This is a genomic window from Nocardioides insulae DSM 17944 (assembly GCF_000422825.1).
GTDB classification, from domain to species: Bacteria; Actinomycetota; Actinomycetes; order Propionibacteriales; family Nocardioidaceae; genus Nocardioides; species Nocardioides insulae.
The window spans coordinates 287,163-401,950 of sequence record NZ_AUGU01000013.1 but is presented as its reverse complement, the minus strand read 5'-3'; the positions used below and the strand labels follow the sequence as shown (position 1 = coordinate 401,950).

Genomic DNA, 114,788 nt, shown 5'->3' with positions numbered 1-114,788 from the left:
GGCCACCTCGGGGATCCGGTCGACCTCGGCGTTGATGAAGACGATGGCGGTGATCACGGGACCACCGTAGCGGGGCCGGGCGAGGTCGGCCGCTCAGCGCACCGGTTGTGCCACCGGACGAAGCTCCCGGGGCTCGTCGAAGGGCACGAGCTGACGTCGGGACTCCGCGACCGCGTCGTGGACCGCGAGCTGTCCGGCCGCGCCACCGACCGGACAGGACCACTCGCCCTCGACCGCGGCCAGTCGGACTCCGGGCGACTCCAGCCAGCGCAGGATGACCTCGGTCTCCTCCGCCGACGCGGCCGGGACGGGGCCGGGCGCGGAGGTGACCGTCTCGGCGGAAGCGCGCAATTGGTCGAGGTAGGCGTGGGCGTCGCCGCGCGGCGGGAGCACTCCGGCGGCGGCCAGCCGTCCGAAGCGGATCACGTGGACGACCCAGCGGCTCCGGGGGCGATGCTCGACCGTGGCCGGCTCTCCCTCCTGCCGGATCGCGACGACCTCGGGGCAGCGGGTCAGGGCGCTGAGTCGCTGGGTGCGGGCGGAGGCGCGCAGGAACGCGGCCAGCCGGTCGCGTTGTCCGCCCGCCTCCTCGAACCTCTCCTCGGCGGCCAGGCGTGCCATCGCGTCGTGCAGGGAGTCGACGACCGCGTCGGGACGCTCCACCAGCGCCTGGCGGAGGCGCGCGACCATGGCGGCGTAGGTCGTCTCATCGGTGCTGCCGTCGCAGGGGGAGAGACAGCGGCCCATCTCGGCCAGGACGCATGGACTCTTGTCGGGCCGCCGAGCAAGCCGGTCGGAGCACTGCCGCACCGGGAACACCTGGTGCAGGGCGTCGATGCAGGCCTGGGCGGCCTGACGGGAGCGGAACGGGCCCAGGTAGTCGGCCTCGTCGTCGAGCACCTGCCGCACCAGGCTCAGCCGGGGCCACGGCTCGCGGGTGAGCTTGACGAAATGCTGGCGCTCGGGGAACCGGGACCGCCGGTTGTAGGGCGGCTTGTGCTGCGCGATCAGGCGCAGCTCGCGCACCTGGGCCTCGAGCACCGTGGCGCACTCCACCGCGCCGACCCGCTCGGCCAGAGCGATCATCTCGCCCATCCGGGAGCGGGTCTCGCTGGCGGTGAAGTAGGAGCGCACTCGGGTGCGGAGATCGCGTGAGGTGCCGATGTAGAGGACCCGGTCGCCTCCGTCACGGAAGAGGTAGACGCCGGGGGCATGGGGTAGGGACTCCGCGAGGTGCCGCTTCTTGCGCTGGGCGGAGCTCACCTTGGCCGAGAAGGCCTGCACCTCCTCCAGGGTGTGCACCCCGAGGCCGCCCAGCCGGCCGAACAGACCGTGCATCACATCCACGGTGGCGCGGGCGTCGGAGAGCGCCCGGTGGTTGGGGGTGGTGCCCGCACCGAAGAGGACGGCGAGCGAGGAGAGCTTGCAGTTGGGGGCGTCGTCGCGGGTGATCACCCGGCGGGCCAACTTGGCGGTGTCGACCACATCGAAGCGCGGCCACGGCCGGCCCTGCTCGGCGGCGAAGTGCTGGAGGAACCCCACATCGAAGGGGGCGTTGTGGGCCACCAGGACGCACCCCTGGGCGAACTCCAGGAAGGCGGGCAGGGCGGAGTCGATGCCGGGGGCACCGGCGACCATGGCATCGCTGATCCCGGTGAGCACCGCGATGAAGGGCGGGATCGCAGCGTGCGGGTCGACCAGGGTCTGGAACTCCCCCAGCACCTCGCCGCCGCGCACCTTGACCGCGCCGATCTCGGTGATCATCGAACCGCCCGCCGGCGACCCGCCGGTGGTCTCGAGGTCGACCACGCAGAAGGTGAGATCGCGCAGGGGGCGGCCCAACTCGTCGAAACCACGCTGCTCCGCCCAACGCCTGGCCCGGTCGGAACGCCCGCTGGGCGGGCGAGGGTCGCTCGGGTCGGAGCCGCCTGCGGGGTCTATCACGGCGGTGCTACTGCTCATGCTCACGGACGCTAGGTGGGACCACCGACAATCCTGGCGCGGCGCGCGGTGCGGCGACGTAGGCTGCCGCCACGAACCGGCCCTGGAGTCGGCCCTGGAGTCGGCCTGGAGTCGGCCCTGGAATCGGCCCGGTGCCGCGGCCCGGACGGGCCGTGTGAGCCTGAGCATCGACGTACCCACCAGGGTGGGCCGCGGAAGGGGGGAGCCCGATGAGTACGACGGACACGGACGGCAGCGCGCACCTCCCGGCGAACGCCACCGACCTCCCCGAGAGCGTGCGGGCGCGGCTGGTGAGTCTCGTCGCGGCGCTGCTCCCCGACGTCGCCCGGCTGTCCCCGCAGCTGCGCATGGTGGCCTCCTTCGCGGCCGGGCGTCGGGCCAAGCGTGGGGCCGCCGCGATCCTGGCCGCGCTCGACGACCCCGAGGAGCGGGAGCGGATCGGGCGCGCGGTGCGGACGCCGTACGACCTGGCCGCGGTTGCGGCCGACGGGCTGCCGAAGGACGCGGATCCCGCCGAGGTGGCCGCGGTCGCCTGGCTGCGCCGACCCGACCACGCGGAGGTGGCGTATGCCGCCGCCCTGGCGGGCCTCGCCGAGCCCTCGGCCCCCGCCGAGTCGGCCGAGCTGGCCCGGCTCCGCCGTCGGGTCGAGCAGTTGGATCAGGAGGTCCGCGACGAGCGGTCCGCCAAGAAGGCCCGGGTCGAAGAGGTCAAGGAGGAGAACCGCACGCTGCGCCGAAAGCTCGGCGAGACGCGCGTCGCCCTGACCGCCGCCCAGGAGCGTGTGGCCGAGGCCGAGGAGGAGTGCGCCGCGCTGCGCTCCCGGGTCGAGGGCGGCGAGCGGGCGACGGAGAAGGAGATCCGGCGGCTGCGGGCCGAGGTCGAGCGGCTCGGGGCGGCGGAGAACGCCGAGCGCCGGGCGGTCCGTCTCGAGCGGGACGAGGCCAGCATGCGCACGCGGGTGCTCCTGGAGACCGTCCTGGACGCCGCCGCCGGGCTGCGCCGCGAGCTCGCCCTCCCGGCTGCCACACGGACGCCCGGGGAGCGTGCCGAGCAGACGCTGGCGCCGGAGTCGGAGGGCGGCAGCACCTCGGCCCTCCGGGTGACGACCGGGGCGATGCTGGAGCAGCTGTTGGCGATGCCGCGGGTCCGACTCCTGATCGACGGCTACAACGTGAGCAAGTCGGTGTGGCCGGAGTCCTCACTGGAGGCGCAGCGCGTCCGGCTGCTCCGCGCGATCACGCCGCTCGTGGCCCGGAGCAATGCCGAGACCACGGTCGTCTTCGACGCCGCCCAGGTCACGAGTCGGCCGGTGGTGGCCGCGCCGCGGGGTGTCCGGGTGCTCTTCAGCCCGCAGGGGGTCATCGCCGACGACGTGATCCGGGAGCTGGTGGCGGCCGAACCCCGCGGCCGGGTGGTGCTGGTGGTCAGTGACGACCGTGCGGTCAGCGTGGACGTCACCCGGGCCGGCGCGCGGTCGGTCTCGGTCACCGCCTTCCACCAGCTCACCGACCAGCGCTGACCCACGTCGGCGGTACGCCGACACGCGGGTCGCGACACGCCGGGCGAGAACTGTCGGTGGTCGCTGCGAGTGTCCAGGCATGAGCACACGAATCGACTGCGACCGCTGCGACGTCCGGGGGCTGGCCTGCCACGACTGTGTCGTGACCGTGCTGCTCGGACCCCCACCCGAGCTCACCATCGAGGACGAGGAGCGGCGTGCCCTCGAGGTCCTGGCCGACGGCGGCCTGATCCCACCGCTGCGACTGGTCGAGGCCGTCGACCCACCGCAGGTCGAGTCGGCCTGAGCCTGGATCCATCGATCCTGCGCCTGCTGTGCCGTCGATCGATGGATCGGTCCTGGGCGGTGCCGAAGGAGGCCTGGCGCTCTCGGACCGGCGATCGGCCATCCGGTGTACGTGATCGGATCGGCGTCTTCCGGAGCACGATCGGACCGCGTCGGGTGTCGAGTCTCACGGTTGCGATCCGCATCTTGGCATCGCCCGCAAGCGCCGACTACTGTGCACAGCTCAGGTGCCCGTGGCAGTGGACCACCAGGTCTACGCGGGCACCGCGCTGAGTCCGGACCACTCGGGTGATCCGGAGCCGGGGAACCACCTGGCTGCCGCGGCAGCCAACTGGGGTGAATCGCCGGTGAGACGCAGACCCGCTCCCACAGGGGTCGGCGTGGAGCCGGTGTAGGGCCTGTCGTGCCCGAATCCGTCAGCTCACCCGGTAGGCGTACGACAAGCAAGGGAGACCGCCCGCTCGTGTTGAACGGTCGGAAGCGCACCATCACCGCCATGGCTGGCCTCGGGCTCGCCGCGACCATCGGACTGGTCCCCAATTCACCGGCCTTCGCCGAGCCCGACATCGACGACGTCCAGGCTCAGGTCGACAAGCTCTATCGTGACGCCGAGCAGGCCTCCGAGCGCTACAACGACGCGCGGATCGAGCTCAAGGAGCTCCGCAAGGAGCTGCGCAGCCTGCGGGCCGACGAGGAGCGCCAGGACAGCCGCGCCGGCGCCGTCCGTGAGCAGCTCAAGGACTCGGTGCTGCGGGAGTTCGAGGGGGGACAGCTCGGCGACCTCGCCGGGGTGGTCGTCTCCGAGGACCCGCAGAAGTTCCTCAGCGGGCTCACCACCGTCTCCGCGGTCGACTCGGTCCAGCAGGGGCTCTACTCCGACTACTCCGAGGAGACCTCCGCGCTGGCGATGCGCCGCAAGGCGACCCAGCAGCGCGCGGACCAGGTCGCCTCGCTCGAGCAGCAGCTCGAGGACGAGAAGACCTCGATCGACTCCAAGTACGACCAGGCCAAGGACAAGCTCGACGATCTCAAGGCCGAGGAGCGCGAGGAGCTCCTGTCCCGGCAGAGCACCCGGGTCCCCTCCAGCGCCGACGTCCCCGCCTCGGGCCGGGCCTCGGCCGCGGTCCAGTACGCCATGGCGCAGGTCGGCGACGCCTACGTGTGGGGTGCGGCCGGGCCGAGCGCCTTCGACTGCTCCGGCCTGACCATGATGGCCTGGGCCCAGGCGGGCGTGTCGCTGCCGCACTCCTCGAGCGCGCAGTACAGCTCCGGTGCGCGGATCTCCGAGGGCGACCTGCAGCCCGGCGACCTGGTCTTCTACTACAGCCCCATCAGCCACGTCGGCATGTACATCGGCAACGGCATGATCGTGCACGCGGCCAACCCGGGTGCCGGCGTCCGCGTCGACTCGTTGCACACGATGCCCTACGTCGGCGCCGTCCGACCGGGCTGATCCCTGCCCACGCCGGAGCCTCCCGAGGCCGGTCGCCCACCTCGGTGGGCGACCGGCCTCGTGCCGTGGGTCACCGGTGCGCTGGTCCTGGCGCTGCTGGCCATCGGTGGGGTGTGGTGGCTCAGGGATGAGGAGTACGTCGAGCCCGAGCCGGTCACGAGCGCGGCCGACCCCGCCGCCGCCCGTGCCACGCTCTCCGACCTCATGAGGGACCTACGGCAGCGCGACCCCGAGGCCGCCGCCACCCTGGGCGCCGATCGTGCCGCGCGGGTCCAACTGTCCGCGATGGCCGCGAACGCCGACACGCTCGACCTGGTCGACCTGTCCGCCCGCTATGTCACGGTGTCCGGAACCGTGGCCCCCGACGGCGGCTGGCACGCGGTGGTCGAGCTGACCTACCGGCTCGAGCACTACGACCCGACGCCCGCCGAGGTGGAGGTCGAGGTCGCGTTCGCTCCGGGCGCGGGCCGGTCGGCGCTGATCGAGCACGTGGGCGGGCGCGCAGCACACACCCCGCTGTGGACCACCGGCGAGCTGGAGGTCCGTCGCACCCCGCAGACCCTGGTGATGGTGCACGGTGACGCGGCCCGGGCCGACGACTACGCTCGACGGGTCAGGGCGTCGGTGCCGACGGTGCGGGAGGTCGTGTCGTGGAAGCGGCCCCGGTTGGTGCTGGAGGTGCCGGAGACGGTCACCGAGTTCGAGAGGCTCCTGGAGGCCGAGCCCGGCTCCTACGACGGGGTTGCCGCGGTGTCGGCGAGCGTGGACGGCAGCACCGACCCGCAGGGGCCGGTGCATGTGCTCGCCAACCCGGCGCTGTTCGCGTCCCTGGAGGGCGCGGGGGCCCAGCTGGTGCTCGACCACGAGGCCACCCACGTGGCCACCGGTGCGACCCACGCCGGCAACCTGCCGCTGTGGCTGAGCGAGGGATTCGCCGACTACGTGGCCCTGCACGATGTGGACCTGCCGGTCGCCACGACTGCGGGCGGGATCCTGGCCCAGGTCCGACGTTCCGGGCCCCCGGACGCGCTGCCCGACGAACAGGACTTCGACGCCGGTTCGGACGCCTTCGGGACGGCGTACGAGTCCGCCTGGCTGGCATGTCGGCTGATCGCCGACCTGGGTGGCCGGGAGGCGCTGGTCGAGCTCTACCAGCGGGTCCAGCGCGGGGAGCCGCTGGCCCGGGTGCTGCCCGAGGTGATCGACCTCGATCTCGACGGGCTGACCGAACGCTGGCAGCGAGAGCTCCGGGACCTGGCCGATGAGTGACGCGCCGGGGCCCAGCCGCCGGGTCGCCCTCCTCACCACCGTCGCGGCCGCCGCCCTGTTCCTGCTCCTCGCCGTGTGGCTGGTGCCGTGGCACCCCTACGAGGGGGCACTGGACCTTCCGGCGCCCGACCAGGTCTTCTCCACCGAGCACCTGGCCACGGCCGAGGCGTACGCCGACCGGGCGCGCCTGTGGAGCAGGCTCTCCTTGGTGGTCTCGCTCGCGGTGAGCTGCGTGATCGGGTTCACCCGGGTGGGGCGTGCGCTCACCGATCGGCTGCGCGGGCCGTGGTGGCTGCGCACCGTGGAGGCGGTGGTGGTGCTTGCGGTGATCGGCCGGCTGGTGGTGCTCCCGTTCTCGATCCAGTTGCGCCGGGGTCAGCTCGAGGCCGGGCTCTCGACGCAGTCCTGGGCTGGCTACGCCCGGGACGTCCTGGTGGCCGAGGCGATCAACGTGGTCGCCGTCTCGCTGGTGCTCGTGGTGCTGATGACGTGTGTCCGGCTGCTCCCGCGGGTCTGGCCTGCGGTCGCCGCGATCCTGGCAGCCGCCCTGGTGATGCTCGGTTCCTACGTCTACCCGGTGTTGGTCGAACCCCTCTCGCACGACTTCGCCAGCCTGCCCGCCGGCGCGCTGCGTACCCAGGTGCTGAACCTGGCCGACGCGGAGGGGGTCGCCGTGGACGACGTGCTGGTCGTCGACGCCTCCCGCCGCACGACCACCCTGAACGCCTACGTCTCCGGCTTCGGCAGCACCCGCCGGGTGGTGCTCTACGACAACCTGGTCGAGGAGCTGCCCCGCGACGAGGCCCTCTCCGTGGTCGCCCACGAACTCGCCCACGCCAAGTACGACGATGTCCTGCTCGGTTCGCTGCTCGGAGCGACCGGCGCCGCGGCCGCGGTCGGGGCGCTCGGCCTGATCGCGACGCGGCGGCGTACCTCGCTGGGGGATCCGGCGTCGGTGCCGTGGCTGCTGGCCTGCTTCGCGATCGGTTCGCTGCTCGTGCTGCCGGTGCAGAACACCATCAGCCGGCAGATCGAGGCTCGCGCCGACGTGGTCGCCCTGGAGACGACCCAGGACCCCGAGGCCTTCATCGCCCTGCAGAAGCAGTTGGCCCAGAGCTCACTCGCCGACCCACAGCCGGCCGGCTGGTCACAGTTCGTCTTCGGGTCGCATCCCACGGCGCTGCAGCGGATCGCTCTGGCCCATCGCTGGGAGTGAGACCACGACACGTTCGCGCGATCGTGTCTGGCGCGGCAGCGTGGCGTGGTGCCGGTGCATCCTGTCCTTTGCGCGCATCGGTGACCACGACACGCTCGCGCGATCGAACTACGAATACAGCGCGTCGACCTCGTCGCGGAACTCGCGCATCACGACGCTGCGCTTGAGCTTGAGGCTCGGGGTGAGTTGCCCGCCCTCCTCGGTCCAGTGCGCGTCGAGGACGTGGAACTTGCGGATCGACTCGGCCTTGGAGACCGCCTGGTTGGCGTCGTCGACCGCGGCCTGGATCTCGGCGAGGACGTCGGCGTCCTCGACCAGGTCGGACAGGGCGGCGGGTTTGCCGCGACCCTCCGCCCAGACGGGCAGGGACTCGGGATCCAGGGTGATGAGCGCGCCGATGAAGGGCTGGCCGTCGCCGACCACGATGCACTGGTCGACCAGGGCGTGGGCGCGCAGGCGGTCCTCGAGCACCGCGGGGGCGACGTTCTTGCCGCCGGCGGTCACCAGGATCTCCTTCTTCCGGCCGGTGATGCGGATGAATCCTTCGTCGTCGACCTCGCCGACATCACCCGAGCGGAACCACCCCGGTGCCGCGAAGGCGGCCTCGGTCGCCTCCGGGTCGCGCCAGTAGCCGGCGAAGATCTGGCCTCCGCTGAAGAGGAGTTCGCCGTCGTCGGCAACGCGTACGGCGGTGCCGGGGAACGGCCGGCCGACGGTGCCGACCTTGATCGCCCCGGGCATGTTCGCGCTCAGAGCGGCGGTGGTCTCGGTGAGACCGTAGCCCTCCAGCACGGTGAGCCCCAGCCCTCGGAAGAAGTGGCTGAGCCGCTCCCCGAGCGGGGCGCCGCCGCTGATGGCGTACTCGCACTGCCCGCCGAGGGCGGCCAGCAGCCGACCGTAGACGAGCCTGTGGAACACCGCGTGCTGCGCTCGGACCCATGGGGAGATCCGGCCGCGCTCGAGGCCCTCGGAGTAGGCGATGGCCACCTTGGTGGCCCGGTCGAAGATCTTCCCCTTGCCGTCCGCGGTCGCCTTCTGGGAGGCGGTGTTGAAGACCTTCTCGAAGACCCGCGGCACCGCCAGGATGAAGGTCGGCTTGAACTCGCCGAGGTCGTCCATCAGGTGCTTGATGTCGGGGGAGTGCCCCATCCGGGTGCGGGACTTCACGCAGCCGACCTGGATGATCCGGGCGAAGACATGCGCGAGCGGAAGGAAGAGCAGGGTGGAGCGGCCCTCGACGCCGAACAGGTTCTCCAGCTCGGTCACGGCCACACCGAGCTCGAACATGAAGTTGCCGTGGGTGAGCTCGCAGCCCTTGGGGTGGCCGGTGGTGCCCGAGGTGTAGACCAGGGTGGCCACCGTCCCAGGGGTCGCGAGGACGCGCCGGCGCTCGATCTCCTCGTCGGCGATGGCGGCTCCCAACCGGGTGAGGACGTCGACCGCGCCGTCCCCGAAGGACCACAGGTGGTTGAGCTCGGTCAGTTCGGCGCGAACGGCGGCGACCCTGCTGACGTGGTCGCCCGACTCGGCGATGACCGCCTTCGCACCCGAGTCGGCCAGGATCCACTGCACCTGCTCTGCCGAGGAGGTCTCGTAGATCGGGACCGTGATGGCGCCCGCGAACCAGATCGCGTAATCGACCAGGGTCCACTCGTACCTGGTCTTGGAGTACAGCGCCACCCGATCGCCCGGCTCGATGCCGGCCGCCACCAGCCCCTTGGCCACGGCCACGACCTCGGCATGGAAGGTGGCGCAGGTGACGTCCTCCCACTGCCCGTCGCGGGGCCGGCTGAAGGCGACCGCCTCCGGGGCCTCCTCGAGGTTGGTGACCACGTCGTCGGTGAGGTTGCCCGTCGCCGGGATCTCGTAGGTCGGTGGCGTGGAGTACTCGCGCACGTAGGGCCTCCTCGAGTGGCTGGTCTTCGGTTCTCCCCGGTGAGGCTACCTGCGCGTACGGCGAGCGCGGCCAGGAGGGCGCTCGCGGCGACTCCCGATCCGGTACGCTCGCGGCACGTCAGCACTCCAGTGCGGTTCCGCGCCGCGCTCCGTCCACACCCGGGGGCAGCATCAGATGGCCGAGCAGACCACGTCGTCGATCGTGATCCAGGCCGAGCCAGCCGCCGTGATGGCGGTCATCGCCGACTTCGACGCCTATCCCTCCTGGGCCAAGGGCATGCGGCGTACCGAGGTGCTGGCCACCGGACCCGACGGACGCGCCGAACGGGTCCGTTTCGACCTCGACGTGAGCCCGATCCGCGACCAGTACACCCTCGCCTACCGGTGGGAGGGCGACCACGAGGTCACCTGGAGCCTGGTCGAGTCCAGCATGCTGCGCACCCTGGACGGTGCCTACCTGCTGCGCGATCTGGGGCAGGGCCGTACCGAGGTGACCTACCGGCTGGTGCTCGACCTGACCATCCCGCTGATCGGCATGCTCAAGCGCAAGGGCGAGAAGATCCTCATTGACACCGCTCTCAAAGGGCTCAAGTCGCGCGTCGAATCCTCGTGAGGGTCCTGCTCTTCACCGGGAAGGGCGGGGTCGGCAAGTCCACCGTCGCGGCGGGGACGGCGGCCCTGGCGGCCGCCCGCGGTCACCGCACCCTGGTGCTGTCCACCGACGCGGCGCACTCGCTCGCCGACGCCTTCGGTACGCCGGTCGGGCCGGAGCCCACCGAGGTGGCCCCCCGCCTGTACGTCGAGCAGGTCGACGCCCAGCTCCGCTTCGAGCAGTCCTGGGCCGAGGTCCAGCGCTACCTGCTGCAGGTCCTGGACGTGGTCGGGATGGACCCGGTCACCGCCGAGGAGCTGACCGTGATCCCTGGCGCCGAGGAGGTGCTCGCGCTGCTCGAGTTGCGGCATCGGGTCCGGTCGGGCGAGTGGGACGTCATCGTGGTGGACTGCGCGCCCACCGCCGAGACGCTGCGACTGCTCGCCCTGCCCGAGGCGCTGGGCTGGTACATGACCCGGGTGCTCCCCGCCCAGCGGCGGGTGACGAAGGCCCTCCGTCCGGTCCTGACCCGCGCCGCCGGGGTCCCGATGCCGGGCGAGGAGGTCTTCGCCGCGGTCCAACGGCTGCACGGTGAACTCGATGACGTCCATCGCATCCTCTCCGGCCCCGAGGCCGGCGTACGACTGGTGCTCACCCCCGAGAAGGTCGTGGTCGCCGAGGCCCGGCGCTCGTGGACGTCCCTGTGCCTGTTCGGTTACCGGGTCGACGGTGTGGTCGCCAACCGGGTCTTCCCCGGCGACGGTGCCGACCCGTGGCGCGCGGGCTGGGTGCGTGCCCAGGCCGAGGTGCTCGCCGAGGTGGAGGCGTCCTTCTCCGGTCTGCCGATCTGGCGCTCGCCGTACCGCACCGCCGAACCGATGGGGGTCGAGGAGCTGAGAGACCTGGCCGAGCAGGTGTACGCCGAGGCCGATCCGCTCGCCCGGGGCACCGCGACCGCGCCGTTCCGGGTCGCGCGGCACGCCGAGGGGGCCGTGGCCCACCTGGCGCTGCCGGGCGTCCGGCGCGAGCAGGTCCGGTTGGCGCGGCACGGCGACGACCTGGTGGTGACCCTGCGGGACCACGGTCGGTCCGAGGGTGACCTCGCGCACCACGAGACGGTGGGGTCGTATCGTCGTCTCCTGACCCTGCCCGCCGGGCTGGCCCGGCTACAGGTCGCCGGTGCCCGGGTCGAGGCAGGGGAGTTGCAGGTGAGATTCGTGGAGACCGCCGGCGGTTCCGGGCGTGCGGCCACGGTGGAGACCCTGGCCGAGACCACGGCGGCGGCCGAGACGCAGGCTCCGGGTCACCGATCCGACAGCGAGCAGGAGATCACGTGACAGACCCGGATGGATCCAGCGACGCCCACGAGCAGGTGGGGAGTGCCGCGGAGGAGGCCGCCAAGCTGTTCGCGGCACTCCGCGACGGGCTCGGCAGCGGGCTCGGTTCCGGGCTCGGCGGGCTGGGGGAGAACCTGGAGGAGCACCTGGCGACCGGGGCCCCGGAGTGCACCTACTGCCCGTTGTGCCGCGGCATCCACGTGATCCGCGAGGCCAGTCCCGAGGTGAGGGCGCACCTGGCCAGTGCCGGCGCTGCCCTCCTCCAGGCGGCGGGCAGCCTGCTCGCGGCCGTGGCAGGTGACCAGCAGGGCAACACGTCCGACTCGGGTGTCCAGCCGATCGACCTGGACGAGGATGGGCAGTCGTGGCCGGAGGAGGAATCGTGACGCTTGCATGCGGAGTCGACGTCGGGGGCACCAAGATCCTCGGGGGCGTGGTCGACGGTGATGGCACCGTCGTGGAGGAGTTGCGGGTCGAGTCGCCGGCCACCAACCCCCACGAGATCGAGGACGCCATCGCCTCCGTGGTCCGCGAGTTGGCCGGCCGGCACCCGATCGCCACCGTCGGGGTCGGGGCGGCCGGGTACGTCGACAAGACCCGCAGCCGGGTCCTGTTCGCACCCAACATCGCCTGGCGCGACGTCGATCTCAAGACCGGGCTGGAGAAGCGGATCGACCTCCCCGTGGTCATCGAGAACGACGCCAACGCAGCGGCGTGGGGCGAGTTCCGCTACGGGGCCGGCGAGGACGTCGACGACCTGCTGCTGGTGACCGTCGGTACCGGCGTGGGGGGTGGGCTCGTGCTCGACGGCGAGCTCTACCGGGGCGCGTTCGGGGTCGGCGCCGAGATCGGGCACATGCGGGTGGTGCCGGGCGGCATCCTGTGCGGCTGCGGCAACCACGGCTGCTTCGAGCAGTACGCCAGCGGCAACGCCCTGGTCCGGGAGGTCCGTGAGGCCGCCCGCGGCGGCTCGCTGCTCGCCCGCGGGGTGCTCGATCTGGCCGGCGGCGATCCGGAGGCGATCAAGGGTCCGCTGATCAGCCGGGCCGCGGTGGCGGGCGACCCGTTCGCCATCGAGAGCCTCGCGACCGTCGGTACCTGGCTCGGCGAGGGCATCGCCTCCCTGACCGCGGTGCTCGATCCTGCCGTGGTCGCGGTCGGCGGCGGGGTCAGCGAGGTCGGCGAGCTGCTGCTGGGGCCGACCCGGGCCGCCTTCGGCAACTCCCTCACCGGGCGCGGGTACCGCCCCCGACTCGAGATCCGCAAGGCATCGCTGGGCAATCGGGCCGGCCTGATCGGCGCCGCCGACCTCTCCCGGCGGTGAGCCCCCGGTGACCGACCCGAAGGCGGGCCCGCCCATGACTCCGGACGAGGGGATCTACCTGGGGGTCGACATCGGCGGCACCAAGGTGTTGGCGGCCGAGGTGGGTGCGGACGGACAGGTGGTGGCGACCGCCCGTCGTACCACCCCTGGCCGGCGGGTCGAGGTCGCGCTCGTCGAGGACGCCCTCACCGAGGCGGTCCAGGAGGTGGCCGCCGGTCGTCCGATCGCCGGCGTGGGCCTGGCCGCAGCCGGATTCGTCGACGCTTCGGGGGAGCGGGTGATGTTCGCTCCGCACCTGCCGTGGCGCGGCGACCCGACCCGGTCCCGGCTGGCCGACCGATGGGACACCACGGTCGTGCTCGACAACGACGCCAACTGCGCGGTGCGGGCGGAAGGGGTGTACGGCGTCGCCCGAGGCGCCGAGGACATCGTGATGGTCACCCTCGGCACCGGCATCGGCGGCGCCGTGGTGGTGGGCGGGCGGATCCATCGCGGGCGCAACGGCATGGCCGGTGAGTTCGGGCACATGCAGGTGCTGCCCGATGGGGCGCCGTGCGAATGCGGCGGGTTCGGCTGCTGGGAGCAGTACTGCTCCGGCAACGCCCTGGTCCGCTTCGTCCGGACCCGTCTGGGTCGGGTGCCCACGGTCCTGGAGCAGTGGTGCGAGGGCGACGGCGAAAGACTGACCGGCCCGATGGTCACCACAGCCGCAGAGCACGACGATCCGGTCGCGCTCCAGGCCTTCGAGTCCGTGGGGGACTGGTTGGGCGTCGGCCTGGCCAACCTGGTCGCGGCCCTCGACCCCGAGGTGGTCGTCATCGGCGGAGGCGTCTCCGCCGCCGGCGACCTGCTCCTCGAGCCCGCCCGCTCCGCCCTGGTCCGCTCCCTGGTCGGCGCCGGTCATCGGCAGGTGCCTCCGGTGCACCCGGCGCGCTTCGGGCCGCACGCGGGAGTCGTCGGAGCGGCCCACCTGGCCCGCTCCACCTCCTAGATCCTCAACACAGGTCCGCGAGCAGGGCCGCAGCCCGCGCGGCGCCGTCGGTCTCGACCGGGCGGAACCGTGCCGTTCCGGCCGATTCCGCCAGGATCGCCGCGGCCAGGAAGTCGGGGTCGGTGGCCTCGGCGTAGGACAACTGCCGGCCGGCGTCGTAGCGGCGCAGCCGATGGGGCACGTGGAAGGCCTGCTCGAAGTGGTGCTGGAGCGGCACGAACAGGAACGGCGTACCGGCGGCGGTCAGCTCCATGCAGGTCGTGAGTCCGCCCTGGACCACCGCGAGGTCGGCGGCCGCGAGGTGCTGGTACAGGTCGGGCAGGTAGCCACGGACCCGCACCCCGGCACGCCGGGGCAGCGCGCGGGGGTCGAGGCGCGGCCCGGTCACGACGAGGAAGCGCAGTCGCGGTTCGGCGCGGCGAGCGATCGGTACGGCGTCGAGCACGCGCCCGAGCAGCGCCGCGCCGGTGCCGGAGCCGCCGACCGTGACCACGCAGAGCAGGTCGTCGGGGCGATAGCCGAGCCGGCGACGGCAGGCGGCCCGCTCCTCCGGCCCGGGGGGCGCGAAGCCGGTGACGTAGCCGGCGAAGTCGAAGTTCTGCTCGGTCCACTCCCGGATGAGCGGCAGATCCGGGCCGAACCGGTCGGGCACGATGTCCTCCGGGGAGCCGACGAAGACCGAACGGTCCCGGAGCCGGTGGTGGCGGGCCCGCTGCTCGAGCATCTCGGCGTTGTGGTCGGCAGTGAGCTCCGCCTCCCGCGCGCCCCCGTCCGGCATCGGCAGCCAGCCGACGAAGTCGGTCATCCAGGCATAGCCGAAGCGCTTCAGCTCTGGGTTCTCGTGCAGGAAGTGGTCCACCTCCCAGGCCTCATCGCCCACGACGAGGTCGTAGTGCTGCTCGCGGACCACCTCATCGAAGACCATGAAGTTGGCGACCAGGATCTCATCCATCCGCCGGATCGCGCCGAACGCGTGCAGGTCGTGCTCGTGGGCCTCGTCGTCGATGTGGTCGGACTCGGATGCCAGCCAGGCCGAGGCCGGATGCACCTGCTCGCCGCGATCGCGCAGCACCCTGGTGACCGGCTCCTGGGCCAGCCAGTCGATCCGGAGCTCGGGGCGGACGCGGCGCAGCTCGTCGGCGATGGCGAGGTCCCGGCGGGCGTGACCCAGGCCGATGGGGGAGGAGAGGAAGAGGACCCGGGGCGTGCGACCGAGCGAGCGCACCCAGGTACGCCGCCGGGGCGGGTCCGGGGCCACCTCGGCGATGACGTCGCGGATCACGTGGTTGACCAGGACGGGGTGCCGGTTCATCGGGCCGTGTCCGCCGCCCTCGATGAGGGTGAGGTCGCCGCCGGTGAGTTCGGCCAGGCGCTCGCCGAGCGCGGCCGGCCGGATCCGGTCCTCGGTGCCGTGGATGACGTGCACCGGGCATCGGACCCGCGCGCAGGCCTGCTCGATCGAGCCGCAGGCCACCCCGTCGCACCCGAGACGGGCGGCGGTGGTGTCGGCCACCACTTGCGCCGGGACGTCGGCCGACCAGGCCATCAGGTCGTCGTACTGCTTGGTCGAGTGCGGTTCGCTGCACAGTTGGTGGAAGAAGAAGCTGCGGAAGTCGTCGAAGCCTCCGTCCAACCAGTAGCGACGGTTGTACTTCGCCCAGCCCCGCGTCGTGTCCAGCTGCCCGTCCCAGACGGACTGTTCACGCTCGGGCCGGGCGAGGGGGAATCCGCACACCCCTGCGATGGCGACGACGCCGAGCACCCGCTCCGGATGATCGGCGGCCAGTCCGATCGACCAGGTGGCACCGCAGGAGAAGCCCACCACCACCGCCGCCGGGGTGGCGGTGGCATCGAGCACGGCCGCCGCGTCGGCGACGTACTCGTCGTCCCGGTAGGCGGCCGCGCCCTCGGGTGCGTCCGAGCGGCCGTTGCCCCGGCCGTCGAAGGTGACCACCCGATGGTGCCGGGCCAGGTAGGGGATCTGTGCCTTCCAGATCCGCGAGTGCACGATCGACCAGGTCGGCATCAGCAGGACGGTGACCGGCCCGTCGCCGTACACCTCGTAGTGCAGGCCGACGCCGTCGCGGACGACCTCGCCCTCCTCGTCGGGCTCTCGCGCCCGGCGCTGCTCGAGCAGCATGGCCCCATCATCCTCCGATCTGGAGACGCGCGAGCGTGTCGCGCGACCGGTGGCGCGAGGGCGGGTCCCCACCGGTCGCGCGTGACACGCCGACCGCGATGGAACTCCTCAGGGCTTGACCTCGAAGACGTTGTGGAACGGCGTCTGGGCGGCGATCCGGAAACGGGTGAAGCCGGCGGTCACGGCGACGTCGCGGATGCGGGCCGGGCCGGCCTGGGTGCCGAGCGCGAGGCCGACGTCCTGGGCGAGCGAGGCCGGCGTGCACAGCATCGTGGAGAAGGCGTAGTAGGCGCGCCCGACCGGGTTGAGATTGTCCTCGACGTGGTCCCCGGCGGCCGGCTCGACGATCATCCAGGTGCCGTCCTCGGCGATGGTCTCGCGGATCCGGCGGGCAGCTCCGACGGGGTCGCCCATGTCGTGCAGGCAGTCGAACATGGTGACCAGGTCGTAGTCCGACCCCGGGAAACTGTCGGCCCGCTGCGTCGCGAAGTCGACCCGGTCGGAGACTCCGGCCTCCGCGGCCCGCTCGGCCGCGACCTCGATCGAGGCGCCGTGGTAGTCGAAGCCGACGAAGCTGGAGGCCGGGAAGGCCTCGGCCATCAGGATCGTGGACGCGCCGTGGCCGCAGCCGACGTCGGCGACCCGCACCCCACGTTCCAGTGCCCCGGTGACCCCGTCCAGGGCGGGCAGCCATTCGGCCACCAGGTTGTTGAGGTAGGCGGGCCGGAAGAAGCGCTCACAGCCCAGGTGTACGTCGCCGTTGTGGTCGCCCCAGCCGACCCCGTCACCGGACCTGGCGGCGGCGATGATCGAGGGCAGGTCCCGCAGGGTGCCGTGGGCGATCTGGAACAGTCCCGGCAGGTAGGCCGGACTGGACTCGTCGGTCATCGCCACGGCCTGCTCCGGCGGCAGCGTGTACCGGCCGGTTGCGGGGTCGTAGTCGACGTAGGACCCGGCGGCCTGGCAGTTCAGCCATTCGCGGGTGTAGTGCTCGTCGGTGCCGGTGCGTTCGGCGAGTTCCACCGGCGTGGTGGGTCCGAGATCGGCGAGCGCGCGGTAGTAGCCGAGCCGGTCGCCGAGCACGACGAGCCCGCCGTTGAGCCCGGCACCGATCTCCTCGACGGCGCGGAAGACGAACGCCATCAGCTTGTCCGGGTCGACGTCGCGCTGAGGTGTCTGCGGGTTCTCGATGGTGGTCATGATGGCTCCTCCGATGGGTGGTGGATCACTCACGCTCGCACCGCTACGGGCTACGCCGAATCAGGTACCCCACCTAGTCCTGTGCCCCAGGCACGGTCCACGACCTAGCCTGGGAACGTGCTGATCGGCCGGGAGCCCGAGCAGGCGATCCTCGGCCGCCTGGTGGCCGGCGCCCGGGTGGGAGAGAGCGGATGCCTGGTCATCACCGGCGATCCGGGGATCGGCAAGTCGGCCCTGCTCGAGGACGTGGTCGAGCAGGCGCAGGGGATGAACCTGCTGCGCGCCTCGGGCACCAGGGCCGAGCGGGAGGTCGGCTTCGGCGGGTTGCTGCAGTTGTTCGGTCCGGTGCTCGACCACCTGGACGAGATCCCGGCTCCGCGGGCGCGGGCGCTGGAGGTGGCCCTGGCGCTGCGGGAGGGCGAGAACCAGGAGCGGTTCGCCGTCGGAGCCGCCTGCCTCTCGCTGCTGAGCCGGTACGCCGACGAGCGGCCACTGCTGGTCGCGATCGACGACGCCCAGGATCTCGACCGGCCCACCGCGGAGGCGCTCGCCTTCGCCGTACGCCGGTTGGTGGCGGACCCGATCGCGGTGGTGTTGGCCGGACGGCCCGACGCGGAGTCACCCTTCCGGGCAGCCGGCCTGAGCGAGCTGCCGCTGCTCGGTCTCGGCCCCGAGGAGGCTGCCCGTCTCCTGGCGGCGGTGGCCCCGCCGCCGGTGACCGAGGAACTGACCCGGAGCGTGATCTCACTGACCGGCGGGAACCCACTCGCCGTGCGCGAGCTGGCCGGGGACCTCGACCGCCTGGCGCGGCGGTCGCCGCTGACCCCGGGGCCGGTGCCGGACCGGATCGCGGAGGCCTACGGTCGTCGGGCCGGCGACCTGTCGCGGCCCGCCCGCGAACTCCTGCTGCTCGCGGTCGTGGCCGGTGGGGATCTGGCCGTGGTCGAGAGGGCGGCACGTCGGCGCGGGCTCGAGCTGGCCCCGATGGCGGAGGGGGAGAGGGCCGGGCTGGTGCATCTGGACGGGACGCGGGCGATGGTCCAGCACCCACTGGTCGCCGCTGGGGTGTACGCCGCCGCCGGCGCGCAGGACCGGCGGCGAGCCCACCTGGAGGTGGCCGACGCGCTGCCCGTCGCAGAGGTCGAGCGACGGGCCTGGCACCGCGCGGAAGGGACGATCGGGCACGACGACTCGGTCGCGACCGACCTGGCGGTGGTGGCCGAGCGGGCCAACCGCCGAGGCGCCCACGCCGTCGCCGCCACCGCCTGGGAGCGGGCCGCCGAGCTGACCGGGTCGAACCCCGCGCGGGACGAACGGGTGCTGGCCGCGGCCGAGCAGGCCTGGCTGGCCGGCCAGCAGGACCGCGCCGCTCGGCTACTGGACGAGCTGCCGAGTGAGGGGGACGTCGCCACGGACTGGTTGCGCGGCACGATCGCCCTCCGGGCGGGCTCCCTCGACCGGGCTCGCCTGCTGCTGGACAGGGCGGCCGATGGGGCCGCCGAGGACGACCCCGCGCGGGCCGTGTTGATCCTGAGCGACCAGGTCGAGGCCAGCCTGTTCCGCGCGGACAACCGGACCGGCGTCCGTGCCGCCGACCGGATCGATGCCCTGCTCGGCCGCGCACCCCAGGGCGGGTACGACGACCGGGTGCGACTGCGGGGCCGGATCTCCTCGGGCATCGCCCGGGTGCTCGCCGGGCAGCCCGGCATCGGCGCGATCCGCTCCGTCGTCGACGAACTCCAGTCGAGGACGACCTGGCTGGACGACAGCCGCCATCCCGGCTGGATGGTGATCGGAGCCCTGTTCCTGCGCGAGACCACCACCGGGCGGGAGTTGATCCGCCACGCCGTGGAGGAGGTGCGTGATCGCTGCGCCCTCACCACGCTGCCGAGCCTGCTGTTCCTGACCGGCCGGTTCGAGGCGACCTCGGACCGCTGGCAGGACGGCGTCACGGCGTACCAGGAGGGCATCGCGATGGCACGCGAGACCGGCCAGAGCACCGATCTGGCGATGCTCCTGGCGGCCCTGGCCGGGTTGCTCGCCCGCCGGGGCGAGGAGCAGGCGTGCCGTGCGGCGGCCGAGGAGGCGGTGGCGCTGGCCCGGGAGCACGGCGTACACATGGCCGCGGTGTGGGCGACCTCGGCTCTCGGCGACCTCGAGCACGGGCTCGGCCGGACCGACCGCTCCGGCGAACGGTACCGGGAGTTGGAGCAACTGATGGACGTGCGCGGACTGCACGATGTCGATCTGTCTCCCGCTCCGGAGATCGTCGAATGCCTGGTGCGGCAGGGAGAGATGGGCGAGGCCGCCCTCCGGGCCAGGGCCTTCCTGGCCCGGGCCGAGGCCAAGGGCCAGCCCTGGGCGCTGGCCCGGGCCCACCGTGCGATGGCCGCCGTCGCGTCCCCCGAGGAGGCCCTCGCGCACTACGAGCGGGCGTTGGCCCTGCATGCGCAGACGCCCGACCTCTTCGAGCGGGCGCGGAGCCAGTTGGCGCTGGGGGCGGCGTTGCGGAGGATGCGGCGCCGGGTGGCGGCGCGGACCCCGCTGCAGGCGGCGCTGGAGGCCTTCGACCGGCTCGGCGCGGGCCAGTGGGCGGAGCAGGCGGCGGGGGAGGCGGAGGCGACCGGGGCCACCGTGCTCCGGACCGGAGCGACCGGGCTGGCGCGGCTGACGCCGCAGGAAGGGCAGATCGCCCGGCTCCTCGGCACCGGCCGGACCACCAAGGAGGCGGCGGCCGCCCTGTTCCTGAGCCCGAAGACGGTGGAGTACCACCTCAGGCACGTCTACCAGAAGCTCGGCATCGCCAGCCGTTCCGAACTGGCCCGCGTCGTTGCCGAGGATGCCTGAGCACCACGTACGCCGCAGCGCGTGGCCTGCCCGGCGATCCGCTCGGGGCCCCTTGCCTGCTGCCTCGGGCCGGGTCAGACCTGGGCGCCGTCGTCCCACGGGTCGTCGGGGCTGCGGGGCATGGTGGCCACCAGGTAGACGAACCCGCCGATGAAGGCGGCCACGGCCAGGAGACCGACCCAGCCGGGAAGGTAGAAACTGGTCAGCCGGGAGAGCATCACGCCCAGCACGGTGAGCACCGGCACGCCCAGGACGCCGGCCCAGGCGAGCAGACGGTCGGGCGAGGTCCGGATGGGGCCGGGGTCGGGGGGGACGAAGGCGCCGTCGTCCTCCAACGGGGTGTACCAGTCGGTGTCGGGCTCCTCGAACCGCGCCGGCTCGGCCGCCGGTCCCGGGGCGACCTCGGACCCACCCGACTCCTCGGACCGCGAACCCGAGCCCGACGCCGGCTCCTCGCTCGATTCCTCGAGCACGGCACGGTCGCCGAAGTTGGCGACGATGGCCTGCCAGGCGGCGTCCTCGTCCAGACGTGGGGACGAGGCGCCCTCGGTCGGGTCGGTACGCTCCTCCGGCGAGGCCGGCTGTGGCTCCTCGGGGGGTACGGCGTCGTCGCGGTCCTTCACCCGATCAGCGTACGCGGTGCCCGGCGGCTGGCGAGGTACGAGATCGCGAACCCGGTGTCGTCCACCGATGGCGAAGGTGTGCCAGCACCCACTTCTGGGTTACCCGCGGGTACCCCGGTCCGGAATCGACCCCACGGGGGTTATGGTCAGCCCGTTGGTTCTCGGATGTGTCAGGAGGCGCAGGGTTTGCTCACGAGGGCGTTCTACTCATTCCTCAAGTGGGTGGCCATCGGCCCGGTTCTCAGGCTGCTCTTCCGGCCCGGGGTCGAAGGTCTGGAGAACGTTCCCGAGGAGGGGCCGGCCATCCTCGCCGGCAACCACCTCTCCTACGCGGACTGGCTGTTCATGCCGCTCCAGGTGCCGCGGATGGTGCGGTTCGTCGCCAAGTCGGAGTACTTCACCACCCCCGGTCTCAAGGGCCGGCTCCAGCGCGCGTTCTTCTCCGGCACCGGCAATGTGCCGATCGACCGCTCCGGAGCCGACGCCGCCGAGGGTGCCATCGTGTCGGCGCGGCGGGTGCTGGACGCCGGCGAACTGTTCGGCATCTACCCCGAGGGCACCAGGTCGCACGACGGCCGGCTCTACCGCGGCAAGACCGGAGTCGCCCGGCTGGCACTGCTGACCAAGGCCCCGGTGATCCCGGTCGCGGTCATCAGGACCGACGAGATCGCGCCTCCGGGCAGGGTGTTCGGCAAGGTCACCAAGCCGTTGGTCCGCTTCGGGAGGCCGCTGGACTTCTCCCGCTACGACGGGATGGAGAACGACCGCTACATCCTCCGCTCCATCACCGACGAGATCATGTACGAGATCATGCGGCTCTCGGGCCAGGAGTACGTCGACATGTACGCCGTCAAGGCCAAGGACCTGGCCAAGCAGGCCAAGCACCGCCCTGACGCCGACAAGCCCGCGGCCTGATCCGGGACCGGCGTGACGATCCACGCGGGGCACCCCTTCCCCACCCCCGACGACCCGGTCCGCCGGTTGCGCGGACGACTCGGCGGTGCGGTCTCCCTGTGGACCACCGGCGGGACCGGCGACCGGGCCGGTCTCACCGTCTCCAGCCTGATGGTTGCGACCGGCGAGCCCGCCCGGGTCCTGGGGCTCATCGACCCGGACAGCGACCTGGCCCTACGGCTCGAGGACACCGGCACCGCCCTGGTCGCGTTGCTGCGCTGGCCGCACCGCGACCTCGCCGAGGTGTTCGCCGGCACCGCCCCGTCCCCGGGCGGTCCGTTCCGTGCCGGCCGGTTCGAGCAGACCCGCTGGGGCCCGCGGCCGGTCGAGGCGACCACCTGGGCCGGCGTACGTGTGGAGGAGACCAGACCGGTGGGCTGGTCGCTGCTGGTCACGGCGGTGATCGAGCAGGTGGAGGTGGGGGAGGACGACGCGCCCCTGGAACACCGGCGAGGCAGGTACGTCCGGTGAGCGAGGAGCCCGACCAGGGGACGGTGCTGCGGGTCGCCGAGGAACTGTACGGACTGCCGCTGGCGGAGTTCACGCCCGCGCGCGATGCCCGGGCCAGGGAGCTCAAGGGCACGCCCGAGGGACCGGTGGTGAAGCGGCTGCGCAAGCCGTCCACCGCCGCCTGGGTGGTCGACCTGCTGGTGCGTCACGAGACCGAGCAGGTCGACCAGATCCTGATCGTGGGCGAGGCGCTCCGCGAGGCCAGCGCCGGGATGGACGCCGGTCAGCTACGGCAGCTCACCCGGCAGCGCCGCCAGCTCACCGCCGCCGTCACCACCCGGGCCAGGGCGCTCGCCCGGGAGCACGGGCTCAGGGTCACCCCCGCGGTCGCCGACCAGGTCGAGGCCACCCTCACCGCCGCGATGATCGATGAGGGTGCGGCCGGCGCCGTCCGCAGCGGACTGCTGGTCAGCACCCTCGCCGCGACCGGGGTGGACGCCGTCGAGGTCACCGCCGCCGTCGCCCTGCCCGGCGCGCTGGGTCACGTGGCGGCTCCCGTGCGGCCGGACCCGCCGTCCCTGCACGCCGTACCCGACGCTCCGGCCGACGCGGGTCCCGACCAGGCCGAGGTCGAGGCGGCGCGCGCCGAGCTCGCGGACGCCGAGCAGGCCCTGGCCGGCGCCGAGGAGGAGCGCACCAGCGCGGTCGCCCGCGTCGAGGAGGTCCAGGCCGAGCATCTGCAGGTGCAGTCCGAACTCGACGAACTGCGTCGTCGGCTCGTCGCTCTGGAGGCCGACGCCGAACAGGTCGGTGCCCGGCTCACCGAGGCCGAGTCCGCCCGCACCGAGGCCGACACCGCCCACCGCAGCGCCACCGCCCGTCACCGCCGAGCCGCCGCCGACCTCGACACCCTCCTCGGCTGACCTCGGCCGCCGTCGGGTGGGAGGTGACCAGGGACGATCCGGGCCGCTGAGCCTCTCGACCCGGGGTCGGCGGCACGAGCGCAGGGCCGCAGGGGGTCAGGCCCAACCGCGGGAGCGAGCGACAGCGCCGGTCCAGCGGGCGTAGTCGGCGTCCGCCGCGGACCGGTCGGTGGTCGGGGTGAAGGTGCGATCGACCGCCCAGGTCTCGCGGAGGGCGGCGGTGGAGTCCCAGACGCCGGTGCCGAGACCGGCGAGGAACGCGGCGCCGAGGCCGGTGGTCTCGACGTACGTCGGCCGCTGGACCTCGACGCCGAGCTGGTCCGCCTGGAGCTGACAGAGCAGGTCGTTGGCGGCTGCACCGCCGTCGACCCGCAAGCTGGTCAGGGCCGGCATCGTCTCCAGGACGTCCCGCACCTCGAAGGCGATCGCGTCCAGGGTGGCACGGACCAGGTGCGCCCGGGTGGTGCCGCGGGTGATGCCGAGGATCGTGCCGCGGGCGTCGGGGTCCCAGTGGGGGGCACCCAGACCGGTCAGGGCGGGCACGAAGACGACGCCCTCGCTGGAGGAGACGGTGCGGGCGATCGCCTCGGTCTCGGGGGCGGCCCCGATGATCTGGAGACCGTCGCGCAGCCACTGCACGGCGGCCCCGGTGACGAAGATCGAGCCCTCGAGGGCATAGGTGAGCTCGCCGTCGGGGGAGCGCCACGCGGCGGTGGAGAGCATGCCCGCCTCGGAGCGCTCGATCTCGTTGCCGGTGTTGGTGAGGATGAACGAGCCGGTGCCGTAGGTGCACTTCACCTCGCCCGGTTCGAAACAGGTCTGCCCGAACAGGGCCGCCTGCTGGTCGCCGGCGATCCCCGCGATCGGGAGGTCGAGGTCGAGGAAGGACCGCGGGTCGGTGCGTGCGACCTCGCCCCAGTTGGGCACCAGTTCGGGCAACGCGTCCGTGGGCACCCCGAACAACCCGCACAGTTCGGGTGACCACTCGCCGGTGGAGAGATCCATCAGCAGGGTGCGGGAGGCGTTCGAGACGTCGGTGACGTGCCAGACCCCGCGGGTCATCCGGGCGATCAGGTAGGAGTCGACGGTGCCGACGGCGTACCGGCCGCTCTCCACCAGCGCCCAGGTGTGCGGTTCGTGCTCGGCGATCCAGGCGAACTTGGTGGCCGAGAAGTAGGGGTCGATGCGCAGCCCGGTGAGCTCCCTGACCCGTTCCTCGTGGGCGCTCATCGCCGAGCAGTACGACGCGGTGCGGCGGTCCTGCCACACGATCGCCCGGCGTGGGGAGCCGAGGGTCTCGCGGTCCCACAACACGACGGTCTCGCGCTGGTTGGTGAGGCCGAGGGCGAGGATCCGCGGGCCGGCGTACCCCTTGAGCACCTGGCGGACCGCCTCCAGGGTGGCCAGCCAGATCCCCTCCGGCGTGTGCTCGACCCAGCCCGGTTGCGGGAAGTGCTGTGGGAACTCCTGGTAGCCGCGGGCCGCGATGGCGCCGTCGGAGGCGACCACGAGAGCGGTCACGCCGGTGGTGCCGGCGTCGATGGCGAGGACTGCCCCAGCGCTCATCGTCCGACCCGCACGATCTCGAGGATGCGGCGGTCGATCCAGGAGAGGTCCATGGCGACCCGCATCTCGTAGTTCTCGGTGCCCACCCAGGACAGGAAGTCGGGGAAGCCGCGGGTGGCGGCGAACGCGGTCAGTTCGGACTCCAGATCCGGGGTGACCGGCACCTTCTCCTCCTCGGTCGAGGCGGTGAGATAGAGCTGGTTCAGCGCCAGCAGGCGACCCAGTTCGGCGACCGGGTCGGCGTGGTCATCGACGCGCAGGTCGACGGCGAGGTCGTCGAGCCCGCCGTACCCGGCCTCCTCCCGCACCACCAGGAGGGCGGCGCTCTGCCGGCCGCGGAGGTCGCCGCCGGCGGCGTCGCCGGCGGCGAGCGCGGCGAGCAGTCGCTGCGCCAGGGGGAGACCCGGGTCGGAGGCGAGGAAGGCGCGCTCCATCTCGGCCACCACCTCGGGGCCGGCCAGGATGTTGCCCTGGACGGCATAGCCGGGCCCGGTCACCCCGCCCGCCCAGTGCATGCAGGCCCGGCCGGTGTGGCTGGCCGCGGTGCCGTCGACGTCCACGATCCCGACCTGTCGCCGGTCGCGGCCCGCGTCCTCCTCCAGGAGTCGGTCCAAGGCGACCGGCGCGGTGGCCCCGTCGTCGAGGTGGGCGAGCGCGAGGCCCTTGTAGGCGACGTTGGCGTCGGCCTGGGTGGCGATCGCCCCTACGCCGGCCACCGCGGCGGGCACCATCGAGCCCACCGCCAGGAACTTGGAGGCCACCGCCACGCCCCAGGACGCGTCCTCCCCGGATCCGTCGTCGGAGCGGGCCACGATCGAGAAGGTCATGGAGGCGACCTTAGTGAGGTTTCGCGTCCGTCGGGCGTGCGAGTCTCCGGCCATGTCGCCCGACCACCAGCGGAGACCTGCCCTGCTCGCCATCCGGACGGATGCGGACGGCGCCTTGTCTGCCGGCTCCTGGTTGGCGAAGGTGGAGTGAGGTGCGTCACGCCGTCGAGCGGGTGGGAGGGGTCCATGCGGGTGGGAGTACTCACCGGAGGCGGTGACTGTCCCGGCCTCAACGCCGTGATCCGTGCCGTCGTCCAGCGTGGCGCGCGGGAACACGGTGCGCAGTTCGTGGGCTACCGGGACGGTTGGAAGGGGCCGCTCGAGGGGCTCACCATGACGCTCGACCCCGGCGTGACCGCGCCCATCCTCGCGACCGGCGGCACCATCCTGGGCAGCAGTCGCACCAACCCGCTCGCACTCGATGACGGCCTCCGCCGGATCCGCGAGACCCTCAGCGGTGACGGCGTCGACGCTCTGATCGCGATCGGCGGTGAGGACACCCTGGGAGTGGCGACCGCCCTGGCCGCGGACGGGCTGCCCGTGGTCGGCGTACCCAAGACGATCGACAACGACCTGTCCGGCACCGACTTCACCTTCGGCTTCGACAGCGCGGTCACGATCGCGACCGAGGCGGTCGACCGGCTCCGCACCACGGCCGAGTCCCACCACCGTGCCCTGGTGGTCGAGGTGATGGGCAGGCACGCGGGTTGGATCGCGCTCCACACCGGGATCGCGGGGGGTGCGACAGCGACTCTGCTGCCGGAGTTCCCCTTCGAGTTGGACGAGGTCTGCGACCTGGTCGCCTCCCGGAGTGCGGCCGGTCGGGCCTCGATCCTCGTCGCCTCGGAGGGAGCGATGCCCGCGGACGGTTCCGGAATGGTGCTCCTGGAACAGGGTGAGGACGCCTTCGGGCACGTCCGCCTGGGTGGCATCGGGGACCGGCTGGCCGGTGAGGTCGAGCAGCGCACCGGGGTGGAGACCCGCTCAGTCGTCCTGGGCCACCTGCAGCGCGGCGGTGCTCCGACGGCGTTCGACCGCTGGCTGGCGACCCGGCTCGGGCTTCGCGCGATCGACGGCCTGGTGGCGGGGGAGACCGGCATCATGACTGCCCTGCGCGGCACCAGGATCCTCACTGTGCCGCTGGGCGAGGCGACCGGCCGGTTGAAGGTGGTCTCCCCCGAGGAGTACGCCGAGGCACGAGCGCTGTTCGGCTGACCTCACCCCGGCGGCGAGCGAACCGGGACCGCGGCAGCCGGCGAGACCGAGAGGGGGCCGTCTCGCCTCGTGCGACAACGGGCGTGGAGAGGCGGGCGGCACGTACCCTACTGGGGTGAGCACCGTCCCCAGCCTGTCCGAGCTGCACGCACTCGGCGCGGCGCAGCAGCCGACCTACCCCGACCGGGCCGCCCTGGACAAGGTCGTGGCCCAGCTCAGCGCGAAACCGCCGCTGGTCTTTGCCGGGGAGGCCGACGACCTGCGCGCCAAGATCGCCGCCGTCACGCGCGGCGAGTCGTTCATCCTCCAGGGCGGGGACTGCGCCGAGACCCTCGACGGGGCGACGGCGGACAACGTCCGCGCCAAGCTGCGGGTCCTGCTGCAGATGGCGGTCGTGCTGACCTACGCCGCCTCGGTCCCGGTCGTGAAGATCGGTCGGCTGGCCGGGCAGTACGCCAAGCCCCGCTCCAAGGACACCGAGACCCGCGACGGGGTGACCCTGCCGGCGTACCGCGGCGATGCGGTCAACGGCTTCGACTTCACCCCCGAGGCACGCATCCCCGACCCGCAGCGGCTGCTGGACGTCTACCACGCCTCCGCCTCCACGCTGAACCTCGTGCGCGCCTTCACCACCGGCGGTTACGCCGACCTGCGCCAGGTGCACACCTGGAACACCGACTTCGTCTCCGGCTCGCCCTTCGGTGCCAAGTACGAGCGACTGGCCGGCGAGATCGACCGGGCGCTGACCTTCATGAAGGCGATCGGCGCCGACCCCGCCGAGTTCCACGGCGTCGACTTCTACTCCAGCCACGAGGCACTGGTGATGGAGTACGACCACGCCCTCACCCGGATCGACAGCCGCACGGACAAGCCGTACGACGTCTCGGCCCACTTCGTCTGGATCGGCGAGCGCACCCGACAGCTGGACGGCGCCCACGTGGAGTTCTTCTCCAAGATCCACAACCCGATCGGCGTCAAGCTGGGTCCGAGCACGACCCCCGATGACGCCCTCGCCCTGGCGGCCAAGCTGAACCCGCACAACGAGCCCGGCCGGCTCACCTTCATCACCCGCTTCGGTGCCGGCAAGATCCGGGACGGGCTCAAGCCGGTCCTGGAGAAGGTCACGGCCGAGGGGGTCAACGTCGCCTGGATCTGCGACCCCATGCACGGGAACACCTTCGAGGCGTCCTCGGGCTACAAGACCCGTCGCTTCGACGACGTGCTCGAGGAGGTGCAGGGCTTCTTCGACGTCCACCGCGCCCTCGGCACCTGGCCCGGCGGCCTGCACGTCGAACTGACCGGCGACAACGTCACCGAGTGCCTCGGCGGCGGGGAGGAACTCACCGACGCCGACCTCGCCCACCGCTACGAGTCCACCTGCGACCCGCGCCTCAACCGGGTCCAGTCGCTCGAGATGGCCTTCCTCGTCGCCGACATGCTGAGCAAGGCCTGAGCCTCACCACCCTTTCCGCCGCGGCGGCTCGCCCCTGTTCCGGGGTGGGCCGCCGCGGGTGATTCACCGGTGGCTGGGGCTGGTCGTTCGGCCCGACCGGCTCACAGGCCGGCGAGGATCCGCGCCGCGGCCTCGGCGTCCGCGCGGGTGACGTCGAGGTGGGTCACCAGGCGAACCGTGGTGGGGCCGACCGCGCTGACCAGCACCCCGGCGTCGCGGGCGCGAGCGACGTACGCCGGCGCATCGGACCGCTCCGCGACCACGATGTTGGTGTCCACCCCGGCGGGGTCGACACCGAGCGACTCGGCGAGCAGGGCCGCGTGGGCGTGGTCGTCGGCGAGTCGCTCGATGTGGTGGTCGAGCGCGTACAGTCCGGCCGCGGCGAGGACACCGACCTGCCGCATCCCGGCACCGAGGCGTTTGCGCCAGACCCGGGCCTCCTCGATCGCCTCCGATGTCCCGACCATCAGGGAGCCGACCGGGGCGCCGAGCCCCTTGGAGAGGCACACGGCGAGCACGTCTGCCACGGCGCCGTACTCGGCGAGCGGGGTGCCGGTGGCGACGTGGGCGTTCCAGATCCGGGCACCGTCGAGGTGGATCGCCACCTCCCGTTCGTCGGCGAAGCCGCGCAGCGCACGCAGGTCGTCGAGGGGGAGGACGGCGCCGCCGGCGAAGTTGTGGGTGTTCTCCACCGCGATCGCGGCGGTCGGGACGAAGAAGGGGCCGAGGTCGGGCGCGAACAGGGTACCGATCTGGGCCAGGTCGATCTGCCCGCGGGGATGGTGCCAGGTCCGCATGGTCACGCCGCTGATAGCGCCGTGGGCACCCAGCTCGGCGCGGGCGATGTGGGCAGCCGACTCGCAGAGGACCTCCTGGCCCGGCCCGACGACCGAGCGCACCGCGAGCACATTGGCCAGCGAACCGGTCGGGGTGAACAGCGCGGCCTCGTGGGCGAACAGTCCGGCCACCCGCCCCTCGAGGTCGCGCACGGTCGGATCCTCGCCGTACACGTCGTCCCCGACCTCGGCATCGGCCATCGCCGCCCGCATCGCCTGGGTCGGACGGGTCACGGTGTCGGAGCGCAGGTCGATCACGAGGCCATTGTGCACGGCCCTCCCGGGCGAGGATCCCGGGGTCAGCGGTGGGTGAAGGCGGGCTGGGTCAGATCGGCGACCCGGGTGTCGCGCCCGTGCAGGCCGACCTCGCGGAACTGGAGCAGGATCGCGCCGGTGGGGGCGTGGATGCGGGTGTCGGGGGCGACGTACAGCTGGAGCAGAGGCTCGGGGACCGGGCTGCCGTCGCGGTCCCGGTCCGACCAGCGCACCACGTCCGGCGCGTGCGCCAGCCGGTCGACCGAGAAGGTATGGACCGAGGCGACCTCCGGGGACGCCGCAGCGGGCAGCCAGCCCTCGGGCGCGGCGATGACGAGCGGGGTGATCGCGAAGCCGGTCTTGGTCGGGAAGTCGTCGAGTACGCCGAGCACGCGCACCTCCGCAGCCGGCAGGCCGACCTCCTCCTCGGCCTCGCGCAGCGCCCCTGCCAGCGGGGTCTCACCGGGCTCGACCTTGCCGCCGGGGAGGGCCCACTGGCCGGCGTTGCGGCCGCGGCGGGCGCGTCGGATCAGCACGTAGCGTGCCTCGTCGTCCTGCTCGAAGAGCACGACGGCCACCGCCGCGAGGCGCAGTGTCCCGTCGGGGGCGGCGGGGATCGGGGGTCGTGCCCGCAGATGGCCGGCCGCCCGGTCCACCAGGCTCGCGAAGGTCAGTTCACTCATCGGGGTTCCTCTCCCAGAGCAGCTGTGCCAGCTGCCCGCCGTCCTGCAGTTCGGTGACCTGGCCGGTCTCGGTGAATCCCGTGGCCGCGAAGAGCCGCCGCGCGCGGCGGTGGCCGGGGTGGATCCATACGCTCAGCCGCGGCCAGCGGTCCTGGAGGCCCCGCACCAAGGTGGTGCCGATCCGGCTTCCCCACCGCGCCGGGTCGACCGCCACGGTGGCGATGTGGCCGGTGTCGGGGCGTCGCCGGACGCCGTCGTCGAAGGTCTCGGCCAGTGCCATCCCGGCGGGCAGGTCGCCGTAGTGGGCGAGAAGCACCCGTTCGCCCTCGGCCACCTTGCCGCGCACCCGGGCGGTCCGCTCGGGCCCCGAGGGGCGAGGACGAGTGCGGTCCGCCGCGGCCCACACGGCCATGGCCACGTCGAGTTCCTCGGCGGTGGTCACCTGGGTCACGGTGATGCGTGGCATGGCTCAGCCGGTCCTGCCGGTGAGGGAGACCTCGCTCACCGCCGTGTAGTCGCGGGCGGCGGCGCCACTGCCGGGCTCGCTGACCTCCAACAGTCGCAGGGTGAGCGTCTGGGTGGTGTAGTCGGGGACGCTGACGGTCTGCATCGCGCGTGCGTCAGCGAGGTCCTGCTGGACGGTTCGCCCGTCGTCGAACTCCCACTCCACGGCCCGGACCCGCCGGTTGCCGGCGTACCAGTCCAGGGTGCGACCGCCCTCCCGGGAGGTCTTGTCGTAGCCGTTGACCAGGCCCACCTCGGTGAGGGTGGTGGGGGCGTCCAGGGTGAGGGTCAGCACCGTCCCCGTACCGTCGCCCGCCATCCGCCAGGCGCTGTGGATGTCGCCGTCCACCAGGTTGTCGGCACCGTAGCTCACGGTGTCGCCGGAGACATCGGTGCCGGGACCAGCGGTGGCGGGGGCCGAAGCCCCGGCCGAGGCGGCGACATCGTGTTCCTCGCCCCCGAGCGGACTCCGGGAGGGGGCTGGGGAGTCGTTCTCCTCCGCTCCGGTCGCCTCGTCCGACGCGTCAGACCCCTCGGCCGGTGCGCTGGTCGGGGACGTGGCGTTCGCGCGCTCGGGATCGTTGCCCCCGCCGAGGAGCAGCCACAGGCCGATCAGCAGGACGACCGCGCACAGCAACCCGATGACCAGCCAGAGCACCCAGGCGGTACGCCGACGCCCGCCCACACGCTCCTCGTCCTTCCGGCCGGCGGAGAAGGTGATCGGTCCGGCCGCGTAGTCCCCGTCCTCGATCTGCTCCTCGGGCGGGTCCGGTGGGGTCTGCTCGGGCGCACTCGCGGGTTCCGCGGGCTCGGCGGAGTGGTGGAGTTCATCGGCGAACAGCGGGTAGCGCGCGCTGTTCGGTGGCGGTATCGGCGGTGGCGGGCCGGTGGGGCCGGCCGGTGTCGCCGCGGGCGGTGTGGTCGGGGGTGGCACCGGTGCGATGCCCCGGACCCGGGTCACCGTGGGGTCCAGTTCCTCCGCCGGCTCGGCGGGCTCGATCGGTGCGACCGGACGGGTCGGCTCGGTCGGGGCGGTCGGCACTGTCGGCGCGGCGGACGGGGCGGGATCGGGCCGCTCGGCCGGGCCGGACTCCGTGAGGGGGTCGGTCAGCGGGTCGGACAGGGGACCGAAGAGGGGATCGGTGAGCGGGTCGCGGGGGTGCGCCGCAGGTGCCTCGTCACGGACAGCAACCGAATCCAGTCGGTGACCACAGGCGCTGCAGAACCGGCCACCGTCCTGCACGTGGCCACACTGCGTGCATTCGTTCACGCCGTTCCCTCCCGGGCTGCCGGATCTTGTCGGGCCACGGCCGAGGGGTGCAGCCGTGGCTGTCTCCGATGCGGGGTCCGCGCAACAGGGTAAGGGACGCCTCGACAGGCTTTCAGGGACCGGTCCGGAGGGTGGATCCCGTGTCCGGCTCCGAAGGTGCGGGTCAGTGCACCCGATCCGCGGCACCGACCCGGCCGACCTCGCGGGGCAGCCGGCGGCAGGCGGTCGCGAGTTCGCGGAGGTCGGAGCCCAGCAGCGCCTGCGGGCCGTCGCACAGGGCGCTCTCGGGATCGGGGTGGACGTCGGCGACCAGGCCGTCGGCGCCCACGGCGATGCTGGCCCGGGAGAGCGGCACGACGAGGTCCCGGCGACCGGAGGCATGAGAGGGATCCACCACGACCGGGAGGTGGCTGGTGGCCTGCACCATCGGGACGGCGGACAGGTCGAGGGTGGCGCGGGTGGTGTTCTCGAAGGTGCGGATGCCCCGCTCGCACAGCACGATGTCGAGGTTGCCGCACCGGGCGACGTACTCCGCCGCCATCAGCCACTCCTCGACGCTCGCGGCCGGGCCGCGTTCGAGGAGGACGGGGCGGCCCGCCCGTCCCACGGCCTGGAGGAGCGGTACGTTGGACATGCTCCGCGCGCCGATCTGGATCAGGTCGACGGTCTCGGCGACCCGGTCGACGTCGCGGGGGTCGACCAGTTCGGTCATGATCGGCAGGCTCATCGCCCGGCCGACGTCGGCAAGGATCTCCAGACCGTGCGCTCCGAGACCCTGGAAGGCGTACGGCGAGGTGCGTGGCGTGAAGGCGCTCCCGCGCAGGATGGTGGCTCCCGCCGCCTTCGCCATCTGGGCGGCCTCGAGGGTCTGCTCGACGGACTCGACGGCGCACGGCCCGGCCAGCAGGGTGAAGGTCTCCGGTCCGATCGGCACCCGGCCGCTGGGGCCGTCGATCCAGATCGTGCTGCGCTCGGGATGGTGCTGGCGGCTGACCAGCTTGTACGGGTCGGAGATGCGGCGTACGTCGGCGACGCCGGGGAAGCTGCGGAGGTTGAGCTGGTGGAAGGCTTCGATGTCACCGACCAGCCCGATGACGGTGCGCACGACGCCCTTCGACACGTTCGCCTCGCCGCCGACGCTCTCGACCTTCGCGACGATATGCGCGATGTCCGCGTCGGTGGCGTCCGGAGCCATCACGATGACCACAGCTGTCCCCCTTCCAGCGCCGGCACGCCCCCACCCGGAGAGGACGCCTGACGCGAGGAATCTAGCCATCCGTGGCGGTCGTCACGGGCCGGAAGACAGCATGCGGACAGACGTTGTCGAACCGTGACCTGACGGCGGTCGAACCGGGCTCGGAACCGTGCTCAGACCTCGGCTCGGACCTCTGCGCGGACCTCTGCGCGGACCTCTGCGCGGACCTCTGCGCGGAGCTGCTTGAGGAGTGCGATGTCGGGGTCGGCCTCGTCGCGCGAGCCAGGGGTCTCCAGCACCAGTGGCACCCCGTCGGTGCCGGGGTGGGCGAAGAGCTCCCGGAAGGCGTCCGTGCCGATCTCGCCCTGGCCGATCTTCTGGTGCCGGTCCTTGAAGGCACCCCGGACATCCATGGAGTCGTTGGCGTGGATGAGCCGGAGCCGGTCCGGTCCGCCGATCTCCAGGATCCGGTCGACGGTCGAGGTCGTGCCGCCCGGCTCGTCGAGCGGGGCACCGGCGGCGAAGACGTGGCAGGTGTCCAGGCAGATGCCGGCCTTGGGGTGGAAGTCCAGGGCTCCGAGGTAGGCGGAGAGGTCCTCGACCCCTGCGCAGAGCGAACGGCCCTGACCCGCGGTGGGCTCGAGCAGCAGCCATGGCGCGGCGTCGTCCTCGAGCGTCTCCAGCAGTGGGAGCAGCGCCTCGCGGACCTGGGCCAGGGCCGCGGCGTGCCGCTCCGCGGAGCTCGCCGGGTCGGGGTCGACGAACGAGCCGGTGTGTACGACGACGCCCTCCGCCCCGATCGCGGCGGCCCGGGCGAGGTTGTGTGCGACCACGGCGACCGACTTCTCGTAGGTGGCAGGTGTCGGCGAGCCCAGGTTGACCAGGTAGGGCGCATGGATGAAGGCCCGGATCCCGCGCTTGTCCAGTTCGGTCCGGAACGAGGCGTCCTCGGTCGGCCGGCCGGCGCTCAGCGCCCAGCCGCGGGGGTTGCCGGCGAAGATCTGGAGCGTTTCGCAGCCGAGTGCGTCCGCGGTCGCCAGGGCGCCCTTCACCAGGCCCTTGCCCACAGGGACATGGGTGCCGACGGGGTTGCGCCGCGCGGCGGCGTCGGCCTGGTTCGGGGGAGTCACGAGGGGCAAGGGTAGTGCCCAACCGCAGGCGGGACCGACGGCGGGACGGCGCCGGCCGCCCTCGACGTCGCCGGCGCCGTCAGGAGGTGGCTGCGACGGGGGAGCGGTAGCCCACCATCGAGCATTCGCGCCGGAACCCGAGACGCTCGTAGAGCGCCACCGCCGGCGAGCGGTGGTCCTGGACGGTGAGGTTGACCGTGCCCCGCGGTGAGGCCGCGAGGATCCGCCGGCCGAGCGTGGACACCAGTGCCTCACCGACGCCACGGCCGCGGGCGGACTCGGCGACGGCGAGGTAGTCGAGGTACCCCTCGCCGTCCGGTTGCACCCGTCCGGCGGCGTACCCGAGGAAGCCGTCGCCGTCGGCGACGGCCACCAGCAGGCTGCCGTCGGCAGCACCGGTCATCAACCGGTCGACCGGCGTGTAGGTCGCCGGGAACTCCCGGTCGTGCAGCGGTGCGATCGTCTCGGCGTCCTCGGGGCGGGGCTGCCGGACGCGCGGGTCCTCGGCCTGCCAGGCCTCACCCGCGGCCCGGTCGGCGACGTAGACGTGGCTGACCTCCGTGGCGGTCCAGCCGAGCTCGGCCGCGAGTTCGGCCATGGGCGCGTGCGCGATGTCGGAGCCGATCTCGCAGGTCGCGATCTCCGGCGGGAGCGCGGCCACCGCCTCGAGCAGCAGGCTCCGGGCCGTCGGGAGCCAGTCGCCGGTCGCCCAGGGACCGTGGATCCAACCTCGGCCCAGGGACGTGTCCGAGTCGCTGAGCACCGCCCCCGTGAGTACGCCGTCGTCCTCGGCGACCAGCACGGTGCTGCGCCACTCGCCGAGTTCGTCCAGCTCGGCCAGGATGCCGTCGCGTTCGGTGCCGAGGAAGATGCAGGCGCGCGCTGGGTCCTGCTGTTGGGCGGTGATGAGGTCGAGCACCTGGTCGAACTCGTCGGAGCGTGCCTGCCGGATCGTGGACATCTGAGCAGTCTGCGGTGCCCCGGCGGGCGATGTCATGCCCATTCTTCGTGACGTGCGGTGCTCGCGAAGGCTCCCGTTCACACCAGGTAGAGGGTGACCGTGCTGCCCTTCGGGATCTCGGTGCCGGAGCCGGGGTCGACCCGGATGACGTACTTCAGGCCGACGTAGGTGGGGCTCTCCTCGACCTTCACCTCGAACCCCGCATCCTCGAGCTTCTCGGTCGCGTCGTCGACGCCGGAGGCGATCAGCCCTCCTGGCACCTCGACCAGCTCCGGTCCCTGTGAGACGACCAGCTGGACGGTGTCACCGCGATGGAGCGTGCCGCCCTGGGGCTGCTGGCTGATCACCTGGCCCTGGGGGACGTCGTCGGAGTACTCCTCACTGGTCTCCACCTTCAGGCCTCGGTCGGAGAGGGTCTCCTCGGCCTGCTCGGCCGACCGACCGGCCCACTCGCCCACCTTGATCGGGCGACGCCCCTTGCTCACCTCGATGTCGACGACGGTCTCGGGCCGCAGGACGGTGCCGGCCTTGGGTCGGCTGCCCATCACGACGCCGTCAGCGACGGTCTCGCTCCAGACCTCCCGGGCCTGGCCGAAGGTGAGGTGTGAGTCCGCGATGGCGTCCTGGGCCTCATCGACACTCATCCCGGCGAGCTTCGGCAACCGGTAGACCTCGGGCCCTCGGGAGAGCACCAGGGTCACCGTGCCGCCGTCGACCACCCGGTCACCCGGGGACGGGTCGGTGCTGACCACCTGGCCCTTCGGCACGTTGTCGGAGTACGCCGGATCGCCCACCTCCGCGGACAGTCCGGCGTCGGAGAGGGCCGCCGAGGCCTCCGCACGGGTGTCGCCGAGCACTCCCGGGGTCGTGGTGTAGCGGAGGAACCCGAACCAGTACACGCCGGCACAGAGCAGGGCCACCAGCAGCACCGCGATCGCTACCCGGAGGGGGCCGCGCCGGCTGGGGCGACCGCCGCCCCGGCCGGTACGTGGTCGCGGGGGCTCGCCCGGGACGTCGGCGTGATCGTGGTGCTCGGCCGGGCGCTCCTGGACCAGCATCGGCACGGTCGTGGTGGCGCCGTCGAGCCCGCTGCCGGACTCCGCCGGCTCGTAGTAGGAGTCGGCGACGCGTGCGGCGGGCAGCGCCAGGTCCGCGGTCAGTTCCTCGTCGTCGGGCAGTCCGTCGGCCAGGGCGCTGGTCACCCGGCGCAACTGATGCAGCATCACGCCGGCGTCCGCGAAGCGCCGGTCGCGGTCGCGAGCGGTGGCCCGCGCCACCAGCGCGTCGAGGTACGGCGGGGTGCCGGGCACGGTCGTGGAGACCGGCGGCACGTCGTGATGGACGTGGCGGTAGGCGACCTGGATGGGTGTCTCGCCGGCGTGCGGCTTCTGCCCGGTGAGCAGTTCATAGAGGATGACGCCGACGGCGTACACGTCGGCGCGGGCGTCCGCGCGTCCGTCGATGACCAGTTCGGGGGCGATGTAGGAGACGGTGCCGATCAGAGTGCCGGTGCTCGTGTGCTGGGTCTCCGCGCTCACCGCGCGGGCGAGGCCGAAGTCGGCCACCTTGACGTGGTCACCGGTGTGGGGGTCGGCGTTGATCAGCACGTTCTCCGGCTTGACGTCCCGGTGCACCATGCCGAGCCGGTGGGCCGCGGCGAGCGCCCCGAGGACGGGCTCCAACAGCGCCAGCGCGCGCCCCGGAGACATCGGGGCCTGCTCGGTGATCGTGTCTCGCAGGGTGTGCCCAGGCACCAGTTCCATGGCCAGGTAGACGGTGCCGTCGTCCTCACCCTGGTCGTAGACGGCGACGACGTTCGGGTGATTGAGCTTGGCGGCTGCCCGCGCCTCGCGCACGAAGCGCTCCGCGAAGGCCTCGTCGTCGCCCAGTCCCGTGTGCATCACCTTGACCGCGACGGTGCGGTCGAGGCGCTCGTCGTGTGCCTGGTAGACCGCGGCCATGCCCCCACGGGCGATCCGCGACCGGAGGCGGTAGCGGCCGTCGAGGAGCCGCCCGAGATGGGGGTCGCGGCCGACTCCCGAGGTACGCCGGGTGCGCTCGCCCGCGTCACCTGCCGGGCCGGAAGCGGACTCCTCGGTGCTCAGTCGTCGGGTGTGCTGAGGGCGTGCGGCATCGGCTGAGCGGGCATACCGGTCAGGGCGCACGTCGTCCTCCTGCGGCCGGTCGGGGAAGGAAACCGGAGCCCCCATCGTACGGAGCGCAGGCGGTGTTCCAGGGACCGACACCTGCTCGGCCGGTTCCAGCGCCACCGTGGGCACGGCGCGCGGTGGTCCGTGGAACGATGGGTGCCATGGATGAGAAGCGTCTGGCCGACCACGACCTCGCCGCCCTGGTCACCGACTGGATCGACTGGGCCGAAGCCGCCCGACAGTTGGGTGTCACCGTGGCCCAGGTCCGCACCATGATCCGTCGGCACGAACTCGCCGCCGCGGTGCCCACGCCCGGTGCGAAGGGCGCGGGCCAGATGGTGCCGGCCCTGTTCCTCCAGGACGGTCTCCCCGTCAAGGGACTGCCCGGTCTGCTCACGGTGCTGCACGACGGCGGTTTCGACGACCGGGAGTGCATCGCCTGGATCTTCCTGGATGCCGACCTGCCCGGACGGCCCATCGACGCGCTGCGGGAGAACCGTGGCTCCGAGGTCAAGCGGCGCGCCCAGGCGCTGGCCTTCTGAGCGGGCGGGGAGCCGGTCCGGTGGCACGGCGGAGCACGATCCGGATCGCGGTGATGCTGGGCGGGATCCTGGTCGCGGCACTGCTCGCCTGGCTGGTGACCGGGGGCGACGGCGGCTCCGATCCCGAGAGGGGTGGCGGCGAGGTCGCCGGGGTGGTGCCACCCGGTGCCGGCGAGACCGATGCCGAGTCGGGACTGCCCTGGATCGGTGCCAGCGAGTTGCCGGCCGAGGCCCAGGAGACCCTCGAACTCATCGACGCGGGCGGGCCGTTCCCCTACCCGGGCAAGGACGGCAGCACCTTCGGCAACTTCGAGGGCATCCTGCCCGAGCACCCGGACGGCTACTACGCCGAGTACACCGTGCCGACCCCGGGTGAGGACGACCGCGGGGCCCGGCGGATCGTCACCGGTGAGGGCGAGGAGTCCTACTGGACCGAGGACCACTACGAGAGCTTCGAGCGGATCTGGCGATGACCGGGCCGACCGGACTCGACGGACTGCTGAGCGGGGAGATCGCCCCCGGCCTCCACGTGTGGCGCAGCGCCATCCCCGTGGACCTGGTGCGGGTCGAGGCCGAGGCGGCCGGCTGGGGATTCGCCGTGGTCGCGCTCGACCCGGCCCCCTCCGAGGTGCACGGAAGCGCGAAGGCCGACGCCCTGACGGCGTTCAAGGCCGCCCTCGACCTTCCGGCGTACGTCGGTGCCAACCTGGACGCACTCTGGGACGGCCTGCGTGAGATCGCAGAACCGCTGCTCGTGCTCTGGGAGGGGTGGGAGCTGCTGGCCGAGGCCGACCCGCACGCCTTCCGCTCGCTGGTCCGGTTGCTCACCCGGCGGGCGCAGCAGGGGGGTTTCAGCGTGCTGTTGCGCGGCGACGGACCGGCCTCCGACCTGCCCGATCTGGGCTGACTCCTCACCGAGCCGTGCGGATTGCGCGGGCCGCTCAGCCCTGCGAGTCCTCCATCTCGTCGTCCATGTCGTCCATGGGGGACTCGGTCATCTCGTCGTCCATGGGGGACTCGGTCATCTCGTCGTCCATGGGGGACTCGGTCATCTCGTCGTCCATGGGGGACTCGGTCATCTCGTCGTCCATGGGGGACTCGGTCATCTCGTCGTCCATGGGGGACTCGGTCATGCTGTCCTCGGTGGTGCCGCTGCCCGGGTCGTCGGCGGTGTCGTCACCGCAGGCGGCGAGCCCGAACACGAGCACCCCCGAAGCGAGGGCGGTGGCGGCGCGGGTGAGGGGGCTGGAGAGTCGCATGAGGGCTCCTTCGTCGAATGTGGATCGATCGCTGTCACCGGGGGTTCGGAGCGATGAACGCCGCGGATGGGCCTACTCGACGTCGATCTCGCGACGGGGGTAGCCGGTGGCGCCGTCAGGGGCCACGCCGGCCTCCTCACCGGTCTGGGGGGTGCCGGTGGCATCCACCGCCCGGGCCTCCAGCACGTGCCGGCCGGGCTCGGCATCCCACTCCCAGACCCACTGCCGCCAGGTGTCGACGGTGTCCTCGGTGGCCAGCCGGGCGGCCTGCCACGCACCGCCGTCGACCCGCACCTCGACCGCGTCGATGCCGCGGTGCTGGGCCCAGGCGACACCGGCCACCGACACCCGTCCGGCCCGCACGGCGCCCTCGCCCGGGACATCGATGCGCGTAGCGGTCTTGATCGGCCCCTGCTCGGCCCAGCCGCGCTCGGTCCAGTAGGCGGAGAAGTCCTCGAACCTGGTCACCTCCAGCTCGGTGAGCCACTTGGTGGCCGAGACGTAGCCGTACAGGCCCGGCACCACCATCCGCACCGGGAAACCGTGCTCGAGCGGCAGCGGTTCGCCGTTCATGCCGACCGCAAGAAGGGCCTCACGCCCGTCGCGGAGCGCCTCCAGGGGCGTGCCGATCGTGATGCCGTCGGCACCCACCGAGCGCACCGCGTCGGCCTCGGGATCGACGCCGACGCGTGCGAGCAGGTCCTCGAGGCGTACGCCGAGCCAGGTCGCGTTGCCGGCGTACTCACCGCCCACCGGGTTGGAGACGCAGGTCAGGGTGACCCTCCGCTCCACCAGTGGGAGGTCGAGCAGGTCTCGGTAGCTCAGCTCGAGCGGGCGATCGACCAGGCCGTGGATCCGGAGCCGATAGTCCTCGACCGTGAGTCGAGGCGTCCGCAGGGCGATGTCGATCCGATAGAAGTCGGGGTTCGGGGTCAGATAGGGGGTGAGCCCCGGGACGCCGAGCTCGGCACCGCTCGGCACCGGTGCCGCGGGCACCGCTGCGGTCGGCAGGACCACCGCGCTCCTGCCGGTGCTCGGCCCGGTGCGCAGTTGACCGGCCCAGGTTCCGGCGACCCCCACCGCTGTCATCGCGGAGGCCGCCAGCAGGAAGCGTCGCCGGTCGAACCCGGGCGGGGCGGGCTCCTCCGCTGGGGCGAGCGTCGGGGTCGCCGCCGGGGGCGCCGCGACAGGGGCGGCGTCGTCGGCGGAGGCACGCCAGGGTCGCAGCAGCACGCGTAGCGCCACCGCGGTCACCGCCAGCGCGACCGCCCACGCAAGGCCGCTCGCCCAGGGGGTCGCCTCCGGCGAACGGTCGGCCAGCAGGGCGGCCGCATCGACCACGGCGAGCACGCCCAGGAGCGCGATGCCCAGCCAGTAGCTGCGGGCGCCGAGCAGTCCGACCAGCGCCAGCAGAGCCGTCGTCCCGACGAGGACCGAAGCCACCAGCACCGGTTTGTCCGCGGTGCCCAACACCTCCACGCTGCGCTCCTTGACCTGCTGCGGAGCCAGGTCGATCACCCGGTCGGCCAGAGCCACCACCGGTGAGGAGGTGGCACCGAGAAGGCCGGCGACCGCTTCACCGACCCCCAGACCGAGGGCGCCCGCGGCGACGCCGGCCGCGGCGGCGTACCACCGGGAGGGAGGAGAGGCAGGATGGGAGGTGGCAGGTTGCATATCCGGGGTTCGGTGCCGAGGCCACCTCCGGATGGGTCACCCATCCGAGTGGCCGGCTGCCCCGAACCACCGGTGTGACCAGCCATCCAGACAGAGCCACGACCGGGACGGAGGAGAGCGTGCCCAGACGCGGACTCCGCCTCGTCGACGGGACGCGCGGCGCCGATGAGGGGCTCGCCGCGGTGATGGCCGCGGTGGCCCGCGGCGACCTCGGTGCCTTCGAGCGTCTCTACGACGCCCTGGCCACCGCCGTCCATGCGGTGAGTCGCCGGGTGGTGCGCGACCCCGCTCTCGCCGAGGAGGTCACCCAGGAGGTCTTCGTCGAGGTGTGGCGGCACGCGGGTCGGTTCGACCCCGGGCGCGGTGGCGTGCGGACCTGGGTGCTCACCGTCGCGCACCGGCGCGCCGTCGATGCGGTGCGCTCCTCCCAGGCCGCCCGGGATCGTGAGCGCCGCGCGTCGTACCACGAGCCACCCCCGGCCGCCGGTCCCGACGAGGCGGTGGCCGAGGCGGAGGAGCGTCGCGGCGTACGCCGCTGCCTGGACAGCCTGACCCCGCTCCAGCGTGAGTCCGTCGAACTGGCCTACTACCAGGGCTACACCTACGCCGAGGTGGCGGCGCTGCTGGAACGTCCGCTGCCCACCATCAAGACCCGGATGCGCGACGGGCTCATCCGACTGCGCGACTGCCTGCACCGCGGTCTAGAGGCACCGGCGGAGGAGGGAGCCAGATGAACGGCGTGAACCCCGAGGCGCACACCCTGGTCGGGCCGTACGTCCTGGACGCGCTCGAGCCCGAGGAGCGGGCCGAGTTCGAGCGCCATCTGAGCCTCTGTGCCGCCTGCCGCGACGAGGTCGCCGCGCTGCGGGAGGCGACCGCGGCCCTGGCCGCCGACCTGTCCTTCGGCAGTGGTCCGCCGGAGCGGGTCCGGGAGAGGGTGCTGGCCGCGGCCGCGCAGACGCCCCAGCTCCCTCCGCTGGTCGCGGCGCGCCGTCCTACCTCCCGGCGCTCGCGGGCCCTGCGCTGGGCGGTCGGCGCGGCCGCGGCCGTGGTGCTCGCGGTCACCGGCGGGATCCTGGCCCAACCCTTGCTCGAGGACGAACCCGCCCCGATGACGGCCGCCCAGGTGATGGCGGCCCCCGACGCCCGCATGCACGAGATGGACACCTCGGAGGGCGACCTGATGGTCGCGATGTCACCCGAGATGCACATGGTCGCGGTCGACACGGCTGCGATGGCCGAGGAGGACGGCATGGTCTACCAGGTCTGGTGGGTCACCCCCGAGGGCGCCGAGTCGGCGGCCGTACTCGAGGGAGCGGACGCCGCTGCGGTGCCGATGGGCGAGGGGGAGCTCCAGGTCACGATGGAGCCTGCTCCGGGGTCCAGCGGGCCCACCTCCGACCCGTTGGTCACGATGGACGCCGACGAACTCTGAGTCCGGGACAGGTCGATGACAGAAGGGAACGTACGTCGGTGGTCCTGGCCGCCTCACACAGCCTCGATCCCTCCGATCCTGCGCCTGCTGCAGGCCACCATCCGGGTGCGCCGGGGGCGTTGTCGCACCTCGACGGGCTTCGGCACTCCGCCTTGCCGGCGCAGCCGTCGGGCGATGCTCGCGACGGCGGCGATCGGTGGCTCCAGGCTCAGTCCAGGTCTCGTCGCATGATCAGCCGCGGCATCCCGCTGGCCACGGCATCGGTGGTGCCGATCACGCGGAAGCCCGCGGCCGCGAACATCGACCTGGTGCCGACGAAGGACATGGTCACGTCCATCCGGCCAGGAGGATCGACCGGATAGGCCTCCACGGCCGGTGCGCCGTGGGCGGCGGCGTAGTCCACCGCACCCTCGAGCAGCGGCGCGGTCACCCCTTGGCGGCGATGGCCGCTACGCACCACCACGCACACGATGCTCCACACCGGTAGTTCGTCGACCGGCCGGATGAGCCGGGAGCCGGCCAGCCGAGTGTTCTCGGACCGGGGCCCGATGCTGCACCAGCCCACCGGCTCGCCGTCGCGGTAGGTCACCACCCCCGGCGGATGCTCACGCTCACACAGCCGACGCATCGCCAGCTCCCGGCTGCCGCCGCCGAGCTCCTCGATCTCGACGGGCCGCAGTCGGTGGGACAGGCACCAGCAGTGGTTGGGACGGCGAGTGCGGTTGATCACCTCGGCGAAGTCCTCGAAGCGGTCCGGTGTCACCGGATGCGTCTCCCACGTCATGGATCCACCTCACCACAGCCGTCCGGCACCGCAGGCGGATCTTCGGTCGAGAAGGCGGTGAGGACTGGCGTGCTCGTTCTCGTGGACCCCGTGCTCGTGCCTCGGGCCGAGCCTCGTCACGACGCGGCCTGACCAGACCGTCACTCCACCCTCGTGGGGTCAGTGGCTGCGCTGGGTTGCGGCCTGGGCCAGGGAGAGGAGTACGCCGCGGGCGCCCTCGTCGAGGTGCGCGCGCTCGAGGCCGGCCACGGCGACCCCGGTGAGCTCGGCGATGACGGACTCGACCTGCTGCTCGGCCCCACTGCCGCGAATGATCCCGCGGAGCCGCTCGACCTCCGCGGGGGTGAGGGGAGTGCCCAACGCGCGATCGAGGAGGACGGCGTCCTCGGGTGCGGCCGCGTCGAGGGTGAGCGCGACGAGCACCGTGCGCTTGCCCTCCACCAGGTCGTCACCGGCCGGCTTGCCGGTCACCTCCGGGTCGCCGAAGACGCCCAACTGGTCATCGCGCAACTGGAAGGCCTCACCCACGGGCAGCCCGAAGGCGCTCAGCGTGGCGAGGGTCGGCTGGTCGGCGCCGGCCAGCGCGGCGCCGATGTGCAACGGCCGCTCGACGCTGTACTTGGCCGACTTGTATCGCAGCACCGTCATCGCGGACTCGACGTCGGCGCGGCCGCGCGCCTGCACCGACACGTCGAGGAACTGCCCGGCGATCACCTCACTGCGGCATGCGTCGAAGATCCGCAGTGCCGCCGCGGTCGGCTCCGCGTCGAAGCCGGCCCGGCGGAGAAGCTCGTCGGCCCAGGTCAGGAGCAGGTCGCCGAGCAGGATGGCCGCGGCGACGCCGTACTCCCGGGGATCGCTGTGCCAGCCGGCGTCGCGGTGGGCCGCCTCGAAGGCCCGGTGGCTGGCGGGGCGGCCCCGCCGGGTGTCCGAGGCATCCATCACGTCGTCGTGCACCAGGGCGGAGGCCTGGAGGAGTTCGACCGCAGCACCCGCCCGGATGAGGGCCTCGTCCTCCTCCGGGGTCAGCTCCTCGCCGCGAACGCCGCGGTATCCCCAGTAGCAGAACGCCGCCCGCAGCCGCTTGCCGCCGCTGGTCGAGATCCGTGCCTCGGCGATCAGCCTGGCTGCGTCGGCGCCGAGCGGTGCCAACCGCTCGGCCTGCTCGTCGAGGAAGGCATCGAGCGCCTTCTGCACCCTGGCCCGGAATGCCTCGTCGTCCCACGGCGTCGCGCTCACGCGTCCACCCTAGGAGACGACACGGCAGGGTTGGTCCTCGGGACGAGTCCGGCTTCGCCGCCGATCCTCCCTACACTGCGGCTATGGCAATCGAGTCGCAGGGGATCGGTCAGCTCATCGCCGAAGGGGGGCGCAGCTTCTCCTTCGAGTTCTTCCCGCCCAAGGACGACGCCGGCGAGGTCGTCCTGTGGGACGCCATCTCCGCGCTCGAGCCCTACCGCCCGACCTTCGTCTCGGTCACCTACGGCGCCGGCGGCAGCACGCGTGACAAGACGGTCCGCGTGACCGAGCGGATCGCGCGCGAGACCTCGCTCCTGCCGATGGCCCACCTCACCTGCGTGGGGCACACGGCGACGGAGATCGACCAGATCCTCGATGCGTACGCCGAGGCGGGGGTGCGCAACGTGATGGCTCTGCGCGGCGATCCGGCCGAGGGCCCGCGGGCACCGTGGACCCCCACGGAGGGCGGCTTCACCTACGCCCGCGAACTGATCGAGCGGATCCGCGACCGCGGCGGGTTCGACATCGGGGTGGCGGCCTTCCCGGAGGGCCACCCCTCGGCCGCCTCGCTCGACCACGACGCCGACGTCCTCGTCGCCAAGGCGAAGGCTGGTGCCACCTTCGCGGTGACCCAGATGTTCTTCCGTGCCGCCGACTACTTCGGGCTGGTCGAGCGGGTGCGCGATCGCGGTGTCGACCTGCCGATCCTCCCGGCCATCATGCCGATCCTCAACCTGTCCGCGATCCGCCGTCAGGGCGAGCTGATCGGCACCTCCGTGCCGGAGGATGTCGTGGCCAGGCTCAGCGCCAAGGCCGGCGACACCCCGGAGGCCAAGGCGGCGGTCCGCGCCGAGGGCATCGCCGTGGCCACCGAGCTGTGCGAGGAGCTCCTCGCCGGCGGGGCCCCGGGTCTGCACTTCTACACGCTGAACCGGTCGAAGGCGACGCTGGAGATCTTCAGCCGGCTCAACGTCACGGTCTGAGCCAACAGCTGGCAGCCGGGCTCAGGCCGGGCCGATCAGCTGGGCGACCACCGCGGCCGAGAGGGCGACGAAGGGCAGCCCGGTGCCCGAGGTCGCGCTGGCACCAGCGGCGAACACCCCTGGGATCGGGGTGCGGGGACCGACCCGGCCGGCCGCGGTGCCGCGGCCGCGCCACTCCACACCGAGGGGCGAACCGTGCCACCGATGCACCAGTTCCCGCGGGGTGAGGTCGAGCCGGGTCTGCAGGTGCGGCCGTACGTCGACCCCGAGCCTCGCCATCGCCACCACGGGATCCTCGACGACCTTGCCCCTGACCAGCACGGTCCATGCCGTTGCACCCGCAGGGGCCTGACCCCCGTGACGGATCGTGAAGCTGGCCGACTCACCGTGCAGGACGGTCTCGTGCTCGAGCACGGGGAGTGCGGCCCGGGCGGCCGGGTCCTGGCGCAGGCCCAGGTGCAGGACGGTCGGCGGCGTCGCCGGCAGGCTGCGTCGTAGGGGGCCGGCCAGGGCCGGCAGCAGGCGCGGGTCGATCGCCACCACGACGGCGTCCGCGTCCAGATCACCGGCGGTGGTGCTGACCGCGGCCACGCGACCGGAGCGGGTGACCAGGTCTCGTGCCTCGACGCCGGTCAGGACCTCGACCCGTCGGGTCGTCAGTCGTCGGGTGAGTGCGTCGGCGAGCAGCGTCCCGAGCCCGGGACCGGTCGCGTCGTCGGCGCCGGCCACCCACCCTCCGAAGCGTTGCTCCAGATAGCCGGTCAGGCCGGCCCAGGCGGGCACCTGTCGGGGATCGTGCCCGTCGAGGACGAACGGGTGAGCGGCCACGGTGCGGAGCCTCCGGTCGGCGAAGGACCGGCGCAGCCGGCGGTGCAGCGTCTCCCGGGACTGCATCACCGCGGCGACCTCCCGGGGGAGGGGATCGGCGGCGGGCGCCTCGAACACGTGTCGGCGCAGCGTCTCCCAGGCCTCGGTGTAGGTGGCCACGTGGTCGACGTACGCGCGGCCCAGACCGGGCCCCAGCGCTTCCGCCGCCGCGAGTTGTGCGGCCCGGGAGGAACCGGGCAGGGCCAGCGCGCTGCCGTCCGGGAACCGGTGCTCCCGCAGGATCGGGCGGTGCCGCAGGTCCAGTTCGGCCTCCAACGGCCTTCCCGACTTGCGGAACAGGTCGCGCAGCGCGCCGGGCAGCAGGGTCAGGTCGACGGTCTCCCAGTTGAACCCGTCACGTCGTACGGGCAGCAGGGCGCCACCGAGGGTCCCGCTTCGCTCCACGAGGGTCACCTGGTGCTTGAGCTTCGCGAGACGGGCGGCGGCAGCCATGCCGCCTAGCCCGCCGCCCAGAACCACCACCCGTGCCACGGGCGGCAACCTACCGTGGCGGCCCCACCGGTCGGTGCCTCACTCCACGTCCAGTTCGGTGGCGCCGGTCAGGGTCAGCAGTTCGGCGTAGGTCGTGGAGAAGACCGCGGCGGGGTGTCCGGCCGCGGCCCAGATCTCCGGGTGCCGGGCCAGCCACGGGTCGAGGTAGGTGGGGATCGGTGCGGGATGCCCGACGGGGGAGACCCCGCCGATCACCTGGCCGGTGTGCTCGCGGACGAACTCGGGCGTCGCGCGCTTGAGTTTGCTCACACCGAGGCGTGCGGCGACCGCGCCGGTGTCGACCCGGTGGGCACCGGAGGTCAGGATGAGCACCGGTATCGGCTGGTCGTCGGCGGACCGGTGCTCGGCGAAGAGCAGACTGTTGGCGATCGCGCCCACCTCGCAGCCCAGCGCCTGGGCGGCGAGAGCGGCGGTGTGGACGCTGTCGGGCAGAATGACGATCCGGCCGGTGCCTCCGCGGTGTGCGTGTGCCTCGCGGAAGCGGACAAGAGCAGGATGGTCGGGGCCGAGGGCGGATCCGGAGGGGTCGGTGACACGATCCATGGCACGGACCCTAGTGGCTCGAACGCTGGTGGAGGACGAAGGAGTGGAAACGCCCATGGACGAGCGACCACGCTCGCTGATCTTGTCGCTGCGCGTCTTGACCGCCTTGATCGCGGTCGCTGGGGTCACGGTGATCCTGATGATGCTGCGCACCGACGACCTCCTCCGCTCCTGGGCCGAGGGCAACCCGGACGTGCGCGAACTGCTCGAGACCCAGGGTCTCGACGCCGTCCTGGAGGGCACGGTGCGGCCGCCGCAGATCGTCCCGGTGGCGATCGTGATGTGGGTGGTGATGACCGCCCTGCTGTGGCTGCTGGCCATCTTCGTGAGCAACGGTTTCGAATGGGCGCGGGTCGGGATCACCCTCCTGCTCGGATTCACCGCGATCGCGGCGGTCGGGTCGATCATGATCCAGCCGCCGGCCCTGTTCATCGGGTGCACGGTGGTGTGCATCGCGCTGGGAGTCCTGTGCCTGGTGTTCTTGTGGCACCCGGCCACCACCCGGTACATCCACGCGGACCCCGAAGCGGTCTGAGTCTCCCGACGTTCACCCTCGGGTGAGTCCCCTGCGTCAGCATCGGCCACTCGAGTCGGCCGCGTGGCTCTGCTCTGTCGGGCGCGCTCCGGTGCGCCCTGACGTGCCCTGTGCTCGAGTGGCACGGGGGTCCCGACGCCTCGGGTGCGGTATCTGCCTCCTCGAGGCGGACCCGCTCCGCCGTCCGAGGTCCGGCACCCCATCACGCGTGTGCCGTTGCCGTCCGGTCCGGTCCTGTCCCGCATGGCCTCGACTGCCTGTCCGCACCTGTCCCCACGGCCGGCCGACCGGTCTTGACGGAGGCCGATCGGGCCGGTGTACCGTAGAGGTGTTCGAACAGATGTTCGAACCCGGCTGGTGCTGGAGGCGACCTCGACCCCCGTCTCCGGCACGGCCGGTCCACGGGGTCGACGAGCCAGGGAGGCAGGCCATGAGGCGGTACGACGACCCCGTGGAGGTGCGGCGGGGAGAGGTGGCGGGCATCGAGGCCCCGGCACAGTTCCTGTGGCGTGGGCGGTTGTGGCAGGTGCGTGCCGTGACCGCGCACTGGGTGGAGACCGGGGCCTGGTGGCGCTCCGCTCCGGCCCGGGCGGCGCTGGGGCACTCCCTGGTCGAGGAGGAGGCGGCCGTGCCGGCCGGCGACCTGCTCGAGGAGTGCCAGGTGTGGCGGGTGGAGGCCTGGGGCGGGCGTGCCCGGTCAGGTGTCTTCGAGCTCCGCCTCGATCAGCGTGAGGGCAGCTGGCGGCTCGTCGGCTGCGCGGACTGAGGAGCGGTCGTGATGACGAAGGTTCCGCCGTACTCCGCTCCCGTGCCGGCCCCTGTCCCGGGCGCCAGCCACAGCTATCTGCTCCGGGCGGCCGAGTCGCTCAGCGAGGCGATCAGCACCCCCGAGGTGCCCACCCGTTACGCCTGTGCCCACGTGGCGGCCCTGCAGGCCGCGGCCGCGCTGTTGGCGGCCCGGGCGCGGCCTGTCGCGGGCAGGCGACCCCAGCAGCGAAACGCCTGGGTCCTGCTCACCGAGGTCGCCCCCGAGCTCGGGGAGTGGGCCGCCTTCTTCGCGGCCGGTGCGGCCAAGCGAGCGGCTGCGGAGGCCGGCTCGAGACATGCCGTGAGCGAGCGGGAGGCCGACGACCTCATCCGCGACGCAGACCGCTTCCTGGCCGTGGTGGAGAGTGCGTTGGGGCTCCTGCCGCATGCCTCGACGGCCACGATCCGTCGGGTGGGATGAGGATGCCGGGCGTCTTCCCCCACCTCCATGTCGCCTCCGGTTACTCCCTGCAGTACGGCGCCAACCATCCCGAGACACTGGTGGAGCGCGCGGCCGAGCAGGAGATGGATCTGCTGGCGCTCACCGACCGTGACGGTGTCTACGGCGCGGTCAAGTTCGCCAAGGCCTGTCTGCGGGCAGGGATCGCCCCGGTGCTCGGTGTCGAGCTCGGCTATCGCCCCACCCTCCCCTCCGCCGGGCCGGGTGCGGATCGGGCTCGTCCCTCCTCGCGCACCCCGGTGCGCGGCGGCCGCTTCCGGGATCCCCGGTTGCCGCGGGTGACCCTGCTGGCCGCCACCGACGGGCGGGGCGGTCAGGCGGGCTGGGCGGCACTGTGTCGGCTGGTCTCCGCGACCCATCTGGCCGGGGAGCGGGGCGCGCCGGTGCTCGACCTCGACCTCCTCGCCGAGACCGCCGGGGAGGCCCTCGCCGCCGGTGACCTCCGGGTGCTGCTCGGTCCGGCCTCGGAGGTGGGTGAGGCCGTCACCCGCCACCGCGGCGACCAGGCGCTGGCAGCGCTCGCGCCCTGGCGGGAGCTGGTGCCCTCCGCGCAGCTGTGCCTCGAGCTGGTCTCCCATCGGCTGCCGGCCCAGGGTGGCAGCTGGGGGCCGGGCAGCACCGCGCACGCCGCCCGGATGCTCGGCGTGGCTCGGCAGGCCGGGGTGAGCCCGGTGCTGACCAACGCGGTGCGTTACGCCGACCGCCGCGACGCGCCGGTGGTCGACGTCCTCGATGCGGCCCGCCGGCTGGTGGCACTCGAACGACGCCACCTCGACCGGGGCAACGCGGAGGGGTTCCTCAAGTCGGGCCGGCAGATGGCCGAGATCGCCGAGGAGATCACCCGTGCCGCCGGCGAGGGGTCGGCCCTGCGGCTGCTGGCCGACACCCGGGAGACGGCGGAGCGGTGCGCCCTCGACCCCGCGGCGGATCTCGGCCTGGGGGAGGTGCACTTCCCGGAGTTCGAACCGAGCCGGGGCGGTGGCCCGGGCGGGGAGGCAGTGAGCGCCGAGGAGATGCTCCGCCGTCGCTGTGAGGGGGCGATCGGCCGACGCTATGGCAGTGCTCCCCGGCAGGTGATCTGGAAGCGCCTCGACGACGAGCTCACCACGATCCGCACCCTGGGCTATGCCTCCTACTTCCTCACCGTCGGCGACGTGACCGACCTGATCCGGGAGATGGGTGTGCGGTGCGCGGCCAGGGGTTCGGGGGCCGGCAGCCTGGTCAACTACCTACTCGGCGTCTCCGGCGTCGACCCGATCCGGCACGGGCTGATGATGGAGCGTTTCCTCACCGTCCGTCGTTCGTCGTTGCCCGACATCGACCTCGACGTGGAGTCGGCCCGTCGTGCCGAGGTCTACGAGAAGATCCTCGACCGGTATGGAGGGGAGCGCTGTGTCTGCGTCTCGATGATGGACACCTACCGCGTGCGGCACGCGGTCCGTGACGTGGGCGCGGCCCTGGGTATGCCGCCCGGGGAGATCGACGCGATCGCGAAGGCCTTCCCGCACATCCGGGCGCGTGACGCCCGGCTCGCGGTGCGCGAGCTGCCCGAACTCCGCGCCAGCGGGGTGGGTGAGGCCCGGCTCGACCTGCTCCTCGACCTGGTGGAGCGACTCGACGGGTTGCCTCGCCATGTGGCGGTCCATCCGTGCGGGATGATCCTCTCCGACCGCACGCTGCTCGACCGCACCCCGGTCGAGGCGTCCTATGCAGGCTTCCCGATGAGTCAGTTCGACAAGGACGACGTGGAGGACCTCGGCCTGCTCAAGCTCGACGTCCTCGGCATCCGGATGCAGTCGGCGATGGCTCATGCGGTCGCCGAGATCAGCCGGGTCGACGGTGTCCAGGTCGACCTCGACGACCAGAGTCGGGTGCCGCTCGACGATCCCGCCACCTACGAGCTCATCTCCTCGGCGCGCACCCTGGGGATGTTCCAGATCGAGTCTCCCGGGCAGCGGGAGTTGGTCGGCAAGTCCGGCATCGAGAGCTTCGACGACATCGTCACCGACATCTCGCTGTTCCGGCCGGGGCCGGTCAAGAGCGACATGGTGACCCCCTATCTGGAGGCCAAGCAGGGGTGGCGGCTGCCGCGCTATCTCCATGATGACGTGCGGCCGGTGCTCCGGCCGACCCACGGAGTGGTGGTCTTCCACGAGCAGGTGATCCAGATCATCGGCGACCTCGCCGGCATCAGCTACGCCGAGGCCGACGAGCGCCGTCGCGCCCTCGGCGACGTGGAAGGGATGGCAGCGACCAAGGAGTGGTTCATCCCTCGTCTGCGTCGCCGTGGTTACTCCCCGGCCGTCGTCGACGAGGTCTGGCGGGTGCTGGAGGCATTCGCCTCCTTCGGGTTCTGTCAGGCGCACGCCGCCGCGTTCGCTCTGCCCACCTTCCAGTCCGCCTGGCTCAAGACGCACTGGCCGGCGCACTTCTTCGCCGGCCTGCTGACCCACGACCCCGGGATGTACCCCAAGCGGCTCATCCTCGATGACGCCCGCCAGTTCGGGATCGCCGTCCTCGGGATCGATGTCAACGCCAGCGGCCGGGAGTACCTCGTCGAACTGCTCCCGGAGGACGGGTACGCCCTCCGGGTGGCACTCAGCGAGGTCAAGGGGATCAGCGAGGCCGAGGTGCAGCGGATCCTGGCGGCTCGTCCTTACACCTCGCTCAGTGACTGCTGGCACCGCGCCCGTGTCTCCTCTCCGGTCATGGAGCGGCTGGTGCTGGCCGGTGCCTTCGATGAGATCTACGTCCTTCGTGACTCCGAGGTGAGCAGTCGGGGCCGGGTCACCCGGCGCGACCTCTTGCTCCAGGTCTCCGAGCTCGAGCGTCACTCCCGTGCGGTCGAGCGCGCCGGTCAGGGGCGCGGCATCACCCGGGGGGTGGGGGCTCGACGACGCATCCCCGACCAGCGGGGCAGGGCGGTGACCAACGCCGAGGAAGCAGCCGCCCGCAACAGCACCGACCCCCGGCTCCGCGGGGAGGCCGCCCGTCCCGAGCGGCATGCCCTGGCCGAGTCCGGGGTCTGGGCGCAGGCCTCGGCCCAGTCGCGGGCGACCCAGCCGCCGGCACCGGTCCGATCGGTGCAGCTGGCTCTCGACCTGGGCGATGATCCGGTCGAGGGCGAGGTGTCGGGTCTGCCCGAGCTGAGCGCTGTGGAGCGCACCAGGGCAGAGCTGGAGATCCTCGGCCTCGACGTGAGCCGGCATGTGCTCGACTCCTATGCTCCGTTCTTCGCGGCACTGGGCGTGACCCGCAGCAGCGAGCTGCTGCAGAGTCGGAGCAGGAGCTCGCTGCTCGTGGCCGGGGTGAAGGTCGCCACCCAGACCCCGCCGATCCGGTCCGGGCGCCGGGTGATCTTCCTGACCCTCGATGACGCGACAGGTCCGGTCGATGCCACCTTCTTCGACGATGCCCAGGGCCCCTACGCCGCCACCGTCTTCCACAGCTGGCTGCTCGTCGTGCGTGGGGTGTTGCGCCGCACCGGGCCCCGCGGTGTGTCGTTGCGTGCCACCGGTTGCTGGGAGCTGTCGGCGCTGCACGACCTGTGGCGGGCCCGCGGTCTGGAAGCCGTGCAGGCACAGTTGACCCGCCAGGTCGAGGAGAAGGAGACCCACGCACCCGAGCAGCGCCGGGTGCTGGTGCACTCCAGCGGGTTCACCATGTCGCCCTACGCCGACATCCGGCCGGCGGGTGAGGACACCAGGGCGCAGGTCGGGAGTCAGGTGGCTCGCCGGCTGTGGCACCGCTCACCAGGGAGCCCGGGATGAGCCTGCGCGTCCGGGGAGGGTGGTGCGCCCAGGGCCGTCTAGGCTGGTGCGCATGTCAGCGAGCGAGCGTCCCAGCGAGCGTCGGGGAGCAGCCCGCACCGCTGTGGTGTGGGAGACCCTGCGGCCGATCCTCGGAGACGGCGACACCTCGGCTCCCGCCTTGGATGTGCTCGACATCGGCGGCGGCACCGGCGGGTTCGCCGTCCGGGTGGCCGGTCTCGGGCACCGGGTCACCGTGGTCGACCCCAACCCCGACGCGCTCGCCTCGCTGGCGCGTCGAGCCCGCGAGGAGGGGGTCCAGGTCGCCTCGACACAGGGCGACCTCTCCGACCTGGCCCAGAGCATGCCGGAGGCAGGCATCGACCTGGTGCTCTGTCACGGCGTCCTGGAGTTGGCCGATGACCCAGCCGCCGCGCTGGGGGCGATCGCCCGGGTGCTGCGTCCCGGCGGCACGCTCAGCCTCCTGGTCGCCCAGCGCAACGCCGCGGTCGTGGCGCGGGCGATGGCCGGCCACTTCGGCCAGGCGAAGGCCCTCCTCGACGACGACACCGCCTCCGGGCGGGCCGGTCGACGGTTCACCCTTGCCGAGGGGCGGGAGTTGCTCGGCGGGGCTGGGTTCCAGGTCGTCTCGGTGCACGGCATCCGGGTCTTCGCCGACCTGGTGCCCGGGTCCCTGGTCGACCTCGAGTCCGGGGCGGCCGCGGCCCTGGTCGACCTCGAGCACGAGGTGGCCCAGCGGCCCGACTACCTCCCCCTGGCGACCCAGCTGCACCTGGTCGCTACCCGCTGAGTCGCTACCCGCTGAGTCGCTACCCGCTGAGTCGCTACCCGTGGAGTGGGGAGCCACCGAGTCCGGAGTCGCGGAGTCCGGAGTCGCGGAGTCCGGAGTCGCGGAGTCCGGAGCCACCGAGCCCGGAGTCGCGGAGCCCGGAGTCGTCGAGCCCGGAGTCGCCGATCGGGGCGCATCATGAGCCCGGTCACGCCGATCCTGCACGTGGACATGGACGCCTTCTACGCCGCGGTGGCCACCAGGGACCGTCCCGAGTTGGCCGATGTGCCCGTGATCGTGGGTGGGGGCAGTCGCGGGGTGGTCCTGGCGGCCAACTACGCCGCCCGCGCCCACGGGGTCCACTCGGCGATGCCGGGCACCCGCGCCCGGCGGCTCTGCCCTCAGGCCGTGGTGCTCAGTCCCGACTTCAGCACCGTCGAGCAGGTCTCCAGGTCGGTGATGGAGGTCTTCCGCAGGGTGACCCCGCTGGTGGAGGCGGTGAGCGTCGACGAGGCGTTCCTCGATGTCCGCGGTTCGACCCGCCGGCTCGGTTCGCCGGCGGAGATCGCCGACTGGGTGCGGGCCACTGTTCACGACGAGCAGGGGATCACCTGCTCGGTCGGGGTGGCCGCGTCGATCTCGGTGGCGAAGCTGGCCAGCCGGCGGGCGAAACCGGACGGAGTGCTCGTCGTACCACCGGAGCAGATCACCGGATTCCTGCATCCGTTGGATGTCGGTGAGCTCTACGGCGTGGGGGAGAAGACCCGGTCGGCGCTCCACCGGCTCGGACTGCGCACGGTCGGCGATCTGGCCCACACCCCGACACGGATCCTGGCACGGGCACTCGGTGCCGGGCAGGCCCGGCACCTCCACGACCTCGCCTGGGGAGCGGACCGGCGGGAGGTGACTCCTCGGGTCGCCGTCGGGGAGCCGGATCGGTCGATGGGGGCACAAGAGACCTTCGGACGCGACGTGGACGACCGGGAGGCCGTGGCACGGGAGTTGCTGCGCCTGAGCGCCAAGGTCACCGGGCGGATGCGGGTGGCGGGTGTGGCCGGGCGGACGGTGACGATCACGGTCCGCTTCGCCGACTTCACCACCCTGACCCGTTCGCGCACCCTCTCCGAGGCCACCGATCTCACCCAGGAGATCTACCGGTCGGCCCTTCGCCTCTACGACGGACTCGGGCTGCAGCGGGCCAGGCTTCGACTTGTAGGGGTGCGCGTGGAGGGTCTGCTCCCGCGCGGAGGCGTGCAGCGTCAACTGGTGCTGGGCGAGCGGGAGCACGGTTGGTCGGAAGCGGACCGAGCCATGGACCGGGCGGTGCGCCGATTCGGCAACGGAGCCGTCCGGCCGGCGAGCCTGCTCGCCGAGCGTGCCTGACCTCCGTCCGCGGGAGCCTGAGCGCCGTCCGCGGGAGCCTTCTGCCGCCCCCGGGTCCTGGCCGGTCGGCGGGAGCGCGATTTTTGGGCTCCCGCCTACCCTGAGAGCGCGGGTCAGATTAGACTTAGAACCGACCGCACGACGACGTGTGGATGACCACCGGGAGGGAACGGTGCCACTCTCCGAAGAGGAGCTGAGACTGCTCGAGCAGATGGAGCGTGCCCTCGTCGAGGAGGACCCCAAGTTCGCGTCCACTCTGGGCGGCACCGCGTTCCGTCGCTCGGCACGTCGCAGGGCGGCCCTCGCCGGGGTGATCTTCGTGGCCGGCGTGGCCTTGCTGATGACCAGCGTCATCATCCAGCTCCCCGCGATCGGCATCGTCGGTTTCCTCGTGATGCTCGCCTCCGCCACCTGGGGGCTGATCGCTCTGCGAGGCAAGCCGACATCCGCGGTCCACCGCTCCGTGCCCGACACCCCTGAGGGGCTGACCGTCATCGACGGTGGCCGCGCCTCGCACGGCAAGGGATCGCACGGCAAGACCGGCAAGCTCGGCAAGACCAAGCGCACCAGCTCCGGCTCCTTCATGGAGCGGATGGAGCAGCGCTGGCGTCGGCGCCGGGAGGGCGGCGGCTGGTGAGCGAGCAGCTCAGCCGCTGACCTGATCACCGCCGGTAGCTGACCGAGGCTTCCGCGCGCCCGCGCCGCCGACGTCACGTCCGGCGAGGATGCCAGCGCGGGAGTCGCGTTCGTCGGCTCGGTCGATCTCGACGGTGAGTCGCGCGGACCGTACGCCGACTCGGCCGGTCAGAGGGAGGGCGACCCGGTCCTCGACACCATCGATCGGACCACCCCGATGGCCTTCCTCGGAGCCGTCGGGCACCAGGGTCCGGCCTCCCGTCGGCATCCAGACACCCTGTCTCCCGGGTGGCCCGGTCTCCCCGGGGGCATGCCTCGGAGCCGCCGAGGCGTAAGGGTTGGGGCGCCGACCGGCGTCGAGGCACCCCGTCTCCCGGGTGGCCCGGTCTCCCCGGGGGCATGCCTCACAGCCGCCGAGGCGCAAGGAGCGGGCATCGGCCGGCATCCAGACACCCCCGTCTCCCCGACACCCCCGTCTCCCGGGTGGCTCCGTCTCCCCGGGTGACCCCGTCTTCCAGATGGCCGAGGCCCGGTCAGGGCTGGTCAGCGCACGTGTTCGACGACATCCTCGTCGTCCTCGGCGCCCATCATGGTGGGGTGGAACTCCGCGTTACCCGGTCGGTCGGTGCCGGTGGGCGTGAGGCCCAGCACCGACCGGGGCCACCAGTCGGCTCGGCGACGAACCCGTCGTGAGGAACTCTCCCGGAGATCGGCGATCACGGCAGCGAGCTCCGCCGTCGGCGGACCGGGCACCGAGCGCGGTGAGTATCTGGTGGTCTCGAGATCGGCGATGATCCGATCCAGCGCGGTCCGCGCCTCCCGGGTGGTCAGGTACCGGTGGAGAACCCGGCCCGTGGCGCGAGGGGAGAGACCGGCGGGCCAGGGGAGGCCGAGGTCGATCACGGTGTCGCGCAGCTCGGCCCACAGATCCTCGGGAGCGCCGTCGATACGACGGCTCCGGCGCCGCCGGCGTACGACGGTGGGCACGGCGGCCAGCCCCACCACGGTGGCGGCGAGCGCGAGGATCAGGAGGGCGTCGCCCCAGGGGAATCCGTCGGCCCCATCCTCATCCTCTACCGGTGCCGCCCCGGGCTCGGGGGCCGGCTGACCGCCCCGGTCGGGCTCGGTCTGCGGCAGCGGGGCCGCGGAGTTGTCGGGCGACGCGGGCTCCTGGGAGGTCAAGAGCCCGCGTGTGTACGCCGGGACGCGGGGCGCGCGGGCGGACGGCGTGGGCTCGAAGGCGACCCAGCCGAACCCGGCGAAGTACAGCTCGGGCCAGGCGTGCAGATCGTGGGTGCTGTATTCGTAGGTCGAGGAGCCGATCTTCTCCGGCGTCAGGAAGCCGATCGCGACCCGGGCCGGGATGCCGAGCTCGCGGGCCATCACCGCCATCGCGGTGGCGAACTGCTGGCAGAAGCCCCGACGGTTGTCCTCCTCGAGGAACGCCGCCAGATCGCTGGGGCCGCTGCCCAGGTCGACGTCGGTGGAGTAGGTGAAACCGCCGCCGACCCGGAACCAGCGCTGGAGCGCGACGGCCCGCTCGAAGGAGCTCTGGGATCCGTCGGTGACCTCGAAGGCGAGCTGCTCGACCGACTGCGGTACGTCGTCGGGCACTTCGCGGTAGCCGGGGTCCACAGAGCTGGCGCCGGACTGGGCGTCCTCGAGATCGCTGGAGCTCAGCTGCGGCTCCAGCGCGGTGAAACTGTAGGACATGCCGCCTGTGCTGAGGTCGTCATTGGCGGCGATGAAGTCCATCGTGGTGATGTCGTAGCGCCAGTCGCCGTCGGCGTCGATGCGGCGCAGTTGCGGCTGGGTGGGCAGCCAGGTGGAGTGGAAGGACTGCGCGACGTCCACCCGGTAGCGCGAGTCCTCCAGCGGGATGGTCTCGCCGACTCCCTGGAGCGGCGGCAGGGTCCCGCGGGCCACCTGGTCGCCGGGGACGTTGCGGGTGCCGGCCGACCACTCCTCGTTGCTGAACCGGGTCAGGACCGCGAGGCGTAGATAGTCGGGCCGCGGATCGTCGGTGGTGACGGTGACCGCGCGGACGTCGGGGCCCTGCACGAGGTCCTCACGCATGCTGACCAGCGGGTTGCTCACCGTGATGTCGTCGCCGCTCCCCGCGCCGGGGCCGAGGTCGAAGAGTCGGATCTCGAGGGCTGGGAAGGAGGCGGGCACGATCACCGCGAGCGCCGTGGCCGAACCGGCGACGACGGCGGCGCCCCGCTGCGGGCGGGGGAGTCGCTCACCGTCGTCGAGCGGGCGACCCCACCGGGCCACCCGCTCGTTCTCGTGCAGGCCGATCAGGGTGAGGAACCCGAAGACCGTGGCTGCGAAGGTCCACCACGTCACACCGAGTCCGGAGATCCCGAACGGCACGCTCACCACGGCGAGCAGCGGAAGCCCGGCCACCGACGGGTGCCCCAGTCCGACGGCGACCAGATCCACGACGAGCATGCAGCCGAAGCCGCACAGCAGCAGGATGGGCGCCAGCCCGTCCTCGCCACCGGCCGGCACCGGCGGGGCCAGGCCCATGGCGGTGTCGGCCGCCCGCTCGACCGCGGCGGTGAGGTCGTCCCAGCCGTCGCCGTACGGGATGAAGGAACCGCCGACCAGTCGGCTTGTTACCGCGCCCCCGATCACCAGCTGCGCGGCGAAGGTCAGCCACGGTCCGCCGCGCAGGGAGCGGACCAGCGACCCGGTGCTCGCGACGACCAGGCCGATCAGCAGCATCGGCACCAGGTAATAGCGCGACTGGTAGGTGAATGCCTGCCAGGAGAATGTGGAGAGCCAGACCGTCCCCGCGGCCGCGAAGGACAGCAGGGTCGAGAACGTGATGGCCTGGGCGCGGGTCACTGGACCACCCCCGGCGCCGGCGCGGTCCGGGTGAAGGAGTGCGGCGTCCGCGCGCTGAGGTCACGCCAGGCCTGGTCCAGCGAGGAGTCGGGGCCCAACCGGGAGGCACGCCACCCCTGGGCGGTCAGGGCGGCGACCGTGCCGGCGCCGGTCGTCTGCCCCGGCGCGGCGGTGGTGGCCCAGGCATCGACGTCGACCGCCACGGCGAGGGCGTGGTCGGCATGGTGGTGCAGTTGTCGCAGCGGCTGACTGTCGTGCTCGCCGATCCTGCCGAGTACGGCGACGGTGAGTCCACCCACCCCCTGCTCGCCGAGCCAGCGGGTGTCGAAGGTGGCCGCGGAGACCGGCTGGACCATGGCCAGGGCCTCGAGCAGCGGACCGGTCGCAGCGACCGGTTCCCGTACGTGCCAGCTGGAGGGGGAGTCGTCGCCGCCGGCGGTGACCAGACGGACCGTGTAGCCGAGCTGGGTCAGGTGGACGGCGACGGAGGCCGCCATGCTCACCGCGGGCTCGAGTGAGGATGCGGCGCCACGGCCGACGTGCGCGTGGGCCCGGTTGTCGATCAGGACGGTGGCGCGCGCCTGCCAATCCTGCTCCTCGCGGCGCACCATCAGCTCGCCGACCCGGGCCGAGCTGAGCCAGTGCACGCGGCGCAGGTCGTCACCGCGGCGGTATTCACGCACGGTGACGTCCTCGGCGCTGCCGCTCGCGAACGCACGGGGACGGTTGTCACCCGAACCCGCGAGCGCCCCGCCCAGGCTGATGCTCGGGAGCGGGACCGTCCGTGGGGTGACCACCAGAGGCGTCGTGGAGTGGAAGCCGCGGTGCAGTTCGACCAGGCCGAATGGGTCGGAGACCCGCACCGTCATCGGTCCGATCTCGTAGTGGCCGCGCACCTCGGGACGGACGGCGTACCCGACCTCCCGGTGCCAGCCGTGCTCGATCCGCTCCAGCACGAATCTGGGCCGGCTGCCGAGGGTGAACGGGATCCTCTCCTCGAGGCGCAGGGCCCCGCTGGGCATGCTGCCCTGGTTGCTGATCCTCAGTTGGACCTGGGCGGGCTGGCCGGCGGAGGCGACCTGCGGGGTCACGCTGCGTACGAGTCCGATCCGGTACCGCGCCCGGCCGACGACGTACGCCGTGAGCAGCGGGAGCGCGATCAGTAGTAGGCCGACCCGGGTCAGGGTGGGTTGGCCCAGCAGGGCCGCACAGACCAGCGACGTGACGCCGGCGGCCAGGAAGGCGCGGCCTCGAACGGTCAGTCCGGCGAGTGCCTCGCGCACGTGGGGTCCTCGGGGTACGGGATGGTCAGGGGGATTGGCGGCGGCGCAGAGATGGTGGCCGGTCAGTCCGGGACGGGCACGGCGGCGACCACGGACTCCACGATCGCGGCGGTGCTGCGCCCGTTCATCGAGGCCTCTGCGGTGGGGAGCAGGCGGTGGGCGAGTACCGGCGTGATCAACGAGGTGAGGTCGTCGGGGAGGACGTAGTCGCGTCCCCGGAGCGCCGCCGCAGCTTTGGCCGCGCGGACGAGGTGCAGGGTGGCGCGGGGTGAGGCTCCGAGGCTGAGCTCGCCGTGGTGGCGGGTGGCGCTGACCAGGGCGACGGCGTACCGCTGCACGGCGTCGGAGACGTGGATGCGGGCGACGATCCCGATCAGCTTGCGTAGTTCGGCCGCGTCGGTCACGGGCTCGAGGTCGTCGAGGGGGTTGGTGCTGGTGTGGGTGGAGAGCATCGCCAACTCCGCGGCCTGTGGCGGATAGCCCACCGATACCCGGGCCATGAAGCGGTCCCGCTGCGCCTCGGGGAGGGCATAGGTGCCCTCCATCTCGATGGGGTTCTGGGTGGCGATCACCATGAACGGCGACTCCAGTTGGTAGGTCACGTTGTCGACGGTGACCTGGTGCTCCTCCATGCACTCCAGCAGCGCGGACTGGGTCTTCGGCGAGGCCCGGTTGATCTCGTCGCCGACGACGATGTTGGCGAACACGCCGCCGGGACGGAACTCGAACTCGCGGGTGTTCTGGTTGAACACCGACACGCCGGTGACATCGCTGGGGAGGAGGTCGGGGGTGAACTGGATCCGACGCACGGTGCAGTCGATGCTTCGCGCCAGCGCCTTGCTGAGCTGGGTCTTGCCGACCCCCGGCACGTCCTCGATCAGGAGGTGACCCTCGGCCAGCAGCACCACGACGGCGGCGAAGACGACGTCGGGCTTGCCCTCGATGACCCGCTCGACGTTGTCGCGCACCTGGCCGGTGACGCGCAGCAGCGTCTCCAGGTCGGCCCCGGCCGATCCCTGCTCTGTCTGTGTGTCCACCGGAGCACTCACGTACCGCAACCTACCCTCCGCCCACCCATCGCCCAACCGGCCTGATCGCCGACCGCTCCGCCGAGCAGCTCGACGGGTCGCTCCACATCCCTCCACCATCCGCCCCCAGGAGCTCTCTGGGCCCGTTCGGAGGGGGTCCGGCCATCCCTTCGCGGGTGGTTCGCTCGGTCGCGAGGGAGTGTCGCGGGCGCGCCGGATCGGTGTTCGCGCAGGTCAGGGAGGTGTGAAGGGTCGTGAAGGGGCGCGTGGTGATTGCGTGTGGGGGAAAGTGGAGTAGGGTGGGGGAAAGTGGAGGAAGAAGCCACCATCGTGGGTGACGGGGATGGAGGTGCCCGATGTTCTTCATGGGCACCTACACCCCGAAGCTCGACGAGAAGGGGCGCCTCTTCCTCCCGGCCAAGTTCCGGGACCGGCTGGCAGAGGGGGTCGTGGTGACACAGGGTCAGGAGAACTGCCTGGTCGTGTGGCCCCAGGACGTCTTCATGCAGGAGGCCCGGCGGGCACAGGCGACGCCGCTCACGTCGCGTGGTGCTCGTGACTACGCCCGAGTCCTCTTCGCCGGAGCAGACGAAGGGGTCCCGGACAAGCAGGGGCGGATCAGCATCCCGCCGCCGCTGCGGGAGTACGCCGGTCTCGGCCGCGAGGTGGTCGTGATCGGCGTGATGGACCGGATCGAGATCTGGGACCCGGCCCGCTGGGCGGAGTACTCCGCAGCAGCGCAGGCCTCGTTCTCCGAGCTCGACGAGGACCCGCTCGCCACATCCTGAGCAACGCACAACACCACAGCGGATCCGTAGGGCCTGGTCTCAGTCCCGCTCTCACGCCTTCTGGGGCACCTTCCCCGGTTCCAGACGGCCTCCACGGGGGCTTCACCCCGGGGGCGGGCATGAGACCAGACCAGGCGGCTCCGCTGTGTCGTATCCGGCCACACCGGACCGGTCGGGATCCGGGCACGACGACTGGTTCGGTCGGCCAGACGGATCGATCGGGCAGCACACCAGTAGGACGCGCAACGCAAGCAGTGGGGGTCGGACGATGAGCACGACACGAGTGGCGCCGGGAGCGCCCGGACCGGCACGGTCCAAACGGGTGCGGCACCAGGCTCGCGACGCGGTCGTGCTGATGGCCTTCTCCGCCGGGGCGTCGGTCGGGCTCGCCGGACTCCTGTTCATTCTCGCCGCCCTGGCTCAGCGGGGCTGATGATGGCAGCTCAGCAGCACGTCCCGGTCCTTCTCGAGCGGGTCGTGTCCCTCCTCGCGCCGGCGCTCGAACAGTCACGCGAGGACGGACGGGCACCGGTCCTGATCGACGGCACCACCGGTCACGGGGGCCACTCCGAAGCCGTCCTCGACCGCTTCCCCCACGTGCGCGTCATCGGGATCGACCGTGACCCCAGTGCGCTCGCCCTGGCCGGCGATCGGCTCGCCCGCTTCGGCGAGCGCTGGACCGGTGTGCACGCCGTGTACGACGAGATCCCGGACGTGCTGAGTGCGCAGTCGCTGGACGCCGTCGCTGCCGTGCTCTTCGACCTGGGTGTCTCCTCGATGCAACTGGACCAGCGGCAGCGCGGCTTCGCCTATGCCGAGGACGCCCCGCTGGACATGCGGATGGACCCGACCACCGGGCCCACCGCTGCCGACGTCCTCAACAGCTACCCGGCCGCCGAGCTCACCCGCGTGCTGCGCAACTACGGCGAGGAGAAGTTCGCCCGGAAGATCGCCGCCGCCGTGGTGCGGCGCCGCGAGCAGACGCCGTTCACCACCTCCGGGCCGCTGGTGGAGCTGCTCTATGCCGAGATCCCCGCGCCGGCCAGGCGCACCGGTGGGCATCCGGCCAAGCGCACCTTCCAAGCGCTCCGGATGGAGGTCAACGACGAGCTCGGTGCTCTCGAGCGCGCCATCCCCGCCTCGCTCGACGCGATCGAGGTGGGTGGCCGGGTCGTCGTGGAGTCCTACCACTCGCTGGAGGACCGCCTGGTCAAGCGGGCCTTCGCCGCGGCGGTGGCCACCGACGTCCCACCCGACCTGCCGTTCGTCCCCGAGGGGTCCGAAGCCTCCTTCCGGTTGGTGACCCGTGGCGCCGAGCAGGCCGACGGCGACGAGATCGATCAGAACCCGCGGGCCGCCTCGGTGCGTCTGCGAGCCATCGAACGCGTCCGGCCCTCCCGCACCTGACCAACACGATCCCAGCATCCCGATCCCGAGCAGTCCGACCGCCTCCCTTCCCCGAGGAGTCACCGAATGTCCAGTGCACCAGCCGAGCGGCTCGCCCCGGTCCGCCGCCGTGTGGCCGCCCTCGATCGCGCCCGCCTCGCCGTCGTACCGCGGACGAAGGTGCGGGCGCCCAAGCTCCCGTTCGTCATGCTGGTCAGCGCGCTGCTGATCGGTGGCATCGTCGGGCTGCTGTTCTTCAACACCTCGATGCAGCAGGCGGCCTTCACCGGCACCTCGCTCGAGGACCGGGCCACGTCGCTGGCGGCCCGGCAGCAGACGTTGGAGATGGAGTTGGAGGAGCTCCGTGACCCCCAGCAGATCGCCGTGAAGGCCCGTCGGCAGGGGCTGGTGATCCCGGCCGGCGTCGCGATGTTGGAGGTGCCCTCGGGCAAGGTCACCGGTACGGCGGAGCCGGCTGACGCGGGCAGCACGCCCCGGCTGTGGCCGAAGATCCACAAGCCCCGGTTCGCCTCGCCGGACACCGCCCGGAGCACGGTTCCGGCCACCCCGGCCACCGGCGCCCCCGAGGCCGCGGAGCGCAGCGTCCGGAACCAGCGGCTCAATCAGGCCCCGGGGAACGCCGCCCGCTGACCCGCCGCGCGACACGCCCCTCCGCTTGCCGCGGAACGACCGGCTCGGTGGGTGACGATCGGAACACCACCAGTCACATCGGTTTCATTCATCACTTCAGTCACACACTCGGTCCCGCGGGCACCCGCCCAGGGACCAGCAGGGGAGGACCCAGACCGTGCGCCAGCTCCGCCGGGACACCGCATCGGGACGGCGCACGGGACGCCGCGGCTCGCCGGGCCTCCGTCTCCGGATCGGGTTCGTGGTGATCGCCATGGTGCTCTCCGTGTTCGGGGCGCGGCTGGTGCAACTCCAGGGCTTCGACCCGCACTCGTACGCCGCGATGGCCGCCGCCGAGAACCTGGTCGACATCACCCTGCCCGCCGAGCGCGGCGACATCCTGGACCGCGACGGTGAGCCGTTGGCCGACTCCGTCGACGGTCGGATGTTCCTGGCCGACCCGAAGCTCACCAGCGAGCAGGCCCCCGAGATCGCGAAGTTCCTGAGCAACCGCCTCGACATCGACTACTTCGCCACCCTCACCAAGCTCCGCGAGGACGACAGCCGGTTCGAGTACCTCGCCCGTCGGGTGCCGGCCACCCTGGCCGAGGACACCCTGACCGAGGCGCGTGAGCAGGGCTTCGACGGCCTCTCCGTGCAGCGCGACCCCGTCCGGGACTACCCCGCCGAGGACGTCGCGTCCAACCTGGTGGGCTTCCTCGGCACCGATGAGGCGCTGGCCGGATTCGAGCGGACCTTCGACGACTACCTCTCCGGCACCGACGGGTCGGCGTCGTATGAGGTCGGCGGGGTCGGCGGGAACCGCATCCCACTGGGTGACAGCACACGCACCGAGCCGGTCGACGGCCGGGACCTCCGCACGACCGTCGATCGCGACCTGCAGTGGTTCGCGCAGCGCACCCTGCGCCAGGCGGTGCAGGGCGCCAACGCCGAGTCCGGGGTGGCGATCGTGATGGACTCGCGCACCGGTGAGGTGCTCACCGTGGCCGATGACCCGACCTTCGACGCCAACTACCCGAGCAAGGCACCCAAGGCGGACCGTGGCTCGCGGGCGCTGAGCGATGTCTACGAGCCCGGATCGGTGCAGAAGGTACTGACCATCTCGGCCCTACTCGATGCCGGCCTGGTCACGCCGAGGACGCGGCTCACCGTGCCCAACTCCTACCAGAGCGGCGACAACGCCATCCACGACTGGTTCGAGCACGACACGATGCCCTGGACCCTGGCGGGCGTGGTGGCGCAGTCCTCCAACATCGGCACGGTGCTGGCCTCCAACAAGTTCCGCGACGGCCAGCTCTACGACTACCTCACCGACTTCGGGCTGGGGACGAAGACGAACGTCGGGGTCAGGGGGGAATCGACCGGGGTCCTGCCCGAGAACGGCGGCTGGAGCCCGGCCACCGAGGACCGGATCGACTTCGGTCAGTCCCTCTCGGTCAACGCGCTCCAGATGACCGCGGCGGTCAACACCATCGCCAACGGCGGCGTCCGCGTCGACCCCAGCCTGATCCAGGGCAGCGCGACCACCGACGAGGGTACCGAGACCGGCACCGACCAGACCACCGAGCACCGGGTGGTGAGCGAGGACGCCGCAAACGGGATGATGAAGATGATGGAACGGGTGGTCGACCCCGACACCGGGACCGCCGCCGGCGCCCAGGTGCCCGGCTACCGGGTCGCGGGCAAGACCGGCACCGCCCAGCGGGCCAACCCCGAGTGCGGTTGCTACGACGGCACCTTCACCGTCTCCTTCGCAGGTTTCGCCCCCGCCGAGGACCCCCGATTCACCGTGTACGTCGCCATCCAGAACCCCCGCAACGGCGGCGGTGGCGGCTCCCTCGCCGGCCCCGTCTTCTCCAAGGTGATGGGCTTCGCCCTCCAGCGGTACGGCGTCGCGCCGAGCACCACCAAGCCCTCGCAACTTCCCGTGACGTGGGGTCGTCAGCGCTGAGCCCGAGCGCGTCTGGCTCGCGCCGCCGTACTGCTGATCTCGTGGCAGCACCGGCGGAGCGGGGCGCGGCCGTCCGGGGCCGATTGGGTAGCCTCGGGCGGTGAGCAGTACCGCCGATCCGGCCACCCGACCGGAGCATCCACGACCCGTCCGCCTCGGTGACCTGACCGGCGAGGATCTGAGGCTCTCCGGCGACCCCGAGACGCTGGTGACGGGGATGTCGCTGAGTTCGCAGCGGGTCCTGCCGGGCGACCTGTACGCCGCTCTCCCGGGCAGCCGGGCACACGGCATCGACTACGCGACCCAGGCACTCGCCGCCGGTGCGACGGCGCTGCTGACCGACCCCGCGGGGGCCGATCAGGCGGACGCACTCGAGCTCGGCATCCCGGTGCTGGTCACGGAGCGCCCCCGCGCGGTGCTCGGGATGCTGGCGGCCCGGGTGTATGGCGCTCCGGCGGAGCGCCTGCGCATGATCGGGGTGACGGGCACCCAGGGGAAGACGACCACCACCCGCCTCGCCGAGGGCGGGCTCGAGCAGGCGGGCGTCCCGGCCGGCGTGATCGGCACGGTCGGCACCCGGATGCTGGGGCAGGACGTCCCCACGACGTTGACCACGCCCGAGGCTCCCGACCTGCACGGCCTGTTCGCGCGGATGCTCGAACAGGGCGTCGACGTGTGCGCCATGGAGGTGTCCAGTCACGCCCTGGTGATGGGCCGGGTGGACGGAGTCGTCTTCGACGTGGCGGTGTTCCTCAACCTCGGGCGTGACCATCTCGACTTCCATACCGACATCGAGGACTACTACGCGGCCAAGGCATCCCTGTTCACCCCTGAGCGGGCCCGGATGGGCCTGGTGTGCGTGGACGACGCGCACGGCCGACGACTGGCGCAGGAGGCGACCATCCCGGTGCGCACCTTCTCGGTCGCGCTCGGCCCGACCGGCGGCGCTGCCGACGATGCCGGCCCACTCCGAGCCGACGACCAGGCGTGGAGCCGGAACGCCGACTGGCGGGCCGTCGACCTCACCCTGCGCCCGGACGGGTCCGACTTCCGCATCCTCGGGCCGGGGTTGGGGGAGGGGCTGGCGGCGCACTGTCCGCTGCCGGGCGACTTCAACGTCACCAACACCCTCGCCGCGGTGGCCGCGTGCGCGGAGGCCGGGCTCGACCCGGCGCGGGTCGCCGCGGGGATCGCGGCGTCGGGCGGCGTACCGGGCCGACTGGAGCGGGTGAGCGTGGACGCCACGGACGAACAGCCGACCGTGATCGTCGACTACGCCCACAAGCCGGACGCGGTCGAGGCCGCCCTCCGGACCCTGCGCCCGCTGACCTCCGGACGCGTGCTCGTGGTGATCGGCGCGGGGGGCGACCGCGACACCGGCAAGCGGCCGCTGATGGGGGAGATCGCCGCCCGGCTGGCCGACGTCGTACTCATCACCGACGACAACCCGCGCAGCGAGGACCCGGCGACCATCCGGGCCGCGATGCTCGAGGGTGCCCGAGCGGGCGCCGGCGGGGCCCGGGTGATCGAGGTCAGCGACGGGCGCCGGGCCGCGATCCAACGGGCGGTGCGCGACGCCGGGCCCGAGGACATCGTGCTGATCGCCGGCAAGGGGCACGAGACCGGCCAGGAGGTGCGGGGCGTCGTCCATCCCTTCGACGACCGCACCGTCGCCCGCGAGGCATTGCTCACACGCTGAGACGCCTTCAGCGGCATGGCGACGCGCGCCCCGACACGGGGTAGGGAAGAATGCCGGAGGTCGAGTGCCCGCACCCCTGGGTGCGGCGACCTCGGCCACGACCACCGGCACCAGCAGGAGAGGCACACGCGGCAGACATGAGAGCGATCCTCTTGGGTGGCGGCCTTGCGCTGCTGATCTCGCTGCTCGGCACCCGGCTCGCGATCGGGCAGTTCACCCGGCTCGGCTACGGCCAGGAGATCCGGGACGACGGCCCCACCAGTCACCACACCAAGCGCGGTACGCCGACCATGGGCGGCGTCGCGATCATCATCGCGGCCGTCCTCGGCTACTTCGCCGCCAAGCTGATCACCGGGGCGCCGCCCTCGGCGTCCGCGATGCTGCTGCTCTTCCTCTTCGTGGGGCTCGGCCTGGTCGGGTTCCTCGACGACTTCATCAAGATCTACAAGCAACGCAGCCTCGGGCTGCGGAGCAAGGCCAAGATGGCCGGGCAGACCCTGGTCGCGGTGGTCTTCGGCGCGCTCGCGCTCTCACCGTGGCTGGAGGACGACCGCGGCCAGACGCCGGCGTCCCGGCACATCTCGTTCCTGCGCGACTTCGAGAGTTGGACCCTCCCGACCCTGCTGGTGATCGTGCTGATCTGGGTGATCATCACCGGCACCAGCAACGCCGTGAACCTCACCGATGGCCTGGACGGACTGGCCACCGGCGCCTCCATCCTGGTCTTCGGCGCCTACACGCTGGTCAACATCTGGCAGTTCAACCAGTGGTGCGGCGCCGCCGCCGGTCCCAAGTGCTACGAGGTCCGTGATCCGCTCGACCTCGCCGTCGTGGCCTCGGCGATCACCGGCGCCTGCTTCGGCTTCCTGTGGTGGAACGCCTCCCCGGCCCGCATCTTCATGGGGGACACGGGCTCGCTCGCGCTCGGTGGCGCTCTCGCCGGTCTCGCGATCCTGTCCCGCACCGAACTGCTCCTGATCATCCTCGGCGGACTGTTCGTGGTGGAGACCCTCTCGGTCATGCTCCAGGTCGGCTGGTTCAAGGTGAGCAAGGGCAAGCGACTCTTCCGGATGGCTCCCATCCACCATCACTTCGAGATGCTCGGCTGGGAGCAGGTCACGGTGGTGATCCGGTTCTGGCTGATCGCGGGCATCTGCATCAGCGTCGGCATGGCGATCTTCTACGGCGAATGGGTGGCAGGCATCTGATGGCGTCCTCCGATCCCCATCTGGACACGCTCGGACGGCACTCCTCGTGGGAGGGGGTGCGTGCCGTGGTCGCCGGCTTCGGCGTCTCCGGCTTCGCCGCCGCGGACAACCTCACCCACCTCGGTGCCTCCGTGACCGCCCTCGACGAGTCCGAGGGCGACCGGGGCCGCCGCGAGCAGGCCGAACTCCTCGAGGTCCTGGGCGCCACCGTCCGGCTCGGCGAGGGCGCGAGCGCCACCCTGCCCGAGGACGTCGACGTGGTCGTCACCTCGCCGGGCTGGAAGCCGAGCGCCCCGCTGCTCGCCCAGGCGGTCGCGCGCGGCGTACCCGTGTGGGGCGAGGTGGAGCTGGCCTGGCGGCTGCGCGACCCCGAGCACCCCGCCGCCTGGCTCGGCGTCACCGGCACCAACGGCAAGACCACCACCGTGCAGATGCTGGACACCATCCTGCGCACCGCCGGCCTCCGGTCCGCCGCGGTGGGCAACGTCGGGCGGCCGATCGTCGAGGCGGTGATGGATCCCGAGCCGTACGACGTGTTCGCGGTCGAGCTCTCCAGCTTCCAGTTGCACTACACCTCCACGATGAGCTGCGAGTCGGCGGCCGTCCTCAACCTCGCCGAGGACCACCTCGACTGGTATCCCTCGATGGCCGAGTACGCCGCCGACAAGGGCCGGATCTTCGAGCAGGTGCAGCGCGCCTGTATCTACAACGTCGCCGACCCGCGCACCGAGGAGCTCGTGCGCGAGGCGGACGTGGTCGAGGGCGCCCGAGCGGTCGGCTTCACCCTGGGGATGCCCGGGGTCGGCATGCTGGGCGTGGTCGAGGATCTCCTGGTCGACCGGGCCTTCATCCCGCAGCGGCGCGACAGCGCGGCCGAGTTGTGCAGCATCGGTGACCTGGCCAGCGACGCTCCGCACTATGTCCAGAACGCCCTCGCGGCCGCGGCCCTGGCCCGCTCGCACGGGGTGAGCCAGGCAGCCGTCCGCGACGGACTGCGGGCCTTCCGCCCCGACGGGCACCGCATCGAGGTGGTGGCCGAGCACGACGGGGTCACCTGGGTCGACGACTCCAAGGCGACCAACCCGCACGCCGCCCAGGCCTCGCTCGCGGCCTACGACCCCGTCGTCTGGGTGGCCGGCGGCCTGGCCAAGGGTGCCCGTTTCGAGGAGCTCGTGGAGGCCGTGCGCGGTCGGCTCCGCGGCGTCGTCCTGCTGGGGCGTGACCAGGATGTGATCCGCCAGGCTCTGGCGCGACACGCGCCCGATGTCCCGATCATCGCCGTGGGCGGCAGTGAGACTGGTTCGACAGTTGGTGGACCCATGACGCACGTCGTGGCGGCGGCGGCCGAGCTCGCCCGAGCGGGTGACACGGTGCTGCTGGCGCCCGGATGCGCGTCGATGGACATGTTCGCCAACTACGGGGCCCGGGGAGACGCGTTCGCCGCGGCGGTCCGGACCCACATCGGCACGCAGAGCTAGCGACACGGACCAGCAGGAGGGCGCGAGGGTGACCACGGCCAACCCGGAGAAGCCCACCACCGCCCGGTTCACCTGGCTCGCCGCGCTGCGCGAGGCGATGGATCGTCCGCTCACCTCCTACTACCTGCTCATCGGGGCCTCGGCGCTGCTGCTGCTCATCGGTGTGCTGATGGTGCTCAGTGCGTCCTCGGTGGACGGCTTCGAGAAGCACGGCTCCTCCTACTACTGGGCGACCCGCCAGCTGATCTGGGTCGGCCTCGGCATCCCGTGCGCCTGGGTCGCCAGTCGGCTGCCGATCCGCTGGATCCGGGCGATCGCCTGGCCGGCGTACGGCGTCTCCCTGGTGCTGCTGTTCCTGGTCGCCCTGATCGGCGTGGAGGTCAACGGCAACCAGAACTGGATCGCGGTGGGGCCGGTGGGTATCCAGCCCTCCGAGATCGCCAAGCTGGGCCTGATCCTGTGGGCCGCGACCGTCTACGCCAACAAGGATCGGCGGCTGAACGAGCTCCACCACGTCCTGATGCCAGTGGTGCCGGGGATGCTGGCCGCGACCGCGCTGGTCGTCTACGGCCGTGACCTGGGCACCGCCCTGGTGCTGTTCGCGATTATGCTGGGCATGCTGTGGGTGGTGGGCGCTCCCGGCCGGCTGTTCGGACTGGCCCTGTCGATCATCTCGGTGGTCGCACTGTTCCTGGCCACCACCGACAGTGAACGTCTGGAGCGGATCACCTCCTTCACCGACCCGTTCCGCGACTACCACAACTCCGGCTGGCAGCCCGCGCACGGACTCTTCGCGCTCTCCTCCGGCGGGTGGTTCGGTCAGGGGATCGGGGCCTCACAACAGAAGTGGGGAGACCTGCCCGAGGCCCACACCGACTACATCTTCGCGGTGCTCGGCGAGGAACTGGGCCTGGTCGGGACCCTGCTGGTCATCGGGTTGTTCCTCACCATCGCCTACGCCGCGCTGCGGGTCGCCTTGCGCACCGAGGAGCCGTTCGTCCGCTACGCGATCTTCGGGATCGTGATCTGGCTGATCGGCCAGATGATCATCAACATCGGCATGGTGCTGGCGCTCCTGCCGGTGATCGGGATCCCACTGCCGCTGGTCTCCTACGGCGGCTCGGCGCTGCTGCCGGCGCTGGTCGCGCTCGGCCTGATCATCGGGTTCGCCCGGCGCGAGCCGGCCGCCGCCCGTGCCCTGGCCGCCCGGAAGCGCTCGCGCCCGGCGGGCCCGGTCGGCAAGCCCTGAGCCGGGTCCGCGGCTTCCTCGGCACCACATAGTCTTGGCTGCGATGCGCGTTCTTCTCGCCGGCGGCGGTACCGCCGGACACACCTCGCCCCTGCTCGCCACCGCCGACGCCCTGCGCCGACTGGCCCCCGACACGGAGGTCACCTGCCTGGGCACACCGCGCGGTCTGGAGAACCGGGTCGTCCCGGAGGCCGGCTACCCGCTCGAACTCGTGCCTCCGGTGCCGCTCCCGCGATCGCTGAGCGGGGAACTCCTCCGGGTGCCGGGCAAGCTCCGCGCTGCGGTCAAGGCCACCTACGAGGTGTTCGACCGGGTCCGGCCCGACGTCATCGTCGGGTACGGCGGCTACGTCTCGATGCCGGCCTACCTCGCGGCGAAGCGCCGCGGCCTTCCCATCGTCGTCCACGAGCAGAACGCCGTCCCCGGGCTGGCCAACAAGGCCGGTGCCCGGGTGGCCCGCCGGGTCGCGGTCAGCATCCCCGACACCCGCTTGCGGGGCGCCGAGTACGTCGGGCTGCCGATCCGTCGGATGATCTCGACCCTCGACCGGGCCGAGCGCCGCAGCGAGGCGCGCGCCTTCTTCGGCCTCGACCCCGACCTGCCGACCCTGGTGGTCACCGGCGGCTCACAAGGGGCACGGCGGCTCAACGAATCGGTCACCGGCGCGGCCCGGGTGCTAGGCGAGGCCGGCGTCCAGGTGCTGCACGTGGTCGGCCCGCGCAACGAGGTGGCCGCACCCGAGGGGACCGGGGCGCCGTACCGCGTGCTCGACTTCGTCGACCGGATGGATCTCGCCCTGGCCGCCGCAGACCTGATGGTCTGCCGTGCCGGGGCCTCGAGCGTCACCGAGGCAGCGGCGGTCGGTGTTCCCGCGGTGTTCGTTCCGCTGCCGATCGGCAACGGCGAGCAGGAGCACAACGCCCGGCCCGTCGTGGACGCCGGGGGTGCGCTGATGGTCACCGATGCGGCCTTCACGACCCAGTGGGTCGAGCGCACCGTCCCCGCTCTGGCCAACGACCCCCAGCGTCTGTCCGCGATGGGGGAGGCGGCCGCCGCTCTGGTGCCGCGTGATGCCGACGAGAAACTCGCCCGGATCATCCTCGAGACCGGCGCCGGCGCGCAGGCGGAGGCGGACCGGTGAGGATCCCCGTTCCGGAGGAGATCCTGCCGGCCGACCGGTTGGGGCACGTCCACTTCGTGGGGATCGGAGGCGCAGGCCTCTCGGCGATCGCCCGGATCATGCTCGGACGAGGCATCCCGGTCACTGGCAGCGACGGTGCCGACAGCCCGACCCTGGACCGGCTGCGCGAGTTGGGGGCGACCGTGCACGTCGGGCACGACGCGGCTCACGTGGAGGGGGCCGACACCCTGGTCGTCTCGACGGCGGTGCGCGAGGACAACCCCGAGTACCTCGAGGCCGTACGGCGGGGCCTGCGGGTGCTGCCCCGGTCGGCCGGGCTGGCCGCGGTGATGGCCGGGCAACGCGTCCTGGCGGTCGCCGGCACCCACGGCAAGACCACGACCACGTCCCTGCTCACGATGGCGCTGCAGGCCGCCGGGGCGGACCCGACCTACGCCGTCGGCGGGGAACTGGCCCAGACCGGCACCAATGCCGCGATCGGGGGGAGCGACCTCTTCGTCGCCGAGGCCGACGAGAGCGACGGCGCCTTCCTGGTCTATCGGCCCCACGCCGCGGTCGTGACCAACGTCGAGGCCGACCATCTGGACTCGTGGGGCACCGAGGAGGCCTACCGTGCGGCCTTCACCGAGTTCGTCGGGCGCCTCGACGCCGACGGGTTCCTGGTGGCCTGCGTCGACGACCCCGGCGCCGCGGCGCTGCGAGCGGTGGCCGAGGGGTCCGGCCGCGAGTTCATCGGCGTCGGCACCCACGAGCAGGCCGAGATCCGTGCGGTCGAGGTCGAACTGGTCGGCACCACCTCCTCCTTCACGGTCCTGGACCGCGGCACCGAGTTGGGCCGGGTCACCTTGCAGATCCCCGGCCGTCACTACGTCCTCGACGCCCTGGCCGCACTGAGCGTGGGCCTGCGGCTCGGGCTGCCCTTCGAGGCGTTGCGGGCCGGCCTGGAGTCCTTCGCCGGCACCCGGCGACGGATGGAGCGCAAGGGCGAGGAGTCCGGCGTCCGGGTCTACGACAGTTATGCGCACCACCCGGCGGAGATCGCCGGTGACCTGGTCGCGGCTCGCTCGGTCGCAGGGGAGGGGCGCGTCGTGGTGGCCTTCCAGCCGCACCTGGTCTCGCGCACCCGCGCCTTCGGACCGGCGATGGCCGACGCCCTCGGCGCGGCCGACGAGGTCGTCGTGCTCGACATCTACCTGGCGCGTGAGGATCCGGACCCTCAGGTGACCGGCGCGTCGATCGCCGACGCCGTCCCGCTGCCGCGCGAGCAGGTGGCCTTCGCCCCCGGGCTGGAGGAGGCGGCGCAGGAACTCCTGCGACGCGCGCGTCCGGGAGACCTCGTCCTCACCCTCGGTGCGGGCGACATCACCCGGGTCGGCCCGCGCGTCCTGGATCTTCTGGCCGCCGATGCGGGGGAGGATGCTGGCGAGTCGCGGTGAGCGGCCGTGGCATGCGGGAGCGAGGAGGGAAGGCCCCGTTGATCGAGGAGGCGCAGCAGACCGCGGTGCGCGACCAGCGCAAGGCGTTCGCGCGGCGACAGTGGCGCCGTCGTTGGCGGACGTGGCGCTACGTCGTGGTCGTGCTGATCCTCGCGGCGCTGGCCGGCGGTGCCGTCTGGGCGCTGTGGTTCTCCTCGTGGCTCTCGGTCGATGGTGTCGACGTGGTCGGCACCCAGGAGCTCACCGAGCAGCAGGTACGCCGCGCCGCCGGCGTACCGACCGGCGGCCCACTGATCGACGTCGACCTGGATCGGGCGCGTGCGCGGGTGGCCGCGCTGGCGGAGGTGGACGAGGCGGACGTGAGCCGGCAGTGGCCGGACCAGGTCCGGATCGAGGTCGTTGAGCGGCAACCCGTCGCGGTGGTGCACATCGGGCAGCGGACCCGCGCGCTGGATGACGAGGGCGTCCTGTTCCTCGACTACAAGCGGGCTCCGGAGGGCCTGCCGGTGGTGGTCACCCCGCCCGGCACCGACTCCGACGCCCTGGCCGAGGCCGCCGAGGTGGTGTCCTCGTTGCCGGAGACGGTCGCACCGATGGTGCAGCGGATCGAGGTCGAGTCGGTCGACCAGATCACGTTGGCCCTCGACGACGATCGCAGTGTCGTGTGGGGGAGTGCGACCGACTCGGAGCAGAAGGGCGAGGTGCTCGCGGCCCTGCTGAAGCAGGATGCCGCCGTCTACGACGTCTCGGTGCCGGGCCAGCCCACCACGTCCGGCTGACCTGCGGTCCCGGTCGAGACGCGGATCACGCCGGGTCTGCCAGATCTGCGCGACACGCGCCGCGTGTCTTCCCGATCGTCGGGGTCGCGACCCCTAATGTCTTCCGCGTGACGAGGTTGACATAACTATAACCCTCAGGTTGAGGGTCAAGGTTCAGGGATTCCTCGGGCAGACCGAGCAAGGCACCACCGCGAGACAACTGCACCACCATCCGAAAGGGCGAGCACCGTGGGAGCTGCACAGAACTACCTGGCGATCATCAAGGTCGTCGGCATTGGTGGCGGCGGGGTGAACGCCGTCAACCGGATGATCGAGGTCGGGTTGAAGGGCGTTGAGTTCATCGCCATCAACACCGACGCGCAGGCGCTGCTGATGAGCGACGCCGACGTCAAGCTGGACATCGGTCGCGAGCTGACCCGTGGCCTCGGCGCGGGCGCCAACCCCGACGTGGGCGGCAAGGCCGCTGAGGATCACGCCGAGGAGATCGAAGAGGTGATCAAGGGGGCCGACATGGTCTTCGTCACCGCGGGTGAGGGCGGTGGTACCGGCACCGGTGGTGCGCCAGTGGTCGCCCGGATCGCCCGGAGCCTCGGGGCGCTGACCATAGGTGTGGTCACCCGTCCGTTCTCCTTCGAGGGACGCCGTCGGGCCGGGTCGGCCGAGGAGGGCATCGAGCGACTCCGCGAGGAGGTCGACACCCTCATCGTGATCCCCAACGACCGGCTGCTGTCGATCAGCGATCGCAACGTCAGCGTGCTGGACGCCTTCAAGCAGGCCGACCAGGTCCTGCTGCAGGGTGTCTCCGGCATCACCGACCTGATCACCACCCCCGGCCTGATCAACGTCGACTTCGCCGACGTCAAGGCCGTGATGAGCAACGCCGGCTCCGCTCTGATGGGCATCGGCTCGGCCCGCGGCGAGGACCGGGCCATCGGTGCCGCCGAGATGGCGGTCTCCAGTCCGCTGCTCGAGGCCAGCATCGAGGGGGCGCACGGCGTACTCCTCTCCATCGCCGGCGGCTCGGACCTCGGCATCTTCGAGATCAACTCCGCGGCCGCGATGGTGGCCGATGCGGTGCACCCCGACGCCAACATCATCTTCGGCACCATCATCGACGACGCGCTCGGCGACGAGGTGCGGGTGACGGTGATCGCGGCCGGCTTCGACGGCGGTATGCCCAAGCGTGCCGAGCGGGGCGCCGGTCAGTTGCGGCCCGAGGCGGCCAGGTCGGCCGCAGCTCCCGACAACCGGGAGGCCCTCGCGGCCGCCACCGCTCGTCGCGATGAGCGTCCTGCCGGCGGGCCGGTCCAGTACCAGCCGGCACCCGCGGCCCCTCCCGCACAGCCTGCGCCGCAGCAGCCCGCTCCGCAGTACGCCCCGCAGCAGAGCCAGCCGCAACAGCAGCAGCTGAGCCACCCCCACCCCTCCGAGCAGCAGGCGCAGCGTCCGGCCCAGCGGCCGGTCGCCCCGGCTCTGCCCACCGACGAGGACGACCTGGACGTCCCGGACTTCCTCAAGTAGGTCTCCACACCGTGTATCACTTCCGCGCCACACTCGGCTCCGTCGATCTGGCCTTCACCGACCGGCACGACGGCGTCAGCGCACCCCCCTGGAGCGAGTTGAACCTCGCTGTCTCGGGGGGCGACGACGACGCGGCCAAGGCCAAGAACCACGAGCTGTTGCTCGCGGACTTCGCCCCGGGTGCCGCGCTGGCCGACCTCTATCAGGTCCACGGCCGGGAGGTCGCGGTGGCCGAGCCGGGGGTGCGACCCGAGTGCGACGGCATCGTCACCGACGAGCCGGACGTGGTGCTGATGGTGCGTGCCGCGGACTGCGTGCCGGTGCTCCTGGCCGACCCGGGGGCGGGCGTCGTCGGCGCGGCCCACGCCGGCCGGCAGGGGATGGTCAGAGGTGTTGTGCCCGCCACCGTGGCGCGGATGCGCGAGTTCGGTGCCACCACCATCCACGCGTGGATCGGTCCGCACGTGTGTGGCGGCTGTTACGAGGTGCCGCAGACGTTGTGCGACGAGGTCGCGGCACAGCTGCCGGCGGCTCGGGCCACCACCCGGTGGGGCACACCGAGCCTGGACCTCGGCGCGGGCGTGCGCGCCCAACTGGAGGGCGAGGCGGTCCGGGTGGAGTCGGTGGCCGGGTGCACCCTGGAGTCGGAGTCGCTCTACTCCTACCGCCGTGACGGCGAGCAGGCCGGTCGGCAGGCCGGCGTCATCCGCATCCGGGGAGGTGAGCGGTGAGCAGGCATGAGGAGATCGCCGCCGGGCTAGCCGAGGTGCGTGCCCGGATCGCGGCGGCCGAGCGGGCCGCCGGCCGTCCCCCGGGGGAGGTCGAACTGGTGGTGGTGACCAAGTTCTTCCCGGCCTCAGACGTCCGCATCCTCGCTGACCTGGGCGTCCGCGAGGTCGGTGAGAATCGTCACCAGGAAGCGCAGGCCAAGGCGGCCGAGGTCAGCGACCTCGATCTGTCCTGGCACTTCATCGGCGGGCTCCAGTCCAACAAGGCCGCCGCGGTCGCGTCCTATGCGGACCTCGTCGAGTCGGTGGACCGGGCCCAATTGCTGCCGCGCCTGGCCAAGGGAGCCCTGGCGCGAGGGATCACCCTCGACGTGCTCCTCCAGGTCAGCCTCGACCCGCCGGGACGCGAGCACCGTGCCGGCGTACCGCCGGAGGAGTTGGCGCAGCTCGCTGCCGCCGCGGCAAGCACCGAGGGGCTCTCGTTGCGGGGCCTGATGGCCGTGGCACCACTGGGGGAGGAGCCCCGTGAGTCCTTCGACCGGCTCGCGGAGATCCGGGCGGCGTTCCTTCTCGAACACCCCCGCGCCGAGGTCCTCTCGGCCGGGATGAGCGGTGATCTCGAGCAGGCCGTGGCGGCTGGTGCGACACACGTTCGCATCGGTTCCGCGGTCCTCGGTTCGAGGCCACCGGTCGGCTAATGTCCAGAACAGTTTCAGCCCGTCCGAATGACCGGACGGCCACATGGAAAGGCACCCTGTCATGAGCGGCGCGATGCGCAGGATCGGCGAGTACCTCGGCCTGCTCGAGGACACGGGTCGGTTCGACCAGATCGATGACCAGACCAACCAGCCCAACCAGGGCAACCAGGCCCCGACCCGAGAGCCGGTGGCCCCGTCGCGGCCTGCTCCGGCGCCGGTGGCCGACCTGGCCGAGCGGCGACGCTCGCAGCCGGTGTCGACCGTTGCCGAGCTGTCCCGGATCGTCACCCTCCACCCGACCACCTACAACGAGGCGCGTGCGGTCGGTGAGAACTACCGCGAGGGCACCCCGGTGATCATGAACCTCTCCGAGATGGTCGACAGCGACGCCAAGCGTCTGGTCGACTTCGCGGCCGGGCTGACCTTCGCCACCCGCGGAGACATCGAGCGGATCACCCACAAGGTCTTCCTGCTCAGTCCTCCCAACGTGTCGGTGGCCGCCGAGGACAAGGCGCGGATCGCCGAGGGCGGCTTCTTCAACCAGAGCTGATCCACGTCGGGATCGGATCCGCCGAGTGTTGCGGTGCCGACCCGGGGGCAGCACCTCACCAGCCACTCCGTAGGGTTCATCTCATGCAGGTCGTCGGACTCGTGATCCACATCGCCTTGATGGTGTTCATCGCGCTCTTGTGGATCCGGTTCGTGGTCGACTGGGTGCAGGTCTTCGCCCGCTCCTGGACCCCGAGCGGCGTCCTGCTGGTGATCCTGGAGGCCGTCTACTCGACGACCGACCCCCCGATCAAGGCGCTGCGCCGGGTCATCCCGCCGCTCCGCCTGGGGCAGATCTCCTTGGACCTCAGCTTCTTGATCGTGTTGCTGGGGGCCTACATCCTGGTGCAGGTCAACAGCACCGTGTTCGGGCTCTGACCCTCCCGCGGTCTCGCGGGGCAGCGCCCCATGTCGGTCCCTGGGCGATCCGGGTCTAGAGTTCGACGTGCACCAACGCAACAACGATCAGACTTCTCAACGTCAATCGAACTATGAATGGGTGAGGTCATGCCGCTGACGCCTGAGGACGTGAGCAACAAGCGATTCACTCCCGTCCGCCTTCGCGAGGGCTACGACATGGGTGAGGTCGACCAGTTCCTGGACGAGGTCGAGGCAGAGCTCGCGCGTCTCACGAAGGAGAACGACGACCTGCGGTCGAAGCTCTCCGCGGCGCAGAGTGCCGGTAGTGGTGCCGTCAAGCCGGCACCGGCGGCGGCTCCCACCCCGGCTCCGGTCGCAGCGCCGACCCCGGCGCCCGCCCCGGCTCCGGCTGCTCAGGCCGCCGGCGGTGGCGTGGAGACGATCCGTGTCGAGACCGTCTCGCAGGCGTCCAACGCCGCTGCCCGACTGCTCGAGATCGCGACCCGCAACGCCGATGAGGTCGTCGAGGGCGCCAAGAACGACGCCGACAAGATCGTCGGCGAGGCCCGTACCAAGGCGGAGCGGCTCGAGTCCGAGGCGAAGACCAAGGCCGACCGCCTCGAGTCCGATGCCCGCACCCGCGCGCAGATGCTCGACTCCGAGACCGCTGAGCGCCGCCAGCAGCTCTTCGGCGACCTCGAGCGGGAGAAGGACGCGCTGACCACCGAGGTGGACACGCTGCGCAACTTCGAGCGCGAGTACCGTTCGCGGCTCAAGAGCTACTTCACCCAGCAACTGGAGTCGCTCAACAGCTCCGGTGAGGAGCCCTCCTCGCCGAACGCCGACGTCGCTCCGGCGCCCAAGCGGCTCCGCTCGATCCTGGGCGAGGACGAGGGCTGAGGCCTCTCCACATCCGCTTTCGCGAAGCCGGTCGGTCCCCCTGGGGCCGACCGGCTTCGTCGTTCGCCGTCGCGGTGAGGAACGGCCGGGCACCCGACTGCACGAAAACGTGCCCAGTACGTGCCCAGAACCTGTCCAGAACCCGGCGCGGTCGATTGAGTAGTTCCCCCGGTGCCGCTACCCTCATCCAACCTTCATTCGAGAAAGCGAGCGTCGTGGCGAAAAAGGCAGCGGTGTCCCAGATCGAAGCCCAAGCGCTGGTGGTGGTGGACGGCGAGGATCCGTGGACCGAGGAGGAGCTCGCGGAGGTCATCGCGGAGCTGAGGGAACAACAGGGTCACAGCCTGGCCTTCCTCACCGCCCAGGAGGCAGAGCTCTCCGGGCTGATGAAGGACTCCGGGGACGGAGCCGGCCATGACCAGGCCGACATGGGAGCCACCAGCTTCGAGCGCGATCACGAGCTCACCGTGGTGAGCAGCGAGCGTGACAAGCTGGCCCAGATCGAGCGTGCTCTGGGTCGGATCGACCACGGCACCTACGGCGTGTGCGAGTCGTGTGGTCAACCGATCGGGAAGATGCGCCTGATGGCCTTCCCCCGTGCGACACTGTGCATGACATGCAAGCAGCGCGAGGAACGTCGCTGAGCGACGAAGCACCCGACAGGTCCGCGACCCGGAGGCCCCGTTCCTTGGGGCTGTGGCTGGTCTTCGCCCTGGTGGCGGCGGCGGGGCTGGCCCTTGACCAGATCACCAAGGCGATCGCCCTGGACCGACTGGACGGGGAGCCCCCCGTCGAGGTCGTGGGCGAACTGCTCCAGCTCAACCTGACCCACAACCCGGGCGCGGCCTTCAGCACCGGCACCGAGCTGACGCCGTACATCACCTGCCTGGCGATCGTGGCGACAGGTGTCGTGCTGTGGATCTCGCGACGGGTCGGGTCGCTGCTGTGGGCGATCGGGCTGGGGCTTCTCCTGGCCGGCATCACCGGCAACCTGATGGATCGGCTGATCCAGCCGCCCAGTGCGTTCCACGGTCACGTCATCGACTTCCTGATGCTGCCGAACTGGCCGGTCTTCAACGTCGCCGACATGTGCATCACGGCCGGGGTGATCGCGATCATCCTGCAGGCATTCCGGGGTGTGGGGATCGACGGCACCCGGGAGCACACCACCGGCGAGGTGGCGGAGTGACGACCGAGGTCGAGCGACGTACCCTGCTCGTGCCGGACGGGATGGCGGGCGAGCGGGTCGACGCGGCACTGGCACGGATGTTCGGGTTCTCCCGGACCCGAGCGGCCGAACTCGTCACCGAGGGACACGTGCTGATCGACGGCGAGGGTGTGAGCAAGAGCGAGCGGGTCGTCCCCGGCAGCATGCTCGAGGTGACCATCCCCGCCGTCGTGGACCCGCTGGAGGTGGTCCCGGAGATCGTCGAGGGGATCAAGATCATCCACGACGACGACGCCATCGTCGTGATCGACAAGCCGGTCGGCGTCGCCGTCCACCCCAGTCCGGGGTGGAGCGGTCCGACGGTCGTCGGGCACCTGGCGGGCGCCGGGTTCCGGATCTCCACCAGCGGAGCCCGGGAGCGCGAGGGCATCGTGCAGCGCCTGGACGTCGGTACCTCGGGTGTCATGGTGATCGCGAAGTCCGAGCACTCCTACTCCGTGCTCAAGAACGCCTTCCGCTACCGCACCGTCGACAAGACCTACCACGCGCTGGTCCAGGGATACCCCGATCCGCTCAAGGGCACCGTCGACGCACCCATCGGTCGCAACCCCAAATACGACTACAAGTTCGCGGTCCGTGCCGACGGTCGGCACAGCGTGACTCACTACGAGACTCTCGAGGCACACCGGTTCGCCAGCCTGCTCGAGATCCATCTCGAGACCGGCCGGACCCACCAGATCCGAGTGCACATGAGTGCGCTCAAGCACCCCTGCCTCGGGGATCTGACCTACGGTGCCGACCCCACCCTGGCCCGCCGGGTGGGGCTGGAGCGGCAATGGCTCCATGCCGTCGAGCTCGGTTTCGAGCACCCTGACACCGGTGACCACGTGACCTACCGCTCGACGTACCCCGACGACCTGCAGGGTGCGCTCGACATCATCCGTGAAGCCCACTGAGCCCACCCGGCTGACCCGGCACACCGCGGCCGGAGATCCCGGGGACCTTCAGCTGCGAGCAGCCGGGCCCGCGGACGTCGTCGGCATCGCGGATCTGTACTCGGCCACCCGGGCGGCCGCCGTACCGTCCATGCCGGCGGCACTGCACACCAACGCAGAGGACCGCTCTTGGTTCGCGGCGCGGCTCGCGGACGGCGAGCACGAGGCCTGGCTCGTCGAGACCGGAGGCCGGGTCGCAGGCTTCGCGTTGTTCACCCGCACCTGGCTGGACGGGCTCTACGTCGAGCCCGCCGCTCAGCGCAGCGGTGTGGGAGGGATGCTCCTCGACCTGGTCAAGGCCCTGCGTCCGGACGGATTCGGCCTGTGGGTCTTCGAGTCGAACCTCCCCGCACGAGCCTTCTACGCCCGGCACGGCCTCGTCGAGGTCACCCGCACGGACGGTTCGGAGAACGAGGAGAGGGCCCCCGACATCCACCTGGAGTGGAGGCCGTGACCGAGGGCGACGGATCGCTCACATCGTCGCGGAGGCCCGATGCCCCCGGCCCAGGACTGTCGGTGGCGTCTGCAAGGATCGGGACTCCGGTTCGCGTAGTCTGAAGCCCTTCCCCAGGGCTCCACGGCAGGCGTGACCGCCCTAGTTCTCGTTCGATGCCATTCAGACCCGAGGGGAGTGCTCGCCACCGATGTCGGCCGGCTCGCAGGACCAGTTCGTCCACCTCCACGTCCACACGGAGTACTCCATGTTGGACGGCGCGGCCCGGCTCGGTGACCTGGCCGAGCGCGCGGCGGAGCTCGGCATGCCCGCGGTGGCGATGACCGATCACGGCAACACCTTCGGCGCCTATGAGTTCTACTCCAAGGCGAAGGCCGCCGGGGTCAAGCCGATCATCGGCATCGAGGCCTACTTCACGCCCAACATCTCCCGCTTCGAGCGCAAGGGCGTCAACTTCTACAAGGGCGGCTCCGACGACGTCTCGGCGCGGGGTGCCTACACGCACATGACCCTGCTGAGCGAGAGCACGGAGGGGATGCACAACCTCTTCCGGCTCACCACGGGCTCGTGGCGCGACGGCTACTTCAAGAAGCCTCGGATGGACCGGGAGCTGTTGGCCCAGCACGGCGCCGGGATCATCGGGACGACGGGCTGCCCCTCCGGTGAGGTCCAGGTCCACCTGCGCCACGGCAACTACGAGGCGGCCCGCAGCGTCGCGGGCGAGTTCCAGGACATCCTGGGCAAGGACAACTACTTCCTCGAGCTGATGGACCACGGTCTCGACATCGAGACCAGGGTCCGACAGGACCTGATCCGGCTCGGTCGCGACCTACAGATCCCGTTCCTGGCCACCAACGACTCGCACTACGTCCGGCAGGAGGACGCGAAGTCCCAGGAGCACCTCCTGTGCATCAACTCAGGCTCGACGATGGACATCCCCGCGGGTGATGGTCCGGGGCAGCGGTTCGCCTTCAACGGCGACGGCTACTACCTGAAGTCGGCGGCCGAGATGCGTGCCCTGTGGCAGGACAAGTACGACCTCCGGGAGGCCTGCGACAACACCCTCCTGATCGCCGAGCGGTGCCAGGTCGAGTTCTCCGAGGGCATCGGCAAGTACATGCCGCGATTCCCCTGCCCCGAGGGGGAGAACGAGGACTCCTGGCTGGTCAAGGAGGTCGAGACCGGTCTGGCCTTCCGCTACCCCGGCGGGGTGTCCGATGAGGTGCGCAAACAGGCCGAGTACGAGCTGGGCATCATCACCAAGATGGGCTTCGCCGGCTACTTCCTGGTGGTGGCCGACTTCATCAACTGGGCCAAGGACAACGGCATCCGGGTGGGCCCCGGCCGCGGCTCCGGTGCGGGGTCGATGGTCGCCTACGCGATGCGGATCACCGACCTCGACCCGCTCAAGCACGGCCTGATCTTCGAGCGCTTCCTCAACCCCGACCGGGTCTCGATGCCCGACTTCGACATCGACTTCGACGACCGGCGTCGCTCCGAGGTGATCAGGTACGTCACCGACAAGTACGGCGAGGACCGGGTGAGCTACATCGTCACCTACGGCACCATCAAGTCCAAGCAGGCGGTCAAGGACTCCAGCCGGATCCTCGGCTACCCCTTCGCCATGGGCGACAAGATCACCAAGGCGATGCCGCCGGCGGTGATGGGCAAGGACATCCCGCTGCCCAAGATCTTCGACCCAGAGCATGGCCGATACTCCGAGGCAGGCGAGTTCCGTCAGCTCTACGACGCGGATGTCGACGTGCGCCGCGTGGTCGACACCGCGATCGGTATCGAGGGCCTGAAGCGGCAGTGGGGCGTGCACGCGGCCGGTGTGATCATGTCCAGCGACCCGATCATCGACGTCATCCCGATGCTCAAGCGTCCCGCCGACGGGGCGATGATCACGCAGTTCGACTACCCGACCTGCGAGACCCTCGGGCTGATCAAGATGGACTTCCTGGGGCTGCGCAACCTCACGATCCTCCAGGACGCCCTGATCAACGTCGAGATCAACCGCGGCGAGAAGGTCGTGCTCGAGGACCTCACCCTCGACGACCCGGCGACCTATCAGTTGCTCCAGCGGGGCGACACGCTGGGCGTCTTCCAGCTCGACGGCGGCCCGATGCGTGCCCTGCTCCGCTCCATGCAGCCCGACAACTTCGAGGACATCTCCGCGGTCGGCGCGCTCTATCGTCCCGGGCCGATGGGCGCCGACTCGCACAACAAGTACGCCCGCCGTAAGACCGGCAAGGAGGCGGTCGAGCCGATCCACCCCGAGCTGGCCGAGCCGCTGGAAGACATCCTGGGTGACACCTTCGGGCTGATCGTCTACCAGGAGCAGGTGATGGCGATCGCGCAGAAGCTCGCCGGGTACAGCCTGGGCCAGGCCGACCTGCTCCGCCGTGCGATGGGCAAGAAGAAGAAGGCCGAGCTGGACAAGCAGTTCGAGACCTTCAGCTCGGGCATGCAGGAGCGCGGATACTCGATGGCCGCGGTGAAGACGCTGTGGGAGATCCTGCTGCCGTTCTCCGACTACGCCTTCAACAAGGCCCACTCGGCGGCCTATGGGCTCGTCTCCTACTGGACCGCCTACCTCAAGGCCAACTATCCGCAGGAGTACATGGCGGCCGTGCTCACCTCGGTGGGCGATGACAAGGACAAGTCGGCGCTCTACCTCAACGAGTGCCGGCGCCTGAAGATCCAGGTGCTCCCGCCGGACGTCAACGAGTCGCAGAACAACTTCACGCCGGTCGGCAACGACATCCGCTTCGGGCTGGGTGCTGTGCGCAACGTCGGCACCAACGTCGTCGACGGGATCGTCTCGGCCCGCGAGGCGAAGGGCCGCTACACCGATTTCAACGACTTCCTTGCCAAGGTGCCGGCACACGTGTGCAGCAAGCGCGTGGTCGACTCGCTGATCAAGGCCGGCGCGTTCGATGAGATGAAGCACAAGCGGCGCGGGCTGGTCGCCGTCCACGAGACCGCGATCGACCAGTACACCGACATCAAGAAGAACGAGGCCATCGGCCAGGATTCCCTGTTCGGGGGTCTGGAGGAGTCCGACGGCTCCGGCTTCGGAGTGACGGTGACGGTGCCGGACGACCTCGACGAGTGGGACAAGACCACCCTGCTGGCGCATGAGCGCGACATGCTCGGCCTCTATGTCTCCGACCACCCGCTCTACGGTCTGGAGCACGTGCTGGCCAACGCCGCCGACGCGACCATCGGTCAACTGATGACCGACGAGGATCGCCCCGGCGGCGGCACCGTCACGGTCTGTGGACTGGTCACCTCGGTGCAGCGCAAGATCACCAAGAAGGGCGACCCCTGGGCGACGATCGTGCTGGAGGACCTCGAGGGTGCGATCGAGGTGCTGCTCTTCCCGAGCTCCTACCAGTTGGCGGCGCCGCTGCTGATGGAGGACGCCATCCTCAAGGTGAGGGGTGTCCTCGACAAGGAGCGGGACCAGCCCCAGCTCCGCGGCCAGGAGGTGTCGGCACCCGACCTCACCGACGGTCCGAGCGGTCCGGTGGAGATCAGTCTGCCCTCCACCCGGTGCACCCCACCGATGGTGGCTCAGTTGCGCGACATCCTCGACACCCACCCCGGCATGACCGAGGTGAGGCTCCGGCTCAAGACCCGTGAGTCGACGCGGGTGATGCGGCTCGACGACCGGCTGCGGGTGACACCCAGCCCGGCTCTGTTCGCCGATCTCAAGGCACTCTTGGGGCCGGGATGCCTGACCGGATGAACCGCACCCGGCGCCGAATGCTCGTGCGCACCGTGCTGGTCCTCCTCGTCTTCACCGCGGTCGGGGCGGCCTGCGGATATCTGTGGGCGGAGATCTGGGACCCGGCGACGGGCGTCGTGATCGACCACACCTGGTATCCCTCGCCGTGGGAGACCGGGCAGCAGGCGCAGTTCGACGCCACCGGCTGGTACGTCGTCATCGCGGCCGCCGCCGGGCTCGTCCTGGGGCTGCTCGCGGCCCTCATCGCTGCCGGCTCGGAACTGGTCATGCTGGTCACGGTCCTGCTCGGCTCCCTGCTCGGTGCGTGGACGATGCGCTGGGTGGGGCTGGCACAGGGCCCACCGGATCCCCAGCACCTGGCCGCCTCGCTCCCCGACAACAGCACCCTGCCGAGCGCGATGGAGCTGTGGGGCCCGGCCACCTGGCTCGCCTTCCCGTTCGGGGCGATGCTGGCGCTCACCATCGTCTTCCTACTACTCGGGCGCACCCGGCTGCCCGAGGAGCCGGGGCCCGGGCACGCCGCCGCGGCCGGCTCGGACGCCGAGCCCGTCACCCACGGCTGAAACGCCGAGCCGGGCACGCGCGGCCGCACTCAGTCGGTCACGCACGGCTGATCGCAGCCGTGGTCGCTCCGGTCGCCGCGATCAGCGCTGCGGGTGCCAGTTCCAGGTCCAGCCCCCGCCGTCCGCCGGAGACGAGGATGTGCTCGTGCTCCAGGGCCGATTCGTCCAGCACGGTTTGATGGGTGCGTCGTTGCCCGATCGGGGAGATCCCGCCGGCCACGTAGCCGGTGGCCCGTTCGGCCGCGGCGAGTTCGGCCATCGTGGCCCGGGCGACACCGACCGCGCGGGCCAGCGCCTTGAGGTCGAGTTGTCGGTCGACCGGGACGATCCCGACGACCAACCGGCCGGCCGCGTCGGCCATCAGGGTCTTGAACGCCCGATCCGGGGGAACCCCGAGAGCCTCAGCGGCCTCGAGACCGAAGGAGGGGGCGCGGGGGTCGTGCGGGTAGGACCGCAGCTCGAACTCGATGCCTGCCGCTGCCAGGGCGACGGTGGCCGGCGTACCACCCACGCCGGCCCGCTTGGTCCGCTTCACCGCAGCAGGATCTCAGTTGGGGGACCAGCGGGTCCGGGCGACCTGACTGGCGGGGAGCGAGGGGATCACGTTCATCGCGCGGAGTTCGTCGCGCAGCAGGAGCGTGACCTGCTCCAGGCGGCGCTCCGCGTCGAGCGATTCGAGCAGGGTCTGACGTTCCATCATCGGCAGCGGCGCTGCGGCCGACAGGGTCCAGGAGAGGTATTCGGGGTCGCGGGGGAGAGTGCCGTCATAGGGATCTCCGTCGATGGCCACCAGCGCGGCGCGGTACGCCGTGAAGGTGGCCCGAGCCCGGTCGAGGGTCTCCTGGGGCACCGCGACCTGCGGCTCGGGCAGCATCGTGACCCCGGCCTGGGGGAACGGGCCGGAACTGTCGATCCCCTCCAGCCGGAGACGCTCACGCCCGATGCCGACGATGTCGAAGGTGCCGTCGGGATGCGCCTCGATGTCAGTCACCTGGACCGAGACTCCTACGCGGAACAGTGACTGCGCCCCGTGGTCGCCGACCTCATAGCCCTCCCGGATCGCGACGGTGGCGAAGAGTCGCTCGGCGGGGTCCTTGATCCGGAGCAGATGGTGCACCAGGGCGCGGTAGCGGTCCTCGAAGATGTGCAGCGGCACCGAGAGCCCAGGAAAGACCACCGAGTTCAGCGGGAACATCGGGAGCGTCGGCATGCCCTCAACCTAGTGGGCGGCACCGTCGACGAGGAGCGCAGCCGGATCGTGGCATCAGGATTCTGGATTCGCCCGAATGTGTCTGTGGACAACCCGTCAGCGGGCGGGGTCGAGGAGAACCATCGAAGTGGGCGCCGGACTCCGTGGCCGAGCGTCCTTAGTCCGCCTCGTCTCGGAAGGTCTCCTCTCCATGCAATTCCTGGCACGCTCTGCGCTCTTCGTCCTCGCCCTGGGACTCGCAGTGCTCATCTGTCCCACCCCTCCGGCCGCCGCACGCGGCCTGCCCGCCCCGACCGTCACCGAGGCCTCAGCAGCCGCGCCGGCGACCCTGCTGGCCCGGGCCCGCGGAGGCAGTCCCACCAGCGCCGAACTCGACCGGATGTCCCCGGTGGCGCGGGTGCGCGCCCTGGTGCGCTGCTACGAGGTGTCTGGGGAGACCTATTGTCTGGGGCAGGGGTTCCGGGACGGCCCACCCGATCACGACGCCCTCTCCCGGACGGTGGCCCGTACCCGGGCGGAGCGGGAGGGCAGCGGTGCGCTCTCCTTCGGCACCTGGCTGGCGCGCCGTACCGCGATGAGCGACGCTGATCGGATCGCGGCCGAGGAGGCCGAGTTGAGCAGCGCCCTCGCAGGCGCGGCCAAGGCCCGGGCCGTGCGGCTCGCGCGCACTGCGACTCCAGCCGGGATCAAGGAGGCGAACGCGATCATGCCACGGCGACAGGTGCGGCAAGTGCGCTCGTACTGGTGCGGCCCGGCGACGATGCAGTCCATCGACTGGGCCGATGACCACGGCCGGGAGAGCCAGGCCAGTTGGGCCGCGGACCTGGGGGCCGGCAGCGGCGGCACGTCGATCACCGCCATGGTCGCAACGATCAACGCCAAGACCGGCTGGGACCGCAAGGCCGGTCCGTACATCGTCCAGTCCGTGTCGGGGTGGGGCCCGGTCGAGTTCTACCGCGTCCACAAGCGTCATCTCGGAGATGCGGATCCGGCGCCGATCGTGGAGCACCCCAAGCTGCTCAAGCGCTACTTCCCCTACCTCGACCACGATCACAGCGGTCACTACCAGCCCGGGCGTGGCTACTACCGCAAGGCCGACGGCACCCGGATGATCCGGTTCTTCGAGGTGTTCAACGAAGCCGATTGGAGTTCGGTCGGCCGTCAGACCTGGGGGCCGAGGGCGGTGTCGTCCTACGCGATGCTCGCCGCGACGAAGGCCAACTCGTCCTTCCAGAACATCGGCCTGTGAGTGCCGTGCGCCGAGCGGCAGCAGTGGCGCCGCTCGTCCTGCTCCTGCTCGCCTGCACCCCTGACGGGAGACCGTCCCCACCCGGTGAGGCCGGGCCCGTCCCGTCCTCGCCCGGTGACACCGGATCCGTTTCACCCTCACCGAGTGAGGATGGGTCCGATCCGGCACCCACGTCCAGCCATGATCCGAGCGGCCATGATCCGAGCGGCTGGCGAATAGTGGCGACGTGGCCGCGCGAGGCCGGGCAGCGTTCGGGGGAGTACGCCGGGTCCTACGTCGCGGTGTGGGACGAGCACGAGCCCGGTGGGCCGACGCAGGTCACCAGGGTGCGCGATACCGAGGATCGACTCATCGTCGAGCACCGTCCGGCCCGAGGTGACTGGTTCACCCAGGACGTGTGGCTGACCGGCGCGTTCGCCGTGGTGGAGGATCTCGACGAGCGAGCGCGGCTGGTCCGGCTGACGGTCTACGACCTCGCCGAGGGCACCACCGTGCCTCTGGAGCATCAGCCGACCCAGCCGGAGCTGGACGTCGCCCACGGGCGGGTCACCTACACCACCGGCACCTCTGCGATCGGGATGTGTCAGCGCGTGCTGGAGCTGGAGTCTCGGGTCGACCGTCCGGTGGGCTGCGCTCCTGAGGGAGGAGTGATCGCCGACGCGGTCGCGGGTCGAGACCGCGTCGGCTTCAGCACCCTGAGGGACCCGGCGAGCGGACGGCGCTGCAAGCAGTTGCGGATCGCAGGCCTGGACGGTGACGGCGCCGCCGCGGTGCCGCTGCACCGCGACTGCCTCGGCTGGAGCCTGGCGCTCTCCGACGGCGGCTTCGCCTGGGACGAGATGGATCCACGACGCGAGGACCTGGCGACCGCGCGCGCGTACGCCCTCGCCGGTGGGATCCCGGTCGAGCTCGGCGAGGCCGTGACCGACACGCTGGTCGGCTGCGGTGATGGCTTCTACTGGCTGGTGGAGGACGGCCGTGGGGTCCGGATCGACGCGTGGCACCCCGAGAGCGGTGTGACCACGGTGCGTCGTCCAGTCCCGGCGGTGCTGCCGAACTCCCTGGAGTGTTCCGACGGCCGCTGGCTCCAGGCACGCTTCGACGACCTGAGTGGGGCCGACGAGCGGCTGAGCTTCGAGGTCCTCGACACCGGGGAGGTGAGGTGAGGCGTGCGGCGGGGAGCAGCGTCCACGCTGCGCCGCGGATCGTGGCTCGCGCCCACCAGATCGTAGAATCGGGGGCATGATCCGGCGTATCGATCTCAGGGGTCCCTCCGGGCCCGTCGACTATCGCGCGGCCGTGCCGCGCGCCGAGTTCGACATCGAGGCGGCCAGCCATGTGGTCGCGCCGATCACCGAGGCGGTGAGAGACCGCGGGGTGGAGGCGATCCTCGAGTTCAACGCCAGGTTCGACGGTGTGGAGCAGAGCGAGATCCTGGTGCCGGGCGAGGCCATCGCCGACGCGTTGACCGGGCTCGCCCCCGCGGTCCGTGCCGGCCTGGAGGAGTCGATCACCCGGCTGCGTGCGACCTGCACCGCCGAGATGGAGACCGATGCGGTGACCGAATTCGGCCCCGGCGCCCGGGTCACCCACCGCAAGGTGCCGGTCGGCCGGGTGGGACTCTACGTGCCGGGCGGCCTGGCACCGCTGGTCTCCAGCGTGCTGATGAACGTCGTGCCCGCCCAGGTCGCCGGCGTCGGCTCGATCGCGCTGGCCTCCCCGCCGCAGAAGGACTTCGGGGGGCTGCCGCACCCGACCGTGCTGGCTGCCTGTGCCCTGCTCGGCGTGGAGGAGGTCTACGCCGTCGGCGGGGCGCAGGCGATCGCGATGTTCGCCTACGGCGCCGGGCCGTGTTCACGGGTCGACCTGGTCACCGGTCCCGGCAACATCTTCGTGGTCACCGCCAAGCGTCTGCTCAAGGGGCAGGTCGGCATCGACTCCGAGGCCGGTCCGACCGAGATCGCCGTCCTGGCCGACGACACCGCGGACGCTGCCTATGTCGCTGCCGATCTGATCAGCCAGGCCGAGCACGACCCGCTGGCAGCCTCCGTGCTGGTCACGCCGAGCGAGCACCTCGCCGGCGAGGTGGAGGCCGAGCTGGACAAGCAGGTGTCGGCCACCAAGCACGTGGAGCGGATCCGTACCGCACTCTCCGGTCCCCAGTCCGGGATCGTGCTGGTCGACGACCTCGACCAGGGCCTGGATGTGGTCAACGCCTACGCGGCCGAGCACCTGGAGATCCACACCGCCGAGGCCGCGACCGTGGCCGGTCGGGTGCGCAACGCGGGCGCGATCTTCATCGGCCCCTACGCCCCGGTGTCATTGGGCGACTACTGCGCCGGCTCCAACCACGTCCTCCCCACCGCGGGCTGCGCCTGCCACTCCTCGGGTCTGTCGGTGCGTGCCTTCACCAAGTCGGTGCACGTCATCGACTACTCCCGCGAGGGTCTCGCCGCCGTCGCCGACCACGTGGTCAATCTGGCCGCGGCGGAGGACCTGCCGGGGCACGGCGCCGCAGTCTCGGTCAGGTTCGAGCGGTGAGCTGGCCGCCCCTGCGCGAGGAGCTGGCCGGGCTGGAGCCGTACGGCGCTCCGCAGCTCGATGTGCCCGTCAAGCTCAACGTCAACGAGAACCCCTACGGTCCCTCGCCCGCGTGCGTGGCCGACATCGCCGCGGCCGTCGCCGAGGCTGCGACGACGCTGAACCGCTACCCCGACCGGGAGTTCGTGGAGCTGCGCACCGCGCTGGCGGCGTACCTCTCCAGGGACGCCGGCTCGGGTCAGGTCACGCCGGAGATGGTCTGGGCGGCCAACGGATCCAACGAGGTGATGCTGCAGATCCTCCAGGCCTTCGGCGGGCCAGGGCGCACGGCGCTGAGCTTCGCGCCGACGTACTCGATGTACCCCGAATACGCCCGCGACACGATGACCCGCTGGGTGGCGGGGCGCCGGGAGAGCGACTTCTCCCTCGACCTCGACGCCGCGCACGAGCTGGTCAAGCGCGAGCAGCCGAGCGTGATCCTGCTGCCCAGCCCCAACAACCCCACCGGCACGGCTCTGCCACCCGAGGCGGTCGCCGCTCTCTGCGCGGCGGCGGCCAGCTACGAACCCTGTGGGCTGGTGGTCGTCGACGAGGCCTACGGCGAGTTCCGGCGCGAGGGCGTGCCGAGTGCGGTCGAGTTGCTGTCCGAGCACCGCAACCTGGTGGTCTCCCGCACCATGTCGAAGGCCTTCGCCGGCGCCGGCCTGCGGTTGGGCTACCTGGCGGCGGAGCCGAGCCTGATCGACGCGATCCGGGTGGTGCGCCTGCCGTACCACCTTTCCGCGCTCACCCAGGCGGCCGCGCTGGCCGCGCTGCGGCACGCGCCCGAATTGCTCGGCAAGGTCGACGAGCTGCGTGCCGAGCGTGACGGGCTGGTCGACTGGCTCCGTGTACAGGGGTTCGAGGTGGCAGACAGCGACGCCAACTTCATCCTCTTCGGCCGGTTCGTCGATCGCCACGCGGTCTGGCAGGGCCTGCTGGATCGTGGCGTCCTGATCCGCGAGACCGGGCCGGACGGCTGGCTCCGGGTGTCGGTCGGCACCCCCGCCGAGACGACCGCCTTCAAGGACGCCCTGATCGATCTGCGCGAGCGCGGCGACGCTTCGCCGGTGCGCTCGAAGGACAACATCACCGGGCGGCGTCGCCCCGCCGAGGCTGACCGCGCGCAGCTGGACACCGATGTCAATGCGAACCAGGAGAAGGCATGACCCAGGGCACCGCCCGTACGGCGCGCATCGAGCGCGCCACCTCTGAGTCCGGCGTCGTCGTCGAGGTCGACCTGGACGGCAGCGGCCGCCACGACGTCTCCACCGGCGTGGGCTTCTTCGATCACATGCTGATCTCCTTCGCGCGCCATTCGCTGGTCGACCTCACGGTGCAGGCCAAGGGCGATGTCCACATCGACGCGCACCACACCGTCGAGGACACCGCCATCGTGTTGGGCCAGGCACTCCGCGAGGCGCTGGGCGACAAGGCCGGCATCCGGCGGTTCGGCGACGCGACGGTGCCGCTGGACGAGTGCCTCGCCCAGGCCGTGGTCGACGTGTCCGGGCGGCCCTACTGCGTGCACAGTGGCGAGCCCGAAGGGCAGCAGTACGTCCGTCTCGGCGGCGGTGTCGAGGGCAGCGTCCCCTACCTCGGGTCGCTGACCCAGCACGTCTTCGAGTCGGTCGCCTTCCACGCCCACATCGCCCTGCACGTGCGGGTGCTCGCGGGCCGCGAGCCGCACCACATCGTCGAGACCCAGTTCAAGGCGTTCGCCCGTGCCTTCCGGGACGCGGTCGCCTTCGATCCCCGCGAGACTGGGATCCCGTCCACCAAGGGTGCCCTGTGACCGGTGCTCCGAGCGTCGTCGTCCTCGACTACGGCTCGGGTAACCTCCGCTCCGCGGTGCGCGCGGTCGAGCGGGCGGGTGCAGAGGTCGAGCTCACCGGCGACCTCGACGCCGCGATGGCTGCGGACGGTCTGGTGGTGCCCGGAGTGGGCGCCTTCGAGGCCTGCATGCGAGGGCTCCGAGCGATCCGCGGCGAGCGCATCATCGCCCGCCGGCTCTCCGGCGGTCGGCCCGTCCTCGGGATCTGCGTGGGCATGCAGATCCTCTTCGAGCAGGGCATCGAGCACGGCGTCGAGACCGAGGGGTGCGGCGAGTGGCCCGGCGTGGTCGAGCGGCTCCAGGCCCCGATCGTGCCGCACATGGGCTGGAACACCCTCTCCGTGCCGGAGGGCAGCGAGCTGTTCGCCGGCATCGCGGACGAGCGGTTCTACTTCGTGCACTCCTACGGCGTGCGTGACTGGACCCTGCGCACCAACGACCGCACCCAGGCGCCGCTGGTCACCTGGGCCGAGCACGGTGGCGACCGATTCGTCGCGGCCGTCGAGAACGGCCCGCTCACGGCGACCCAGTTCCACCCGGAGAAGTCCGGTGACGCGGGTGCGCACCTGCTGCGCAACTGGGTCGGATCTCTCCGCGCCGCCTGATCGCCGTCGTACTCCTCCCTCTACCTAGGATCGAAGAATCATGAGCGACTACCTCGAACTGCTGCCCGCCGTCGACGTCAAGGGCGGCCAGGCCGTCCAACTGGTGCAGGGGGTCGACGGATCCGAGAAGCGGTTCGGTGACCCGGTCGAGGCGGCCCTGCGCTGGCAGGAGGCCGGCGCGGAGTGGGTCCACCTGGTCGACCTCGACGCGGCGTTCGGCCACGGACACAACCGTGACCTCCAGGCCGAGATCGTGGGCCGCCTGGACATCAAGGTCGAGATGAGCGGAGGCATCCGGGACGACGAGTCGCTGGCCGCGGCGATGGCCACCGGGTGTCGCCGGGTCAACATCGGCACCGCTGCGCTGGAGCAGCCGGAGTGGTGCGCCAAGGCGATCGCGACCTACGGCGACCGGATCGCGATCGGCCTCGACGTCCGCGGCACCGTGCTCGCCGCGCGGGGCTGGACCCGTGACGGCGGCGACCTCTACGAGACGCTGACCCGACTCGACGCCGAGGGCTGCGCCCGGTACGTCGTCACGGACGTGAACAAGGACGGCATGCTCCAGGGACCCAACCTCGATCTGCTCCGCGACGTCTGCTCCCGCACCGACCGGCCGGTGGTCGCCTCCGGCGGGGTTACCACGCTCGCCGACATCGAGGCGTTGGCAGGGCTCGTCGGTGACGGGGTCGAGGGGGCGATCGCGGGCACCGCGCTCTACACCGGTCAGTTCACCCTGGAGGACGCCCTCGCACTGACCCGGGGCGCGCGCCGATGAGCCTCTCGGTCCGCGTGATCCCGTGCCTGGACGTCGACGCCGGCCGGGTGGTCAAGGGCATCAACTTCAAGCAGTTGCGCGACGCCGGGGACCCGGTCGAGCTCGCCCGCACCTACGACGCGGAGGGGGCCGACGAGCTCACCTTCCTCGACATCTCCGCCTCGCACGAGGGACGGGCCACCACGATGGAGATCGTCTCGCGTACCGCCGAGCAGGTCTTCATCCCGCTCACCGTCGGTGGCGGTGTCTCCTCGGTCGAGGATGTCGATCGGCTCTTGCGTGCCGGCGCCGACAAGGTGGCGATCAACACCGCGGCCATCCGCCGTCCGGAACTGATCAGCGAGGTCGCCGATCGGTTCGGCAACCAGGTGCTCGTGCTCTCCGTCGACGCCCGCCGGGCGGCCGGCACAGATTCGGGGTTCGAGGTGACCACCCACGGCGGCCGACAGTCGGCAGGCCTCGACGCGATCGGATGGGCTGCGCGGGCCGCTGAGCTGGGCGCAGGGGAGATCCTGCTCAATGCGATGGACGCGGACGGCACCGAGGACGGCTTCGATCTCGAACTCCTGGGCGCCGTACGACGCGAGGTCTCGATCCCGGTGATCGCGTCGGGTGGGGCGGGGGCTGCCGAGCACTTCCCGCCTGCCGTCGAGGCCGGCGCGGACGCGGTACTCGCCGCCACCATCTTCCACTTCGGGAAGGTGCGCGTTGCGGAGGTCAAGGGCGCTCTGCGCTCAGCGGGTCACCCGGTGCGCTGAGTGGTCTGAGGTGCGGTGAGGACCGCCCGGGCCCCCAGAACCTGCAGGGACACGGCGGTGCCGGGGACGGTCGCTTGGCCGGGCACGACCTGCCAGGCGCCGCCGTCGACGCGGTAGTCGGCGGTGTAGGTCGTCGTGAGGTTGACCGAGACCGTGCCGCGGTCGAGGTAGCGGTGGGTGATGAGCAGGTCCGGGTACGCCGCGCCGGGATGGTCGGTCGTGCGGCTCTGCCCGTCGCCGAAGTTCCAGGTGAACCCGCTCGCTTCGATATCGAAGTCGACCTTGCGGCCGAGCAGGGTGACCGTTCGGGTGAAGGGCTCGGCCTGGGTGTAGAAGTTGGTCTCGAAGTTCACCAGCGTCCGATGGTCCGGGGGCTGGATCTGCAGAGGCGCTGCTGGCATCGGAAGGCGTCTGAAGGCGCGCTGGATGTCAGCCAGGGTCAGTTGCGGCCGCGGCGGTCCGGCGCCTGCATCGTCTTGGCAATTGTCGTTCAAGAAGAGAATCTCGCCCGAAGTTGTTTCGTACCAGGTGCTCTCGCGCACGGTCTCGCCATCATCGCAGAGAATATGTGTGCCATCGGCACACGTTTGCGCGCCCCCTAGTGTGCAGTGTGTCGAATGCTGCCAGGATCCCGCAGGAAGCTCGTTGCTGCCTGCAGAACTGGTTGGCTGCGGAGAGGCGTCGGACGATTCATGATCGGCCTCGAGGCCGTCGGCGAAGAATGAATTGCCCGAACCGCCAGCGGTGGGATCTGCTTGGGCCCTGTCAACGACAAATCCAGCAACAAGAAGGATTACTAGGGCTGCGCCGGTGAGCGTCGACTTCACGCCTCCTCCAAGATGGCAACTTGCCAGTCGGAGCGATGAGGAATGAGCGTCAGGCGGATCGTGATGGTGCCAGGAGGATAGACTTCTCTCTTTCGCTTTCCTGGATAGGAAATTTCCTGCTTCGTGTTATATAGGTCGGCGGTGACTTCGTAGGTCACAAGATTTCCAGCCTTTGATCCCTCGACCTTGAAATTTGTTGGCCGGGTTTCTCCGCCTGAGTACGAACCATTCGCGCGCTTGACTCGTCTTATTGATTCGATCCCGCCATTGCAACCCGCGCACGTGGGCGAAGACAGCGCGCTCACCGAATTCGGGTCTAGGTGCGATTGGGCGTAGTCCGATGTCGCAAAGAAGTGCTTCGCGAAGGCGATCGCGCCGGCTTTGGTGTGCTGCCTGGCGGCGTCGGGCATGACGGGGGGCTGGGGCGTGGTGGGCGAGGGGGTGGTGGCCGTGGAGGTGCTCGGCGCGGGGGAGGGGGAGGCCGTAGGGGTGTCGTCCTGGCAGGCGGTGGTGCCGAGGAGAAGAGCAGCAGTGGCGAGCGCGGCCAAGGGGGCGTGGGGGCGCCTCATGGTGGGTTCCTTTCCGAGATCGGCACCACTCATCCGGTGCCGTGCCCGGAACCCTAAGCGCAAACCGGCGTGACAGAAACCGCCCATCCGCCTGCTGTGGACAGGGGCTGAACCGACTGGACCGGGGCGAGAGGTCAGATCAGCCGGGCGAGTACGACGGGCTCGGTCTGGCCCTCCCAGGTGCCGACGAGGACGGGCCCGGTGGGGATCGCGCCGGCGGAGGGGCGGCGTTCGAGCGCCAGGACGGGGTCGACCGGGGTGTCGGATGCGGTGCCGGGCCGGCCGGTGACAGTGCAGGTGGTGGGTCGGGTGGTCACCGAGCCGTCGGGGTGATGGATCTCCAGGGCGACCTCCCGCCCACCCTCGAGGATCACCTGGCGGACGACCTCGAGGTAGGTGGGGTCGGTGGGCGCGTCGTAGATCCATCGGGTGCCGAGCACCGAGTGCTCCATCGTGCAGATCAGCGCCGCGGAGGGGTCCGGAGCCGGCGTGCCCCGGTAGGTCATCGGGACCTGTACGACGGATTCGTCGCCGGCTCGGAGGAGGAAGGTCTCGATGCCGACCTGGCCGTCGGGATCGTCGAAGCGGTAGCTGGCGATCTCCTGGACGTCGTCGTCACCGGGCCACCACGACTGGGTGGGCACCCACTGATCGAGGAGTTCGGCCTTGGTGGGGGAGATGGTCGCGGGGTAGATGATCGCCACGGGGGCGACCCTATCCCGAGCGCCCGGACCTCAGAACGGACCTCAGCACGGCCCTCAGAACCCGAACGAGACCCGCTGGAGGCGGGCGACGGCGTCGGGAGGACCGTCGAAGGAGACCTCGCCGATCGCGGTGCGCCCGAACAGGAAGAGGACGAGTTCGCCGACCGGTCCGGTGATGGTGACCGGGTCCTCTCCGCGCCGCAGGGTGAGGACGTGGGAGCCGGCGCGGACGACCAGGGGGCCCTTCGCCTTGAGGGCCAGCACCCGGCCGAGGGTGCCCAGGCTCTTCCACAGCTCGACCTCGTCCTCGGGGAGCAGCGCGCGGGGTTCCCAGTCGGGCTGAGCCCGCCGTAGGTCCTCGTGGTGGACGAAGAACTCGACCGTGTTCATGGTGCGATCGAGCGCGGAGACCAGGCCGAGCACATGCGGCGCGGTGCGGGCCATGGCGACCAGTTCGTCGTAGGAACCGGGCACGCCCTCGGTGTGCAGGTGCAGCCACGGGCGCTCGCGCACGACGAGGTGGCGCACCAGGTCCCGGGCGGTCCAGCCGTCGCAGAGGGTCGGGACGTCGGGACCGAGGACGAGGGCGAGGTCGCACAGGGCCGCGCGTTCCCGGCGGGCGAGAGTCGTCATGGCGCCACTGTAGGAGAGGGGCGATGGAGGCGGTGGCTCAGTGTCCCCGCCAGTCCGGCTTGGCGGCGTACACCTCCCGGTAGTAGTCGAGCCGGCCCAGCTGCGCGGCGGCTGCCTCGTCGAGCAGCACGGTCACATGCCGGTGCAACTGCACGACGGAGGCGGGGCAGGAGGCCGAGACCGGCCCCTCCAACGCTGCGGCGACCGCGACCGCCTTGTCCCGGCCGGTGGCCACGAGCAGCAGGTGAGCGGCCCGGCGGATGGTGCCGAGTCCTTGGGTCAGGACGTGCCGGGGGACGTCGTCGGGCGAGTCGAAGAACCGGGCGTTGTCCGAGCGCGTGCGCTGGGTCAGGGTCGTGATCCGGGTGAGGGAGGCGAGGGAGGAGCCGGGCTCGTTGAAGGCGAGGTGTCCGTCGCCGCCGATGCCGAGGATCTGGAGGTCGATCCCGCCAGCGGAGGCGATCGCCCGCTCGTAGCGTTCCCCGGCCTCGGGCAGGCCCTCCGGGGTCACGTCCGGCCCATGTACCTGGGCGCGCGGGAGACCGATCGGGTCGGTCAGTTCGCGACGGATGGTGGCCAGGTAGCTCTGCGGGTGGTCAGGGGGGAGGCCGACGTATTCGTCCAGGTTGAAGGTGCGCACCCGGGCGTACGACGGACCGGTGCCGTCCCGGTGCCGTCGGATCAGTTCGCGATAGAGCGGGAGCGGGCTGGATCCGGTGGCGAGGCCGAGGACGGCGGCGGGATCGCTGGCCACCAGGGCTTCGACGGTGTCGGCACCGATCCGGCCGACCTGGGCGGCGTCGGTCAGCGGGACGATCTCCATCAGTGCGGCCTCGGGTCTCGGTGGACGACGTGTCCTCCGACCAGCGTGGCACGTACCCCGAGATCCGGATCGACGAGCAGGACGTCGGCGCGCGCACCCGGCCGGAGCCGGCCACGCGCCGGGTCGCCGAGGAGCTCCGACGGAGTGGAGGTCGCGGTGGCGACGACGTCCGGCAGCGAGGCCCCGGTGACGTCTCGCAGCACGCGGAGGCAGTGCGGCAGGCTCGCGGCCGAACCGGCGAGGGTGCCATCGAGGAGTCGGACCGTGCCGTCGCGGACGACGACATCCTGGCCGCCGAGCCTGCTCGGCCCGTCCGGCACCCCCAGTGCCGCGGTGGTGTCGGTGACCGCCAGGACCCGCCGGGGTCCCAGCGCGCGCCACACCGTGGTCAGGAACTCGGGAGCCAGATGATGGCCGTCGGCGATCACCCCGGCCACCAGGGTGTCCTCGGCCAGCACCAGCCCGACCGGACCGGGGTCTCGGGCGAGTAGCGGGGGCATCGCGTTGCCGAGGTGGGTGACCAGCCGGGCGCCCGCCCCGACGGCGGCCCGGGCCTGGTCGACGGTGGCGGTGGTATGGCCCACGCTCACCACGACCCCGCGCGCGGAGAGTTCCTCGATGAGGGACAGCGCGCCGGGCAGTTCGGGAGCGATCGTCGCCATCAGGACGCCGGCCGCACGGCTCCACCCGGAGGTCTCCCCGGGGTCGGGGGAACGCAGCCACCGCTCCGGGTGTGCACCGCGTCGAGCGGGCGCCAGGAAAGGGCCTTCGAAGTGCAGGCCGAGGGGTACGGCGCCCCGCCAGCCGGGCGGGGGCCCTGAGGCCAGCGTCCGCAGTGCGGTGGTCCGGGCCTCGGGGGCCGAGGTGATCACGGTCGGCACCCACGCGGTGACGCCGTACGCCGGCAGCATGGCGCCCACAGCCCAGAGCCGTTCGGGGGAGTCGGTCACGTCGACGCCGCCGGCGCCGTTGACCTGCAGGTCGAGCAGTCCGGGCAGGACCAGCAGGCCGGTGGCGTCCAGGAGCGGCGTGTCGGGCGGCGCGGCCGCCGCGTCCCGATCCAGGCGTGCGATCACGCCGTTCTCGAGGAGCAGGGAGAGCGGGCGGTCGTGGACGTCTCGGCCGCCGCGCACGTGGAGTGTGGGGGAGTCGCTCATGAGCTCACCTCAGGCTGACTTCCTTCCGAGCGTGCTCCTTCGGGCAACAGCGCCGCCCCGAGGGCCGCCACCGGGACCCCGCCGGGACGACCCGCACCCGGTTGCCGAGACCGAGGGCGGCAAGCAGGGGAGGAGACCGACCTCTCGCCGAGCGCCTTGCCGACCACGGTACGCAGTTATTCGCCGAACCGGGCGGCCTCGCCGCCCAGCACGACGAGTTCGCGTCGCGTCGCCAGGACGAGAACGCCGACGTCCTCGGCCGCCGGCCGCCATCCCCGCGCCGAGCGGGGTGAAGCACCCCCGTTTAGGGTGTGTCGGGTGAGCGACGGGGTGAGACGTGCCACCACCCTGGACGGATTCAAGGTCTTGTGGGTGGCGATCAAGCGGGAGCCGTTCGTATTCACCCTCTCCACCCTGGGCAGTGCGCTGTTCGGCGCGCTGACCGTGGCGGACGCCTGGGTGCTGGGCTGGGCAACCGACCATGTCATCCTGCCGGCCTTCCGCGACGGCGAGATCGGGTCCGGTTGGCTCTGGGCGGTGCTGGGTCTCTTCCTGGGTTTGGCGATCCTGCGTGCCGTGGGGGTCATCGCCCGGCGGCTCGGCGCTGGGGTGATGCAGTACCGCATGCAGGCGCACTATCGCCGGTCGGTCACCCGTCGCTACCTCGAACTCCCGCTGGCCTGGCACCACCAGCACCCCACCGGCCAACTGCTCTCCAACGCCAACTCCGACGTCGAGGCGGCGTGGGCGCCGATCGCGCCGCTGCCGATGGCGATCGGGACCCTCGCGATGATGATCATCGCGGTCGCCCAGATGCTTGCCGCCGACCTGGTGCTGGCCATGGTCGGCCTGCTGGTCTTCCCGCTGGTGATCGCGGTCAACCTGGCCTACCAGCGCTTCACCTCGCCGCTGATGACCCGCGCCCAGCAGTACCGCGCGGAGCTCAGCGAGGTCGCCCACGAGTCCTTCGACGGGGCGATGGTGGTCAAGACGCTCGGGCGGGAGGACGAGGAGACCCTGCGCTTCGACGCCAAGGCGACCGCGCTGCGCGACGTCAACATCAAGGCGGGTGCGATCCGGGCGGCCTTCGACCCCACCCTGGCCGCGCTGCCTCAGCTGGCGGTGCTGGTGGTGCTCGCCGTGGGCGTCGCCCGGGTGCTCGCCGGCGACACCGAGGCCGGGGCGGTGGTGCAGGTCAGCTATCTGCTGACCGTGGTGTCCTTCCCGATCCGCTCCTTCGGCTGGCTGCTCGGCGAGCTGCCCCGCAGCGTCGTCGGCTACCGGCGGGTGCGCTCCGTGCTCGACGCCGCCAGCGAGACGACGTACGGCGAGGTGCCCGCCCCGTCCGGTGCCGGCGGCGCCCGCCTCGAGACGGAGGGATTGAGCTATGCCCATGCCGGCGGGCCGGCACTGCTGGACGACCTGGACCTCGCCGTCGACTCCGGCCGGACCGTGGCCGTGGTCGGCGCGACCGCTTCCGGCAAGAGCACCCTCACCATGCTGCTGGCCCGCCTGATCGACCCCGACCACGGCCGGGTCACCCTGGACGGCATCGACCTGCGCGACCTCGCCCCCGGTGAACTCGCCACCGTCATGTCGGTGGTCCCGCAGTCCGCGTTCCTCTTCGACGACACCGTGCGCGGCAACATCACCCTGGGTGCCGACTTCTCCGACGAGGAGGTGTGGGAAGCGTTGCGGATCGCCCAGGCAGACGGGTTCGTCGCCGCCCTGCCGCACGGCCTCGACAGCCAGTTGGGCGAGCGCGGGACCTCCCTGTCCGGCGGGCAGCGGCAACGCATCTCGCTGGCCCGGGCACTGGTCCGTCGTCCCCGGGTGCTGATCCTGGACGACGCCACCTCGGCGGTCGACCCCGAGGTCGAGCAGCGCATCCTGGCGGCACTCCGCGCCGCCACCGCATCCGCCGCGCCAGCCGGCGACGGCGCCTCCGCCACGACCGTGGTGGTGGTCGCCTATCGCAAGGCCACCATCGCGCTCGCTGACGAAGTGGTGCACCTCGAGCACGGCCGGATCACCGACCGCGGCACACATGCCGACCTGCTCACCCGGGACCCGTCCTATGCCGCCCTGGTCAATGCCTACGAACGCGACCACGACTCGGGGGTGAGCGCATGACCACCCTCGAGCCGACCGGCACCGTGCACAGCGGTGAGGAACTGGGGGCGATCGAGACCATCCGTCGCGGGATCACGCACTCGCCCGAGCTGGTCCGCGGCATCTGGGTCACCCTCGCTCTGGCCGTCATCGCGAGCGTCGGCCAGGTCGTCGTACCGATCGCGGTCCAGCAGACCCTCGATCGTGGGCTCCAGGCCGAGGGCGGAGCGGACGTGGGGTTCGTGCTGCGCACCGGTGCGCTGGCCGCCGTCGCCATCGCACTGACCGGCTGGGCGTCGTACGCGATGACGCGACGGCTGTTCACCGCCGCCGAGACCGGCCTGGCGACGCTGCGCACCAAGGCGTTCCGGCACGTGCACGACCTGCCGATGCTCACCCAGAACACCGAGCGCCGCGGCGCCCTCGTCTCCCGGGTGACCAGCGACGTGGATCAGGTGACCCAGTTCCTCGTGTTCGGTGGCCTGCTCTTCGTGGTGAGCCTGGGCCAGATCCTGATCGCGACCGTGGTGATGGTGATCTACAGCTGGCAGCTCGCCCTGGTGGTGTGGGTCTGCTTCGCCCCCCTGTTCATCAGCCTGCGCTACTTCCAGCGCAAGCTCTCCGCCGCCTACACGCACGTACGACGTCAGGTCGGCGTGATGCTCTCGGCCGTCTCCGAACCCGTGGTCGGTGCCCCGGTGGTCAAGGCCTACGCCGTGGAGGCCCGCACCCAGCAGCGGATCGACGACGCGGTCGAGGCCACCAAGCGGGCCCAGACCAGGGCGCAGGGGTTCACCGCGTTCTCCTTCAGCCTCGGTGGTGTCTCCGGCGGCCTGGCCAACGCCGGGGTGATCATCGTGGGGGTCTGGCTCGGGCTGGCCGGGGACATCACGGCGGGGGAGATCCTCGCCTTCGCGTTCCTGGTCACCCTGTTCATCGGGCCCGTGCAGACCGGTACCCAGATCCTCACCGACGCCCAGAACGCGGTCGCCGGCTGGCGGAGGGTGATCGGCATCCTCGACACCCCGGCCGACCTGGCGGACCCGGGGGCGGAGGGCATCGACCTGCCGCACGGGCCGATACCGGTGGCCTTCGATGAGGTCACCTTCGCCTACCCCGGCGGGGAGCCCGTCCTGCACGACCTGAGTTTCGACATCACGGCCGGTCAGCGGATCGCCGTGGTCGGCGAGACCGGATCGGGCAAGTCGACCATCGCCAAGCTGCTCACCCGACTGATGGATGTCACCCACGGCACCGTCCGGCTGGCCGACACCGACGTACGCCGGCTGCGCAACGCCAGCCTGCGCGCGCGGGTGGTGCTCGTGCCGCAGGAGGGCTTCCTGTTCGACGACACCCTGGCGGCCAACGTCCGGTACGGACGGCCCGATGCCTCCGCGGAGGAGATCGTGGCCGCAGCCACCGAACTCGGCCTCGGCGATTGGCTGGCCGGGCTCCCGGCGGGTGTCGACACCCGGGTGGGCCAGCGCGGGGAGTCGCTCAGCGCGGGCGAGCGGCAGCTGGTCGCGCTGATCCGTGCCCAGCTCGCCGACCCCGACCTGCTTGTTCTCGACGAGGCCACCAGCGCGGTCGATCCCGCTCTGGAGATGCGGATCAACAGTGCCCTGGACCGGCTCATGTCGGGCCGTACCTCGGTCACCATCGCGCACCGACTCACCACCGCGGAACGGGCCGACGAGGTGCTGGTCATCGACGCCGGCCGGCTGGTGCAGCGCGGCCCGCACACCAGCCTGGTCGCCCAGTCCGACTCGGTCTATGCCCGGCTGCACGCCTCGTGGGTCGCCCAGCACGGCTGATCGCGCGGTCGCGCTGCAGCTCCGTCGGCGCGTGCAGGGGACCGGGTGCAGCGGCGGCGGCACCACGTTGCCGTCGGGAGGATGGGAGGATGGGCCGGTGAGCAGTTCCCTCGATCCCGATCTGGCCGCCCGGCTCAAGCGTTCCTCCGACGGACTGGTGCCGGCGGTGGTGCAGCAGCACGACACCGGGGAGGTGCTGATGCTGGGCTGGATGGACGACGAGGCCCTGGCCCGCACCCTCGGCACCGGCCGGGCGACGTACTGGTCGCGCAGCCGCCAGGAGTACTGGGTCAAGGGCGAGACCTCGGGCCACCGGCAGTGGGTCAAGGAGGTCCGGCTCGACTGCGACGGCGACACCCTGCTGGTCAAGGTCGAACAGGAGGGCCCGGCCTGTCACACCGGCACCCGGACCTGCTTCGACGCCGACCTGGTGCTCGGCGATGGCTGAGCGGTCGCGCCGGCGTACCTTCGGCCCGGTGGTGCTCCTCGGCCTGGCCGGCGGAGGCCTCGCCGCCCTGGCCGGCACCAAGGCCTGGGCCGAGCCGGTCAGCGGCCCGAACGCCGACAGCACCGCGCTCGATCTGGCCCAGCTGGCCGGCACCGTCCCCGGGGACGTCCCGCTCGCCGGGGCGCTGGGACTGGTCGCGCTCGCTTCCTGGGGCGTCATCCTGGTGACCCGCGGCCTGGTCCGGCGACTGGTCGCTGGGCTCGCCGCCCTGGCGTCGCTCGGAGTGCTCGCGACGGTGGTGGACGCCTGGCTCACCCTTCCCGACGAGGTCGTGGACGCCTCCGCCGCGGTGGGCGCCGCGGGGATCGAGGCCGATTGGACGCTGTGGATCTGGGCCGCCCTGGTCGGCGGGCTGGTCGGGCTGCTGGCGGCGGTCGCCGCCGTACGCCTGGCGCCCGACTGGCCGGAGATGGGCCGCAAGTACGACGCGCCCGCCGCGGCGGCAGCGGCCGCGCCGACGATCCCGGTGGAGGAGCGCCACAGTCTGGACCTGTGGAAGGCCCTCGACCAGGGTGATGACCCGACCGAGTCCTCGGCGCCGACCGAGGACGAGGAAGGCACGGACACCCAGACCCGGTCCGGCGCCGACCCCGCCGACTGAATAGACTGAACCTCGCCCGCAGCGCCGGACGGCGCCGTACGACCCGAAGGAGCCCCCATGTCCGACAGCCACGGCAACACTCCGGCAGCCTGGAGCGCTGTGACCGTCTGCCTGATCGGTTTCCTGATCGGCTCGGTCGGCCTGATGTTCGACCCGGTCAGCTACCCCGTCTTCTGGGTGGGCGTCGCCGTCGTCGTGCTCTCCGGAGTCCTGTTCATCGTGATGTCCAAGATGGGCCTCAACTCCGCCAAGCACTGACCCTTCGGGAGGTCTGATGAGCGGCGTCCGCACCACGGACACCGTCCCGGCAGCCAGGTCGGCGAGCCGGTGGCGGCGGGTGCGGGCGCCGTTCCTCGTCATCGGCGGCCTGAGCGCGGCGACTGCTGCGCTGCACCTGCGTGATCCGCACCAACAGGGGAGTTGGGGGTTCTGTCCCACCTCGCTGATCGGTCTGGACTGTCCGGGGTGCGGCGGGCTGCGCGCGGTCAATGACCTGACCAACGGTCAGGTCGTCGCCGCGATGTCGAGCAACCTCGTGGTCACGCTGGCGATCCCGCTGGTGACCATCTTCTTGGCCGTGTGGTTCCTCGACCGCTGGCGCGGCGTGGCCCCGAGGCGCCCCGTCTCCGCGAAGACCTGGGTACGCCTCCAGTACGCCGCCGTCGCGGTCCTCTTCCTGTTCATGGCGGTGCGCAACCTCCCCGGGTCCTGGCTCGCGGCCTGACTCGGCGAGCGTTGCCGACCTCGGGCTCAGTTCGGGGAGAGGAAGTCCCAGCCGGGCAGGTTGCGCAGCACGCCGAAGACCAGGACGACGGCGAAGAGCGCCCAGATCAGGGCGGCCGGCACACGGGTGGGATGCAGTCGCACCCCGAACGGGTGTCCGATCAGCCGCAATCCCCAGCCCACCCAGGCGAGCAGGACGAGCGGCAACAGGGCGACGGCCAGCGGATTGCGTCCGAACGCCCCGACGGGGTCGAGGGTCAGCAGCGAGTTGAGTGCCCGCAGCGATCCGCAGCCGGGGCAGAACAGTCCGGTCATCGCCAGGAACGGGCAGGTCGGGTAGTGGCCGGGCTCGTGAGGATCCGCGGTGACCAGGGCGGTCGCTGCGACCAGACCGGCGGCGGTGACGGCCCCGAAGAGGAGCAGATCGCGGCGTCGGGTGCCCGACGCCGCGATCCGGTCGTGAGAGGTGCTCATCGTGGACGGAGGTCCGTTCCTCACATGGTGCTGGAGGTGTCCCCGAGCGCGAACACGACGATGCCGTAGAGGATGCTGACGACGACGCCGACGACCGCGGAGATGATCGCCCACATCTTCGCCTTGCGCGACGACTCCTGGGCGCCGACCAAGTCGCCCGCAGCCCACTTGCCGTTGACCTGGGCAGCGAACACGATCGAGACGATCCCGAAGGGGAGGCAGCAGAAGATCGTGGTCAGGATGGCCCAGACCAGGTGGTTGCTGGGCGGGGTGCCCATGGCACCGGGGGTGCCGGGTGCGGGGGGCGGCGGAGGCGGCGGAGGAGGAGCTCCGTAGCTCATGGGTGTGCCTTTCGTGCAGACGGCGGCTGTGTCTCAGCCCGGTGCGGCCGACCCTACCCAAGGTGAGCCTTCGCAAACGGACACATCAGCTGGGTCTCTCGGGGTGTCGGTGCGGTGGGGCCGAGCCGTGTGAGTCACCCCCGGTGAGACCCGGAGCCGGCGCGGCGTTCGATGCGGTGGGCGCGGGGTCGGGTGAGGCCCGGGTCGAGCGACCTGTCTGCGAGCCGAGCCTGGGGCGAGGCGCCACCCAGCTGCGTGCGACACTGAAGGCCTCGGCGAGCCTCGGAGCGATCCGCCGCCGGGAGCACCAGGTGATCGGGTCGCCCCGGTCCACAGCAACGTCCCGAGGAGGAACCCGATGTCGGTGCTCGACGACATCGTCGCCGGAGTCCGCATCGACCTCGAGGAGCGACGCGCCCGGATTCCGGAGGCCGACCTGCGGGCCGCGCTCGCCGACGCGCCCGCCCCCCGTGACCCGATGCCGCACTTCCGCGCGGCCGGCTCGAGCGTGATCGCCGAGGTGAAGCGCAAGAGCCCGAGTAAGGGGGCGCTCGCCGAGGTGCCGGACCCCGCCGCGCTCGCCCGCCGCTACGCCGCGGGCGGGGCGGCGGCGATCAGCGTGCTCACCGAGCAGCGCCGGTTCGGAGGGACCCTGGAGGACCTGCGCGCGGTGCGGGCGGCAGTCGACGTACCCCTCCTGCGCAAGGACTTCATCGTCGACTCCTACCAACTCCTCGAGGGCCGGGTGGCCGGTGCCGATCTCGCACTGCTCATCGTGGCCGCGCTCGACGACGACACCTTGCGTCGCCTCTTCGACGAGGCTCGCGAGCTCGGCCTGACAGCGCTGGTGGAGGTGCACGACGAGGCCGAGACCGAGCGGGCGGTGGCCCTGGACGCCGAGCTCATCGGCGTCAACGCCCGCAATCTGAAGACCCTCGAGATCGACGCCGAGGCCTTCGCCCGGCTCGCTCCCGCGATCCCCGACGACCGGGTCAAGGTGGCCGAATCCGGCATCTTCTCGGCCGCCGACGTGAACCGCTATGTCGACCAGGGCGCCCGAGCCGTCCTGGTCGGCGAGGCACTGGTGCGCGACGACGACCCCGAGGGCGCCGTCGCATCGATGACCGGACTGGTGAGAGAGACAGCTTCGTGAGCACACACCTGCACGAGACCACCCCCTTCGACGCCGACCCGCAAGGCTGGTTCGGGGGGCCCGTCGAGGGGTTCGGTGGCAAGTTCATGCCCGAGGCGCTGATGAGGGCGCTCGACGAACTCGACAGCGGTTGGCAGGAGGCGAAGGCGGACCCCGGCTTCGTCGCCGAGTTCGACGCGATCCTGCGCGACTACGCCAACCTGCCCAGCCCGCTCTACCACGCCGAGCGGCTCAGCGAGCGGCTCGGCGTGCGGGTGCTGCTCAAGCGCGAGGACCTCAACCACACCGGCGCGCACAAGATCCGCAACGTGCTCGGTCAGGCCCTGCTCACCAAGCGGATGGGCAAGACCCGCGTGATCGCCGAGACCGGGGCGGGCCAGCACGGCGTCGCCAGCGCCACCGCGGCGGCGTACTTCGGGCTGGACTGCACCGTCTACATGGGCGCCGTCGACACCCGCCGGCAGGCGCTGAACGTCGCGCGGATGCAGCTCCTCGGTGCCGAGGTGGTGCCGGTCGAGTCCGGCAGCGCCACCCTCAAGGACGCCATCAACGAGGCGCTGCGTGACTGGGTGGCCAGCGTGGAGACCACCGCCTACCTGTTCGGGACCGCCGCCGGGCCGCACCCGTTCCCGACCCTGGTGCGTGACCTGACCCGAGGCATCGGCGACGAGGCGCGGGCCCAGTGCCTGGAGCAGTACGGCGTGCTGCCGGACGCCATCGCCGCCTGCGTGGGCGGCGGCTCCAACGCGATCGGGCTGTTCACCGCGTTCCTGGAGGACCAGGACGTGGCGATCTACGGCTTCGAGGCCGGGGGCGACGGGTTCGAGACCGGTCGGCACGCGGCCACCATCAAGGCCGGTGACGCGGGCGTGCTGCACGGCGCCCGCACCTACGTGCTCCAGGACGAGGACGGCCAGACCATCGAGTCGCACTCGATCTCCGCCGGCCTGGACTACCCGGGCGTCGGTCCCCAGCACGCCTGGCTGGCCAAGTCGGGGCGGGCGTCGTACCTGCCGGTGACCGACACGGAGGCGATGGACGCGATGGCCCTGCTCTCCCGCACCGAGGGCATCATCCCGGCCATCGAGTCCGCCCACGCGCTCGCCGGTGGTCTGCGGATCGCCGAGCAGTTGCGCGCCGAGAAGGGGCCGGAGGCCACCCTGCTGATCAACCTCTCCGGCCGCGGCGACAAGGACATGGGTACGGCGATGGAGTGGTTCGGCCTCGGGGAGTCGGCCGGATCGGACGAGGGAGAGCAGTGAGCGTCAGCACCGCATTCGACAAGGCCCGCGCCGAGGGTCGAGCCGCCCTGGTCGGCTATCTGCCGGCCGGCTTTCCCGACGTCGAGGGCGGCATCGAGATCATCACCGCGATGGCCGAGGCCGGCTGCGACGTCATCGAGATCGGCCTGCCCTACAGCGACCCCGTGATGGACGGCCCCACGATCCAGGCGGCGGCCCAGCAGGCCCTCGACGGGGGCGTCCGTACCCGCGACGTCCTGCGCACCGTGGAGGCCGTCGCCGCCACCGGCGTCCCGACCCTGGTCATGACCTACTGGAACCCGGTGGAGCGGTACGGCGTCGACCGGTTCGCCGCCGACCTCGCGGCCGCCGGGGGAGCGGGGCTGATCACGCCCGACATCACCCCCGACTACGGCCAGGCGTGGAGCGCGGCCGCGGACGCGCACGGCCTGGACAAGGTCTTCCTGGTCGCACCCAGCAGCACCGACGAGCGGATCGAGTTGACCACGTCCGCCTCCCGCGGCTTCGTCTACGCCACCGCGGTCATGGGCGTCACCGGCGCTCGTGAGGCCACCAGCGACCTCGCCGGCCCGCTGGTCGAGCGCACCCGACGGTTCGCCCCCGACGACCTGCCGGTCGCGGTCGGACTCGGTGTCAGCAACGGCGACCAGGCCGCCGCGGTGGCCTCCTACGCCGACGGTGTGATCGTCGGCTCCGCGTTCGTGCGCTGCGTGCTCGACCACCCCGGCGACCGTCCCGGAGCCGTGGCCGCGGTGCGTGCCCTGGCCGCCGAGTTGGCCGACGGGGTCCGCCGTGGCTGAGCGTCGCCGGTGGCGGGTCGGCGCGGCCGTCGGCGCCGGGCTGCTCGCCCTCTCGGTAGCGCTGAGCGGATGCGGCTCGGACGGCGACGCCGAGGCCGCCCAACAGGAGTTCGCCGGCGTCGAGCACGACCCCTACACCGTCGACCCGGCTCCGCTGCGGGACACCGACGGGGCGGCGTACTCCCTGGTCGAGGACACCGACAAGCCGCTGACCCTGGTCTTCTTCGGCTACACCCACTGTCCTGACATCTGCCCGATGGTGATGTCCTCGGTGGCCAGTGCGATGACCCGCCTCAGTGACGAGGACCGATCCGACGTCGACGTCGTGTTCGTGACCACCGATCCGTCGCGCGATGACGAGAAGACGCTGCGTGGCTACCTGGACGGCTACGACCCGGAGTTCATCGGCCTGACCGGCGACCTCGACACGATCGTGCAGGTGGGCAAGCCACTCGCGATCTATGTCGCGGAGGGCGACGAACTGGCCAGCGGCGGCTACGACCTTGGTGCCCACAGCACCCAGGTGACCGCCATCGGCCCCGACGACACCTCGACCGTGCTCTGGACCCAGGAGACCTCCTCGGCCGAGTTCGCGGCCGACATCCACGCCCTGTTGGAGGACTACCGCTGATGGTCTCGGCCCTCTCCGCCCTCGCCCCGGTCGCGATGAGCATCCCCAGCCCCTCGCAGGGGGTCTGGCACCTCGGCCCGGTGCCCATCCGCGGCTATGCCCTGTGCATCGTGCTCGGCATCATCCTGGCGGTGTGGCTGGCCGAGCGGCGGTGGCAGGCCCGCGGCGGACGGGCCGGCGAGGTGCAGGATCTCGCCCTGGTCGCCGTGCCCTGCGGCATCGTCGGCGCCCGGCTCTACCACGTCCTCACCGACAACCAGCTCTACTTCGGAGAGGACGGCGTCTGGTACCACATGTTCTTCATCTGGCGCGGCGGCCTCGGCATCTGGGGTGGCATCGCGGCCGGCGCGCTCGGCGCCGTTCTGTACTGCCGCCACAAGGGCATCAAGGTCCTCCCGATGATGGACGCACTGGCTCCGGCCGCGCTGCTCGGCCAGGCGGTCGGGCGCTGGGGCAACTGGTTCAACCAGGAGTTGTACGGCGGCCCCACCGATCTGCCGTGGGGGGTCCAGATCGACCAGGCCCACTTCTCCGACAGCTACGTCCAGCAGCTCATCGACGCCGGCGACCCCCTTCCCGACACGATGACCTTCCACCCGACGTTCCTGTACGAATGCGTGTGGAACCTCGCCGCGCTCGCGCTGATCCTCTGGCTCGACCGGCGCTTCCGGATCGGTCACGGCCGGGTGCTGGCGCTGTACGTGATGGCCTACACCCTGGGTCGCGGCTGGATCGAGCACCTGCGCATCGACGACGTCCAGCTCAACAACGTCCTCGGCCTGCGCTTCAACGAATGGACCTCGATCGTCCTGTTCCTCGCCGCGGCCGCCTTCTTCCTGTGGAGCTACCGCCGCCACCCCGGCCGGGAGGAGAGCGTCTACGTCGACGGGCGCGACCTCCCCGCCCCGACGTACGCCGCCGCGACGGGTGCCGAGGACGAGGGTCATGTCGGGTCCGGTTCAGGGGTTGCTGCCGAGGGTGAGGTAGCCAGCAGAGATGCTGATGGGGACACTGGAGACCCCGCGGACAACAACAGTGACGGTGACGGGGGCACGCACGGTGCCGCCGGGGCCGATGAGCAGGACAAGTCGTAGGGATTGTCGACCGCCTACTGCGACGTACGTCACGCAAGGGTGCGTGGTGTGTGGTCTCGCAACATGGTGGTAATCTCGGCGTCACGCGTGGGCCAATGCCGTCCCTAGCTACAACCGCTTAGCCGATCAGCACGGCGCACGCCCCCAGGTTCGGGAATCTCCTGACCGGCGAGGGCGGCCCGCGCACGAAGACGGGAGAACCCGGTGCCCTACCCGCACGCGTTCCCGCCGCCCCAGGGCCTCTACGACCCCCGACATGAGCGCGACGCTTGTGGCGTGGCGTTCGTCGCGACCCTGACGGGCGTTGCCAGCCACGAGATCGTCCAGCAGGGCATCACCGCCCTGAAGAATCTCGATCACCGTGGTGCCGCCGGCGCGGAGACCAACTCCGGCGACGGCGCCGGCATCCTGCTCCAGGTCCCGGACGAGTTCCTGCGCGCGGTCTGCGCCGACCGCGGGATCACGCTGCCCGCGCCCGGTGCCTACGCCGTCGGCACGGCCTTCCTGCCCGGCGATGAGGAGCACGTCGCCAAGACCAAGGAACGGGTCGAGGAGATCGCCGTGGAGGAGGGCCTCGAGGTCCTCGGCTGGCGATCGGTTCCGGTGGAGACCGAGACCCTGGGCCAGATGGCCCTGGACGTGCTCCCGACCTTCGAGCAGCTCTTCGTGGCCGGGGAGAAGACCCGCGTCACCGGCATGGCGCTGGAGCGGCTGGCGTTCTGTCTGCGCAAGCGTGCCGAGCGGGAGACCGACGTCTACTTCCCGTCGCTGTCCTCGCGGACCATGGTCTACAAGGGCATGCTCACCACCGACCAGCTCGCCGACGTCTACCCCGACCTGCGTGACGAGCGGATGGCCTCGGCGATGGCGGTGGTCCACTCCCGCTTCTCGACCAACACCTTCCCGAGCTGGCCGCTCTCGCACCCGTTCCGCTTCATCGCGCACAACGGCGAGATCAACACCGTGATGGGCAACCGCAACTTCATGCGGGCCCGCGAGGCGCTGCTCGAGTCCGACGTGATCCCGGGCGACCTGCAGCGGCTCTACCCGATCTGCACCCCCGGTGCCTCCGACTCCGCCAGCTTCGACGAGGTGCTCGAGCTGCTCCACCTCGGTGGCCGCAGCCTCCCGCACTCCGTGCTGATGATGATCCCGGAGGCCTGGGAGAAGCACGGTGAGATGGATGCCCAGCGCCGCGCGTTCTACGAGTTCCACGCCGCGATGATGGAGCCCTGGGACGGGCCCGCCTGCGTGGTGTTCACCGACGGCACCCAGATCGGTGCGGTCCTGGACCGCAACGGTCTGCGGCCCTCCCGGTTCTGGGTCACCGACGACGGTCTGGTCGTCCTCGCCTCCGAGGTCGGCGTGCTCGACCTCGACCCCGCCACGATCGTCCGCAAGGGCCGGCTGCAGCCGGGCCGGATGTTCCTCATCGACACCGAGGAGCACCGGATCATCGAGGACGAGGAGATCAAGGGGCAGCTCGCCGCCGAGAACCCCTACCAGGAGTGGCTCGACGGTGGTCAGATCCACCTCGACGACATCCCCGACCGGGAGCACGTCGTCCACACCCACGCTTCGGTCACCCGCCGCCAGCAGGTCTTCGGCTACACCGAGGAGGAGCTGCGCGTCCTGGTCACCCCGATGGCCAACACCGGGGCAGAGCCGATCGGCTCGATGGGCACCGACAGCCCGATCGCGGCGCTCTCGGAGAAGCCGCGACTGATCTTCGACTACTTCAGCCAGCTCTTCGCCCAGGTCACCAACCCGCCGCTGGACGCGATCCGCGAAGAGCTGGTCACCTCGCTGAACGGCAGCATCGGCCCGGAGTCGAACCTGCTCCAGCCGACCCCGGCCTCGTGCCGTCAGGTCGTGCTGCCCTTCCCGGTCATCTCCAACGACGACCTCGCCAAGCTGCGCCACATCAACCGCGACGGCGACCACCCCGGCCTGCTGTGCCACGTCTCGCGCGGCCTGTACGCCGTCGAGGGCGGCGGCGAGGCGATGGCCCGTCGCATCGACGAGATCTGCGCCGAGGTCAGCGAGGCGATCGCCAAGGGCGCGCGCATCATCGTGCTCTCCGACCGGCACTCCACCGCCGAGCTCGCCCCGATCCCCTCCCTTCTCCTCACCGGTGCCGTGCACCACCACCTGGTGCGCGAGAAGACCCGCACCCAGGTCGGCCTGCTGGTCGAGGCCGGCGACGTCCGCGAGGTCCACCATGTGGCACTGCTGGTCGGGTACGGCGCGGCCGCGGTCAACCCGTACCTCGCCATGGAGACCGCCGAGGACCTCGCCCGTGACGGTCACTACGTCAAGACCGAGCCCGAGACCGCGGTCCAGAACCTGGTGAAGGCACTGGGCAAGGGCGTGCTCAAGGTGATGTCCAAGATGGGCGTGAGCACGGTGGCCTCCTACACCGGCGCCCAGATCTTCGAGTCGGTCGGGCTGGCCTCCTCGGTGGTCGACAAGTACTTCACCGGCACCACCTCCAAGCTCGGCGGTGTCGAGCTCGGCACCATCGCCGAGGAGGTCGCCCGGCGCCACCGCGTGGCGTACCCGCGCGACGGGGTGTCCGCGGCCCACCGCGAGCTGGCCATCGGCGGCGAGTACCAGTGGCGTCGCGGGGGCGAGCCGCACCTGTTCGACCCGGAGACCGTCTTCAAGCTGCAGCACGCCACCAAGGCCGGCCGCTACGACATCTTCCAGCAGTACACCGACCGGGTGAACCAGCAGTCCGAGCGGCTGATGACGCTGCGCGGCCTGTTCAAGTTCAAGGACGCCGATCAGGCCGGCCGCACCTCGATCCCGCTGGAGGAGGTCGAGCCGATCGAGTCGATCGTCAAGCGGTTCAGCACCGGGGCGATGTCCTACGGGTCGATCTCGCAGGAGGCGCACGAGACCCTTGCGATCGCGATGAACCGACTGGGCGCGAAGTCCAACACCGGTGAGGGCGGCGAGGATCCCGAGCGGCTCCACGATCCCGAGCGCCGCAGCGCGATCAAGCAGGTCGCCTCGGGCCGGTTCGGCGTCACCAGCGAGTACCTCACCAACGCCGACGACATCCAGATCAAGATGGCGCAGGGCGCCAAGCCCGGCGAGGGCGGGCAGTTGCCCGGCCACAAGGTGTACCCGTGGGTGGCCAAGACCCGGCACTCCACGCCGGGTGTGGGCCTGATCAGCCCGCCGCCGCACCACGACATCTACTCCATCGAGGATCTCGCCCAGCTGATCCACGACCTGAAGAACGCCAACCCGAGCGCTCGGGTGCACGTGAAGCTGGTCTCCGAGGTGGGCGTGGGCACCGTCGCTGCGGGTGTCTCCAAGGCGCACGCCGATGTCGTCCTCATCTCCGGTCACGACGGCGGCACCGGTGCCTCCCCGCTGACCTCGCTCAAGCACGCCGGCGGTCCGTGGGAGCTCGGCCTGGCCGAGGCGCAGCAGACGCTGCTCCTCAACGGCCTGCGCGACCGGATCGTGGTGCAGACCGACGGACAGCTCAAGACCGGCCGTGACGTCGTGATCGCCGCCCTGCTGGGCGCCGAGGAGTTCGGCTTCGCGACCGCGCCGTTGGTGGTCTCCGGCTGCATCCTGATGCGGGTCTGCCACCTCGACACCTGCCCGGTCGGCATCGCCACCCAGAACCCCGTGCTCCGGGAGCGGTACGCCGGTCAGGCCGACCACGTCGTCAACTTCTTCACC

The 114,788-nt window shown here is 71.6% G+C and carries 107 protein-coding genes, 1 pseudogene and 1 riboswitch (2 of these 109 cut by a window edge); of the genes and pseudogenes, 73 read left to right on the top strand and 35 right to left on the bottom strand.

Annotated features, from left to right (window positions below; translation table 11 throughout):
* On the bottom strand, nt 1–57 hold the start of the coding sequence (locus G515_RS0102525; RefSeq protein ID WP_028658861.1) for an Lrp/AsnC family transcriptional regulator. It extends 222 nt beyond the left edge of the window; 57 of the gene's 279 nt are visible here — the first part of the coding sequence; it begins with the start codon at nt 55–57; its stop codon lies off the left edge, out of view.
* Between the two features lie 36 nt (nt 58–93).
* Nucleotides 94–1,962, bottom strand: coding sequence for a DEDD exonuclease domain-containing protein (locus G515_RS0102520; protein WP_036553790.1), 1,869 nt, complete (start codon nt 1,960–1,962; stop codon nt 94–96).
* Nucleotides 1,963–2,171: 209 nt separating this feature from the next.
* Here G515_RS0102520 and G515_RS19185 point away from each other — a divergent pair, with 209 nt between their 5' ends.
* The 5 genes from G515_RS19185 (at nt 2,172) to G515_RS0102495 (ending at nt 7,705) form a co-directional block, all read left to right on the top strand.
* Complete coding sequence (locus G515_RS19185) at nt 2,172–3,482, top strand: NYN domain-containing protein (RefSeq protein WP_051217762.1); 1,311 nt, start codon at nt 2,172–2,174, stop codon at nt 3,480–3,482.
* 79 nt (nt 3,483–3,561) lie between these two features.
* On the top strand, nt 3,562–3,768 hold the full coding sequence (locus G515_RS0102510; protein ID WP_028658859.1) for a hypothetical protein: 207 nt from the start codon (nt 3,562–3,564) through the stop codon (nt 3,766–3,768).
* A 256-nt stretch (nt 3,769–4,024) separates the two neighbouring features.
* A riboswitch (cyclic di-AMP (ydaO/yuaA leader) is annotated at nt 4,025–4,218 on the top strand.
* Nucleotides 4,219–4,263: 45 nt separating this feature from the next.
* Nucleotides 4,264–5,220 carry a C40 family peptidase gene (locus G515_RS0102505; protein WP_036554092.1) on the top strand — a complete coding sequence of 319 codons (957 nt, stop codon included), beginning with the start codon at nt 4,264–4,266 and terminating at the stop codon, nt 5,218–5,220.
* A 60-nt stretch (nt 5,221–5,280) separates the two neighbouring features.
* Nucleotides 5,281–6,489, top strand: coding sequence for a gluzincin family metallopeptidase (locus tag G515_RS22435; RefSeq protein ID WP_051217761.1), 1,209 nt, complete (start codon nt 5,281–5,283; stop codon nt 6,487–6,489).
* The gene (locus G515_RS0102495) at nt 6,482–7,705 is read left to right on the top strand and encodes a M48 family metalloprotease (RefSeq protein ID WP_028658857.1); all 1,224 of its coding nucleotides are present in this window, start codon (nt 6,482–6,484) and stop codon (nt 7,703–7,705) included. The genes G515_RS22435 and G515_RS0102495 overlap by 8 nt, the downstream gene beginning before the upstream one ends.
* 108 nt (nt 7,706–7,813) lie before the next feature.
* Here G515_RS0102495 and G515_RS0102490 read toward each other — a convergent pair whose 3' ends face one another.
* The gene (locus tag G515_RS0102490) at nt 7,814–9,601 is read right to left on the bottom strand and encodes an AMP-dependent synthetase/ligase (protein ID WP_028658856.1); all 1,788 of its coding nucleotides are present in this window, start codon (nt 9,599–9,601) and stop codon (nt 7,814–7,816) included.
* 175 nt (nt 9,602–9,776) lie between these two features.
* Between G515_RS0102490 and G515_RS0102485 the strand changes: the two genes are divergently transcribed.
* From G515_RS0102485 to G515_RS0102465, 5 genes are read left to right on the top strand one after another with little or no spacing between them, the layout of a single operon-like run.
* Nucleotides 9,777–10,214, top strand: a complete 438-nt coding sequence (locus G515_RS0102485; RefSeq protein WP_028658855.1) for an SRPBCC family protein — start codon at nt 9,777–9,779, stop codon at nt 10,212–10,214.
* Nucleotides 10,211–11,530: an ArsA family ATPase gene (locus G515_RS19175; RefSeq protein ID WP_084652975.1), complete on the top strand. Its 1,320-nt coding sequence runs from the start codon at nt 10,211–10,213 to the stop codon at nt 11,528–11,530. Before G515_RS0102485 ends, G515_RS19175 begins: the two co-directional genes overlap by 4 nt.
* Complete coding sequence (locus tag G515_RS0102475; protein WP_028658854.1) at nt 11,527–11,916, top strand: DUF5304 family protein; 390 nt, start codon at nt 11,527–11,529, stop codon at nt 11,914–11,916. Before G515_RS19175 ends, G515_RS0102475 begins: the two co-directional genes overlap by 4 nt.
* Entirely contained in the window at nt 11,913–12,854 is a 942-nt protein-coding gene (locus tag G515_RS0102470) for an ROK family glucokinase (protein ID WP_028658853.1), read from the top strand. The genes G515_RS0102475 and G515_RS0102470 overlap by 4 nt, the downstream gene beginning before the upstream one ends.
* A gap of 7 nt (nt 12,855–12,861) precedes the next feature.
* Nucleotides 12,862–13,845, top strand: coding sequence for an ROK family protein (locus tag G515_RS0102465; RefSeq protein ID WP_245565150.1), 984 nt, complete (start codon nt 12,862–12,864; stop codon nt 13,843–13,845).
* Between the two features lie 4 nt (nt 13,846–13,849).
* Here the strand turns inward: G515_RS0102465 and G515_RS0102460 are convergent, their stop codons facing one another.
* Entirely contained in the window at nt 13,850–15,985 is a 2,136-nt protein-coding gene (locus G515_RS0102460; protein WP_028658851.1) for an alpha/beta hydrolase, read from the bottom strand.
* Between the two features lie 108 nt (nt 15,986–16,093).
* Nucleotides 16,094–17,185, bottom strand: a complete 1,092-nt coding sequence (locus tag G515_RS0102455) for a class I SAM-dependent methyltransferase (RefSeq protein WP_028658850.1) — start codon at nt 17,183–17,185, stop codon at nt 16,094–16,096.
* Between the two features lie 117 nt (nt 17,186–17,302).
* On the opposite strand from G515_RS0102455, the gene G515_RS0102450 reads away from it, so the two are divergent.
* Complete coding sequence (locus G515_RS0102450; protein WP_028658849.1) at nt 17,303–20,032, top strand: helix-turn-helix transcriptional regulator; 2,730 nt, start codon at nt 17,303–17,305, stop codon at nt 20,030–20,032.
* Between the two features lie 74 nt (nt 20,033–20,106).
* On the opposite strand, the gene G515_RS22430 is transcribed toward G515_RS0102450, so the two are convergent.
* On the bottom strand, nt 20,107–20,655 hold the full coding sequence (locus tag G515_RS22430) for a hypothetical protein (RefSeq protein WP_028658848.1): 549 nt from the start codon (nt 20,653–20,655) through the stop codon (nt 20,107–20,109).
* A 186-nt stretch (nt 20,656–20,841) separates the two neighbouring features.
* Between G515_RS22430 and G515_RS19165 the strand changes: the two genes are divergently transcribed.
* Genes G515_RS19165 through G515_RS0102430 form a run of 3 tightly spaced genes read left to right on the top strand, consistent with a single transcriptional unit; the run spans nt 20,842 to nt 22,982 of the window.
* Nucleotides 20,842–21,570 (top strand): lysophospholipid acyltransferase family protein, encoded by a 729-nt coding sequence (locus G515_RS19165; RefSeq protein ID WP_036553787.1) that lies wholly within the window; start codon nt 20,842–20,844, stop codon nt 21,568–21,570.
* Nucleotides 21,571–21,582: 12 nt separating this feature from the next.
* Nucleotides 21,583–22,080 (top strand): flavin reductase family protein, encoded by a 498-nt coding sequence (locus tag G515_RS0102435; RefSeq protein WP_028658847.1) that lies wholly within the window; start codon nt 21,583–21,585, stop codon nt 22,078–22,080.
* Nucleotides 22,077–22,982: a hypothetical protein gene (locus G515_RS0102430; protein WP_028658846.1), complete on the top strand. Its 906-nt coding sequence runs from the start codon at nt 22,077–22,079 to the stop codon at nt 22,980–22,982. The genes G515_RS0102435 and G515_RS0102430 overlap by 4 nt, the downstream gene beginning before the upstream one ends.
* A gap of 96 nt (nt 22,983–23,078) precedes the next feature.
* Here G515_RS0102430 and G515_RS0102425 read toward each other — a convergent pair whose 3' ends face one another.
* The gene (locus tag G515_RS0102425) at nt 23,079–24,548 is read right to left on the bottom strand and encodes an FGGY family carbohydrate kinase (RefSeq protein WP_028658845.1); all 1,470 of its coding nucleotides are present in this window, start codon (nt 24,546–24,548) and stop codon (nt 23,079–23,081) included.
* Nucleotides 24,545–25,375, bottom strand: a complete 831-nt coding sequence (locus tag G515_RS0102420) for a DUF1028 domain-containing protein (RefSeq protein WP_028658844.1) — start codon at nt 25,373–25,375, stop codon at nt 24,545–24,547. Before G515_RS0102420 ends, G515_RS0102425 begins: the two co-directional genes overlap by 4 nt.
* 186 nt (nt 25,376–25,561) lie before the next feature.
* Here G515_RS0102420 and G515_RS0102410 point away from each other — a divergent pair, with 186 nt between their 5' ends.
* Together G515_RS0102410 and G515_RS0102405 are read left to right on the top strand one after the other, a co-directional pair.
* Nucleotides 25,562–26,590: a 6-phosphofructokinase gene (locus tag G515_RS0102410; RefSeq protein ID WP_028658843.1), complete on the top strand. Its 1,029-nt coding sequence runs from the start codon at nt 25,562–25,564 to the stop codon at nt 26,588–26,590.
* 115 nt (nt 26,591–26,705) lie between these two features.
* Complete coding sequence (locus tag G515_RS0102405) at nt 26,706–28,043, top strand: class II 3-deoxy-7-phosphoheptulonate synthase (RefSeq protein WP_051217759.1); 1,338 nt, start codon at nt 26,706–26,708, stop codon at nt 28,041–28,043.
* A gap of 101 nt (nt 28,044–28,144) precedes the next feature.
* Here G515_RS0102405 and G515_RS0102400 read toward each other — a convergent pair whose 3' ends face one another.
* The 8 genes from G515_RS0102400 to pknB all read right to left on the bottom strand — a co-directional run bounded on the left by G515_RS0102400 (nt 28,145) and on the right by pknB (nt 37,087).
* Nucleotides 28,145–29,137: a threonine aldolase family protein gene (locus tag G515_RS0102400; protein ID WP_028658841.1), complete on the bottom strand. Its 993-nt coding sequence runs from the start codon at nt 29,135–29,137 to the stop codon at nt 28,145–28,147.
* A gap of 41 nt (nt 29,138–29,178) precedes the next feature.
* Nucleotides 29,179–29,817 (bottom strand): NUDIX hydrolase, encoded by a 639-nt coding sequence (locus G515_RS0102395; RefSeq protein WP_028658840.1) that lies wholly within the window; start codon nt 29,815–29,817, stop codon nt 29,179–29,181.
* Nucleotides 29,810–30,283 (bottom strand): GNAT family N-acetyltransferase, encoded by a 474-nt coding sequence (locus G515_RS0102390; protein WP_028658839.1) that lies wholly within the window; start codon nt 30,281–30,283, stop codon nt 29,810–29,812. Before G515_RS0102390 ends, G515_RS0102395 begins: the two co-directional genes overlap by 8 nt.
* Nucleotides 30,284–30,286: 3 nt before the next feature.
* A complete protein-coding gene (locus tag G515_RS0102385; protein WP_028658838.1) occupies nt 30,287–31,564 on the bottom strand; it encodes an NADase-type glycan-binding domain-containing protein in 1,278 nt (425 codons plus the stop codon).
* A 190-nt stretch (nt 31,565–31,754) separates the two neighbouring features.
* Entirely contained in the window at nt 31,755–32,798 is a 1,044-nt protein-coding gene (gene aroF / locus G515_RS0102380) for a 3-deoxy-7-phosphoheptulonate synthase (RefSeq protein WP_028658837.1), read from the bottom strand.
* Between the two features lie 161 nt (nt 32,799–32,959).
* On the bottom strand, nt 32,960–33,916 hold the full coding sequence (locus G515_RS19160) for a deoxyribonuclease IV (protein ID WP_051217758.1): 957 nt from the start codon (nt 33,914–33,916) through the stop codon (nt 32,960–32,962).
* A gap of 79 nt (nt 33,917–33,995) precedes the next feature.
* Nucleotides 33,996–34,877, bottom strand: coding sequence for a GNAT family N-acetyltransferase (locus G515_RS22425; RefSeq protein WP_051217757.1), 882 nt, complete (start codon nt 34,875–34,877; stop codon nt 33,996–33,998).
* A gap of 77 nt (nt 34,878–34,954) precedes the next feature.
* Nucleotides 34,955–37,087 carry a Stk1 family PASTA domain-containing Ser/Thr kinase gene (gene pknB, locus G515_RS19150; RefSeq protein ID WP_084652973.1) on the bottom strand — a complete coding sequence of 711 codons (2,133 nt, stop codon included), beginning with the start codon at nt 37,085–37,087 and terminating at the stop codon, nt 34,955–34,957.
* Nucleotides 37,088–37,188: 101 nt separating this feature from the next.
* Here pknB and G515_RS0102360 point away from each other — a divergent pair, with 101 nt between their 5' ends.
* From G515_RS0102360 to G515_RS19145, 3 genes are read left to right on the top strand one after another with little or no spacing between them, the layout of a single operon-like run.
* On the top strand, nt 37,189–37,569 hold the full coding sequence (locus G515_RS0102360) for an Rv2175c family DNA-binding protein (RefSeq protein ID WP_028658836.1): 381 nt from the start codon (nt 37,189–37,191) through the stop codon (nt 37,567–37,569).
* A gap of 20 nt (nt 37,570–37,589) precedes the next feature.
* The gene (locus G515_RS0102355) at nt 37,590–38,042 is read left to right on the top strand and encodes a guanyl-specific ribonuclease (protein ID WP_245565148.1); all 453 of its coding nucleotides are present in this window, start codon (nt 37,590–37,592) and stop codon (nt 38,040–38,042) included.
* Nucleotides 38,039–38,476: a barstar family protein gene (locus tag G515_RS19145; protein ID WP_051217756.1), complete on the top strand. Its 438-nt coding sequence runs from the start codon at nt 38,039–38,041 to the stop codon at nt 38,474–38,476. Before G515_RS0102355 ends, G515_RS19145 begins: the two co-directional genes overlap by 4 nt.
* 34 nt (nt 38,477–38,510) lie before the next feature.
* Here G515_RS19145 and G515_RS0102345 read toward each other — a convergent pair whose 3' ends face one another.
* A complete protein-coding gene (locus G515_RS0102345) occupies nt 38,511–38,828 on the bottom strand; it encodes a hypothetical protein (RefSeq protein ID WP_028658834.1) in 318 nt (105 codons plus the stop codon).
* 72 nt (nt 38,829–38,900) lie between these two features.
* Complete coding sequence (locus G515_RS0102340) at nt 38,901–40,502, bottom strand: molybdopterin-dependent oxidoreductase (protein WP_028658833.1); 1,602 nt, start codon at nt 40,500–40,502, stop codon at nt 38,901–38,903.
* Nucleotides 40,503–40,621: 119 nt separating this feature from the next.
* Here G515_RS0102340 and sigK point away from each other — a divergent pair, with 119 nt between their 5' ends.
* Nucleotides 40,622–41,236 carry an ECF RNA polymerase sigma factor SigK gene (sigK, locus tag G515_RS0102335; RefSeq protein WP_028658832.1) on the top strand — a complete coding sequence of 205 codons (615 nt, stop codon included), beginning with the start codon at nt 40,622–40,624 and terminating at the stop codon, nt 41,234–41,236.
* Complete coding sequence (locus G515_RS22420; protein WP_051217755.1) at nt 41,233–41,937, top strand: anti-sigma factor; 705 nt, start codon at nt 41,233–41,235, stop codon at nt 41,935–41,937. The genes sigK and G515_RS22420 overlap by 4 nt, the downstream gene beginning before the upstream one ends.
* A 208-nt stretch (nt 41,938–42,145) precedes the next feature.
* Here G515_RS22420 and G515_RS0102325 read toward each other — a convergent pair whose 3' ends face one another.
* Together G515_RS0102325 and G515_RS0102320 are read right to left on the bottom strand one after the other, a co-directional pair.
* A complete protein-coding gene (locus tag G515_RS0102325) occupies nt 42,146–42,721 on the bottom strand; it encodes a GNAT family N-acetyltransferase (RefSeq protein ID WP_028658831.1) in 576 nt (191 codons plus the stop codon).
* Between the two features lie 159 nt (nt 42,722–42,880).
* A complete protein-coding gene (locus G515_RS0102320) occupies nt 42,881–43,960 on the bottom strand; it encodes a polyprenyl synthetase family protein (protein WP_028658830.1) in 1,080 nt (359 codons plus the stop codon).
* An 83-nt stretch (nt 43,961–44,043) separates the two neighbouring features.
* Between G515_RS0102320 and metF the strand changes: the two genes are divergently transcribed.
* Nucleotides 44,044–44,943 (top strand): methylenetetrahydrofolate reductase [NAD(P)H], encoded by a 900-nt coding sequence (gene metF / locus G515_RS0102315; RefSeq protein ID WP_028658829.1) that lies wholly within the window; start codon nt 44,044–44,046, stop codon nt 44,941–44,943.
* Nucleotides 44,944–44,964: 21 nt separating this feature from the next.
* Here metF and G515_RS0102310 read toward each other — a convergent pair whose 3' ends face one another.
* A complete protein-coding gene (locus G515_RS0102310; RefSeq protein ID WP_028658828.1) occupies nt 44,965–46,302 on the bottom strand; it encodes a phytoene desaturase family protein in 1,338 nt (445 codons plus the stop codon).
* Nucleotides 46,303–46,341: 39 nt separating this feature from the next.
* A complete protein-coding gene (locus tag G515_RS0102305; protein ID WP_028658827.1) occupies nt 46,342–46,866 on the bottom strand; it encodes a YbaK/EbsC family protein in 525 nt (174 codons plus the stop codon).
* A gap of 55 nt (nt 46,867–46,921) precedes the next feature.
* Between G515_RS0102305 and G515_RS0102300 the strand changes: the two genes are divergently transcribed.
* The 7 genes from G515_RS0102300 (at nt 46,922) to G515_RS0102270 (ending at nt 55,227) form a co-directional block, all read left to right on the top strand.
* Complete coding sequence (locus G515_RS0102300) at nt 46,922–47,401, top strand: hypothetical protein (RefSeq protein WP_028658826.1); 480 nt, start codon at nt 46,922–46,924, stop codon at nt 47,399–47,401.
* 430 nt (nt 47,402–47,831) lie between these two features.
* A complete protein-coding gene (locus tag G515_RS0102295) occupies nt 47,832–48,167 on the top strand; it encodes a DUF6504 family protein (protein ID WP_028658825.1) in 336 nt (111 codons plus the stop codon).
* Between the two features lie 12 nt (nt 48,168–48,179).
* Entirely contained in the window at nt 48,180–48,629 is a 450-nt protein-coding gene (locus tag G515_RS19135) for an SAV_6107 family HEPN domain-containing protein (RefSeq protein WP_051217754.1), read from the top strand.
* Nucleotides 48,626–52,438 (top strand): DNA polymerase III subunit alpha, encoded by a 3,813-nt coding sequence (locus G515_RS0102285; protein WP_028658824.1) that lies wholly within the window; start codon nt 48,626–48,628, stop codon nt 52,436–52,438. The genes G515_RS19135 and G515_RS0102285 overlap by 4 nt, the downstream gene beginning before the upstream one ends.
* A gap of 52 nt (nt 52,439–52,490) precedes the next feature.
* Nucleotides 52,491–53,228 carry a methyltransferase domain-containing protein gene (locus G515_RS0102280; RefSeq protein ID WP_028658823.1) on the top strand — a complete coding sequence of 246 codons (738 nt, stop codon included), beginning with the start codon at nt 52,491–52,493 and terminating at the stop codon, nt 53,226–53,228.
* A 177-nt stretch (nt 53,229–53,405) separates the two neighbouring features.
* Nucleotides 53,406–54,590: a DNA polymerase IV gene (dinB, locus tag G515_RS0102275; RefSeq protein ID WP_036553781.1), complete on the top strand. Its 1,185-nt coding sequence runs from the start codon at nt 53,406–53,408 to the stop codon at nt 54,588–54,590.
* A gap of 172 nt (nt 54,591–54,762) precedes the next feature.
* Complete coding sequence (locus G515_RS0102270; RefSeq protein WP_028658821.1) at nt 54,763–55,227, top strand: DUF3040 domain-containing protein; 465 nt, start codon at nt 54,763–54,765, stop codon at nt 55,225–55,227.
* Nucleotides 55,228–55,769: 542 nt separating this feature from the next.
* Here the strand turns inward: G515_RS0102270 and G515_RS0102260 are convergent.
* The 3 genes from G515_RS0102260 to G515_RS0102250 all read right to left on the bottom strand — a co-directional run bounded on the left by G515_RS0102260 (nt 55,770) and on the right by G515_RS0102250 (nt 60,399).
* The gene (locus G515_RS0102260) at nt 55,770–58,079 is read right to left on the bottom strand and encodes a transglutaminase TgpA family protein (protein ID WP_028658819.1); all 2,310 of its coding nucleotides are present in this window, start codon (nt 58,077–58,079) and stop codon (nt 55,770–55,772) included.
* Nucleotides 58,076–59,362, bottom strand: a complete 1,287-nt coding sequence (locus G515_RS19130; protein WP_036553780.1) for a DUF58 domain-containing protein — start codon at nt 59,360–59,362, stop codon at nt 58,076–58,078. Before G515_RS19130 ends, G515_RS0102260 begins: the two co-directional genes overlap by 4 nt.
* 62 nt (nt 59,363–59,424) lie before the next feature.
* Nucleotides 59,425–60,399 (bottom strand): AAA family ATPase, encoded by a 975-nt coding sequence (locus tag G515_RS0102250; protein ID WP_245565146.1) that lies wholly within the window; start codon nt 60,397–60,399, stop codon nt 59,425–59,427.
* A gap of 347 nt (nt 60,400–60,746) precedes the next feature.
* On the opposite strand from G515_RS0102250, the gene mraZ reads away from it, so the two are divergent.
* The 24 genes from mraZ (at nt 60,747) to G515_RS0102130 (ending at nt 85,846) form a co-directional block, all read left to right on the top strand.
* The gene (gene mraZ / locus G515_RS0102245) at nt 60,747–61,178 is read left to right on the top strand and encodes a division/cell wall cluster transcriptional repressor MraZ (protein ID WP_028658817.1); all 432 of its coding nucleotides are present in this window, start codon (nt 60,747–60,749) and stop codon (nt 61,176–61,178) included.
* A gap of 268 nt (nt 61,179–61,446) precedes the next feature.
* Nucleotides 61,447–61,611, top strand: a complete 165-nt coding sequence (locus tag G515_RS23250) for a hypothetical protein (RefSeq protein WP_157570968.1) — start codon at nt 61,447–61,449, stop codon at nt 61,609–61,611.
* A 2-nt stretch (nt 61,612–61,613) separates the two neighbouring features.
* A complete protein-coding gene (gene rsmH, locus G515_RS0102235; protein WP_028658816.1) occupies nt 61,614–62,585 on the top strand; it encodes a 16S rRNA (cytosine(1402)-N(4))-methyltransferase RsmH in 972 nt (323 codons plus the stop codon).
* Nucleotides 62,586–62,651: 66 nt separating this feature from the next.
* Nucleotides 62,652–63,215, top strand: coding sequence for a cell division protein FtsL (gene ftsL, locus G515_RS22415; protein ID WP_051217752.1), 564 nt, complete (start codon nt 62,652–62,654; stop codon nt 63,213–63,215).
* 157 nt (nt 63,216–63,372) lie between these two features.
* On the top strand, nt 63,373–65,166 hold the full coding sequence (locus G515_RS0102225) for a peptidoglycan D,D-transpeptidase FtsI family protein (protein ID WP_036553778.1): 1,794 nt from the start codon (nt 63,373–63,375) through the stop codon (nt 65,164–65,166).
* A gap of 100 nt (nt 65,167–65,266) precedes the next feature.
* Entirely contained in the window at nt 65,267–66,865 is a 1,599-nt protein-coding gene (locus G515_RS0102220) for a UDP-N-acetylmuramoyl-L-alanyl-D-glutamate--2,6-diaminopimelate ligase (RefSeq protein WP_028658814.1), read from the top strand.
* Between the two features lie 137 nt (nt 66,866–67,002).
* Nucleotides 67,003–68,073 (top strand): phospho-N-acetylmuramoyl-pentapeptide-transferase, encoded by a 1,071-nt coding sequence (mraY, locus tag G515_RS0102215; protein WP_028658813.1) that lies wholly within the window; start codon nt 67,003–67,005, stop codon nt 68,071–68,073.
* Nucleotides 68,055–69,551, top strand: coding sequence for a UDP-N-acetylmuramoyl-L-alanine--D-glutamate ligase (gene murD / locus G515_RS0102210; protein WP_157570967.1), 1,497 nt, complete (start codon nt 68,055–68,057; stop codon nt 69,549–69,551). Before mraY ends, murD begins: the two co-directional genes overlap by 19 nt.
* Before the next feature lie 28 nt (nt 69,552–69,579).
* Nucleotides 69,580–70,800 carry a putative lipid II flippase FtsW gene (gene ftsW / locus G515_RS19120; protein ID WP_051217750.1) on the top strand — a complete coding sequence of 407 codons (1,221 nt, stop codon included), beginning with the start codon at nt 69,580–69,582 and terminating at the stop codon, nt 70,798–70,800.
* A gap of 43 nt (nt 70,801–70,843) precedes the next feature.
* The gene (gene murG / locus G515_RS0102200) at nt 70,844–71,941 is read left to right on the top strand and encodes an undecaprenyldiphospho-muramoylpentapeptide beta-N-acetylglucosaminyltransferase (RefSeq protein ID WP_028658811.1); all 1,098 of its coding nucleotides are present in this window, start codon (nt 70,844–70,846) and stop codon (nt 71,939–71,941) included.
* Complete coding sequence (gene murC, locus G515_RS0102195) at nt 71,938–73,377, top strand: UDP-N-acetylmuramate--L-alanine ligase (RefSeq protein WP_028658810.1); 1,440 nt, start codon at nt 71,938–71,940, stop codon at nt 73,375–73,377. Before murG ends, murC begins: the two co-directional genes overlap by 4 nt.
* Nucleotides 73,374–74,156: a cell division protein FtsQ/DivIB gene (locus tag G515_RS0102190; RefSeq protein WP_028658809.1), complete on the top strand. Its 783-nt coding sequence runs from the start codon at nt 73,374–73,376 to the stop codon at nt 74,154–74,156. The genes murC and G515_RS0102190 overlap by 4 nt, the downstream gene beginning before the upstream one ends.
* Before the next feature lie 228 nt (nt 74,157–74,384).
* The gene (ftsZ, locus tag G515_RS0102185) at nt 74,385–75,677 is read left to right on the top strand and encodes a cell division protein FtsZ (protein WP_028658808.1); all 1,293 of its coding nucleotides are present in this window, start codon (nt 74,385–74,387) and stop codon (nt 75,675–75,677) included.
* A gap of 11 nt (nt 75,678–75,688) precedes the next feature.
* On the top strand, nt 75,689–76,408 hold the full coding sequence (gene pgeF, locus G515_RS0102180) for a peptidoglycan editing factor PgeF (protein WP_084652967.1): 720 nt from the start codon (nt 75,689–75,691) through the stop codon (nt 76,406–76,408).
* Nucleotides 76,405–77,103 (top strand): YggS family pyridoxal phosphate-dependent enzyme, encoded by a 699-nt coding sequence (locus G515_RS0102175; RefSeq protein ID WP_028658806.1) that lies wholly within the window; start codon nt 76,405–76,407, stop codon nt 77,101–77,103. The genes pgeF and G515_RS0102175 overlap by 4 nt, the downstream gene beginning before the upstream one ends.
* Nucleotides 77,104–77,164: 61 nt before the next feature.
* A complete protein-coding gene (locus G515_RS0102170) occupies nt 77,165–77,653 on the top strand; it encodes a cell division protein SepF (RefSeq protein WP_028658805.1) in 489 nt (162 codons plus the stop codon).
* Between the two features lie 83 nt (nt 77,654–77,736).
* Complete coding sequence (locus G515_RS0102165) at nt 77,737–78,030, top strand: YggT family protein (protein ID WP_028658804.1); 294 nt, start codon at nt 77,737–77,739, stop codon at nt 78,028–78,030.
* 129 nt (nt 78,031–78,159) lie between these two features.
* Entirely contained in the window at nt 78,160–78,912 is a 753-nt protein-coding gene (locus tag G515_RS0102160) for a DivIVA domain-containing protein (protein WP_036554052.1), read from the top strand.
* 233 nt (nt 78,913–79,145) lie between these two features.
* Nucleotides 79,146–79,556, top strand: a complete 411-nt coding sequence (locus G515_RS0102155) for a TraR/DksA family transcriptional regulator (RefSeq protein ID WP_028658802.1) — start codon at nt 79,146–79,148, stop codon at nt 79,554–79,556.
* On the top strand, nt 79,529–80,101 hold the full coding sequence (locus G515_RS19115; protein WP_051217748.1) for a signal peptidase II: 573 nt from the start codon (nt 79,529–79,531) through the stop codon (nt 80,099–80,101). The genes G515_RS0102155 and G515_RS19115 overlap by 28 nt, the downstream gene beginning before the upstream one ends.
* 41 nt (nt 80,102–80,142) lie before the next feature.
* Nucleotides 80,143–81,036 (top strand): RluA family pseudouridine synthase, encoded by an 894-nt coding sequence (locus G515_RS0102145; RefSeq protein WP_211220938.1) that lies wholly within the window; start codon nt 80,143–80,145, stop codon nt 81,034–81,036.
* On the top strand, nt 81,023–81,529 hold the full coding sequence (locus G515_RS0102140; RefSeq protein ID WP_084652965.1) for a GNAT family N-acetyltransferase: 507 nt from the start codon (nt 81,023–81,025) through the stop codon (nt 81,527–81,529). The genes G515_RS0102145 and G515_RS0102140 overlap by 14 nt, the downstream gene beginning before the upstream one ends.
* A gap of 190 nt (nt 81,530–81,719) precedes the next feature.
* Nucleotides 81,720–85,283: a DNA polymerase III subunit alpha gene (dnaE, locus tag G515_RS0102135; RefSeq protein WP_028658799.1), complete on the top strand. Its 3,564-nt coding sequence runs from the start codon at nt 81,720–81,722 to the stop codon at nt 85,281–85,283.
* Nucleotides 85,280–85,846 carry a hypothetical protein gene (locus G515_RS0102130; RefSeq protein ID WP_169570411.1) on the top strand — a complete coding sequence of 189 codons (567 nt, stop codon included), beginning with the start codon at nt 85,280–85,282 and terminating at the stop codon, nt 85,844–85,846. The genes dnaE and G515_RS0102130 overlap by 4 nt, the downstream gene beginning before the upstream one ends.
* 37 nt (nt 85,847–85,883) lie before the next feature.
* On the opposite strand, the gene ybaK is transcribed toward G515_RS0102130, so the two are convergent.
* Both ybaK and G515_RS0102120 read right to left on the bottom strand, forming a co-directional pair.
* Nucleotides 85,884–86,381, bottom strand: coding sequence for a Cys-tRNA(Pro) deacylase (gene ybaK / locus G515_RS0102125; RefSeq protein WP_028658797.1), 498 nt, complete (start codon nt 86,379–86,381; stop codon nt 85,884–85,886).
* A 12-nt stretch (nt 86,382–86,393) separates the two neighbouring features.
* Nucleotides 86,394–87,056 (bottom strand): LON peptidase substrate-binding domain-containing protein, encoded by a 663-nt coding sequence (locus tag G515_RS0102120; protein ID WP_028658796.1) that lies wholly within the window; start codon nt 87,054–87,056, stop codon nt 86,394–86,396.
* A 190-nt stretch (nt 87,057–87,246) separates the two neighbouring features.
* On the opposite strand from G515_RS0102120, the gene G515_RS19110 reads away from it, so the two are divergent.
* The 8 genes and pseudogenes from G515_RS19110 to hisF all read left to right on the top strand — a co-directional run bounded on the left by G515_RS19110 (nt 87,247) and on the right by hisF (nt 94,860).
* Nucleotides 87,247–88,305: a hypothetical protein gene (locus tag G515_RS19110; protein WP_051217747.1), complete on the top strand. Its 1,059-nt coding sequence runs from the start codon at nt 87,247–87,249 to the stop codon at nt 88,303–88,305.
* A gap of 218 nt (nt 88,306–88,523) precedes the next feature.
* On the top strand, nt 88,524–89,471 hold the full coding sequence (locus G515_RS0102110; protein ID WP_028658795.1) for a hypothetical protein: 948 nt from the start codon (nt 88,524–88,526) through the stop codon (nt 89,469–89,471).
* A gap of 76 nt (nt 89,472–89,547) precedes the next feature.
* Nucleotides 89,548–90,846, top strand: a complete 1,299-nt coding sequence (hisD, locus tag G515_RS0102105; RefSeq protein ID WP_028658794.1) for a histidinol dehydrogenase — start codon at nt 89,548–89,550, stop codon at nt 90,844–90,846.
* Nucleotides 90,843–91,931 (top strand): annotated as a pseudogene (locus G515_RS19105) (histidinol-phosphate transaminase); the annotation flags it as partial. The gene hisD and the pseudogene G515_RS19105, both read left to right, overlap by 4 nt.
* A gap of 119 nt (nt 91,932–92,050) precedes the next feature.
* Complete coding sequence (gene hisB, locus G515_RS0102095; RefSeq protein WP_028658793.1) at nt 92,051–92,680, top strand: imidazoleglycerol-phosphate dehydratase HisB; 630 nt, start codon at nt 92,051–92,053, stop codon at nt 92,678–92,680.
* A complete protein-coding gene (gene hisH / locus G515_RS0102090) occupies nt 92,677–93,324 on the top strand; it encodes an imidazole glycerol phosphate synthase subunit HisH (protein WP_028658792.1) in 648 nt (215 codons plus the stop codon). Before hisB ends, hisH begins: the two co-directional genes overlap by 4 nt.
* Before the next feature lie 40 nt (nt 93,325–93,364).
* Nucleotides 93,365–94,102: a bifunctional 1-(5-phosphoribosyl)-5-((5-phosphoribosylamino)methylideneamino)imidazole-4-carboxamide isomerase/phosphoribosylanthranilate isomerase PriA gene (priA, locus tag G515_RS0102085; RefSeq protein ID WP_028658791.1), complete on the top strand. Its 738-nt coding sequence runs from the start codon at nt 93,365–93,367 to the stop codon at nt 94,100–94,102.
* On the top strand, nt 94,099–94,860 hold the full coding sequence (gene hisF / locus G515_RS0102080; protein WP_028658790.1) for an imidazole glycerol phosphate synthase subunit HisF: 762 nt from the start codon (nt 94,099–94,101) through the stop codon (nt 94,858–94,860). Before priA ends, hisF begins: the two co-directional genes overlap by 4 nt.
* On the opposite strand, the gene G515_RS23245 is transcribed toward hisF, so the two are convergent.
* The 6 genes from G515_RS23245 to nagA all read right to left on the bottom strand — a co-directional run bounded on the left by G515_RS23245 (nt 94,845) and on the right by nagA (nt 99,573).
* Nucleotides 94,845–95,687 (bottom strand): PKD domain-containing protein, encoded by an 843-nt coding sequence (locus G515_RS23245; protein ID WP_157570965.1) that lies wholly within the window; start codon nt 95,685–95,687, stop codon nt 94,845–94,847. The genes hisF and G515_RS23245 overlap by 16 nt on opposite strands.
* Nucleotides 95,684–96,256, bottom strand: coding sequence for a DUF6318 family protein (locus G515_RS23240; RefSeq protein WP_281168275.1), 573 nt, complete (start codon nt 96,254–96,256; stop codon nt 95,684–95,686). The genes G515_RS23245 and G515_RS23240 overlap by 4 nt, the downstream gene beginning before the upstream one ends.
* Nucleotides 96,257–96,390: 134 nt before the next feature.
* Nucleotides 96,391–96,960 carry a CG0192-related protein gene (locus tag G515_RS0102070; protein ID WP_028658789.1) on the bottom strand — a complete coding sequence of 190 codons (570 nt, stop codon included), beginning with the start codon at nt 96,958–96,960 and terminating at the stop codon, nt 96,391–96,393.
* A gap of 54 nt (nt 96,961–97,014) precedes the next feature.
* Nucleotides 97,015–97,593, bottom strand: a complete 579-nt coding sequence (locus G515_RS0102065; protein ID WP_028658788.1) for a TIGR03085 family metal-binding protein — start codon at nt 97,591–97,593, stop codon at nt 97,015–97,017.
* 37 nt (nt 97,594–97,630) lie between these two features.
* Nucleotides 97,631–98,416: a glucosamine-6-phosphate deaminase gene (locus G515_RS0102060; RefSeq protein WP_028658787.1), complete on the bottom strand. Its 786-nt coding sequence runs from the start codon at nt 98,414–98,416 to the stop codon at nt 97,631–97,633.
* Entirely contained in the window at nt 98,416–99,573 is a 1,158-nt protein-coding gene (nagA, locus tag G515_RS0102055) for an N-acetylglucosamine-6-phosphate deacetylase (RefSeq protein WP_084652961.1), read from the bottom strand. The genes G515_RS0102060 and nagA overlap by 1 nt, the downstream gene beginning before the upstream one ends.
* A 318-nt stretch (nt 99,574–99,891) precedes the next feature.
* Between nagA and G515_RS0102050 the strand changes: the two genes are divergently transcribed.
* The 6 genes from G515_RS0102050 to G515_RS0102025 all read left to right on the top strand — a co-directional run bounded on the left by G515_RS0102050 (nt 99,892) and on the right by G515_RS0102025 (nt 105,332).
* Nucleotides 99,892–101,706, top strand: a complete 1,815-nt coding sequence (locus G515_RS0102050) for an ABC transporter ATP-binding protein (protein ID WP_028658785.1) — start codon at nt 99,892–99,894, stop codon at nt 101,704–101,706.
* Complete coding sequence (locus G515_RS0102045; RefSeq protein ID WP_028658784.1) at nt 101,703–103,499, top strand: ABC transporter ATP-binding protein; 1,797 nt, start codon at nt 101,703–101,705, stop codon at nt 103,497–103,499. Before G515_RS0102050 ends, G515_RS0102045 begins: the two co-directional genes overlap by 4 nt.
* A gap of 97 nt (nt 103,500–103,596) precedes the next feature.
* A complete protein-coding gene (hisI, locus tag G515_RS0102040) occupies nt 103,597–103,947 on the top strand; it encodes a phosphoribosyl-AMP cyclohydrolase (RefSeq protein WP_028658783.1) in 351 nt (116 codons plus the stop codon).
* On the top strand, nt 103,940–104,608 hold the full coding sequence (locus tag G515_RS0102035) for a Trp biosynthesis-associated membrane protein (RefSeq protein WP_028658782.1): 669 nt from the start codon (nt 103,940–103,942) through the stop codon (nt 104,606–104,608). Before hisI ends, G515_RS0102035 begins: the two co-directional genes overlap by 8 nt.
* A gap of 57 nt (nt 104,609–104,665) precedes the next feature.
* The gene (locus G515_RS0102030; RefSeq protein WP_028658781.1) at nt 104,666–104,866 is read left to right on the top strand and encodes an HGxxPAAW family protein; all 201 of its coding nucleotides are present in this window, start codon (nt 104,666–104,668) and stop codon (nt 104,864–104,866) included.
* 16 nt (nt 104,867–104,882) lie between these two features.
* On the top strand, nt 104,883–105,332 hold the full coding sequence (locus G515_RS0102025) for a DUF2752 domain-containing protein (protein WP_028658780.1): 450 nt from the start codon (nt 104,883–104,885) through the stop codon (nt 105,330–105,332).
* A 26-nt stretch (nt 105,333–105,358) separates the two neighbouring features.
* Here the strand turns inward: G515_RS0102025 and G515_RS0102020 are convergent, their stop codons facing one another.
* Both G515_RS0102020 and G515_RS0102015 read right to left on the bottom strand, forming a co-directional pair.
* Complete coding sequence (locus G515_RS0102020) at nt 105,359–105,805, bottom strand: DUF2752 domain-containing protein (protein ID WP_028658779.1); 447 nt, start codon at nt 105,803–105,805, stop codon at nt 105,359–105,361.
* 20 nt (nt 105,806–105,825) lie between these two features.
* A complete protein-coding gene (locus G515_RS0102015) occupies nt 105,826–106,083 on the bottom strand; it encodes a CD225/dispanin family protein (RefSeq protein WP_028658778.1) in 258 nt (85 codons plus the stop codon).
* A gap of 421 nt (nt 106,084–106,504) precedes the next feature.
* On the opposite strand from G515_RS0102015, the gene trpC reads away from it, so the two are divergent.
* The 6 genes from trpC to gltB all read left to right on the top strand — a co-directional run.
* Nucleotides 106,505–107,299 carry an indole-3-glycerol phosphate synthase TrpC gene (trpC, locus tag G515_RS0102010; RefSeq protein WP_028658777.1) on the top strand — a complete coding sequence of 265 codons (795 nt, stop codon included), beginning with the start codon at nt 106,505–106,507 and terminating at the stop codon, nt 107,297–107,299.
* Nucleotides 107,296–108,561, top strand: coding sequence for a tryptophan synthase subunit beta (gene trpB, locus G515_RS0102005; RefSeq protein ID WP_036553772.1), 1,266 nt, complete (start codon nt 107,296–107,298; stop codon nt 108,559–108,561). The genes trpC and trpB overlap by 4 nt, the downstream gene beginning before the upstream one ends.
* The gene (gene trpA, locus G515_RS0102000; RefSeq protein WP_028658775.1) at nt 108,558–109,361 is read left to right on the top strand and encodes a tryptophan synthase subunit alpha; all 804 of its coding nucleotides are present in this window, start codon (nt 108,558–108,560) and stop codon (nt 109,359–109,361) included. Before trpB ends, trpA begins: the two co-directional genes overlap by 4 nt.
* Nucleotides 109,354–109,992 (top strand): SCO family protein, encoded by a 639-nt coding sequence (locus G515_RS19095; RefSeq protein ID WP_036553771.1) that lies wholly within the window; start codon nt 109,354–109,356, stop codon nt 109,990–109,992. Before trpA ends, G515_RS19095 begins: the two co-directional genes overlap by 8 nt.
* Entirely contained in the window at nt 109,992–111,086 is a 1,095-nt protein-coding gene (gene lgt / locus G515_RS19090; protein ID WP_211220919.1) for a prolipoprotein diacylglyceryl transferase, read from the top strand. The genes G515_RS19095 and lgt overlap by 1 nt, the downstream gene beginning before the upstream one ends.
* A 204-nt stretch (nt 111,087–111,290) precedes the next feature.
* A protein-coding gene (gene gltB / locus G515_RS0101985; protein ID WP_028658773.1) for a glutamate synthase large subunit crosses the window boundary here: on the top strand, nt 111,291–114,788 show its 5' portion. Its footprint extends 1,065 nt past the window's final position; the window shows 3,498 of its 4,563 coding nt (coding positions 1–3,498); it begins with the start codon at nt 111,291–111,293; its stop codon lies beyond the right edge, outside the window.

Excerpts from the sequence above, each read along its gene's own strand:
- G515_RS0102520 (WP_036553790.1), bottom strand. The coding sequence starts at position 1,962 with ATGAGCAGTAGCACCGCCGTGATAGACCCCGCAGGCGGCTCCGACCCG.
- G515_RS19185 (WP_051217762.1), top strand. The coding sequence starts at position 2,172 with ATGAGTACGACGGACACGGACGGCAGCGCGCACCTCCCGGCGAACGCC.
- G515_RS0102510 (WP_028658859.1), top strand. The coding sequence starts at position 3,562 with ATGAGCACACGAATCGACTGCGACCGCTGCGACGTCCGGGGGCTGGCC.
- G515_RS0102505 (WP_036554092.1), top strand. The coding sequence starts at position 4,264 with ATGGCTGGCCTCGGGCTCGCCGCGACCATCGGACTGGTCCCCAATTCA.
- G515_RS0102495 (WP_028658857.1), top strand. The coding sequence starts at position 6,482 with ATGAGTGACGCGCCGGGGCCCAGCCGCCGGGTCGCCCTCCTCACCACC.
- G515_RS0102485 (WP_028658855.1), top strand. The coding sequence starts at position 9,777 with ATGGCCGAGCAGACCACGTCGTCGATCGTGATCCAGGCCGAGCCAGCC.
- G515_RS0102460 (WP_028658851.1), bottom strand. The coding sequence starts at position 15,985 with ATGCTGCTCGAGCAGCGCCGGGCGCGAGAGCCCGACGAGGAGGGCGAG.
- G515_RS0102455 (WP_028658850.1), bottom strand. The coding sequence starts at position 17,185 with ATGACCACCATCGAGAACCCGCAGACACCTCAGCGCGACGTCGACCCG.
- G515_RS0102425 (WP_028658845.1), bottom strand. The coding sequence starts at position 24,548 with ATGAGCGCTGGGGCAGTCCTCGCCATCGACGCCGGCACCACCGGCGTG.
- G515_RS0102420 (WP_028658844.1), bottom strand. The coding sequence starts at position 25,375 with ATGACCTTCTCGATCGTGGCCCGCTCCGACGACGGATCCGGGGAGGAC.
- G515_RS0102410 (WP_028658843.1), top strand. The coding sequence starts at position 25,562 with ATGCGGGTGGGAGTACTCACCGGAGGCGGTGACTGTCCCGGCCTCAAC.
- G515_RS0102395 (WP_028658840.1), bottom strand. The coding sequence starts at position 29,817 with ATGAGTGAACTGACCTTCGCGAGCCTGGTGGACCGGGCGGCCGGCCAT.
- G515_RS0102390 (WP_028658839.1), bottom strand. The coding sequence starts at position 30,283 with ATGCCACGCATCACCGTGACCCAGGTGACCACCGCCGAGGAACTCGAC.
- G515_RS22425 (WP_051217757.1), bottom strand. The coding sequence starts at position 34,877 with ATGTCCACGATCCGGCAGGCACGCTCCGACGAGTTCGACCAGGTGCTC.
- pknB (WP_084652973.1), bottom strand. The coding sequence starts at position 37,087 with ATGGGGGCTCCGGTTTCCTTCCCCGACCGGCCGCAGGAGGACGACGTG.
- G515_RS0102360 (WP_028658836.1), top strand. The coding sequence starts at position 37,189 with ATGGATGAGAAGCGTCTGGCCGACCACGACCTCGCCGCCCTGGTCACC.
- G515_RS19145 (WP_051217756.1), top strand. The coding sequence starts at position 38,039 with ATGACCGGGCCGACCGGACTCGACGGACTGCTGAGCGGGGAGATCGCC.
- G515_RS0102345 (WP_028658834.1), bottom strand. The coding sequence starts at position 38,828 with ATGCGACTCTCCAGCCCCCTCACCCGCGCCGCCACCGCCCTCGCTTCG.
- G515_RS0102340 (WP_028658833.1), bottom strand. The coding sequence starts at position 40,502 with ATGCAACCTGCCACCTCCCATCCTGCCTCTCCTCCCTCCCGGTGGTAC.
- G515_RS22420 (WP_051217755.1), top strand. The coding sequence starts at position 41,233 with ATGAACGGCGTGAACCCCGAGGCGCACACCCTGGTCGGGCCGTACGTC.
- G515_RS0102325 (WP_028658831.1), bottom strand. The coding sequence starts at position 42,721 with ATGACGTGGGAGACGCATCCGGTGACACCGGACCGCTTCGAGGACTTC.
- metF (WP_028658829.1), top strand. The coding sequence starts at position 44,044 with ATGGCAATCGAGTCGCAGGGGATCGGTCAGCTCATCGCCGAAGGGGGG.
- G515_RS0102305 (WP_028658827.1), bottom strand. The coding sequence starts at position 46,866 with ATGGATCGTGTCACCGACCCCTCCGGATCCGCCCTCGGCCCCGACCAT.
- G515_RS0102300 (WP_028658826.1), top strand. The coding sequence starts at position 46,922 with ATGGACGAGCGACCACGCTCGCTGATCTTGTCGCTGCGCGTCTTGACC.
- G515_RS0102295 (WP_028658825.1), top strand. The coding sequence starts at position 47,832 with ATGAGGCGGTACGACGACCCCGTGGAGGTGCGGCGGGGAGAGGTGGCG.
- G515_RS19135 (WP_051217754.1), top strand. The coding sequence starts at position 48,180 with ATGACGAAGGTTCCGCCGTACTCCGCTCCCGTGCCGGCCCCTGTCCCG.
- G515_RS0102285 (WP_028658824.1), top strand. The coding sequence starts at position 48,626 with ATGAGGATGCCGGGCGTCTTCCCCCACCTCCATGTCGCCTCCGGTTAC.
- G515_RS0102280 (WP_028658823.1), top strand. The coding sequence starts at position 52,491 with ATGTCAGCGAGCGAGCGTCCCAGCGAGCGTCGGGGAGCAGCCCGCACC.
- dinB (WP_036553781.1), top strand. The coding sequence starts at position 53,406 with ATGAGCCCGGTCACGCCGATCCTGCACGTGGACATGGACGCCTTCTAC.
- mraZ (WP_028658817.1), top strand. The coding sequence starts at position 60,747 with ATGTTCTTCATGGGCACCTACACCCCGAAGCTCGACGAGAAGGGGCGC.
- G515_RS23250 (WP_157570968.1), top strand. The coding sequence starts at position 61,447 with ATGAGCACGACACGAGTGGCGCCGGGAGCGCCCGGACCGGCACGGTCC.
- rsmH (WP_028658816.1), top strand. The coding sequence starts at position 61,614 with ATGGCAGCTCAGCAGCACGTCCCGGTCCTTCTCGAGCGGGTCGTGTCC.
- ftsL (WP_051217752.1), top strand. The coding sequence starts at position 62,652 with ATGTCCAGTGCACCAGCCGAGCGGCTCGCCCCGGTCCGCCGCCGTGTG.
- mraY (WP_028658813.1), top strand. The coding sequence starts at position 67,003 with ATGAGAGCGATCCTCTTGGGTGGCGGCCTTGCGCTGCTGATCTCGCTG.
- murD (WP_157570967.1), top strand. The coding sequence starts at position 68,055 with ATGGGTGGCAGGCATCTGATGGCGTCCTCCGATCCCCATCTGGACACG.
- murG (WP_028658811.1), top strand. The coding sequence starts at position 70,844 with ATGCGCGTTCTTCTCGCCGGCGGCGGTACCGCCGGACACACCTCGCCC.
- G515_RS0102170 (WP_028658805.1), top strand. The coding sequence starts at position 77,165 with ATGAGCGGCGCGATGCGCAGGATCGGCGAGTACCTCGGCCTGCTCGAG.
- G515_RS0102165 (WP_028658804.1), top strand. The coding sequence starts at position 77,737 with ATGCAGGTCGTCGGACTCGTGATCCACATCGCCTTGATGGTGTTCATC.
- G515_RS0102160 (WP_036554052.1), top strand. The coding sequence starts at position 78,160 with ATGCCGCTGACGCCTGAGGACGTGAGCAACAAGCGATTCACTCCCGTC.
- G515_RS19115 (WP_051217748.1), top strand. The coding sequence starts at position 79,529 with ATGCAAGCAGCGCGAGGAACGTCGCTGAGCGACGAAGCACCCGACAGG.
- G515_RS0102145 (WP_211220938.1), top strand. The coding sequence starts at position 80,143 with ATGGCGGGCGAGCGGGTCGACGCGGCACTGGCACGGATGTTCGGGTTC.
- dnaE (WP_028658799.1), top strand. The coding sequence starts at position 81,720 with ATGTCGGCCGGCTCGCAGGACCAGTTCGTCCACCTCCACGTCCACACG.
- G515_RS0102130 (WP_169570411.1), top strand. The coding sequence starts at position 85,280 with ATGAACCGCACCCGGCGCCGAATGCTCGTGCGCACCGTGCTGGTCCTC.
- G515_RS0102120 (WP_028658796.1), bottom strand. The coding sequence starts at position 87,056 with ATGCCGACGCTCCCGATGTTCCCGCTGAACTCGGTGGTCTTTCCTGGG.
- G515_RS19110 (WP_051217747.1), top strand. The coding sequence starts at position 87,247 with ATGCAATTCCTGGCACGCTCTGCGCTCTTCGTCCTCGCCCTGGGACTC.
- hisD (WP_028658794.1), top strand. The coding sequence starts at position 89,548 with ATGATCCGGCGTATCGATCTCAGGGGTCCCTCCGGGCCCGTCGACTAT.
- hisB (WP_028658793.1), top strand. The coding sequence starts at position 92,051 with ATGACCCAGGGCACCGCCCGTACGGCGCGCATCGAGCGCGCCACCTCT.
- priA (WP_028658791.1), top strand. The coding sequence starts at position 93,365 with ATGAGCGACTACCTCGAACTGCTGCCCGCCGTCGACGTCAAGGGCGGC.
- hisF (WP_028658790.1), top strand. The coding sequence starts at position 94,099 with ATGAGCCTCTCGGTCCGCGTGATCCCGTGCCTGGACGTCGACGCCGGC.
- G515_RS23240 (WP_281168275.1), bottom strand. The coding sequence starts at position 96,256 with ATGAGGCGCCCCCACGCCCCCTTGGCCGCGCTCGCCACTGCTGCTCTT.
- G515_RS0102065 (WP_028658788.1), bottom strand. The coding sequence starts at position 97,593 with ATGACGACTCTCGCCCGCCGGGAACGCGCGGCCCTGTGCGACCTCGCC.
- G515_RS0102060 (WP_028658787.1), bottom strand. The coding sequence starts at position 98,416 with ATGGAGATCGTCCCGCTGACCGACGCCGCCCAGGTCGGCCGGATCGGT.
- nagA (WP_084652961.1), bottom strand. The coding sequence starts at position 99,573 with ATGAGCGACTCCCCCACACTCCACGTGCGCGGCGGCCGAGACGTCCAC.
- G515_RS0102045 (WP_028658784.1), top strand. The coding sequence starts at position 101,703 with ATGACCACCCTCGAGCCGACCGGCACCGTGCACAGCGGTGAGGAACTG.
- G515_RS0102035 (WP_028658782.1), top strand. The coding sequence starts at position 103,940 with ATGGCTGAGCGGTCGCGCCGGCGTACCTTCGGCCCGGTGGTGCTCCTC.
- G515_RS0102030 (WP_028658781.1), top strand. The coding sequence starts at position 104,666 with ATGTCCGACAGCCACGGCAACACTCCGGCAGCCTGGAGCGCTGTGACC.
- G515_RS0102025 (WP_028658780.1), top strand. The coding sequence starts at position 104,883 with ATGAGCGGCGTCCGCACCACGGACACCGTCCCGGCAGCCAGGTCGGCG.
- G515_RS0102020 (WP_028658779.1), bottom strand. The coding sequence starts at position 105,805 with ATGAGCACCTCTCACGACCGGATCGCGGCGTCGGGCACCCGACGCCGC.
- G515_RS0102015 (WP_028658778.1), bottom strand. The coding sequence starts at position 106,083 with ATGGGCACCCCGCCCAGCAACCACCTGGTCTGGGCCATCCTGACCACG.
- trpC (WP_028658777.1), top strand. The coding sequence starts at position 106,505 with ATGTCGGTGCTCGACGACATCGTCGCCGGAGTCCGCATCGACCTCGAG.
- lgt (WP_211220919.1), top strand. The coding sequence starts at position 109,992 with ATGGTCTCGGCCCTCTCCGCCCTCGCCCCGGTCGCGATGAGCATCCCC.